The 113,618-nt window shown below is 70.7% G+C and carries 105 protein-coding genes, 1 rRNA gene and 1 pseudogene (1 of these 107 running past the window's edge); 32 read left to right on the top strand and 75 right to left on the bottom strand.

Features of this window, described 5'->3' with window-relative positions; translation table 11 throughout:
* Positions 1-206, top strand: the final stretch of a protein-coding gene (mycP, locus tag AB0J06_RS14485; protein ID WP_357428461.1) for a type VII secretion-associated serine protease mycosin. Its footprint begins 940 nt before the window's first position; 206 of the gene's 1,146 nt are visible here — the last part of the coding sequence; its start codon lies beyond the left edge, outside the window; it ends in the stop codon at positions 204-206.
* 187 nt (positions 207-393) lie between these two features.
* Here mycP and AB0J06_RS14480 read toward each other — a convergent pair whose 3' ends face one another.
* The 3 genes from AB0J06_RS14480 to eccB form a co-directional block, all read right to left on the bottom strand.
* Positions 394-687 (bottom strand): WXG100 family type VII secretion target, encoded by a 294-nt coding sequence (locus AB0J06_RS14480; RefSeq protein ID WP_357428427.1) that lies wholly within the window; start codon positions 685-687, stop codon positions 394-396.
* A 22-nt stretch (positions 688-709) separates the two neighbouring features.
* Positions 710-1,027, bottom strand: a complete 318-nt coding sequence (locus tag AB0J06_RS14475; RefSeq protein ID WP_357428425.1) for a WXG100 family type VII secretion target — start codon at positions 1,025-1,027, stop codon at positions 710-712.
* A gap of 214 nt (positions 1,028-1,241) precedes the next feature.
* The gene (gene eccB / locus AB0J06_RS14470; RefSeq protein ID WP_357428423.1) at positions 1,242-2,639 is read right to left on the bottom strand and encodes a type VII secretion protein EccB; all 1,398 of its coding nucleotides are present in this window, start codon (positions 2,637-2,639) and stop codon (positions 1,242-1,244) included.
* Positions 2,640-2,800: 161 nt separating this feature from the next.
* On the opposite strand from eccB, the gene eccE reads away from it, so the two are divergent.
* The 4 genes from eccE to rarD all read left to right on the top strand — a co-directional run bounded on the left by eccE (position 2,801) and on the right by rarD (position 6,669).
* Entirely contained in the window at positions 2,801-4,597 is a 1,797-nt protein-coding gene (eccE, locus tag AB0J06_RS14465) for a type VII secretion protein EccE (RefSeq protein WP_357428421.1), read from the top strand.
* A gap of 183 nt (positions 4,598-4,780) precedes the next feature.
* Entirely contained in the window at positions 4,781-5,167 is a 387-nt protein-coding gene (locus tag AB0J06_RS14460; protein ID WP_357428419.1) for a phage holin family protein, read from the top strand.
* Positions 5,168-5,239: 72 nt separating this feature from the next.
* Positions 5,240-5,707, top strand: a complete 468-nt coding sequence (locus AB0J06_RS14455) for a GNAT family N-acetyltransferase (RefSeq protein WP_357428417.1) — start codon at positions 5,240-5,242, stop codon at positions 5,705-5,707.
* A gap of 29 nt (positions 5,708-5,736) precedes the next feature.
* Positions 5,737-6,669 carry an EamA family transporter RarD gene (gene rarD, locus AB0J06_RS14450; RefSeq protein WP_357428415.1) on the top strand — a complete coding sequence of 311 codons (933 nt, stop codon included), beginning with the start codon at positions 5,737-5,739 and terminating at the stop codon, positions 6,667-6,669.
* 27 nt (positions 6,670-6,696) lie between these two features.
* Here the strand turns inward: rarD and AB0J06_RS14445 are convergent, their stop codons facing one another.
* The gene (locus AB0J06_RS14445; RefSeq protein WP_357428413.1) at positions 6,697-7,389 is read right to left on the bottom strand and encodes a zf-HC2 domain-containing protein; all 693 of its coding nucleotides are present in this window, start codon (positions 7,387-7,389) and stop codon (positions 6,697-6,699) included.
* Positions 7,386-7,880 (bottom strand): sigma-70 family RNA polymerase sigma factor, encoded by a 495-nt coding sequence (locus AB0J06_RS14440; RefSeq protein WP_357428459.1) that lies wholly within the window; start codon positions 7,878-7,880, stop codon positions 7,386-7,388. Before AB0J06_RS14440 ends, AB0J06_RS14445 begins: the two co-directional genes overlap by 4 nt.
* A gap of 219 nt (positions 7,881-8,099) precedes the next feature.
* Between AB0J06_RS14440 and AB0J06_RS14435 the strand changes: the two genes are divergently transcribed.
* On the top strand, positions 8,100-10,250 hold the full coding sequence (locus tag AB0J06_RS14435) for a PhoX family phosphatase (RefSeq protein WP_357428411.1): 2,151 nt from the start codon (positions 8,100-8,102) through the stop codon (positions 10,248-10,250).
* Between the two features lie 69 nt (positions 10,251-10,319).
* Here AB0J06_RS14435 and AB0J06_RS14430 read toward each other — a convergent pair whose 3' ends face one another.
* Entirely contained in the window at positions 10,320-11,111 is a 792-nt protein-coding gene (locus AB0J06_RS14430) for an IclR family transcriptional regulator C-terminal domain-containing protein (protein ID WP_357428409.1), read from the bottom strand.
* A gap of 152 nt (positions 11,112-11,263) precedes the next feature.
* On the opposite strand from AB0J06_RS14430, the gene AB0J06_RS14425 reads away from it, so the two are divergent.
* On the top strand, positions 11,264-12,448 hold the full coding sequence (locus AB0J06_RS14425) for an MFS transporter (RefSeq protein ID WP_357428407.1): 1,185 nt from the start codon (positions 11,264-11,266) through the stop codon (positions 12,446-12,448).
* Positions 12,449-12,472: 24 nt separating this feature from the next.
* Here the strand turns inward: AB0J06_RS14425 and AB0J06_RS14420 are convergent, their stop codons facing one another.
* The 19 genes from AB0J06_RS14420 to mqnC form a co-directional block, all read right to left on the bottom strand.
* Positions 12,473-13,519 carry a polyprenyl synthetase family protein gene (locus tag AB0J06_RS14420; RefSeq protein ID WP_357428405.1) on the bottom strand — a complete coding sequence of 349 codons (1,047 nt, stop codon included), beginning with the start codon at positions 13,517-13,519 and terminating at the stop codon, positions 12,473-12,475.
* A 57-nt stretch (positions 13,520-13,576) separates the two neighbouring features.
* Complete coding sequence (gene nuoN / locus AB0J06_RS14415) at positions 13,577-15,145, bottom strand: NADH-quinone oxidoreductase subunit NuoN (RefSeq protein WP_357428403.1); 1,569 nt, start codon at positions 15,143-15,145, stop codon at positions 13,577-13,579.
* Positions 15,142-16,671, bottom strand: coding sequence for an NADH-quinone oxidoreductase subunit M (locus tag AB0J06_RS14410; RefSeq protein WP_357428401.1), 1,530 nt, complete (start codon positions 16,669-16,671; stop codon positions 15,142-15,144). The genes nuoN and AB0J06_RS14410 overlap by 4 nt, the downstream gene beginning before the upstream one ends.
* The gene (gene nuoL / locus AB0J06_RS14405) at positions 16,668-18,587 is read right to left on the bottom strand and encodes an NADH-quinone oxidoreductase subunit L (protein ID WP_357428399.1); all 1,920 of its coding nucleotides are present in this window, start codon (positions 18,585-18,587) and stop codon (positions 16,668-16,670) included. Before nuoL ends, AB0J06_RS14410 begins: the two co-directional genes overlap by 4 nt.
* A 12-nt stretch (positions 18,588-18,599) precedes the next feature.
* On the bottom strand, positions 18,600-18,899 hold the full coding sequence (gene nuoK, locus AB0J06_RS14400; RefSeq protein ID WP_091561127.1) for an NADH-quinone oxidoreductase subunit NuoK: 300 nt from the start codon (positions 18,897-18,899) through the stop codon (positions 18,600-18,602).
* On the bottom strand, positions 18,896-19,669 hold the full coding sequence (locus AB0J06_RS14395) for an NADH-quinone oxidoreductase subunit J (RefSeq protein WP_357428396.1): 774 nt from the start codon (positions 19,667-19,669) through the stop codon (positions 18,896-18,898). The genes nuoK and AB0J06_RS14395 overlap by 4 nt, the downstream gene beginning before the upstream one ends.
* On the bottom strand, positions 19,666-20,250 hold the full coding sequence (gene nuoI / locus AB0J06_RS14390; protein ID WP_357428395.1) for an NADH-quinone oxidoreductase subunit NuoI: 585 nt from the start codon (positions 20,248-20,250) through the stop codon (positions 19,666-19,668). Before nuoI ends, AB0J06_RS14395 begins: the two co-directional genes overlap by 4 nt.
* Position 20,251: 1 nt before the next feature.
* On the bottom strand, positions 20,252-21,643 hold the full coding sequence (gene nuoH / locus AB0J06_RS14385; protein ID WP_357428393.1) for an NADH-quinone oxidoreductase subunit NuoH: 1,392 nt from the start codon (positions 21,641-21,643) through the stop codon (positions 20,252-20,254).
* A gap of 79 nt (positions 21,644-21,722) precedes the next feature.
* Positions 21,723-24,209, bottom strand: coding sequence for an NADH-quinone oxidoreductase subunit G (locus AB0J06_RS14380; protein ID WP_357428391.1), 2,487 nt, complete (start codon positions 24,207-24,209; stop codon positions 21,723-21,725).
* Positions 24,209-25,525 carry an NADH-quinone oxidoreductase subunit NuoF gene (gene nuoF, locus AB0J06_RS14375; protein ID WP_357428389.1) on the bottom strand — a complete coding sequence of 439 codons (1,317 nt, stop codon included), beginning with the start codon at positions 25,523-25,525 and terminating at the stop codon, positions 24,209-24,211. The genes AB0J06_RS14380 and nuoF overlap by 1 nt, the downstream gene beginning before the upstream one ends.
* The gene (nuoE, locus tag AB0J06_RS14370) at positions 25,522-26,496 is read right to left on the bottom strand and encodes an NADH-quinone oxidoreductase subunit NuoE (RefSeq protein WP_357428456.1); all 975 of its coding nucleotides are present in this window, start codon (positions 26,494-26,496) and stop codon (positions 25,522-25,524) included. The genes nuoF and nuoE overlap by 4 nt, the downstream gene beginning before the upstream one ends.
* Positions 26,493-27,824: an NADH-quinone oxidoreductase subunit D gene (locus AB0J06_RS14365; RefSeq protein ID WP_357428387.1), complete on the bottom strand. Its 1,332-nt coding sequence runs from the start codon at positions 27,822-27,824 to the stop codon at positions 26,493-26,495. Before AB0J06_RS14365 ends, nuoE begins: the two co-directional genes overlap by 4 nt.
* Positions 27,821-28,549, bottom strand: coding sequence for an NADH-quinone oxidoreductase subunit C (locus tag AB0J06_RS14360; RefSeq protein WP_357428455.1), 729 nt, complete (start codon positions 28,547-28,549; stop codon positions 27,821-27,823). The genes AB0J06_RS14365 and AB0J06_RS14360 overlap by 4 nt, the downstream gene beginning before the upstream one ends.
* A gap of 100 nt (positions 28,550-28,649) precedes the next feature.
* Complete coding sequence (locus AB0J06_RS14355) at positions 28,650-29,321, bottom strand: NADH-quinone oxidoreductase subunit B family protein (protein WP_357428385.1); 672 nt, start codon at positions 29,319-29,321, stop codon at positions 28,650-28,652.
* 9 nt (positions 29,322-29,330) lie between these two features.
* Entirely contained in the window at positions 29,331-29,696 is a 366-nt protein-coding gene (locus tag AB0J06_RS14350; protein ID WP_357428453.1) for an NADH-quinone oxidoreductase subunit A, read from the bottom strand.
* A 134-nt stretch (positions 29,697-29,830) separates the two neighbouring features.
* Positions 29,831-31,108: a geranylgeranyl reductase family protein gene (locus AB0J06_RS14345; RefSeq protein WP_357428383.1), complete on the bottom strand. Its 1,278-nt coding sequence runs from the start codon at positions 31,106-31,108 to the stop codon at positions 29,831-29,833.
* Between the two features lie 97 nt (positions 31,109-31,205).
* A complete protein-coding gene (locus AB0J06_RS14340; RefSeq protein ID WP_357428381.1) occupies positions 31,206-31,466 on the bottom strand; it encodes a hypothetical protein in 261 nt (86 codons plus the stop codon).
* A gap of 94 nt (positions 31,467-31,560) precedes the next feature.
* Entirely contained in the window at positions 31,561-32,271 is a 711-nt protein-coding gene (locus tag AB0J06_RS14335; protein ID WP_357428379.1) for a demethylmenaquinone methyltransferase, read from the bottom strand.
* Positions 32,272-32,841: 570 nt separating this feature from the next.
* Positions 32,842-34,032 (bottom strand): cyclic dehypoxanthinyl futalosine synthase, encoded by a 1,191-nt coding sequence (gene mqnC, locus AB0J06_RS14330; protein WP_357428377.1) that lies wholly within the window; start codon positions 34,030-34,032, stop codon positions 32,842-32,844.
* A gap of 264 nt (positions 34,033-34,296) precedes the next feature.
* On the opposite strand from mqnC, the gene AB0J06_RS14325 reads away from it, so the two are divergent.
* Together AB0J06_RS14325 and AB0J06_RS14320 are read left to right on the top strand one after the other, a co-directional pair.
* Positions 34,297-35,781, top strand: coding sequence for a hypothetical protein (locus tag AB0J06_RS14325; RefSeq protein WP_357428375.1), 1,485 nt, complete (start codon positions 34,297-34,299; stop codon positions 35,779-35,781).
* 59 nt (positions 35,782-35,840) lie between these two features.
* Positions 35,841-37,397 carry a hypothetical protein gene (locus AB0J06_RS14320; protein ID WP_357428373.1) on the top strand — a complete coding sequence of 519 codons (1,557 nt, stop codon included), beginning with the start codon at positions 35,841-35,843 and terminating at the stop codon, positions 37,395-37,397.
* Here AB0J06_RS14320 and paaE read toward each other — a convergent pair.
* From paaE to paaA, 5 genes are all read right to left on the bottom strand, one after another.
* Positions 37,385-38,491 (bottom strand): 1,2-phenylacetyl-CoA epoxidase subunit PaaE, encoded by a 1,107-nt coding sequence (paaE, locus tag AB0J06_RS14315; RefSeq protein WP_357428371.1) that lies wholly within the window; start codon positions 38,489-38,491, stop codon positions 37,385-37,387. The two genes, AB0J06_RS14320 and paaE, sit on opposite strands and share 13 nt — an antisense overlap.
* Before the next feature lie 13 nt (positions 38,492-38,504).
* Positions 38,505-38,981: a 1,2-phenylacetyl-CoA epoxidase subunit PaaD gene (paaD, locus tag AB0J06_RS14310; RefSeq protein ID WP_357428451.1), complete on the bottom strand. Its 477-nt coding sequence runs from the start codon at positions 38,979-38,981 to the stop codon at positions 38,505-38,507.
* 79 nt (positions 38,982-39,060) lie between these two features.
* On the bottom strand, positions 39,061-39,786 hold the full coding sequence (gene paaC / locus AB0J06_RS14305) for a 1,2-phenylacetyl-CoA epoxidase subunit PaaC (protein WP_357428369.1): 726 nt from the start codon (positions 39,784-39,786) through the stop codon (positions 39,061-39,063).
* Positions 39,783-40,070, bottom strand: coding sequence for a 1,2-phenylacetyl-CoA epoxidase subunit PaaB (paaB, locus tag AB0J06_RS14300; RefSeq protein WP_357428367.1), 288 nt, complete (start codon positions 40,068-40,070; stop codon positions 39,783-39,785). Before paaB ends, paaC begins: the two co-directional genes overlap by 4 nt.
* Positions 40,067-41,143: a 1,2-phenylacetyl-CoA epoxidase subunit PaaA gene (gene paaA, locus AB0J06_RS14295; protein WP_357428365.1), complete on the bottom strand. Its 1,077-nt coding sequence runs from the start codon at positions 41,141-41,143 to the stop codon at positions 40,067-40,069. The genes paaB and paaA overlap by 4 nt, the downstream gene beginning before the upstream one ends.
* Positions 41,144-41,525: 382 nt before the next feature.
* On the opposite strand from paaA, the gene AB0J06_RS14290 reads away from it, so the two are divergent.
* Complete coding sequence (locus tag AB0J06_RS14290; RefSeq protein ID WP_357428363.1) at positions 41,526-42,443, top strand: hypothetical protein; 918 nt, start codon at positions 41,526-41,528, stop codon at positions 42,441-42,443.
* A 49-nt stretch (positions 42,444-42,492) separates the two neighbouring features.
* Here the strand turns inward: AB0J06_RS14290 and AB0J06_RS14285 are convergent, their stop codons facing one another.
* From AB0J06_RS14285 to AB0J06_RS14275, 3 genes are read right to left on the bottom strand one after another with little or no spacing between them, the layout of a single operon-like run.
* Entirely contained in the window at positions 42,493-43,347 is an 855-nt protein-coding gene (locus AB0J06_RS14285; protein WP_357428361.1) for a menaquinone biosynthesis protein, read from the bottom strand.
* Positions 43,348-43,383: 36 nt separating this feature from the next.
* The gene (locus AB0J06_RS14280; protein WP_357428359.1) at positions 43,384-44,751 is read right to left on the bottom strand and encodes an MFS transporter; all 1,368 of its coding nucleotides are present in this window, start codon (positions 44,749-44,751) and stop codon (positions 43,384-43,386) included.
* A gap of 41 nt (positions 44,752-44,792) precedes the next feature.
* Entirely contained in the window at positions 44,793-45,374 is a 582-nt protein-coding gene (locus tag AB0J06_RS14275) for a helix-turn-helix domain-containing protein (RefSeq protein ID WP_357428357.1), read from the bottom strand.
* A 173-nt stretch (positions 45,375-45,547) separates the two neighbouring features.
* On the opposite strand from AB0J06_RS14275, the gene AB0J06_RS14270 reads away from it, so the two are divergent.
* Entirely contained in the window at positions 45,548-47,656 is a 2,109-nt protein-coding gene (locus AB0J06_RS14270; RefSeq protein WP_357428355.1) for an AAA family ATPase, read from the top strand.
* A 95-nt stretch (positions 47,657-47,751) separates the two neighbouring features.
* Here the strand turns inward: AB0J06_RS14270 and AB0J06_RS14265 are convergent, their stop codons facing one another.
* Positions 47,752-49,353, bottom strand: a complete 1,602-nt coding sequence (locus tag AB0J06_RS14265) for an alpha/beta hydrolase fold domain-containing protein (RefSeq protein ID WP_357428353.1) — start codon at positions 49,351-49,353, stop codon at positions 47,752-47,754.
* A gap of 178 nt (positions 49,354-49,531) precedes the next feature.
* Between AB0J06_RS14265 and AB0J06_RS14260 the strand changes: the two genes are divergently transcribed.
* A complete protein-coding gene (locus tag AB0J06_RS14260; protein WP_357428351.1) occupies positions 49,532-50,302 on the top strand; it encodes a VOC family protein in 771 nt (256 codons plus the stop codon).
* Between the two features lie 30 nt (positions 50,303-50,332).
* Here AB0J06_RS14260 and AB0J06_RS14255 read toward each other — a convergent pair whose 3' ends face one another.
* From AB0J06_RS14255 to AB0J06_RS14240, 4 genes and pseudogenes are all read right to left on the bottom strand, one after another.
* Entirely contained in the window at positions 50,333-51,118 is a 786-nt protein-coding gene (locus AB0J06_RS14255) for an ABC transporter ATP-binding protein (RefSeq protein WP_357428449.1), read from the bottom strand.
* A 101-nt stretch (positions 51,119-51,219) separates the two neighbouring features.
* Positions 51,220-52,338 (bottom strand): iron ABC transporter permease, encoded by a 1,119-nt coding sequence (locus AB0J06_RS14250; RefSeq protein ID WP_357428349.1) that lies wholly within the window; start codon positions 52,336-52,338, stop codon positions 51,220-51,222.
* On the bottom strand, positions 52,335-53,270 hold the full coding sequence (locus AB0J06_RS14245) for an ABC transporter substrate-binding protein (RefSeq protein WP_357428347.1): 936 nt from the start codon (positions 53,268-53,270) through the stop codon (positions 52,335-52,337). The genes AB0J06_RS14250 and AB0J06_RS14245 overlap by 4 nt, the downstream gene beginning before the upstream one ends.
* Before the next feature lie 359 nt (positions 53,271-53,629).
* Positions 53,630-54,943: pseudogene (locus AB0J06_RS14240) on the bottom strand (M14 family metallopeptidase); the annotation flags it as partial.
* Between the two features lie 210 nt (positions 54,944-55,153).
* Here AB0J06_RS14240 and AB0J06_RS14235 point away from each other — a divergent pair.
* Entirely contained in the window at positions 55,154-56,515 is a 1,362-nt protein-coding gene (locus AB0J06_RS14235; RefSeq protein ID WP_357428344.1) for a C39 family peptidase, read from the top strand.
* 59 nt (positions 56,516-56,574) lie between these two features.
* On the opposite strand, the gene AB0J06_RS14230 is transcribed toward AB0J06_RS14235, so the two are convergent.
* The 4 genes from AB0J06_RS14230 to mqnE form a co-directional block, all read right to left on the bottom strand.
* Complete coding sequence (locus tag AB0J06_RS14230) at positions 56,575-56,814, bottom strand: hypothetical protein (protein WP_357428342.1); 240 nt, start codon at positions 56,812-56,814, stop codon at positions 56,575-56,577.
* Positions 56,815-57,410: 596 nt separating this feature from the next.
* Entirely contained in the window at positions 57,411-57,710 is a 300-nt protein-coding gene (locus tag AB0J06_RS14225) for a DUF4229 domain-containing protein (RefSeq protein WP_357428340.1), read from the bottom strand.
* A 53-nt stretch (positions 57,711-57,763) separates the two neighbouring features.
* A complete protein-coding gene (locus tag AB0J06_RS14220) occupies positions 57,764-58,186 on the bottom strand; it encodes a hypothetical protein (RefSeq protein WP_357428338.1) in 423 nt (140 codons plus the stop codon).
* Between the two features lie 191 nt (positions 58,187-58,377).
* On the bottom strand, positions 58,378-59,547 hold the full coding sequence (gene mqnE, locus AB0J06_RS14215; protein WP_357428447.1) for an aminofutalosine synthase MqnE: 1,170 nt from the start codon (positions 59,545-59,547) through the stop codon (positions 58,378-58,380).
* Between the two features lie 242 nt (positions 59,548-59,789).
* Here mqnE and AB0J06_RS14210 point away from each other — a divergent pair, with 242 nt between their 5' ends.
* A complete protein-coding gene (locus tag AB0J06_RS14210; protein ID WP_357428336.1) occupies positions 59,790-61,289 on the top strand; it encodes a C40 family peptidase in 1,500 nt (499 codons plus the stop codon).
* Between the two features lie 928 nt (positions 61,290-62,217).
* Here the strand turns inward: AB0J06_RS14210 and AB0J06_RS14205 are convergent.
* Positions 62,218-62,406: a hypothetical protein gene (locus AB0J06_RS14205; protein ID WP_357428334.1), complete on the bottom strand. Its 189-nt coding sequence runs from the start codon at positions 62,404-62,406 to the stop codon at positions 62,218-62,220.
* Between the two features lie 10 nt (positions 62,407-62,416).
* On the opposite strand from AB0J06_RS14205, the gene AB0J06_RS14200 reads away from it, so the two are divergent.
* The 3 genes from AB0J06_RS14200 to AB0J06_RS14190 all read left to right on the top strand — a co-directional run bounded on the left by AB0J06_RS14200 (position 62,417) and on the right by AB0J06_RS14190 (position 65,449).
* Positions 62,417-62,851, top strand: coding sequence for a hypothetical protein (locus AB0J06_RS14200; RefSeq protein WP_357428332.1), 435 nt, complete (start codon positions 62,417-62,419; stop codon positions 62,849-62,851).
* 337 nt (positions 62,852-63,188) lie between these two features.
* Positions 63,189-64,706: a DEAD/DEAH box helicase gene (locus AB0J06_RS14195; RefSeq protein WP_357428445.1), complete on the top strand. Its 1,518-nt coding sequence runs from the start codon at positions 63,189-63,191 to the stop codon at positions 64,704-64,706.
* A gap of 122 nt (positions 64,707-64,828) precedes the next feature.
* A complete protein-coding gene (locus tag AB0J06_RS14190; RefSeq protein ID WP_357428330.1) occupies positions 64,829-65,449 on the top strand; it encodes a putative glycolipid-binding domain-containing protein in 621 nt (206 codons plus the stop codon).
* A 7-nt stretch (positions 65,450-65,456) separates the two neighbouring features.
* Here AB0J06_RS14190 and AB0J06_RS14185 read toward each other — a convergent pair whose 3' ends face one another.
* Genes AB0J06_RS14185 through AB0J06_RS14175 form a run of 3 tightly spaced genes read right to left on the bottom strand, consistent with a single transcriptional unit; the run spans position 65,457 to position 67,888 of the window.
* Positions 65,457-66,542: a PLP-dependent cysteine synthase family protein gene (locus AB0J06_RS14185; RefSeq protein ID WP_357428328.1), complete on the bottom strand. Its 1,086-nt coding sequence runs from the start codon at positions 66,540-66,542 to the stop codon at positions 65,457-65,459.
* Positions 66,543-66,565: 23 nt separating this feature from the next.
* Positions 66,566-67,393 (bottom strand): SDR family NAD(P)-dependent oxidoreductase, encoded by an 828-nt coding sequence (locus AB0J06_RS14180; protein WP_357428326.1) that lies wholly within the window; start codon positions 67,391-67,393, stop codon positions 66,566-66,568.
* 45 nt (positions 67,394-67,438) lie between these two features.
* Positions 67,439-67,888 (bottom strand): Lrp/AsnC family transcriptional regulator, encoded by a 450-nt coding sequence (locus AB0J06_RS14175; protein ID WP_357428324.1) that lies wholly within the window; start codon positions 67,886-67,888, stop codon positions 67,439-67,441.
* A gap of 247 nt (positions 67,889-68,135) precedes the next feature.
* Between AB0J06_RS14175 and AB0J06_RS14170 the strand changes: the two genes are divergently transcribed.
* Positions 68,136-68,408: a BldC family transcriptional regulator gene (locus AB0J06_RS14170; RefSeq protein ID WP_357428323.1), complete on the top strand. Its 273-nt coding sequence runs from the start codon at positions 68,136-68,138 to the stop codon at positions 68,406-68,408.
* A gap of 84 nt (positions 68,409-68,492) precedes the next feature.
* Here the strand turns inward: AB0J06_RS14170 and AB0J06_RS14165 are convergent, their stop codons facing one another.
* Positions 68,493-69,119: a UbiX family flavin prenyltransferase gene (locus AB0J06_RS14165; RefSeq protein WP_357428321.1), complete on the bottom strand. Its 627-nt coding sequence runs from the start codon at positions 69,117-69,119 to the stop codon at positions 68,493-68,495.
* A gap of 230 nt (positions 69,120-69,349) precedes the next feature.
* On the opposite strand from AB0J06_RS14165, the gene AB0J06_RS14160 reads away from it, so the two are divergent.
* A complete protein-coding gene (locus AB0J06_RS14160) occupies positions 69,350-70,261 on the top strand; it encodes a terpene synthase (RefSeq protein WP_357428319.1) in 912 nt (303 codons plus the stop codon).
* An 11-nt stretch (positions 70,262-70,272) separates the two neighbouring features.
* On the opposite strand, the gene mqnP is transcribed toward AB0J06_RS14160, so the two are convergent.
* The 3 genes from mqnP to AB0J06_RS14145 form a co-directional block, all read right to left on the bottom strand.
* Positions 70,273-71,211 (bottom strand): menaquinone biosynthesis prenyltransferase MqnP, encoded by a 939-nt coding sequence (gene mqnP / locus AB0J06_RS14155; protein ID WP_357428317.1) that lies wholly within the window; start codon positions 71,209-71,211, stop codon positions 70,273-70,275.
* Positions 71,208-72,671, bottom strand: coding sequence for a menaquinone biosynthesis decarboxylase (locus tag AB0J06_RS14150; RefSeq protein WP_357428315.1), 1,464 nt, complete (start codon positions 72,669-72,671; stop codon positions 71,208-71,210). Before AB0J06_RS14150 ends, mqnP begins: the two co-directional genes overlap by 4 nt.
* 79 nt (positions 72,672-72,750) lie before the next feature.
* Complete coding sequence (locus AB0J06_RS14145; RefSeq protein WP_357428313.1) at positions 72,751-73,173, bottom strand: MarR family winged helix-turn-helix transcriptional regulator; 423 nt, start codon at positions 73,171-73,173, stop codon at positions 72,751-72,753.
* Positions 73,174-73,241: 68 nt separating this feature from the next.
* Between AB0J06_RS14145 and AB0J06_RS14140 the strand changes: the two genes are divergently transcribed.
* Positions 73,242-74,321 (top strand): hypothetical protein, encoded by a 1,080-nt coding sequence (locus tag AB0J06_RS14140; RefSeq protein WP_357428311.1) that lies wholly within the window; start codon positions 73,242-73,244, stop codon positions 74,319-74,321.
* A 67-nt stretch (positions 74,322-74,388) separates the two neighbouring features.
* Here the strand turns inward: AB0J06_RS14140 and ccsB are convergent, their stop codons facing one another.
* The 6 genes from ccsB to hemL are packed head-to-tail and all read right to left on the bottom strand — an operon-like array spanning position 74,389 to position 80,395.
* Positions 74,389-75,372 carry a c-type cytochrome biogenesis protein CcsB gene (gene ccsB, locus AB0J06_RS14135; RefSeq protein ID WP_357428309.1) on the bottom strand — a complete coding sequence of 328 codons (984 nt, stop codon included), beginning with the start codon at positions 75,370-75,372 and terminating at the stop codon, positions 74,389-74,391.
* Complete coding sequence (locus tag AB0J06_RS14130) at positions 75,372-77,018, bottom strand: cytochrome c biogenesis protein ResB (protein ID WP_357428307.1); 1,647 nt, start codon at positions 77,016-77,018, stop codon at positions 75,372-75,374. Before AB0J06_RS14130 ends, ccsB begins: the two co-directional genes overlap by 1 nt.
* Positions 77,018-77,827: a cytochrome c biogenesis protein CcdA gene (locus AB0J06_RS14125; protein ID WP_357428305.1), complete on the bottom strand. Its 810-nt coding sequence runs from the start codon at positions 77,825-77,827 to the stop codon at positions 77,018-77,020. The genes AB0J06_RS14130 and AB0J06_RS14125 overlap by 1 nt, the downstream gene beginning before the upstream one ends.
* Positions 77,827-78,399, bottom strand: coding sequence for a TlpA disulfide reductase family protein (locus tag AB0J06_RS14120; RefSeq protein ID WP_357428303.1), 573 nt, complete (start codon positions 78,397-78,399; stop codon positions 77,827-77,829). The genes AB0J06_RS14125 and AB0J06_RS14120 overlap by 1 nt, the downstream gene beginning before the upstream one ends.
* Positions 78,400-78,404: 5 nt before the next feature.
* The gene (locus tag AB0J06_RS14115; RefSeq protein WP_357428301.1) at positions 78,405-79,052 is read right to left on the bottom strand and encodes a histidine phosphatase family protein; all 648 of its coding nucleotides are present in this window, start codon (positions 79,050-79,052) and stop codon (positions 78,405-78,407) included.
* Positions 79,053-79,054: 2 nt separating this feature from the next.
* On the bottom strand, positions 79,055-80,395 hold the full coding sequence (gene hemL, locus AB0J06_RS14110) for a glutamate-1-semialdehyde 2,1-aminomutase (RefSeq protein WP_357428299.1): 1,341 nt from the start codon (positions 80,393-80,395) through the stop codon (positions 79,055-79,057).
* Positions 80,396-80,561: 166 nt separating this feature from the next.
* On the opposite strand from hemL, the gene AB0J06_RS14105 reads away from it, so the two are divergent.
* Positions 80,562-80,900, top strand: coding sequence for an STAS domain-containing protein (locus AB0J06_RS14105; RefSeq protein WP_357428297.1), 339 nt, complete (start codon positions 80,562-80,564; stop codon positions 80,898-80,900).
* A gap of 19 nt (positions 80,901-80,919) precedes the next feature.
* Here AB0J06_RS14105 and AB0J06_RS14100 read toward each other — a convergent pair whose 3' ends face one another.
* Both AB0J06_RS14100 and AB0J06_RS14095 read right to left on the bottom strand, forming a co-directional pair.
* Positions 80,920-81,474 (bottom strand): response regulator, encoded by a 555-nt coding sequence (locus tag AB0J06_RS14100; RefSeq protein WP_357428295.1) that lies wholly within the window; start codon positions 81,472-81,474, stop codon positions 80,920-80,922.
* Positions 81,475-81,656: 182 nt separating this feature from the next.
* A complete protein-coding gene (locus AB0J06_RS14095) occupies positions 81,657-86,018 on the bottom strand; it encodes a HAMP domain-containing protein (RefSeq protein WP_357428293.1) in 4,362 nt (1,453 codons plus the stop codon).
* A 196-nt stretch (positions 86,019-86,214) separates the two neighbouring features.
* Here AB0J06_RS14095 and AB0J06_RS14090 point away from each other — a divergent pair, with 196 nt between their 5' ends.
* Entirely contained in the window at positions 86,215-88,302 is a 2,088-nt protein-coding gene (locus AB0J06_RS14090; protein ID WP_357428291.1) for a SpoIIE family protein phosphatase, read from the top strand.
* Positions 88,303-88,325: 23 nt separating this feature from the next.
* On the opposite strand, the gene AB0J06_RS14085 is transcribed toward AB0J06_RS14090, so the two are convergent.
* Positions 88,326-89,624: an FAD-binding oxidoreductase gene (locus tag AB0J06_RS14085; RefSeq protein WP_357428289.1), complete on the bottom strand. Its 1,299-nt coding sequence runs from the start codon at positions 89,622-89,624 to the stop codon at positions 88,326-88,328.
* A 209-nt stretch (positions 89,625-89,833) separates the two neighbouring features.
* On the opposite strand from AB0J06_RS14085, the gene AB0J06_RS14080 reads away from it, so the two are divergent.
* Complete coding sequence (locus tag AB0J06_RS14080; RefSeq protein WP_357428287.1) at positions 89,834-91,921, top strand: S9 family peptidase; 2,088 nt, start codon at positions 89,834-89,836, stop codon at positions 91,919-91,921.
* 110 nt (positions 91,922-92,031) lie between these two features.
* On the opposite strand, the gene AB0J06_RS14075 is transcribed toward AB0J06_RS14080, so the two are convergent.
* Positions 92,032-92,976, bottom strand: a complete 945-nt coding sequence (locus AB0J06_RS14075; protein WP_357428285.1) for a threonine/serine dehydratase — start codon at positions 92,974-92,976, stop codon at positions 92,032-92,034.
* Between the two features lie 151 nt (positions 92,977-93,127).
* Between AB0J06_RS14075 and AB0J06_RS14070 the strand changes: the two genes are divergently transcribed.
* A complete protein-coding gene (locus AB0J06_RS14070; RefSeq protein ID WP_357428283.1) occupies positions 93,128-93,973 on the top strand; it encodes a DUF4352 domain-containing protein in 846 nt (281 codons plus the stop codon).
* Positions 93,974-94,007: 34 nt separating this feature from the next.
* Here AB0J06_RS14070 and AB0J06_RS14065 read toward each other — a convergent pair whose 3' ends face one another.
* From AB0J06_RS14065 to AB0J06_RS14040, 6 genes are read right to left on the bottom strand one after another with little or no spacing between them, the layout of a single operon-like run.
* Positions 94,008-95,558 (bottom strand): fused response regulator/phosphatase, encoded by a 1,551-nt coding sequence (locus AB0J06_RS14065; RefSeq protein WP_357428281.1) that lies wholly within the window; start codon positions 95,556-95,558, stop codon positions 94,008-94,010.
* Positions 95,555-96,910 carry a sensor histidine kinase gene (locus AB0J06_RS14060; RefSeq protein WP_357428279.1) on the bottom strand — a complete coding sequence of 452 codons (1,356 nt, stop codon included), beginning with the start codon at positions 96,908-96,910 and terminating at the stop codon, positions 95,555-95,557. Before AB0J06_RS14060 ends, AB0J06_RS14065 begins: the two co-directional genes overlap by 4 nt.
* Positions 96,907-97,953, bottom strand: a complete 1,047-nt coding sequence (locus AB0J06_RS14055; protein WP_357428277.1) for an ATP-binding SpoIIE family protein phosphatase — start codon at positions 97,951-97,953, stop codon at positions 96,907-96,909. Before AB0J06_RS14055 ends, AB0J06_RS14060 begins: the two co-directional genes overlap by 4 nt.
* Entirely contained in the window at positions 97,941-98,360 is a 420-nt protein-coding gene (locus AB0J06_RS14050) for an ATP-binding protein (protein ID WP_357428275.1), read from the bottom strand. Before AB0J06_RS14050 ends, AB0J06_RS14055 begins: the two co-directional genes overlap by 13 nt.
* Positions 98,357-98,767 (bottom strand): STAS domain-containing protein, encoded by a 411-nt coding sequence (locus AB0J06_RS14045; protein ID WP_357428273.1) that lies wholly within the window; start codon positions 98,765-98,767, stop codon positions 98,357-98,359. The genes AB0J06_RS14050 and AB0J06_RS14045 overlap by 4 nt, the downstream gene beginning before the upstream one ends.
* Complete coding sequence (locus AB0J06_RS14040) at positions 98,767-99,630, bottom strand: STAS domain-containing protein (RefSeq protein ID WP_357428271.1); 864 nt, start codon at positions 99,628-99,630, stop codon at positions 98,767-98,769. The genes AB0J06_RS14045 and AB0J06_RS14040 overlap by 1 nt, the downstream gene beginning before the upstream one ends.
* Positions 99,631-99,821: 191 nt before the next feature.
* Here AB0J06_RS14040 and AB0J06_RS14035 point away from each other — a divergent pair, with 191 nt between their 5' ends.
* A complete protein-coding gene (locus AB0J06_RS14035; protein WP_357428269.1) occupies positions 99,822-100,178 on the top strand; it encodes an STAS domain-containing protein in 357 nt (118 codons plus the stop codon).
* 54 nt (positions 100,179-100,232) lie between these two features.
* Here the strand turns inward: AB0J06_RS14035 and AB0J06_RS14030 are convergent, their stop codons facing one another.
* Positions 100,233-101,438, bottom strand: coding sequence for an MFS transporter (locus AB0J06_RS14030; protein WP_357428443.1), 1,206 nt, complete (start codon positions 101,436-101,438; stop codon positions 100,233-100,235).
* 125 nt (positions 101,439-101,563) lie between these two features.
* Between AB0J06_RS14030 and AB0J06_RS14025 the strand changes: the two genes are divergently transcribed.
* The 4 genes from AB0J06_RS14025 to AB0J06_RS14010 all read left to right on the top strand — a co-directional run bounded on the left by AB0J06_RS14025 (position 101,564) and on the right by AB0J06_RS14010 (position 103,539).
* Positions 101,564-102,238, top strand: coding sequence for a FadR/GntR family transcriptional regulator (locus tag AB0J06_RS14025; protein WP_357428267.1), 675 nt, complete (start codon positions 101,564-101,566; stop codon positions 102,236-102,238).
* A 43-nt stretch (positions 102,239-102,281) separates the two neighbouring features.
* Positions 102,282-102,737, top strand: a complete 456-nt coding sequence (mscL, locus tag AB0J06_RS14020) for a large conductance mechanosensitive channel protein MscL (RefSeq protein WP_357428441.1) — start codon at positions 102,282-102,284, stop codon at positions 102,735-102,737.
* Between the two features lie 145 nt (positions 102,738-102,882).
* Positions 102,883-103,119, top strand: a complete 237-nt coding sequence (locus AB0J06_RS14015; RefSeq protein WP_357428265.1) for a hypothetical protein — start codon at positions 102,883-102,885, stop codon at positions 103,117-103,119.
* A 45-nt stretch (positions 103,120-103,164) separates the two neighbouring features.
* Positions 103,165-103,539: a hypothetical protein gene (locus tag AB0J06_RS14010; RefSeq protein WP_357428263.1), complete on the top strand. Its 375-nt coding sequence runs from the start codon at positions 103,165-103,167 to the stop codon at positions 103,537-103,539.
* Here the strand turns inward: AB0J06_RS14010 and AB0J06_RS14005 are convergent.
* From AB0J06_RS14005 to AB0J06_RS13995, 3 genes are all read right to left on the bottom strand, one after another.
* Positions 103,508-105,154: an ATP-binding protein gene (locus AB0J06_RS14005; protein ID WP_357428261.1), complete on the bottom strand. Its 1,647-nt coding sequence runs from the start codon at positions 105,152-105,154 to the stop codon at positions 103,508-103,510. The two genes, AB0J06_RS14010 and AB0J06_RS14005, sit on opposite strands and share 32 nt — an antisense overlap.
* Entirely contained in the window at positions 105,151-105,888 is a 738-nt protein-coding gene (locus tag AB0J06_RS14000; RefSeq protein WP_357428259.1) for a response regulator transcription factor, read from the bottom strand. Before AB0J06_RS14000 ends, AB0J06_RS14005 begins: the two co-directional genes overlap by 4 nt.
* Positions 105,889-106,123: 235 nt before the next feature.
* A complete protein-coding gene (locus AB0J06_RS13995; protein ID WP_357428257.1) occupies positions 106,124-107,359 on the bottom strand; it encodes a benzoate/H(+) symporter BenE family transporter in 1,236 nt (411 codons plus the stop codon).
* A 63-nt stretch (positions 107,360-107,422) separates the two neighbouring features.
* Between AB0J06_RS13995 and AB0J06_RS13990 the strand changes: the two genes are divergently transcribed.
* A complete protein-coding gene (locus AB0J06_RS13990) occupies positions 107,423-107,638 on the top strand; it encodes a hypothetical protein (RefSeq protein ID WP_357428255.1) in 216 nt (71 codons plus the stop codon).
* Between the two features lie 40 nt (positions 107,639-107,678).
* Here the strand turns inward: AB0J06_RS13990 and AB0J06_RS13985 are convergent, their stop codons facing one another.
* On the bottom strand, positions 107,679-107,939 hold the full coding sequence (locus tag AB0J06_RS13985; RefSeq protein ID WP_357428439.1) for a MerR family transcriptional regulator: 261 nt from the start codon (positions 107,937-107,939) through the stop codon (positions 107,679-107,681).
* Between the two features lie 716 nt (positions 107,940-108,655).
* Here AB0J06_RS13985 and ygiD point away from each other — a divergent pair.
* Entirely contained in the window at positions 108,656-109,501 is an 846-nt protein-coding gene (ygiD, locus tag AB0J06_RS13980) for a 4,5-DOPA dioxygenase extradiol (protein ID WP_357428253.1), read from the top strand.
* A 4-nt stretch (positions 109,502-109,505) separates the two neighbouring features.
* Here the strand turns inward: ygiD and AB0J06_RS13975 are convergent, their stop codons facing one another.
* Both AB0J06_RS13975 and AB0J06_RS13970 read right to left on the bottom strand, forming a co-directional pair.
* Complete coding sequence (locus AB0J06_RS13975; protein WP_357428251.1) at positions 109,506-110,639, bottom strand: hypothetical protein; 1,134 nt, start codon at positions 110,637-110,639, stop codon at positions 109,506-109,508.
* A gap of 2 nt (positions 110,640-110,641) precedes the next feature.
* Complete coding sequence (locus AB0J06_RS13970) at positions 110,642-111,154, bottom strand: SigE family RNA polymerase sigma factor (RefSeq protein WP_357428249.1); 513 nt, start codon at positions 111,152-111,154, stop codon at positions 110,642-110,644.
* Positions 111,155-111,270: 116 nt separating this feature from the next.
* Here AB0J06_RS13970 and AB0J06_RS13965 point away from each other — a divergent pair, with 116 nt between their 5' ends.
* Complete coding sequence (locus AB0J06_RS13965) at positions 111,271-111,903, top strand: pyridoxamine 5'-phosphate oxidase family protein (RefSeq protein WP_357428247.1); 633 nt, start codon at positions 111,271-111,273, stop codon at positions 111,901-111,903.
* Positions 111,904-111,949: 46 nt separating this feature from the next.
* Here AB0J06_RS13965 and AB0J06_RS13960 read toward each other — a convergent pair whose 3' ends face one another.
* Positions 111,950-113,182 (bottom strand): serine hydrolase domain-containing protein, encoded by a 1,233-nt coding sequence (locus AB0J06_RS13960; RefSeq protein ID WP_357428245.1) that lies wholly within the window; start codon positions 113,180-113,182, stop codon positions 111,950-111,952.
* Positions 113,183-113,531: 349 nt separating this feature from the next.
* Positions 113,532-113,618, bottom strand: a 5S ribosomal RNA gene (gene rrf / locus AB0J06_RS13955); the annotation flags it as partial.

Below are 113,618 nucleotides of genomic sequence, written 5' to 3'. Positions count from 1 at the left end.
TCGGCCGGCCCGAGCCACCCGCGCCGCTCCCCGCCGATCGGGTCGATCCGGCGGCGGCAGCCCAGCAGGAGCGGCGCGCGCAGTCGCGGGAACGTTCGTTGCTGCTGGCCGCCGTGGGCGGCGCAGCGGCCACGCTGGTGGTGCTGCTCGCCCTCGTACTGCCGCGCGGCAGCCGGCGCCGTTGGCGCCCCGCCGAGACGGCATGAGCCAGATGCGGCGCGAGCCAGATGCGGCGCCAGCCGGCGTGACGCACGTGGAGCGCGGGTCGGCGTGAGCCAGGTGGCGCCGCTGACTCGGCATAACCCGCGAAGCGCCCAACGAGGGCCGCGGCTGACGACGTACGAACGAAAAGGGCGCGCGGTCAACGACCGCGCGCCCTTTTCCGCACCGCGACTACTGAAACAGCCCGGTGTTCTTCTTCTCCGTGCTGAGGTAGTCGGCCGCGGACTCGTCCACGGCGACCTTGATCTCGCGGAGCATGTTCTGCAGGTCCTGTGACGCCGAACGCCACCGGTTCTGCCGCACCTGGTAGGCCTCCTTGGCCTCGCCGTCCCAACTGGCCACCAGCGGCGCGGCATCGCGCTCCAGCTGGCCCAGTTGGGACTCGAGGTTGTTCAACGCCTTCTGGATGTCCGCGCTCGCCTGCTGCAGCGCGGAGAAACTGACGACAAGAACGCCGTCTGACATCGGTCTTCCCTCCCCGGAACTCTCAGAGCGGCAGCTGAATGCCGCGGTTGGTGGCGGCGACCCGGCTGGACGCCTCGCTGTCGGACGCGTCGTACTGCTGGCCCGCGGTGCGGATCGCGGTCGCCGTCTCGCGCAGCGCACGCTGCATAGCCGCCTGGTCCTGCGACCACTGCTGCTTGACCTGCTCGAACGAACGGCCACCGGCCCCGCGCCACGCGGTCTGCAGCGCCTCCAGCTCGCCCATCAGGCTGCTGAGCATGCTCTGCAGCGACTGGTCGACCTGCTCGAACTTTGCGGCGCTCTGCTGCATCACCGCTGCTTCTGCCTGCGTCTGGGACACCCCGGACGTCACCCCGCTCCCTCAATCGTGGTCCGCTCCCCGACGCGTCCACGCTGGACCCGTCGGCGGGGCCCCGCACCAGGTCAGTGCGGGTAGCCCCGGTGTCTCTGGAGAATCTCCGTGACTGACGGTAGCGTCCGGCGTCCAGCCCCGGAACCCCTCGGCGGCAACCTGTGGACAACGCCGCTCCCGCTCAACACCGGCGACCGCCTCGTCATGACTGCGGCGCGGGACCCCGCGCCGCCTCCGGGTCGAGCGCCTTGCCGGCCGGCACGAGCGCGACCAGGTTGGCCGGTAGCGGCAGCGGCTTCACCCCGCCGTATCCCAGTGTCGCGAGCACGTCACTGTTGACGACCGCGTAGCGCCGCCCCAGGTCGGTGACGACCGAGATGGCGCCGCCGGTCGCGCCGGGCGCGGCCGCCGCCTCCACCACCGCGCCGCGGCCCGGGGCGACGACGATGTAGTCGGCGAGCGCGGCGCCCTCGGCCGACCGGGCTCCCGTGCGGGGGGTGTCGGCGACGTTCGGCACATCGGCGCCGACCCGCATTTCGAACACCCCGGTGTCGTCGCGCACCTGCCCGCAGAGAGCCCTGCTCGCCGTATCGACCAGCTTCGGCGTGGTCGCGGGAGGCGCGGCGGCGCCGGACGGGACGAGGTCGGGCAGCTTCTTGACGCCGTTGAAGCGCCCCTGCGACAGCGGCGTCGGCTTTCCCTGCTGGCGGAGATCGGTGATCAGCAGGTCAGCCTGGACCTGGGTGATGCCCGCCAGCCCGTCCCGCTGCGCGACGGCGAACTGACGGCCACCGCCCTGGCTCTCCACGACGAACACCTCACCGATCTTGGCGCCCGGCACGGCGACGGAGTCCTCGCCCTTGCCCACGATGGGGATGCGGGCCAGATCGGCGCCGGCGGGCAGCGCGTTGAGCAGCGCCGGCGCGACCGGCGACGGCCGGTGACTGGTCCAGGTCAGAGCGTTGAGCACCGTGTCACGGTCCCGCAGCAGGTGTCGGCGTTCCTGCCAGATGAGGTAGAGGCTCCCGTCGGGGTGGCGGGCCAGCACCCCGTCATCGTCCAGGGTCGTGCCGCCGCTAGCCGGGGCGCCGACCAGCAGCGCCGAGCGCACGGTCGACGGCCCGCCGTCGCCGGGCGGCATCGAACAGACCGCCCACGGGCCGGTCGCGAGCCGGTTGGCCGGGGGCAGCGCGTCGGGGGCGTCGACGATGCCGAGCGGATTACCCCGGGTGACGCCCTCGATCGACTTGCGCGAGACCCGGACGGTTTTCGGCTCGGGCGAGCCGACGATGAGCAGCGCCGACGCGTAGTTGAGGACCGGATGCAGCTTTTCGTCGCGGTACACGTAGCGCGCGCCGGACTCCTCCTCGACGATGACCACGTTGCTGTCGCGCCAGTTCGTCGCGCCGCCGCCGACGAGCGCGCCGTAGACGGCGACGCCGCCGAGCGCGATCACCGCGATCAGCAGACTGGCCAGGGTGGCCCCGGCCGCGCGTCGGAATGGCGACTGAGGAGGATCGGTCTCCCGCATCACCAGCGCGGCGACCACGCGCTGAACCATGAACTGGTACGAGTGCAGCTGGTCCTGCCGTGATGGCATCCGGCCCCCTCCCCAGTCGGTTCGGCCAATACGATAGGCGGCCGACTGCCCGTGTCGACCGCGACTACGCAGGGGAGGCTACCGCGATGTCCGTGAGTGTGGTGGACCGCCAGCCCGGGCCTACGGGCCACAGCGGACCGTCCCCGGACGGATCGCGAGCAGTGCCGTCCCGGCCACGACCGGGGCGCGCCGGGTTGTTCGGCGTACGTGCCGGTCAGGTGGTGGTCACCCAGGCCGCTGTCGCGCTGCTCATCGCGGCGCTGGGACACGGGTCCCTCGCCGTGGTCGGCGCGGCGCTGGTCGCCGTCGTGCTCGTCCTCACCGCCTGGGTACGGCTCCGCCGGCGCTGGCTCTTCGAATGGCTCGCCGTCGGCGCGCGCTACCTGGGCCGCCGGCACACGCTTCCCGCCACACCCGACCCGGCCGCCCTGCTCGGGCTGGTCGCCCCGGACGGGCAACTGCGTCCCGCCGACCTCGGTGGCGACGCAGCCGCGGTGATCGCCGACGGACAGGGGCTCACCGCCCTGCTGGAGCTGGGTGATCCCGCCAGCCTGCTCACCGACGCCACCGAGGCGCTCCCCTCGCCCGCCAGCCTGTTACCGGCCGCCAGCGCCGAGCTTCCACCGGTCCGGATCCAGCTGTTGCTCTCCGGCACGCCGGCGCCCGCGCTGCGGGCCGGCGGGGGCATACCCGCCAACTCCTACCGCCAGCTCGCCGCCGGCCGGGTGCTCGGCCAGGCCCGCGCCGTGCTCGCCATCCGGGTGCTCCGCACCGAGGACCGGAGCGACGACGATCTGCTCCGGGCGTTGTCCAGCCTGGTGCGCAAGGTGCGCCGGCGGCTCGGCGCCGTCCCGGCGCGGCCCCTGGGCGAGAGCGCCGCGCTGCGCGTACTCGGCGAGCTCGCCCATCACGACGGTGCGCAACCGGCGCGGGAAAGCTGGCAGAGCGTGCAGCTCGGCGGGTTGCAGCAGGCGACCTTCCGGCTGCGGCGCTGGCCGGACCTGCGCTCCGAGACCGCCCGCCGGCTGGTGCCACGCATGCTCGGACTGCCGGCCACCGCCACCATGGTCTCGATCAGCGCCGGACCCCGCGCCGGCGGTCCCGAGACGGTCGCCGTCGATCTGAGCGTACGACTCGCGGCCGCCGACCAGGCGAGTCTCTCCACCGCGGTCCAGGCGCTGCGCCGGCTGCTCGCCGCCGAGGGTGCCGAGGCGCGACGGCTCGACGGCGAGCACATGGAGGGTTTCGCCGCCACGCTTCCGCTCGCCGCCGGGGCGCCCGGCCCGGTCCCCGGCCTCGCCAGGTCGTCCGTGATGGCCGCCTCGGCGCTGGACAATGTCGACCTCACCGTCTCCGGCGCGGGCCTGATGATCGGGGCCAACCGGCACGGCACCCCGGTGACCGCCCGGCTGTTCCGGGCGGAGACCACCCGGGCCGTGCTGATCGGCGGCATACGCGGCGCGCAGCTCATCGCTCTGCGCGCGATGGCGCTCGGCGCCCGGGTCGTCGTGCAGACCGCCCGGCCGCGCGCCTGGGAGCCCTTCGTCCGCGGCGTGAGCACACCGGTCGAGTCGATCGCACTCATCCCGCCCGGCCGCGCGGTCGGCGGACCGCCGGGTACCCCCCTTCATCCGCTGCTGGTCGTCGTGGACGTCGGGCCGGTGGCTGCGGAGAGCCAGCCGGGGCCGGGTTGGCAGGCGACGCTCGTCGTCCGCGATGAGCTGAGTGCGATCGACGTCGACGTGGTCTCCCGCGCCGACCTGGTGGTGCTCCAGCCCCTGCGGCCCGAGGAGGCGGCGCTGGCGGGAGCGAGTCTGGGGCTCGGCGAGGCGGCCGAGTGGCTGACCCGGATCCGGGACGACATGGTGGGCGTGGTCAACCGGCGTACCGTCCGCTGGGCCCTCCTGTCCACCACCCCGATCGAGTCCCAGCTGATCGGCGCCCCGACCCGCCACTGACCCGCGTCGCCGCCCGGCCCCACCGGGCCTCCGCCTCGCGCCGCGTCCGTCCGTCGCGGTGTCGCCTCCGGGCTCCGCTCGCTCCCCCATCGGGTGATCCGGCTGACCGACGGCGCGGGCGCCGGACACGCCGTGATGTTGCGGGGCGACATGAGGGCCGGGTGTCATGGCACCATCCCCCGCATGGGTTTTGTGAAAGGCCTCCTCATTCGGGTCGCCAGCACGGCGTTGGCGTTCTGGCTCGCCACCCTGCTGATCCCGGGAATCACGCTCGGCACCGAGTCGGTCAGCGAGGCGGTGACGACGCTGCTCTTCGTCGCCGTCATCTTCGGCGTGGTCAACGCGGTGCTCCAGCCGATCATCAAGACCGTCGGTTGCGGGCTCTACCTGCTGACGCTGGGCCTGATCGCACTGGTCGTCAACGGGCTGCTGTTCCTGCTCACGAGCTGGATCGCCGACCAGTTGGACCTCCCCTTCCACGTCGACGGCTTCTGGCCGGCGGCGGTGCTCGGGGCGCTCTTCGTCGGTCTCGTGACCTGGGTGCTCGGCCTGATCATGGACCGCGACTGACGGTCATCGCCAGCGACCACGATCCGGGAAGTGGCCTGGGACGCCGCGGACGGTGCGCGCTACCGTCGGCCGGTGTTGACGATCACGCGCGATGACGGCTACGAGTTCTCCACGGATCCGGGGCGGATCGACATCGACCGGGTGCACCAGTGGTTGTCGACCGACGCCTACTGGGCGATGGGCCGGCCCCGGGACGTCTTCGTCCGGGTGGTCGCCGCCTCGACCGTCGTCGGCGTCTATCGCCCGGGCGACGGAGAGCAGGTGGCCTTCGCCCGGGCGGTGACCGACGGCGCGCTCTTCGCCTGGCTCTGCGACGTCTATGTCGATCGTTCGGAACGCGGGCGCGGGCTCGGCACGTGGATGGTCGGCTCGCTCCGCGACGAACTGGTCGAGCGGGGCGTACGCCGGATCCTGCTCAACACCGCGGACGCGCACGGCGTCTACGCGAAGCACGGTTTCACGCCGCTGGCCGAGCCCGATCAATGGATGGTGTACGACCGGGGTAACAGCGCGGTGACGCCGATCACGCGCAAGGACTGAGTGACCTGCCAGCCCCTTACGGTGGAGGGATGAGCGAGCTACGTCGCGGATACCTGTACGGCCTGGCCGCGTACGTCGTGTGGGGTTTCTTCCCGCTCTACATCAGGCTCCTGCGGCCCGCCGGGTCGGTGGAGATCCTGGCGCACCGGGTGGTCTGGTCGGTCGTCTTCGTCGCCCTCGTACTGGCCGTGGCGCGCAACTGGACGTTCCTGCGGGCGCTGCTGCGCCGGCCGAAGGCGATGGCCGCGATCACCGCCGCGGCGATGGTGATCGCCGTCAACTGGGGAACGTACATCTACGGGGTCAACTCCGACCGGGTGGTGGAGACCGCACTCGGCTACTTCATCAACCCGCTCGTGGTCGTCCTGCTCGGCGTCACCGTGCTGCGCGAGCGGCTGCGACTCGCCCAATGGCTCGCCCTCGGGGTCGGTGGCCTGGCGGTGGTGGTGCTGACCATCGACTACGGCCGGCTTCCCTACATCGCGCTCACGCTGGCCCTGACCTTCGGGACGTACAGCCTGGTGAAGAAGCGGCTCGGGCTCCCCGCGGCGCAGGGACTGTTCGTAGAGTCGGCGGTGCTCGCGCTCCCCGCGCTGGCGTACCTCGGCTGGCTCAGCTGGCATTCCGAGGCCACCTTCGGTCACGTCTCCGCCGGACATACGGCGCTACTGGTCTTCGCCGGCGCGGCCACCGCGATCCCGCTGCTCCTCTTCGCCGGCGCCGCGAACCGGCTGCCGCTGACCGGGCTCGGCATCCTGCAGTACGCGGCGCCGGTCATCCAGCTCGCGTGCGGCCTGCTGATCTTCCACGAGCCGATGCCGCCGGCGCGCCTCGCCGGCTTCGCGCTGGTGTGGGTGGCGCTGATCGTGTTCACCGTCGACGGGCTCCGGCACGGCCGCCGAAGCTCCCGGGCGGCACTGCTGGCGGCCACTCCCGAACCCGCGGCGGCGACCTCGCGCTGATCCCGCCCGGTCAGCACCGTGCGGCCGTCAGGGAACGTCGTAGGCGAGCAGCGGCTTGCCGTCGTAACGGGTGAGCTCCAGCCGGATCAGGTCGGCGCCGGAGAACCGGGTCGTGCCGGAGAGCGCGACCTCCTTGCCCGGCGCGGCCACCCAGGAGCCCACCTGCTCGGTCGCCCCGTCGGGACCGTGCGCGACCAGCCGGAACGTGTACGCCTTGCCCCAGTCCGCGTTCTGCGCGTAGGCGCAGCGCATCGTCACCTCGGTCCCCCAACTGGTGCCGCGCAGCCCGATCTGCGCGCTCACCGGCGCGCCGCCCTGCAGCGGCGCCATGGAGACCATGGTGACGGCCGGCCGGTTCCCGTCCGGACGCCCGGTCGGGCCGATCCAGCCCACGCCGAGCCCGACGACCGCCGCCAGCGCGGCGGCGGCGAGGGCGCCACCGGTAGCCCGCCAGCGTCGGGCCCGCCGGTTCCGGCGTCGCTCCAACTGGGCGGCCGTGACCACCGTGGCGAGCCGTGGTCCGGCGGAGGGCGGGTCGGCGATCTGCTCGAACCCGGCAGGGTCGAGACGCCCCAGCAGACCGGGCAGCACGGCGATCTCGGCGACCGCCTGGCGGCACGCGGCACAGCCGCCCAGATGGTGCTCATAGGCCGCACGCTCCGCCGGCGAGAGGGCGCCCAGGACGTACGCGCCGTCGTCGTGCGAGTAGTCGCACCTCATTGGGTCACCCCCATCTCCGCTAACACGAGTCGCAACGACCGCAACGCATAGTGGGTACGGGACTTCACGGTGCCGGACGGCACGCCCAGCCGGGCGGCCGCCTCCGCCACCGACCGGCCCCGGTAGAAGCACTCCACGAGCACCTCGCGGTGCGGTTGGGAGAGGCGCGCGAGCGCCTCGGCGACCGTCCACGCCTCGACGGCCCGGTCGGCCTCGTCCACCGCGGGTGGTGGCTCGGGGACTTCGTCGGTGACGATCTCACCGACCCGCGCGCTGCGCCGCCGCCACGCATCGATCGCGAGGTTACGTGCGGTGGTGAAGAGCCACGCGCGTACGGAGCCCCGCTGGGGATCCAGCGACTCCGGATGTCGCCAGGCCCGCAGCAGCGTTTCCTGCACCAGGTCCTCGGCGCGCTGGCGGTCCCCGCCGGCAAGCCGCAGAGCGTGCGCGAACAGCGCGTCACCGTGCTCCTCGTGCAGCGCGCGCAGCAGTTGTGCGTCCTGGTCCGTCAAGAGCCGCCCTTCCCTTCCGGACTGTGACACGTAGCCGACCGCGGGCCGGTTCAAATACAGTTGTTCATCTTTCGTTCATCGAGCGGCCGGACCCCGCTCACAGCACGCTCCTAGCGTCCGCAAGCGTGCGCGCCGGCATGCCGTTCCCACGGTGGACGTGCCGGTCGTGCACCTGACCAGCGAGGAGGCTCCTGCCCTATGAGCGACCACACGAACCCGCGGCTGCTGCCCCTGCTCCGCCCCGTCGGGCACGGCGGGCGCACCCCGATGACGTGCCTCTACCGCTGCGGCAATGCCTGTGACCACCCGGTGCCGAACCAGTCCGACAACGCGTACTTCGGCGATCTCATGGCGGCCGGTGGGGACGTCGAGCCGTCGGCGACCGCCGGCGTTTCCCGCCGCGGGGTGGTACGGGCTGGCGCGCTCGGCGCGCTGGTGCTCGGCTTCGGCGGCGCGGTGGCGGGCGGTGCGCCCGCGCTGGCCGCCACCGGTGAGACCCGGACGAGCGGCGGCACGCCCCCGGGTGCGTTGAAGGGCCGCCCCGGCAGCGGCGCACTGACCTTCAAGCCGATCCCGCCGAACACGCTCGACAGCCTGGTGGTGCCGAACGGCTACGACCACGCCGTGGTGATCCGGTGGGGCGAGCCGGTGCTGCCGGACGGGCCGGAGTTGGACGTCCACCACCAGACCGGCGCCCGGCAGTCGAAGCAGTTCGGCTACAACAACGACTTCCTGGCGGTGTTACCGCTGGACAAGCGGGGTCGCTCGGCGCTCCTCTGGTCCAACCACGAGTACACCAACGAAGAGCTGATGTTCCCGGGCTTCACCAACCACGACGCGCTCACGGTGGATCAGGTGCGGGCGGCGATGGCGGCGCATGGCGGGTCCGTGGTGGAGCTGGAGCGGGTCGGCGACAGCGGACAGTGGACCGTGGTCCGCAACGGCCGGCGCCCCTACAACCGCCGGATCACCGCGCTCGCCACCACATTCGAGCTCACCGGTCCGGCCGCCGGATCGGACCTGCTCAAGACGGCGGCGGACCCGAGGGGCCGGACCGTCATCGGCATGCTCAACAACTGCGCCGGCGGCGTCACGCCGTGGGGGACGATCCTCTCCGGAGAGGAGAACTTCAACCAGTACTTCGTCGGCGGTGATGCCGCGCCCGAGGCGCTGAAGCCGACGCTCGCCCGCTACGGCGTCAGCACGACGGCCCGCTACCCCAGTGGCAGTCGCAAGTGGGATCGGGCGGACGAGCGGTTCGACCTGGCCCTGCACCCCAACGAGGCGCACCGCTTCGGGTGGATCGTCGAGGTCGATCCCTACGACCCCGAGTCGACCCCGCGCAAGCACACGGCGATGGGACGGTTCAAGCACGAGGGCGCGAACGTCATCGTGGCCAGGGACGGCCGGGTCGCCGCGTACATGGGTGACGACGAGCGCTTCGACTACCTCTACAAGTTCGTCTCCGACAAGAAGATGATGAAGGGGGACTCACGCGCCGCCCGTCGGCACAACCTGAGCCTGCTGGAGTCCGGGACGCTCTACGTGGCGAAGCTGGAGTTCACCAGCGCGGGCGAGATCGACGGCTCCGGCAAGCTCCCGTCCGACGGCGCGTTCAACGGCACCGGACGCTGGATCAAGCTGGTCAGCGGCAACCGCTCGTACGTCCCCGGGATGACCGCCGCCGACGTGCTGACGTTCGCCCGCGTCGCCGGCGACAAGGTCGGCGCGACCAAGATGGACCGTCCCGAGGATGTCCAGCCCAACCCGGTCAACGGCAAGATCTACGCGGCGCTGACCAACAACAGCAACCGGGGGGTCGGCAGCAACGCGGCGGCCGACGAGGCGAACCCGCGCAGGGCGAACAGGCACGGGCAGATTTTCGAGATCACGGAGGACCGCGGCGACCACACCGCCGAGACCTTCTCCTGGTCGCTGCCGATCGTCTGCGGCGACCCGGCGGACCCGGCGACCTACTTCGCCGGCTACGACAAGAGCAAGGTCTCGCCGATCTCCTGCCCGGACAACGTGGCGTTCGACCGTGCGGGCAACCTCTGGATCGCCACCGACGGCAACGCGCTGGGCAGCAACGACGGGCTCTTCGCGACCGCGATCGAAGGTCCGGAACGCGGTCACCTCAAGCAGTTCCTGACCGTGCCGGTGGGGGCGGAGACCTGCGGTCCGTTCATCACCGAGGACGAGCGCTCAGTCTTCGTGGCGGTGCAGCACCCTGGGGAGATCGACCGCGCCTCGATCGACAACCCCGCCTCCACCTGGCCGGACGGCGATTTCGCCAAGCCGTCGGTGGTCTGCACGTGGCGCCTCGACGGCGGGCACATCGGCAGCTGAGGGTCGACGCGGCACCGGGCCGGCTTCGGCACCGTGGGCGTTCCACCGGCGGTGGGACGCCCACGGTCGTCATGCGGAGTGGTCGACGGCCATGATGGCGTCGGAGACGGTGCGAGCGACCGCCAACAGCTTGGCCCGGACCACCCGCGCGGAGGTCATCATCTCGGCCGCCGGCAGGGCGCAGGCGAGCACGACGCGGCGCTCCATGTCCTTGTCGGGAGCGACCAGCACGGCCGCACACGCGACGCCCTGCCGGTACTGCCCCATCTCGAGGTGCATCCCGCGCCGGTCGCCCGCCGCGAGATCGGCGTCGAACGCCTCCACAGTGGTCAGGGTCGTGGAGGTGAACGGCCGCATGCCGTATTCCTTGAGGTAGCGGTAGCGCTGGTCGGGCGTGAGCGTGGCGAGCAGCGCCTTTCCGAGCGCCGTCGCATGCGCTCCCTCGTCGAAGCCGGGCACCAGGTCCTCCAGGAACGGCGACCGCGGTCCCTCCGCCGATGCGGTTATCGCTACCTGGCCTCCGATGAACCGGCCGAGGAAATGGCTGTAGCCGGTGTCCAGCGCCGCCCGGCGCAACGATTCGCCGACGGCGGGCGGACCGCGGAAGGCCGCCACCAACTCGCGGTAACGGTCGGCCACCTCCAACCCCACGATGTAGGTGCCGTCTTCCCTGCGGATGACGTAGCCCTCGTAGGCGAGGGTCCGCACGAGGTGGTAGGTGGTAGCGACGGTCAGCTCGCATCGTCGCGCAATCTGTTTGACGGTCAGGCCGCGCGGAGCACGGCCGACCGCTTCGAGCACCCGTAGTGCCCGCGACACGCTGCGGATCAGATCCGAAGGTTCCGCCAAGGGGTCGCGCACAACCACCTCCGACGCCGGGGACTTACACCATATGAAAAACGACGCCGGAGCGGAATGCCCGCGCGGATCGAGGGCGCCAAATATCCGACAGCAATGCGTGCGGTGTCCGACACGTGCGGTTCGTCCGGCCGGTTCGCGTAAGGTCACAAGCAATGGCAGAGATCATTACGGACGCACCCGCGTACGCGTCCGCCCCTCATCCGGTACGGGCCGCTGCCGGCGCGACCACGACCACCATCGCCTGCGTGCTGCCGGTGTTCCTCGTCGGTGGACTGGCCGTGCAACTGGGCGAGGAACTGCGCTTCTCCCCGGCCGGACTCGGCCTGGCGGTCTCCGTGTACTTCGGGGTCAGCGCGCTCGCCTCCGTACCCTCCGGTCGCCTGGTCGAACGGTGGGGGCCGACGGCCATCGCCCGCATCGGCATCGTGCTCTCCGCCGCGTCGCTCCTCGCCATCGGGCTGTTCGCCCGCTCGTTCCCCCTGCTCGTCGCCCTGTTGGCGGTCAGCGCCGGCGCCAACGCCCTCGGGCAACTCGCCAGCAACGCAGCGCTGGCGCAACAGGTGCCGCCCGGCCGGCAGGGCTTCTCCTTCGGCGTCAAGCAGGCCGCGATCCCCGTCTCGACGCTGCTGGCGGGCGCCGCGGTGCCCACCGTGGCACTGACCGTGGGCTGGCGGTGGGCCTTCATCACGGCCGCCGGGACCGCGCTGGCGGCGCTCGCCCTCGTACCCCGCGGCCACCGCCCACCGCAGCGGCGGGCGACGGGTCCGGACGGCGGGCGCGCCACTGCGGCGCTCGTCACCATCGGCGTCGCCGCGACGCTCGCCGCCGGCGCGGCCAACGCCCTCGGCACCTTCCTCGTCGACTCGGCGGTCGTCCGCGGGATCGGCCCCGCGCTGGCCGGGCTGACCCTGACGCTCGGCAGCGCGATCTGCGTCGCCGGCCGCGTCCTCGCCGGCTGGATGGCCGACCGGCGCAGCGGCGGACACATCGCCACCATCGCCGGAATGCTGGTGATCGGCGCGCTCGGGCTGACGCTGCTGGCGAGGTCCGGGCCGGTCACCCTCACCGTCGGAGTCGCCCTCGGCTTCGGGCTCGGCTGGGCCTGGCCAGGACTGATGAACTTCGCCGTCGTCCGGCTTCATCCGCAGGCCCCGGCCACCGCCACGTCGATCACCCAGACCGGGGTGTACGCCGGCGGCGCGGTCGGTCCGCTGGCGCTCGGCGCCGTCGCGACACACGCCGACTATCCGATGATGTGGCTGACCGCCGCCGTGGCGATGCTCCTGGCCGCGGCGCTGATGCTCGTCGGCGGCCGGATGCTCAGCGCGCGGCAGTAGAGCCTGGCCGCACCTCGGGCGGGTCTAGCTGGTGCGGTCGGCGATGAAGTCGCAGAGCGATTCCAGCGCGCGCCGCGGGAAGCCGTCCGGCAGCGGAGCCAACTGCTGCCGTGCCTCCTCCGCGTAGCTGCGAACCGTCTCCCGCGCCTGCTTCATAGCCGGCGACTCCCGCAGCAGACCGAGCGCCTCGGCGTGCAGGTCGTCCTCGGTGACCGGACCGGCCGACAGGATCTCCCGGAGCCGCAGCGACGCCGCGTCGGAGTCGTCCGAGCCGAGCGCGTAGAGCACCGGCAACGTCGGCACGCCCTCGCGCAGGTCGGTGCCGGGCGTCTTGCCCGACTGCCCCGACTCCGAGGCGATGTCGAGCAGGTCGTCGGAGAGCTGGAACGCGACGCCGATCGTCTCGCCATACCCGGCGAGCGCCTCGATGTGCTCGGGCGTCGCACCGCCGAACATGCCGCCGAACCGTGCGGACGTCGCGATCAACGACCCCGTCTTCTCGGCGATGACCTGCAGGTAGTGCGCGACCGGGTCGTCGCCCTCGCGCGGGCCGACGGTCTCCGCGATCTGGCCGTGCACGAGCCGGGCGAACGTCCGGGCCTGCAGCCGGACCGCCTCCGTGCCCAGGTCGGCGGCGATATCCGCCGCGCGGGCGAAGAGGTAGTCGCCGACCAGGATCGCCACCGAGTTGGTCCAGCGCGAGTTGGCGCTGGGGGCACCGCGACGCACCGGGGCCTCGTCCATCACGTCGTCGTGGTAGAGCGTCGCCAGATGGGTGAGCTCCATGACCACGGCCGCCGGCACGACCAGCGGTGAGTCAGGGTCGCCGAAGTGCGAGCCCAGCGCCACCAGCAGCGGCCGGAAACGCTTGCCGCCCGCGTCCACCAGATGCCGCGCAGCCTCGGTGACGAAGGGGTCTGCGCTCGTCACGCAACTGCGCAGCTCCGCCTCGACCCCCTGGAGGGTGCCGAGCACCGATGCCTCGAGGACGGGGTCGACGAAGTCGAGCCCGATCGAGGTCAGCGCAGCTGAGCTCTTTGCGCTGGTCCGATCGTCAGCCGTCCTCACCACACCCCCCACGATGCCACACCGACCCCACCGCCCCCGGTCGGGGGCGGCGGGCACAACTTACGGCACAAATTCGGCGGCGCGGTTGGTCAGGTCGAGCAACGACTCCGGCGCCACACCGAGCACCAAGGTGGCCACCACGCCGATGGTGAGCGCCGCGGCGGTCAACCCGCCCGGAACCAGCACGGTCGGCGTCGACTCGCCCGGCTCGCTCAGCCACATCATGACCACGACCCGCAGGTACGGGAAGGCGAGAATCATGCTGCTCAGCACGCCGACGATGACCAGCCAGTTGTGGCCGGCGCCGGACGCCGCCCCGAAGACCGCGAACTTGCTGGTGAAGCCGCTGGTCACCGGGATACCCGCGAAGGCCAGCAGGATGAACGTGAAGACTCCGGCGAAGAGTGGGGAACGCCGGCCGAGTCCCGCCCAGCGGGACAGGTGCGTCGCTTCGCCGTCCGCGTCCCGGACCAGCGTGACGACACCGAAGGCGGCGATCACCGTGAAGCCGTACGCCACCAGGTAGAACATCGTGCTGGCGAGGCCCTCCTTGCTGATCGCGAGCGCGCCGACCAGAAGGTAGCCGGCGTTCGCCACGGACGAGTAGGCGAGCAGCCGCTTGATGTCGGTCTGGGTGACCGCGAGCACCGAGCCGACGAGCATCGTGAGGACCGCCACCGCGCCGAGCACCGGCGCGTACGCCCACTCCGCACCGCCGAACGCGACGTGCAGCACGCGCAGCAGGGCGCCGAACGCGGCGACCTTCGTGCAGGCGGCCATGAAGCCGGTGATCGGGGTCGGCGCGCCCTGGTAGACGTCGGGCGTCCACACGTGGAACGGAGCCGCGGCCGCCTTGAAGAGCAGACCGACCGCGATCAGCGCGATGCCGGCGTAGAGCAGCGCCGGGCTGACGGGCGAGTTCCGGACCGCCTCCTGGATGGTGGCGAAGTCGACGCCGCCGCCGTTGTCGCCGGGGCCGACCGGGGTGCCCGCCGTGAAGCCGTAGACCAGCGCCAGTCCGAAGAGGAAGAACGCCGAGGCGTACGCGCCGAGCATGAAGTACTTCAGCGCCGCTTCCTGGCTCAGCAGCCGCCGGCGGCGGGCCAGGGCGCAGAGCAGGTAGAGCGGGAGCGAAAGGACCTCGAGCGCGACGAACATGGTCAGCAGGTCGCTCGCCGCGACGAAGAGCAGCATGCCGCCGAGGGCGAAGAGCGCCAGCGGGTAGACGTCGGTCGCGCCGGGCTCCCGTACCGTCTGGTCGCGGTCGGCGTCCGAGCCGACAACGATCGCGGCCTGGGCGACGAACGGGCCGCCGCGCTCCAGCGAGCGCTCACCGATGAGCAGGATCGACACCACGCCCAGCACGAGGATCGCGCCCTGCAGGAACAGCGTCGGGCCGTCGATGGCGATCGCCCCACCGGCGGTGACGGTCCGGGTGTCGGCGTGCAGCACGACGGTGACCAGCGCGGCCACCATGGCCGCGAGCGACAGGACGAGCTGTACGACGTGGCGCATCGCCCGCGGCACGAACGCCTCGACGAACACACCGACGCAGGACGCCCCGAACAGGATCAGCATCGGGGCGATCGCCCCGTAGTTGATGGACGGGAGTCCGAGCGACTCTGTCATTTCGCGGCCTCCGTGGTGACCGCCGTCGGCGCGGGGTCGGATTTGCCGACGTCCTCCATGGTGGCCTGGACGGCGGGGTTGATGACGTCGGTGACCGGCTTCGGATAGAAGCCGAGCAGCAGGATCAGGGCGATCAGCGGAGCGACCACCACCTTTTCCCGCACGGTGAGGTCGCGGCGCATGCCCTCGATCGCCGGGAGCGCCGGGTTGAGCGTGCCCTGCGTGGTGCGCTGCACCATCCAGAGCACATAGGCGGCGGCCAGGATGACACCGAGGGTCGCGATGACCGCGACCGTCTTGTTGACCGCGAAGGTGCCGAGCAGCACCAGGAACTCGGAGATGAACGGCGCCGTACCGGGCAGGGCCAGCGAGGCGAGACCGGCGAAGAAGAGCACGCCGGCCAGGACCGGGACGAGCTTGCCGGCGCCGCCGAAGTCACTGACCAGGGCGGAGCCACGCCGCGACACCAGCATGCCGACGACCAGGAAGAGCAGCCCGGTCGCCAGACCGTGGTTGAGCATGTACAGCACCGCGCCGGTGCCGGCCTGGCTGGTGAAGGCGAAGATGCCGACACCGATGAAGCCGAAGTGCGCGATCGACGTGTACGACACGAGCCGCTTGAGGTCGTTCTGACCGACCGCCAGCAGCGCCGCGTAGATGATGCCGATCAGCGCCAGCGCCATCGCATAGGGCGCGAACCACTTCGACGCCTCGGGGAAGAGCGGCAGGCAGTAGCGGAGGATGCCGAACGTGCCGACCTTGTCCATCACACCGACCAGCAGCGCCGCCGAACCCGCCGGCGCCGCGGCGCCCGAGTCGGGGAGCCATGTGTGGAACGGGAAGAACGGCGCCTTGATCGCGAAGGCGATGAAGAAGCCGAGGAAGAGCCAGCGCTCCGTCCCGGTGGACATGTCGATCTGGGTCAACGACTGCCAGTCGAAGGTGCGTCCGCCGACGACCCACAGGCCGATCACGGCGGCGAGCATGAACAGACCGCCGACGAGCGAGTAGAGGAAGAACTTCACCGCCGCGTACTGGCGCTGGTGACCGCCGTAACTGCCGATGAGGAAGTACATCGGCACCAGCATGACCTCGAAGAACACGTAGAACAGGAAGACGTCGGCGGCGGCGAAGACACCGATCATTGTGGCCTCGAGGACCAGCAGCAGGGCGAAGTAGACCGGGACCGACCGCTTGAGCTTGTCCGCGTCGTGCCACGAGGCAAGGATCACCAGCGGCACGAGCACGGCGATGAGCATCAGCATCACCAGCGCGATGCCGTCCGCCGCGAACGTGAAGTTGACGCCCCAGGAGGGGATCCACGAGTAGGACTCGCGGAACTGGAACCGCTCGCCACCCGCCTTGAACGCCACCCACATCACGATGGCCAGCACCAGGACGGCCAGCGACCAGCCGAACGCGACCCGCTTGGCCAGCTCGGGTCTCGTGCGTGGCAGGAACGCCACGACGAGCGCGCCGAGCAGCGGCGCCACGGTCAGCACCGACAAGAACGGAAACTCTGTCACGCCAGCCATCCCATCTGAAGGGCGAGGAACGCCGCGACCACCAGCAGGGCGCCGGCGAGCACCGACATCGCGTACGACCGGACGTACCCGGTCTGCAGCCGCCGCAGCCGGCCCGAACCGCCGCCGACGGCGGCCGCGAGCAGGTTGACGCCACCGTCGATGACCTTGCCATCGAGGAACACCAGGGCGCGGGTCAGGTAGATGCCGGGCTTCTCGAAGACAGCCTCGTTGAAGGCGTCGGTGTAGAGGTTCTTCCGCGCCGCGGTGACGACCGGGCCCGCCGGCAGCTCCTGGGGCGCGGTGCCCTTGCGGAACAGCACGTACGCCAGGCCGACGCCGATCACCGTGACCGCGATGGAGAGCACGGTGATGGTGACGTGCGACAGGAGCGCCTCGTGCCCCTCCTCCTGCGCGCCGAGGACCGGGGTCAGCCAGTCCGGCACCGAGGTGGCCATCAGCCAGCCGGCGGCGACCGAGCCGACCGACAGCAGGATCAGCGGGATCGTCATCACCGGCGGCGACTCGTGCGGGTGCTCGATCTCATCGGTCCACCGCTTGGGGCCGTGGAAGGTGAGCACGAAGAGCCGCGTCATGTAGAAGGCGGTCAGGCCGGCGCCGAGCAGCGCGGCGCCGCCGTAGAGCCAGGCGGTCCAGCCGTGCCGGGCGAAGGCGGCGACGATGATCGGCTCCTTGGTGAAGAAGCCGGAGAGCGGCGGGATGCCGATGATCGCGAGCCAGCCGGTGGCGAAGGTGATCCAGGTGACCTTCATGTACTTCGACAGGCCGCCGAAGCGCCGGATGTCGGTCTGCTCGTGCATGCCGTGCATGACCGAGCCGGCGCCGAGGAACATGTTGGCCTTGAAGAAGCCGTGCGCGAGCAGGTGGACGATCGCGAGCGCGTACGCCCCGCCGCCGAGCCCGACGCCGAGGAACATGTAGCCGATCTGGCTCACCGTCGACCAGGCGAGGATCCGCTTGATGTCGTCCTTGGCGCAGCCGATGACGCAGCCGATCAGCAGGGTGAGCGCGCCGACGCTGACCACCACGGTCTGCAGCGTCGGGTTGGCGGTGAAGATCGGGTTGGACCGCGCGATCAGGTAGACGCCCGCGGTGACCATCGTCGCGGCGTGGATCAGCGCGGAGACCGGGGTGGGACCCTCCATCGCGTCGGGCAGCCATGCCTGGAGCGGGAACTGGCCGGACTTGCCGGCGGCACCGAGCAGGAGCAGCAGCCCCATCGTCAGGATGATGCCGGCGGTGAGCGCCCCGACGCCGTTGAACACCGCGTCGAACTGGGTGGTGCCGAGCGTGGCGAACATGATGAAGATCGCGATGAGCAGGCCGGCGTCGCCGATCCGGTTCATCAGGAACGCCTTCTTACCGGCGGTGGCCGCGGACGGCAGGTGGTTCCAGAAGGAGATCAGCAGGTACGACGCGAGGCCCACGCCTTCCCAGCCGAAGAAGAGCATCACGTAGTTGTTGCCGAGCACCAGCAGCAGCATCGCCGCGACGAAGAGATTGAAGTACGCGAAGAAGCGGCGCCGACCGGGGTCGTGCTCCATGTAGCCGACGGCGTAGAGGTGGATCAGGGATCCGACGCCGGTGATGAGCAGGACGAAGACCGCCGACAGCGGGTCGAAGAGCATGCCGAAGTCGACCTTCAGGCTGCCGACCTCGATGAACTTCCACAGGCTCAGCTCGACCGACCGGTTGGCCAACCCGCGCAGCTGGAGAAAGTAGGTCACGCCCAGCACGAAGCTCGCCGCGATGCTGGCCACACCGAGCCAGTGACCCCACCGGTCGGCCCGGCGGCCGAGCAGCAGCAGGACGGCGGCGCTGGCCAGCGGAATGGCCACGAGCAGCCACACGCTACTCAGCAGCCCCGTGGCCTGGGCGTACTGCACAGTCTCTTCCACTTGGGGGCCCCTTTAGTACTTGAGCAGGTTCGCGTCGTCGACGCTCGCCGAGCGTCGAGTCCGGAAGATCGACATGATGATGGCGAGGCCCACCACGACCTCGGCCGCCGCAACCACCATGACGAAGAACGCCATGATCTGACCGTTGAGGTTGCCGTTGATCCGGCTGAACGTGACGAGCGCCAGGTTCGCCGAGTTGAGCATCAGCTCGACGCACATGAACAGCACGATCGCGTTGCGCCGGATCAGCACTCCCACCGCGCCGATGGTGAAGAGCACCGCCGCGAGGATCACGTAGTAGTCAGGAGTCACTTTTCCGTCCCCTTCAGCGCGGCCTCGGACGAGGTCAGCTCACGCGTGGGCAGGATCTTGGAGTGCGTGGTGTCGCTCAGCGTGCCGTCCGGCAGTCGCGCCGGGGTGGCCACCGAGGTGGAGGTGGCGAAGACGCCGGGGCCGGCCTTCGGGCCGGGGTAGTTGCCCGGCGCGAAGCGGGCCCGCATCTGCTCCACCTGGGTGAGCCGCTCCCCCTTGCGCCGCTCGACGTGCGCCAGCACCATCGCGCCGACGGCGGCGGTGATCAGCAGCGCCGAGGTGACCTCGAAGGCGAAGACGTACCTGGTGAAGAGCAGGCGGGAGATCCCCTGCACGTTGCCGTTGGCGTTGGCCGCGTCCAGGCCGACCGCGCTGGTGCCCTCGAGCGCCCGGAACAGCCCGGTGCCGATGAGCGCGGCGAAGGCCACACCGAGCACGAGCGCGGCGACCCGCTGCCCGCGCAGCGTCTCGATCAGCGAGTCGGACGAGTCCCGGCCGACCAGCATGAGGACGAAGAGGAAGAGCATCATGATCGCGCCGGTGTAGACGATGATCTGCACCATGCCGATGAATGGCCCGGACTGCAGGACGTAGAAGACGCCCAGACAGAGCATGGTCAGCACCAGCCAGAGCGCCGAGTGGACGGCGTTACGCGCCCACACCATGCCGATCGCGCCCAGCAGGGCGAGCGGGGCGAGGATCCAGAACGTGACCGCCTCGCCGGTGGAGACGTGCTGGCTCGCCGCCAGCACTGTCTGCGCCGTCGTCATTTCCTGTCTCCCGTCGCACCGGAGCCGTCGACCGTCCCGGTCTCGGACCAGGGGGCCCGCTCGGCGCCGGCCGAGGTGCCCGGGTTGGTCAGCGCACCGACGTAGTAGTCCTTTTCGGTGTCACCCAGCCGCATCGGGTGCGGCGGCTGCTCCATACCCGGCAGCAGCGGAGCGAGCAGCTGCTCCTTGGTGAAGATCAGATCCTGCCGGGAGTCGCGGGCCAGCTCGTACTCGTTGCTCATGGTCAGCGAACGGGTCGGGCACGCCTCGATGCAGAGACCGCAGAAGATGCAGCGGGCGTAGTTGATCTGGTAGACGCTGGCGTACCGCTCACCGGGCGAGAAGCGCTGCTGCTCGGTGTTGTCGCCACCCTCGACGTAGATCGCATCGGCCGGGCAGGCCCAGGCGCAGAGTTCGCACCCGATGCACTTCTCCAGGCCGTCCGGGTGCCGGTTGAGGATGTGCCGCCCGTGGTAGCGGGGGGCCGAGACCGGCGGCTTGAACGGATAGTCGGTGGTGATGACCTTCCGGAACATGTGGGAGAAGGTCACGCCGAAGCCTTTGACGGAACCGAATGCCATCTCACACCTCCTTTTCGTCGGAGCTTGCCGGACCGGCCCCGTCCGTTGCCGTGGCCCCGGACGTCGTGCTCGCCATCGCGGGCTGCCGCTCGGCGACGGCCCGACGTGCCCGGGGGCTCGGCGGCACCTGCAGGTCCAGCGGCGGGACGGGGAAGCTCCCCTTCGGCCGCCGGGCGATCTGCTGATCCAGCGTCGGCACCGGCGGCGCCGTGCGGGTGGGCCAGAGCAGCGTGATCAGCAGTACGGCGAGGATGAGACCGCCGATGATGGTGTAGCGGGTGCCGCTGGCGGTCGTCTGGTTCTGGATCGTCTTGATGCCGGCGAGCGCCAGGATCCAGACCAGGTTGACCGGGATCAGCACCTTCCAGCCGAAGCGCATGAACTGGTCGTAGCGCAGCCGCGGCAGCGTGGCCCGCAGCCAGATGAAGCCGAAGAGCAGGATCAGCACCTTGCCGAGGAACCAGAGCATCGGCCACCAACCGGAGTTGGCGCCGGCCCAGAAGCTGATCGGCCACGGCGCCCGCCATCCGCCCAGGAAGAGCGTGGTGCAGACCGCCGAAACGGTGATCATGTTGATGTACTCGGCGAGGTAGAACATCGCGAACTTGAACGACGAGTATTCGGTGTGGAAGCCACCGACCAGCTCGGACTCGGCCTCGGGAAGGTCGAACGGGGCCCGGTTGGTCTCGCCGACCGCCGAGATCGCGTAGATGATGAAGCTCGGCAGCAGCAGCACGCAGTACCAGCCCGGTGCGGTGAACTCCATGTCGAAGAACGTGACCGGGTTGCCGTTCTCCTGCGCGCGGACGATCTCCGAGGTCGACATGGTGCCGGCGGTCATGAAGACCGCGACGAAGGAGAGCCCCATCGCGACCTCGTACGAGATCATCTGGGCGCTGGAGCGGAGCGCGCCGAGGAGCGGGTAGGTCGAGCCGGACGCCCAGCCCGCGAGCACGACGCCGTAGATGCCCATGCCGGAGCAGGCCAGCACCAGCAGCACCGACACCGGGGTGTCGGTGAGCTGCAGCGGGGTGCGCTCTCCGAAGATCGACACCGTCGGCCCGAACGGGATCACCGAGAACGCCGTGAACGCGCAGACCGCCGAGATCACCGGGGCGAGGAAGTAGACGACCTTGTCGGCCGTCTTCGGGATGATCTCTTCCTTGAACGGCAGCTTCAAACCGTCGGTCAGCGACTGCAGCCAGCCGTTCGGCCCGACCTGGTTGGGGCCGGGGCGCTGCGCCATCCGCGCGACGACCTTGCGCTCGTAGTTGATCGTGAAGAGCGTCAACAGGAGCAGCATCGCGAAGACGCCGACGACCTTCACCAGCACCAGCCACCAGACCTCGTTGCCGAAGTCCTGCAGCGTGGGGCTCTGGGCGAGGTATGTCACTTGGCCCACCTTCCGTTCGCGACTGCCCGCGTCTCAGCGGCCGGGAGCGGCCGGACGGCCGCGAGCTCACTCCTCGCGCTCACGCGACACCGCCTGCGTTGAGCAGCGGCCCCGGACGGCCGGTGGCGTCCGCCGCGACCGTACGTCCGGCGGAAACCCGCACGACCGCCCCGGACGTGACGCCGAGGCTGCGCCGGACGGTCGAACCGGGTGAGTTGGTCGGCAGCCACACCACGCCCTCGGGCATGTCGGTGATCGCCGCCGGAAGGGTGAGACCACCGCGGTCGGTGTCGACCGTGACAGCCTCGCCGTCGGCGACGCCGAGCGTCTCCGCCGTACCCTTCGCCAGCCGGACCACCGGCACCCTCGCCGTGCCACCGAGGTGTTCGTCGCCGTCGGTCAGCGCGCCGAGGTCGATCAGGTGGTGCCAGGTCGCCAGCACGGCCTCGCCGTCCCCGCCCCGCCGCGCGGCGGCCGGCTCGACCGCCGGAGCGGCCGGGCGGTCCGCGCGGGTCGCCGGCAGCGTGCCCAGCTCGCGGCGGATGCCGTTGACGTCGGCGGTGCCGAGGGTGACACCCAACTGCGCCGCGATCGCGTCGAGCACGCGGCCGTCGTTCATCGCCGTCGTGTTGAGCACCGCCTCGAACGTCCGCAGACGCCCTTCCCAGTCGACGAAGCTGCCGGCCTTCTCGACCACCGGCGCGACCGGAAGGACCACGTCGGCCCGGCGGCTCACGGCGCTGTGCCGCACCTCCAGGCTGACCAGGAACGGCACCGTGTCGAGCGCCTCTTCGGCGAGGCGCGGGTCGGCCAGGTCGGCCGGGTCCACTCCGGCGACGACCAGCGCGCCGATGCGGCCCTCGGCCGCCGCCGCGATGATCCCGTCGGTGTCCCGTCCGACCCGGCTCGGGATGACCCCGGCCGCCAGGTCCCACGCGCCGGCCAGCTCGGCCCGCGCCACCGCGTCGCCGACCGGACGGGCGCCCGGCAGCAGATTGGGCAGGCAGCCGGCGTCGACAGCACCCCGGTCGCCTGCGCGCCGCGGCACCCAGGCCAGCTTCGCCCCGGTACGGGCGGCGAGCGCGGCGGCCGCCGACAGTCCGCCCGGGACGGAGGCGAGCCGCTCACCGACCAGCAGGATCGCGCCCTCGACGCCGAGCGCCTCGGCCACGGCCGCGTCGTCGGCCAGCACCCGGCCCTCGTCGCCGGGGACCGTGGTCACCAGCGTCGCGCCGAGCTTCTCGAACGCACGGGTCGCGAACGGGGCGACCGCCAGCACGCGCAGCCGCTTCTTCGTGTAGGCCTTGCGCAGCCGGAGGAAGAGGATGGGGCACTCTTCCTCGGGCTCCAGGCCGACGATCACCACGGCCGGCGCCTTCTCGACGTCGGCGTAGGTGACGTCGGTGCTACCGGCGACGCGGGCGGCCAGGAACTCGGTCTCCTCGGCGGAGACCGGCCGGGCGCGGAAGTCGATGTCGTTGGTGTGCAGCGCGACCCGGGCGAACTTCGCGTACGCGTACGCGTCCTCGACAGTGAGCCGGCCCCCGGTGAGCACCCCGACGCCGTGCGCGCCGTCACGGGCCTTGCGCAGCCCGTCGGCGGCGACGGCGAACGCCTCGCTCCACGATGCCTCGCGCAGCTCACCGGTCTTGGCGTCGCGCACGAGCGGGTTGGTCATCCGGTCGAAGGCGGTGGCGTACCGGAAGCCCCACCGGCCCTTGTCGCAGTTCCACTCCTCGTTCACCGCGGCGTCGTCGCCGGCCAGTCGACGCATCACCTTGCCGCGGCGGTGGTCGGTGCGCTGGGCGCAGCCGGCCGAGCAGTGCTCGCAGACGCTCGGCGTGGAGACCAGGTCGAACGGGCGGGCGCGGAAGCGGTACTGGGCACCGGTGAGCGCGCCCACCGGGCAGATCTGCACGGTGTTGCCGGAGAAGTAGGAGTTGAAGGGGACGTCGCCTTCGCCGCCCTCTTCGCCTCCGTACACCTCGTCGCGGTAGACGTTGATCTGCTCGCCGGACGAGCGGTCCATCAGGTCGATGAACTTGTCGCCCGCGATCTCCTCGGAGAACCGGGTGCAGCGCTGGCAGAGCACGCAGCGTTCCCGGTCGAGGAGGACCTGGCTGGAGATGTTGACCGGCTTCTCGTACTCGCGCTTCTGCTCGTGGAACCGCGAGTCGGTGCGCCCGGTCGACATGGCCTGGTTCTGCAGCGGGCACTCGCCGCCCTTGTCACACATCGGGCAGTCGAGCGGGTGGTTGACCAGGAGCAGCTCCATGATCCCCTCCTGGGCCTTCTTGGCCACGGGAGAGGTGAGCTGGGTCCGGACGACCATGCCGTCGGCGACGGTCTGGGTGCACGAGGCGACCGGCTTGCGCTGGCCCTCCACATCGACCAGGCACTGGCGGCAGGCGCCAGCCGGGGCGAGCAGCGGGTGGTCGCAGAAGCGCGGGATCTCGATGCCCAACTGCTCGGCGACCCGGATGAGCAGCGCACCCTTCGGCGCGGTCACCTCGATGCCGTCGATGGTGAGCGTGACGGTGTCGGCCGCCTTGGCTACCTCGGTCATTAGTGCGCTCCCACGAGGGTCTTCGCCGACAGCTTGGGCGCCGTCCGACCCTCGATGTAGTCCACGTAGTCCTGCTTGAAGAACTTCAGTGAGGAGGTCACCGAACTGGTGGCGCCGTCACCGAGGCCGCAGAACGAGCGGCCCAGGATGTTGTCGCAGGTGTCCAGCAGGGTGTCGAGGTCCTCGTGCGTGCCCTGGCCGGCGAGGATCCGCCGGTAGACGCGCACCATCCAGTAGTTGCCCTCCCGGCACGGGGTGCACTTGCCGCACGACTCGTGGTGGTAGAACTCCAGCCACCGGTACGTCGCGTAGACCGGGCAGTCCTGGTCGGAGAAGATCTGCGTCGCCGTGGTGCCCAGGATGGAGCCCGCCCCGGCGACCCCCTCGAAGTCCATCGGCACATCGAGGTGCTCGGCGGTGAGCAGCGGCGTCGACGATCCGCCGGGTGTCCAGAACTTCAGGTTGTGCCCGGGCTGCATGCCACCCGCGAGTTCGATGAGCTCGCGCAGCGTGATCCCCATCGAGGCCTCGTACTGCCCGGGGTTGGCGATCCGGCCGGAGAGCGAGTAGATCATCGGCCCGGAGGACTTCTCCGTGCCCATCGTCTTCCACCAGGCCGCGCCACCGAGCACGATGTACGGCACGCTGGCGATGGTGCCGACGTTGTTGACCACCGTGGGGCAGGCGTAGAGGCCGTGGGTCGCCGGGAACGGCGGGCGGAGCCGGGGCTGACCGCGGAAGCCCTCCAGCGAGTCCAGCAGCGCGGTCTCCTCGCCACAGATGTAGGCGCCGGCGCCGCTGTGCACGACCAGATCGAGGTCGAAACCGGAGCCCATGATGTTCGAGCCCAGGTAGCCGGCCTTGTACGCCTCGGCGACCGCGTTGCGCAGCCGACGCGCGGCGTGCACCGCCTCACCGCGGATGTAGATGTAGGCCCGGTTCGCCCGGATCGCGTACGACGCGATGATCACGCCCTCGACCAGCGAGTGCGGGTCGTGCGTCATCAGCGGCAGGTCCTTGCAGGTGCCCGGCTCGCCTTCGTCGGCGTTGACCACCAGGTAGTGCGGCTTCCCGTCGTTCTGCGGGATGAAGCCCCACTTGAGACCGGTGGGAAAGCCCGCGCCACCACGACCGCGCAGCCCCGAGTCCTTCACCAACTGGATCAGGTCGTCGGGGTGGACGGCGAGCGCCTTCCGCAGGGCGGCGTAGCCGTCGAGCCGCTCGTAGACGTCGAGCCGCCAGGCGTCCGGCGACAGCCAGCGCTTGGTGAGGACCGGGGTCAGCTTCTCCAGCGTCTCCCGCCGAGGCTGAGTCACTTGTCTGCCTCCTTCGGCGATGCCGCCGAGTCACCGGCCGGCTTGCCATCACTGGCGGGCTTGTTGGCCGCCACCCCGGCCGCCTCGGCGGCCTTGGCGTCGTCCGCCGGCGCCGGCCCGTCGGCGGGAACCTTGGTGCCGGGCGCGTCCGGAACCGCGGTCTTGGCGTCCGGCGCCCGCGTCTCGGCGGCACGGATCTCCGGCGACTTGTCCTGCGGCGCCTTCACGTCCGGCGCGGTGGTCCCGGTCGCCGCGGCCGGGGTCTTCGTCGCCGTCGCGCCCCCGTCCTGCTTGCTGACGATCGGGGTGTTCGGGTCGAAGCCCGGCACCGAGACGCCGTGCTGCTGGGCCAGGCGCAGACCGCGCAGGGTGGCGTCGCCGGCCGGTCCTTCGCCGACCGCGCCGTCGCGGGTGTCGGCGAACCCGGCGAGCTGCAGCGACATCTCCTTGAGCGTGCAGAGCCGCGGGCCACGGGTCGGCATCGGCCGCCCGCCGCCGCGCAGTTCGTCCACGACCGCGACCGCGCTGTCCGGGTCGACCTTGTCGAAGAAGTCGTAGTTGACCGTCATGACCGGGCCGTAGTCGCAGGCCGCCAGGCACTCGGCGTGCTCGAGCGTGATGGTGCCGTCGGCCGTCGTCTCGTCGTGCCCCACACCCAGGTGCTCGGTCAGCGTGTCGTAGACCTGCTGACCGCCGAGCACGTTGCACATCGTGTTGGTGCAGACGCTGACCAGAAAGTCCCCGGTCGGGCGGCGCTTGTACATCGTGTAGAAGGTGGCCACCGCGCCGACCTGGGCCTTGTTCAGGCCCAGCACCTCGGCGCAGAACGCGACGCCGGCCGGCGACACGTAGCCCTCCTCCGACTGCACCAGGTGCAGCAGCGGCAGCAGCGCCGAGCGCGACCGGTCGGCGGGGTACCGCGCGATGATCTCGCGCGCCCGCTCCCGGGTCTCTTCACTGAAAGACATCAGCGGTCACACCCACCCATCACGGGGTCCAGTGAGGCGCCGCCGGCGATCACGTCCGCCAGCAGTGCGCCCTCGGCCATCGCGGGGATGGCCTGCAGGTTGACGAAGCTCGGCTCCCGGTAGTGCACCCGGTAGGGGCGCGTGCCGCCGTCGGAGACCGCGTGCACACCCAGCTCACCGCGGGGGCTCTCGATCGCGACGTAGACCTGCCCCGGCGGGACGCGGAAGCCCTCGGTGACGAGCTTGAAGTGGTGGATCAGCGACTCCATCGACTGACCCATGATCTTCGCGACGTGCTCGAGCGAGTTGCCCATGCCGTCGACGCCGATCGCGAGCTGCGCCGGCCAGGCGACCTTCTTGTCCGCCACCATGATCGGGCCGGGCTTGAGCCGGTCGACCGCCTGCTGCACGATCTTCATCGACTCGCGGATCTCGGCGAGCCGCACCAGGTAGCGGCCCCACACGTCGGCCGTCGTCGCGGTCGGCACGTCAAACTCGTACGTCTCGTAGCCGCAGTACGGCATCGTCTTGCGCAGGTCCCAGGCGAGCCCGGCCGAGCGCAGCACCGGACCCGTGACGCCCAGCGCGAGGCAGCCCGTCACATCCAGCACCGCCACGCCCTGCGTGCGGTCCTTCCAGATGATCTGGCCGCTGAGCAGGTCCTCGTACTCCTTGAGCCGCTTGGGCAGGTAGTCGAGGAACTCGTGGATCTTCTTGACGGCCTCGTCCGGCACGTCCTGCGCGACGCCGCCCGGCCGGATGTACGCCATGTTCATCCGCAGCCCCGAGCAGAGCTCGAAGATGTCCAGGATGTACTCGCGCTCCCGGAAGCCGTAGAGCATCATCGAGATCGCGCCGAGCTCCATGCCGGTCGTCGCCAGCCAGACCAGGTGCGAGGAGATCCGGTTGAGCTCCATCATGAGCACGCGGATCGTGTTCGCCCGCTCGGTGATCTGGTCCTCGATGCCGAGGAGCCGCTCGACCGCGAGGGCGTAACCGGTCTCGTTGAAGATCGGCGCGAGGTAGTCCATGCGGGTGACGAAGGTCGTCCCCTGCACCCAGTTGCGGTATTCGAGGTTCTTCTCGATGCCGGTGTGCAGATAGCCGACGACCGGGCGGGCCTCACGGACCGTCTCGCCCTCCAGCTCCAGGACCAGCCGGAGCACGCCGTGGGTCGACGGGTGCTGCGGACCCATGTTGACGACGATCCGCTCGTCCATGGGGTCCGTGCCGCTGACGACCGAGTCCCAGTCACCGCCGGTGACCGTGAAGACCTTGCCCTCGGTGGTCTCGCGCTCCTGCGCGTAGCTCGGATTGGTGGAAGTGCTCACTGGTAGCTCCTCCGCTCGTCGGGAGGGGGAATCTGTGCACCCTTGTACTCGATCGGCACGCCGCCGAGCGGGTAGTCCTTGCGCTGCGGGTGGCCCTCCCAGTCGTCCGGCATGAGGATCCGGGTGAGGCTGGGGTGGCCGTCGAAGATGACGCCGAACATGTCGTACGTCTCCCGCTCCTGCCAGTCGGCCGTCGGGTAGACGCTGGTCACCGTCGGCAGGTGCGGCTCGGCGACCGGGACCGCCGCCTCCAGCCGCACCCGACGCCGGTAGGTCATCGAGGTCAGGTGGTAGGTGATGTGCAGCCGCCGCTCGTCGGAGCCGAGGTAGTCGACCCCGGAGACCGAGGAGCAGAGCTCGAAGCGGAGCGACTCGTCGTCCCGCATCACCTGGCACACCTCGGCGATCTTGTCCGGTCGGATGTGCAGGGTGAGCTCACCCCGGTCCACGACGACCTTCTCGATCGCGTCGGCGAAGGCCGGGTAGGCCTCCTCCAGCGCGTCGTAGACCTCGTCGAAGTAACCGCCGAACGGCCGCGGGCTGTCCACGGCCAACGTACGGCGCCGGACGAGGCCGCCGAAGCCGGACGTGTCACCGGAGCCGTGGATGCCGAACATGCCTTGGCCCGCGGGGCTCGCCGGCGGGTGCTCGGCGGGTGCCCCGCTGGTCGCGCCGACCGGCGGAGCCGAAACCGGCACGCCGCCGCCCGGCTTCTCACTCGGCACCTGGTTCTGCGGCGATCGGACGCTGTCCCGGTCCGGGGACTGACTCACCGGGTCACCTTCCCGTTCGCGACTGCGGGGCTCGCAAGCTCACTCCTCGCGCTCACCGGGCACCGCCGTGAATGTGATTCTGGGCCTTCATCCAGTTCTCGATCCGCAACTGTTCCTCGCGCCCCTCGCGGACCGCGGCCTCCCACTCGGCCCGACGCTTCTTGTCGGAGCGGTAGGAGGAGGGCATCGCGCCGGGCGCCACCACGGGGACGTCACCGCGGGCGATCCGGGCTTCGAGCATCTTGCGGCCGTTGGGGCCGAGCGGCTGCGCCATGACCTTCTCGCGCAGCTTGAGGATCGCGTCGATCAGCATCTCCGGACGCGGCGGGCAGCCGGGCAGGTACATGTCGACCGGCACGATGTGGTCGACGCCCTGCACGATGGCGTAGTTGTTGAACATGCCGCCGGACGATGCGCAGACGCCCATCGAGATGACCGAGCGGGGCTCGGGCATCTGGTCGTAGATCTGGCGGACGACCGGCGCCATCTTCTGGCTCACCCGTCCAGCCACGATCATCAGGTCGGCCTGCCGCGGCGAGGCGCGGAACACCTCCATGCCCCATCGACCGAGGTCGTAGTGGGGGGTGCCGGCCGCCATCATCTCGATCGCGCAGCAGGCAAGGCCGAAGGTAGCTCCCCAGAACGACGACTTACGCGCCCAGTTGGACAGCTTCTCGACCGAGGTGAGCAGGATGCCGCTCGGCAGTTTCTCCTCGATACCCATGGCGAATCCTCAGTCCCAGTCCAGGCCGCCACGCCGCCACACGTAGGCGTACGCGATGAACACGGAGCCAATGAAGAGGAGCATCTCGACGAACCCGAAGAGACCGAGCGCGTTGAACGACACGGCCCAGGGGTAGAGGAAGATGACCTCGATGTCAAAGATGATGAACAGCATCGCGGTCAGATAGAACTTGATCGGGAAGCGCCCGCCACCGATCGGCTGCGGCGTAGGCTCAATCCCACACTCGTACGCCTCGAGCTTCGCCCGGTTGTAGCGCTTCGGCCCGACGATTGGCGCGATCGCCACGGAGAAGAGCGAGAAGAGCGCGCCCAGGACCAACAGCCCCACAATGGGCACCCACGCGGAGAGTGACACCGTCTCCTCCTGCCGTTCCACCAGTTGATCAGAATCACACTATTCGCAATAACAACCGCTGCTCCGACCGGGGTCACCCGGCCCCCGCAATGCCTTCGCTCGCGCTGCGGAGCTCGCAAGCTCACTCCGCACGCTCACACCGCGGGTGCCACCTTGGACATCGCGTTGATGATCCGGTCCATCGCGTCGCCGCCACGCGGGTCGGTGAGGTTGGCGAGCAATTTGAGCACGAATCGCATCAGCGTTGGGTGCGGCATGCCGTGCTTGGTGGCGATTCGCATGATCTGCGGGTTGCCGATGACCTTCACGAACATCCCGCCGAGACGGTAATAACCGCCGTAACGGGCCTTGAGCTCGGCCGGATACTGGGCGAGCGCGCGCTCGCGGTCGGGGCCGGCCGGGCGGGCGAGTGCCTGCACCGCGATCTCGGCGGCAAGTTCACCCGACTCCATGGCGTAGGGGATGCCCTCGCCGTTGAACGGGTTGACCATGCCGCCGGAGTCGCCGACGAGCAGCACGCCACGGGTGTAGTGCGGGACGCGGTTGAAGCCCATCGGCAGTGCGGCGCCGAGGATGGGACCGTCCGCGTTCGCGTCGTCGTTCAGTCCCCACTCCGGCGGGGTGTTGGCGAGCCAGTCGGTCAGCAGCCGGCGGTAGTTGGTCTTGCCGAAAGCCGTGGACGAGTTGAGCACCCCGAGGCCGGCGTTGACGCGGCCGTCACCGAGGCCGAAGATCCAGCCGTATCCCGGAAGGAGCTTGTCGCCCCCCTCCCGGCTGCGCAGTTCCAGCCACGACTCCAGGTAGTCGTCGTTGTGGCGCGCGGGCGACTTGTAGTAGCGCCGGACCGCCACGCCGATCGGCCGGTCCTCGCGCTTGGCCAGGCCGAGCGCGAGCGGGAAGCGGCCGGAGACACCGTCGGCGGCGACGACGAGCGGCGCGTGGAAGGTGACCGGCGCCTTCTCCGGACCGACCTCGGTGGAGACGCCGATGACGCGGCCGGTCGGGTCGAGGACCGGCGCGACGACGTTGGTGTTGGTACGCAGCACGGCCCCGGCGGCAACGGCGCGCTGCGCGAGCAGGTCGTCGAAGTCGAGCCGGGTGCGGACCAGGCCGTAGTCGGGGAAGCTCGCCAACTCCGGCCAGTCGAGCTCGAGTCGGACCCCGCCGCCGATCACCCGCAGGCCGCGGTTGGGCAGCCAGCCAGCCTCGGGCGAGGTGTCGACGCCGAGCTTGATGAGCTGCTTGACCGCGCGCGGCGTCAGACCGTCGCCGCAGACCTTCTCGCGCGGAAACTCGGTCTTCTCCAGCAGCAGGACTCGCACACCGTGCCGGGCCAGGTGATAGGCAGTGGCGGAGCCACCGGGACCGGCGCCGATGACGATGACATCGGCTTCGTTGTCGCTCACGGCCACCTCCCCTTCCCGTCCTGAACGCTCGTGAAATGCTTCACAAGCGACGTCCGGGGAGGAGTCTATGACCGCGACGGCACGCCCGCCCGGTTAGGTGCGCCTAACTCGGCGAGGTGGGGGCCATCGGGCCCGGAAGGCCGGGTCCGGCCAGAGTGCCGTCCTCCCGGTGCCCGTCGCGGAAGGCGCCGCCGGTCACCCGGTCCAACTCCGCGAGTACGTCGGTGACCACCTGCCGTACCGCCGGATCGTGCGCGGCGAGCGCCCGGATCCGCGCGATCAGCTCCATGGTGTTCTCGTCCCCCGGTGCCGCGTGCTCCGTTGTCACCTGCTCACCGTTGACCGGCTCGTGCTCCCCCATCATGCGGGCAGCCTACGCGCGCAAAGTGGACCAATGAGCGGTAATCACACACTCCGGAGCCCGCATCAAAACGGGTGTCAGCGTGCCGGCCGTGTCCCTAGTCCCGAACGGCGCGATGGAGCGCGACGATCCCTCCGGTGAGGTTCCGCCAGGCCACCGCCCCCCATCCCGAGCCACCGATCCGTCCGGCCAGTGCGGCCTGATCCGGCCACTCCTGAATGGACTCGGCGAGATAGACGTAGGCGTCGGGGTTGCTCGACACCGCGCGGGCGACCGTCGGCAGGGAGCGCATGAGGTAGGACAGGTAGGCGGTGCGGAACGCCGGGTTGGTCGGGCGGCTGAACTCGCAGACGACCAGCCGTCCCCCCGGCCGGGTCACCCGCGCCAGTTCGCGCAGCGCCGCGTCGGTGTCCACCACGTTGCGCAGCGCGAACGAGATGGTCACCGCGTCGAAGGTGGCATCGGGAAAGGGCAGCGCGAGCGCGTCACCGGCCAGCAGCGGCACCTGCGGCCGCACCCGACGGCCGGCGCGCAGCATGCCGAGCGAGAGATCCAACCCCACGGCCCGCCCGCCGGACAGGGCCAGTTCGGCGGTGGAGACGCCGGTGCCGGCGCCGACGTCGAGAACGCGGTCGCCGGGGTGCAGCCCGAGCGCCTGGCGGGTCGCCCGCCGCCAGCCACGGTCCTGTCCGAAGGAGAGGACCGTATTGGTCAGGTCGTACCGGCCCGCCACGCCGTCGAACATCGCGGCGACCTCATGGGGCTGCTTCTCCAGGGTGGCGCGGTGCCCGCGCGATGTCCGGCTCACACGTATAACTCTGCCAGCCGGCCGGCGGTGACCTCGGCCCGGGTCCGCGGCCAAGATCGCCTTTTCGCTCGACGGACGGCCTCCGGCGACCCCGGATCCCCGAGGCGGCGGTCGCGGCACGAACACCGCGGGCGGGGTGACCGGTCGCCCCGCCCGCGATGCCGTGCGTTATATGTACGGCCCACGCGGGCCGCTGGAGGACAACATCCACGACGACGGCTTCCGTCGCCGCGCGAAGACCGACGAGCGGGGACGCTAGCGGTCCCCGCCGGCGTCCGCTACCTCTGCTCGGCGCGAAAGAACCAGTCGAACGCAGGTCATTCGTACTAAATACAACGATTTAGCAGAATTGAAGGCGCGGGTCACTCGGCGTCTCCCACCCTCGCGGCGGAGACATGTCCACCAGATCGCGTCCCGAACATCGACCGATCGGCGTACCGCGCCGGTGGCCGCCCGTCAGGCGGACCGCCGCAGGTCGCCCGAAGTCACCCTGCCGGAAGTCGAGTGCAGACAGGTCGACGGTGACCTGGATCATCACCGATCAAACGACCGAAGCGGTAACGCTCCGTATCAGCCGGCATCGACAAGCGGTAGCGTCTTGCCGGCACCACCGCCCGGCAGGGCGATCGAGGAGAAGTGCGAGACGATCCGCTCATCGCTCGGGTCCTCGTCCGGCGTGCGATGCACCGCCAGGTGCCGGTAGAGCGTGTCGCGCTGGGCGGGGATCCGGCCCGCGGAGCGGATCATCCAGATCAGCTCCTGCAGGTTGGAACGGTGACGGGCGCCGGCGGAGGAGATCACGTTTTCCTCCAACATGATCGACCCGAGATCGTCGACCCCCATGTGGAGCGCCAACTGCCCCACGTCCTTGCCCGTCGTGAGCCAGGACGCCTGCAGGTGCGGGACGGTCTCGAAGAAGAGCCGGGCCACCGCGATCAGCCGCAGGTATTCCAGGGTGGTCGCCTGCGTGCGTCCCTTCAGGTGGTTGTTCTCGGGCTGGTAGGTCCACGGGATGAAGGAGCGGAACCCGCCCGTGCGGTCCTGCACGTCGCGGATCATCCGCATGTGCTCGATGCGCTCGGCGGCGGTCTCCCCCGTACCCATCATCATGGTCGCGGTGGACTCGACCCCGAGCCGATGCGCGAGTTCCATGACCTCCAACCACCGCGCGCCCGACTCCTTGAGCGGGGCGATGGCCTGCCGCGGGCGGTCCGGGAGCATCTCCGCGCCGGCGCCCGCGATCGAGTCCAGACCGGCGGCCTTGATCCGGCTGATCGCCTCCTCCAGGGAGACCCCGGAGACCTTCGCCATGTGCAGGATCTCGCTCGGACCGATCGAGTGGATCACCAGGTCGGGGTAGGCGGCCTTCACCGAGGAGAAGAGCTCCTCGTAGTACTCCACGCCGTAGTCCGGGTGGTGGCCGCCCTGCAACATCACCTGCGTCGCGCCGAGCTCGACCGCCTCACCGCACCGGCGGAGGATCTCCTCCATCGGGTGCGTCCACCCCTCGGCGTGCTTGGGTGCGCGGTAGAACGCGCAGAACTTGCAGGCCGTGACACAGACGTTGGTGTAGTTGATGTTGCGGTCGATCAGGTACGTGACGATGTTGTCGGGATAGCGTCGACGACGCACCGCGTCGGCCGCCTCGCCGAGGGCGTGGAACGGCGCGTCGGTGTACAGCAGCAGCGCCTCCTCGGGCGTGATCCGTCCGCCATCGGCGCCGCGCTGCAGGATGCTGTCAATCTCCCGGCTCTCAGTCACGTCCTTGAGCGTACGTGGCCGCTCAGACGATGCGCCCCTCGTGTCCGCTCGTTGTGATGGAGTAGAGGACGTCGGCACGCTCCGCATCTTTGAGCTGACCCTCCTTGTTGACTCGGAGACCGGATCGGCCCGCCAGGTTCCGGATGGGACGCGACGATGACCGCAACCACTCCACCGAAGCAGGGAACGGCCGGCACGGGCGACGAGTCGAGGCACGCCTCCACGACGAGGGAATCCCCCCACGATTCCGTGACGGACACAACGATGCCCTCGAATCGCACCTGGGAAGATCCGACCGCGGCCGGGGGTAGGGCGGTCGGACCGCGCGCCCGACTCGCCGCGCTGGTCCGGTTACTCCGCAAGCACCTCGGCATCACGATTCTGATCGGGCTCGGGGTGCTCCTCCGGGCGCTCTTCATGGTCGGCTATCCGCCGGCGTTCTGGTTCATGGGCGACAGCGGCAACTACATCATCATGACGTACGCCCCGCTGGAGCCCCACCTGCAACGTCCCCTCGGGTTCGTGGTGATGCTCCGGGCGCTCCGGCCGACCGGCACGCTCGTCGCGGTGGCCGCGTTCCAGCACCTGCTGAGCCTGCTGGTGGCGCTCGGTGTGTACCTCCTGTTACAGCGCCGGGGCGTCCCCCGCTGGCTTTCCTGCCTTGCCGCCGCTCCCGTGCTCTTCGACTCGCTGATGCTGACGATGGGGCACTACCTGCTCCCCGACATGCTCTTCACCGCGCTGTTCGCGGCCGCCGTCGGCACGCTGCTCTGGTCGCCCAGGCCAGGCGCCCCGGCCAGTGTCTCGGCGGGCCTGCTGATCGCCGCGGCGTGGTTCACCAAGCCGACCGCCCTGCCCGTGGCGCTGCTCCTCGGGCTCTACCTACTGATCCGGCGAGCCGGTTGGCGGTGCTTCGTCGGATACGCCGTCGCGTTCCTCGTGCCGTACGTCGGTGTGCTGGCCTGGGTCGGCGACCGGCCCAGCGTGTACGGGTCCCAGAGCGGCACCGCCCTCTACGGACGCACTGCGATCATCGCCGACTGCGCCCGGCTGAAGCTGACTCCGGAGCAACGCATCGCCTGCCCCGACCAGCCGCTCGGCCAGCGGTGGGACCGCGCCGACGCGTTCTACTGGCGGCGCCCCGATCGGATGAGCGACGCCTGGATGGCGGCGCCGGAGGGCCGGAAGGCGCTCACCGGCTTCAGCCTGGAGGTCATCAGGCAGCAGCCGCTCGACTATCTGGCCATCGTGGCGAAGGAGAGCGCGGCCCACTTCGTGCCCGGCCTCTACCTGGGACCGATGAACGAATGCCTGCGGGAGCGGCTGGTCCCGCCGACGTCATTCCGCGCAAGAGCTCACGTACGGGACCTGTGTCCGCCGGCGCAAGCCGGGCCCGACTTCCACGCCGCACCGATCGTGCCCAACAGGGCCGCGGTCGCGACGCCGCTGACCCGGACGCTGCACACCTACGGCGAATACGCGCGACAGATCCCCATTGTGCTTTCGCTCGCCGTGCTGATCACCTTCGCGGCGCTCGTCGCCCGGCGACGCGTCCCGCGACGAATCCGGCTCGACGCCCTCCTGTTGGTGCTGGCTGGTCCCGGTCTGGCCATCTTCACCGTCGCGATCGGCATGTACGAGCCCCGCTACGCGCTACCGGCCCTGCCGCTCGCCGCCGTGGCCGCCGCACTGGGCTGGCATGGCCTCGCCCACCGGACGGGCACACGCGGGGGGCGCAACACCGGCTAGCGTGAGCCGGTACCGCGCCAGGGCGGTCGAGCGAGGGAGTCTCGCAGGAGGAGGGTGGCGTGAGCACGGCGGCCATTGACGGCACCGCGACGACTGACTCGCCCCGGCGGGCTCCCACCGGATGGCCCGGCCTGGTCATGACTCTTCGGCGGCACGCCGCCTTCGGCGCGGTCCTGACGCTCGCGGTGGGGCTGCGTTGCCTGCTCTACCTCGCCTACCGCCCGGCGCTCAGGTATTCCGACTCCGGCATGTACATGCGGGGCGCGGCGATGGATCGTCCGCTCGTCGACCGTCCGTACGGCTACTCCGCATTCCTCAAGCTCCTCCTGCCGCTGCAGTCGGTTGACGTGGTCACCGTCCTGCAACACCTCATGGGGCTCGGACTGGTCGTCGCGGGCTACGCCTTCCTGATCCGCCGCGGAGTGCGGCGGTGGCTCGCCGCGCTCGCGGTGACGCCGGTCGCCCTGGACGCCCGGCAACTGGTGCTCGAGCACTTCATCCTCGCCGAGGCCCTTTTCACCGCGCTGCTCGCGGCGGCGATACTGCTGCTCGCCCGGCGAAATCCACCCGGCCCGCTGGTGGCCGCGACCGCCGGCCTGCTCGTCGCCACCGCCGCGCTGACCCGCTCGGTAGGGTTACCGATCGCCGGCCTCATCGTGTGCTACCTGCTCGTCCGCCGGGTGCGCTGGCACTCGCTCGCCGCCTTCGCGGTCGCGCTCGTGGTGCCGTTGGGCGGCTACCTCGTCTGGTACCACTCCGCCCACGGCGTGTACGCGTTCGGGCAGTACGACGGGCGGTTCCTCTTCGCCCGCACGGCCACGTTCGCCGACTGCGACGTGCTTGAGCTCTCCGATCGGCTCCGTGAGCTCTGTCCCGAGCAACCGGTCGGCCAGCGGCCCCAGCGCAACGACGAATACGTCTGGACCGACATCACGATCGCCCACCGCAAATACCGCGACGTCCAGCACGACCCGTTGCTGCGTGAGTTCGCCGTCGAGGCGATCACGCAGCAGCCGGGGGACTATGCCGCGATGCTGCTGCGGGAGACCGGCTGGCACTTCATACCCGGCCTGGTCGAATTCGACGACGGGCAGCGCTGCCTGGCACGGGCCTGGCAGCTGCCGGTGCGGGACGCGGACACCTGCCAGACGAGCATCTATGTGCGGGACCGCCTCGGCGGCCCCGCCGTCAACTATGCGCAGATCGAACGGCTACGCCCGGCGCTGAAGGCATATTCGCAGCAGGGGAAGATCCCCGGTCCGTTGTTGCTGCTCGGAGTCCTGGCCGCCCTCGCCGCAGCGGTGTGCCGGCCGGGACGCCCCGGCTGGGCCGACGGACGCGATGCGACGCTCATCGCCGGCGTGGGCCTGGCCCTCGTCGTCATCTCCGTGGCGACGAGCATGCACGACCCGAGATACGTCGTGCCGGGCCTGTTCTTCATGGGGATCGGCGCGGCCCTCGGCGTGCACCGTCTGACGTCCGTCTGGGGGCCACCGGCCGAAGCGGCGCCGGTCCGGCTCCAGGTGGACCCCCCAACGTTCAGGGTGCCGTCCCCCCGTCGGCCCGCGGACGACAACGAAACGGCTGACACGCCGGCGTTGCGTCAGCCGTCGTAGTCGACGACGAGGCGGTCGCTGAGCGGGCTGGACTGGCAGGTCAGCACGTACCCGGCGGCCACCTCGTCCGGCTCCAGCGCGTAGTTGCGCGCCATCGCGACCTCGCCCTCGACCACCTTCGCGCGGCAGGTCGAGCAGACCCCGCCCTTGCAGGCGTACGGGAGTTCAGGGCGTGCCCGGAGGGCCGCGTCGAGCACGCGCTCGTCACGCCCCATGCGCAGGTTCGACGCCCGCCCGTCGAGCAGGATGGTGACCTCGGTGCCCGACGTGGTCGTGGGCCGTACCGGCGGCGCCGGCGGCTCGGCGACGTGGAAGAGCTCGGTGTGCACGGCCCGCTCGGGCACACCACGGGCCGCCAGCACGTCTCGCGCGTCGGTGACCAGGCCGTACGGGCCACAGAGGAACCACTCGTCCATCCGCTCGGCCGGCACCACCGTGTCGAGCAACCGCCCGAGCCGATCGGCGTCGATGCGCCCGGAGAGCAGCTCCGCGTCCTGCTGCTCCTGCGAGAGCACGTGCACGATGTGCAGCCGCGTCGGGTAGCGGTCCTTCAGATCCGCGAGCTCCTCGGCGAACATCACGCTGCGGGCGGTGCGGTTGCCGTAGAGCAGGGTGAACGTGCTCTCCGCCTCGGTGGCCAGGGCGGTGCCGACCAGCGCGAGGACGGGGGTGATCCCCGACCCGGCGACGACGGCGGCGTAGTGCCGGGCGCGGTCCGGGTCGAAGGGCGTCGTGAAGTGCCCCAGCGGCGGCATCACCTCGACGGTGTCCCCGACGCGCAGCCCGGTGGAGGCGAAGCGCGAGAAGGCCCCGTCCGGGATCTCCTTGACGCCGATCCGGAGCCGGCCGCGCCCGGCCAGCTCCGCGGGGGTCGAGCAGATGGAGTACGACCGGCGCACGTCGTCACCGGTGACGGCGTCGATCCGGCGGACGGTGAGATGCTGCCCGGCCCGGAAGGCGAAGGCGTCACGGAGCGCGTCCGGTACGGCGAAGGTGATCGCGACGGCATCGTCGGTCAGCCGGTCGACCGCCTCGACGGGCAGGGCGTGGAAGGTCGGCCGCCGGCGCGCGGGCCGGGTGATGGTCACAGTCACGTCGGGTCACCCGTCACAGCGGTTTGATGTGGTCGAAGGGCTCGGCGCAGGCGCGGCAGCGCCACAGGGCCTTGCACGCGGTGGAGCCGAACCGGCTGAGCTGTTCCGTCTCGGCGGAGCCGCAGCGGGGACAGCGCAGCGTCAGGGTGAGCGGCACGGGTCCGCCACGCGGAGCCGGCCCGGGTGGCGAGATGCCGGCGGCGGCCAGCTTCCCCCGCCCCGACTCGGAGATCCAGTCGGTGCTCCACGCCGGGGCGTAGACGGTCACCACCTCGGCGTCGGGGTGACCGGCGGCGTAGAGCGCGCGACGGATGTCGTCCCGGATCACGTCCATCGCGGGGCAGCCCGTGTAGGTCGGCGTGATCGTCACGGTCACCCGACCGCTGCCGCCGTCGACCTGCACGTCGCGCAGGATGCCCAGCTCGTCGATGGTGATCACGCGGATCTCCGGATCGACCACCGCCGCCACGGCCTCGCGGGCGCTGGTCACCATCCCGGCCTTCCGTTCGCGACTGCCCGCGCCCCAGCGGCCGGGAGCGGTCGCACGGGCGCACGCTCACGCCTCGCGCTCACCAGTCCGCTCCGGGATGCGCGCGGTGCAGCACCTGCATCTCGGCGAGCAGGTACGAGAGCTGTTCGCTGTGCACCCCGTCGCGTCCGCCGCCGGGCGCCCAGCCGTCGGCGGGCCGGGTCAGTGTCGCCTCGGCGAGCACCCGTTCGACCGTCGACAGCCACGGCCCGCGCAGCGTGGCCGGATCGATCGGCGCGCGGTCGTCGCCGGCGAAGAGCTCATGGGTGTACGGCCAGAGTTCGTCGACGGCCGCCTGCATGCGCCGGTGCGACTCGTCGGTGCCGTCCCCGAGCCGGACCGTCCAGACCGAACTGTGGTCCAGGTGGTAAGCGGACTCGTTGCGGGCCTTCGCCCCGATCGCCGCGAGCCGTTCGTCGCCGCAGCCGGCCAGCGCGGTGTAGAGCGGCAGTTGGTAGGCGGAGAGGAACAACAGCTTGGCCATGGTGACCGCGAAGTCACCGTTGGGCAGCTCGACGAGGAGGCAGTTGCGGAATTCGCGGTCGTCACGGAGGAAGGCGAGATCATCCTCGTCCCGGCCCGTGCCCTCCAGCTCCCCCGCGTACGACAGCAGCAGCCGGGCCGCGCCGAGCTGGTCGAGGGCGATGTTGGCGAGCGCCACGTCCTCTTCCATCTCCGGAGCGGCCGCGTACCACTCGCCGAGGCGCTGCGCCATGATCAGCGCGTCGTCGGCCAGCCCCAGGACGTACTCGACGGAGGCGGTCACAGGTGGGCCACCCCGTCCGGGACGTCGTAGAACGTGGGGTGCCGGTAGACCTTGTCGGCGGCCGGCTCGAAGAAGGCGTCCTTCTCGTCGGGGCTGGACGCGGTGATCGCGGCGGCCGGCACGACCCAGATCGAGACGCCCTCCTGGCGGCGGGTGTAGAGGTCACGGGCGTTGCGCAGCGCCATGGCCGCGTCGGGGGCGTGCAGGCTGCCGACGTGGCTGTGCGACAGCCCGCGTCGGGCCCGTACGAACACCTCCCACAACGGCCAACTCACGTCACTCATGCTGCGGCCTCCTGCCGTACCCGGTGTTTCGTCGCGTAGGCCGCGGCGGCCTCGCGGACCCAGGCACCTTCGGCGTGGGCCCGGCGGCGGTGGTCGATCCGCTGCCGGTTGCACGGGCCGTTGCCCTTGATCACGCGCATCAGCTCGTCGTAGTCGGGCTGTGTGTAGTCGTACGCCTGACGCTCGTCGTTCCAGCGCAGCTCAGGATCGGGCAGCGATAGTCCGAGGATCTCCGCCTGCTGCACGCACATGTCGACGAAGCGCTGCCGCAGGTCGTCGTTGGAGAAGCGCTTGATCTTCCACGCCATCGACTGCTCCGAGTGCGGGGACGCGGCGTCCGGCGGACCGAACATGGCGAGCGAGGGGTACCACCATCGGTCGATCGCGTCCTGCGCCATCGCCTTCTGCGCGGCGGTGCCGTGCGACAGGGTGTGCAGGATCTCGAAGCCCTGACGCTGGTGGAACGACTCCTCCTTGCAGACCCGGATCATCGCGCGGGCGTACGGGCCGTAGGAGCAGCGGCAGATGGGCACCTGGTTGACGATCGCCGCGCCGTCCACGAGCCAGCCGATCGCGCCGACGTCCGCCCAGCTCAGCGTCGGGTAATTAAAGATCGAGCTGTACTTCTGCCGCCCTTCGAGCAGCATCTGGACCAGCTCGTCGCGGTTGACGCCGAGGGTTTCCGCCGCGGCGTAGAGATAGAGGCCGTGTCCGGCCTCGTCCTGGACCTTGGCGAGCAGGATCGCCTTTCGCTTCAGCGAGGGGGCGCGGCTGATCCAGTTGCCCTCCGGCTGCATGCCGATGATCTCCGAGTGGGCATGCTGGGCGATCTGCCGGATCAGCGTCTTGCGGTAGGAATCCGGCATCCAGTCGCGTGGCTCGATCTTCTGGTCCGCGTCGATGACCGCGGCGAAGTAGTCGTGCAGGGCCGCCTCGTCGGCGCCCTGCGGGCCGGCGGCGGCCGCCAGCCCGCGCGCAGCGGCGTCCCGCAGCGCCGTCTCGGCAGCCTCGACCTCTTCGAGGAGTCCGCCGGACGGTCCACCGTCGGGGCCGGGGAAATCGTTGCCATACACGGAACAAGTGTTACAGCTGAACTATCACCAAGCCAAGAGGCGTAACACAACTGCCGCTGCGGATTTACTCTCAGTAACCGCTCCACAACGATACGACCGCGGCGAACCTCCACTGTCGAGCAATGACTCGGGCCACAATCCCTTCCGCCCAATCACGTAGCCAGCGGCATGGGAGGCAGAAAACCGGACGGGATCCGGGGGACGTCGACAGGGCCTGGAACCGCGACGGGTGGGCGTTCCCATTTCAGTCCGTAAACTTCACAGCGTTACCGCTGCCTTCCGCCCGTAACCGCTCCAACTGCGAAAACGCCTCTCCCCCACCCTGCGGCAATATCACTTTCGGTTACGGCCGTACGCCCCCGTATCTCTGGAGCCACCCCCCATGCGTCCCCGCGCGATGATGTCGATCGCGATCGCGATGATCGCGCTCGGCGCCCTCCTTCTCGTGCCCGCCGGCTACCGCAAAGTGACCGGCGACAACGCCGTCGGCCTCTTCGGCGGCTCCGGTGGAACGGGAGGCTCGGGTAACGGCGCGAAGTGGAACGCGTGGCGCACGCTCACGCCCCGCACGGTCGACCTTCCGGCCGACGGCTTCTCGTCCTGGGCGCTCCTCAACCGCGCCACGGGCGAGATCAGCGGCTCGCCGAACCTCGCCGCGACCAGCACCGCCGAGTCGATGATCAAGGTGTGGATCGTGGCGGACCACCTGCGGCGGACGACCGAGCAGGGCACGCAGCCCACGCCGGACGACCTGACGCTGGCCAGCCGGGCGATCCGGGACAGCGACGATCTGGCCGCCCAGGAGCTCTACGCGGCCAGCGGCAAGGACGCCGGCGTCACCCGGATGATCCGGATGTGCGGGCTGACCGACACCCGGCTCTTCACGGTCGAGACGGGGTGGTGGGCGCTCACCCAGATCTCGGCCCGGGACGCCGTGCGCATGGGCGAGTGCGTCAAGAACGGCACGGCCGCCGGGCCGAGGTGGACCACCTGGGTCCTCAATGAGATGACCGAGGTACGGGGCACGGTCGCCCCCGCCGACCAGCATGAAACCTCGGGTGGGGGCCGCTGGGGCATCGTCGACGGGCTCCCTGACGAGCTCGTCGAGCAGGGGCCGATCGGCATGAAGAACGGCTGGACCGTGGCGAAGAGTGAGCAGCAGTGGCACGTCAACTGCCTCGCCGTCGCCGACGACTGGGCGCTCGCCGTGCTGCTGCGCTACGACGAGCGGAAGGGCCTCGGGTACGGGGCCACGACCTGCGCGGACGTGGCCGCCCAGTTGGCGGCGCCGAAGGCCTAGCCGGGCAGGGCGCCGCGGTTCTGTCGCCCGCCCGGCGGGGTGTGACGGATCAGAGCGAGAAGAACGCCGGCCCGTCGGCCGGCAGGGCCGGGGCGGCACCCAGCTCCGCGGCCCGCCGGGCGAACTCCCGCAGTCCGGCGATCTGTCGCTCACCGAGCGAGAAGTCCAGCACCCGGAAGTACGACGCCAGCGTCGCCGCGTCGAACGGCTCCCACCGGGCCGCGGCCTCCGCCACCTCGTCCAGCTCCGACAGGCAGAGGTCGCGCGAGCGCAGGAACGCCTCGTGCACCTCCTTGACCTGACCGGGGTGGGCTGCGGCGAAGTCGCGCCGTACCGCCCAGACCGCGAAGACCATCGGCAGTCCGGTCCACTCCCGCCACGCCTGGCCGAGATCCGTCACGGTCAGGCCACGACGCGGCGCCTCGTAGAGCGCGCGCAGCGCCACATCACCGATGAGCACCCCGGCGTCCGCCTCCAGCAGCATCTGCGTGAGATCGGGAGGGCAGGTGAAGTAGTCGGGACGGGCCCCGTACCGCTGGGCGAGCAACATCTGGGCGAGCAGCACCCCGGTGCGCGAGGTGGAGCCGAGCGCCACCTTGGCGCCGTCCAGGTCGGTCAGGGGCAGCGTTGATACCACGTTCACCGACAGCACCGGCCCGTCGCTGCCGACCGCCAGATCCGGCAGCAGCAGCAACTCGTCGGCGTGCCGCAGGTATTCGACGTGGGAGATCGGACCGATGTCGAGGTCACCGGCGACCAGCGCGGCGCCGAGCCGTTCCGGTGAGTCCTTGTGCAGGTCGACGTCGATCAGCGCGCCGGAGCGCATCAGGCCCCAGTAGATCGGTAGGCAGTTAAGGAACTGGATGTGCCCGACCCGGGGTCGCCGGAGTGCACTGTCGCTCATGCCGCCGCCTCGCTGCGCTCGCCGACGACCTGAGGCTCAACCCCACTGAGCTGGCTGATTCGCTCGCTCCGATCGCTCATGATCCCCACCGTAGCCACCGCCCGGTTCCGGTGCGCGCGCGGCCGGGGAAACAGTGGCCGAGCCCGCACCCGTTGGGGTGCCGAGGGGCTGCCTCGGGGGGTTCGCCTCAGCGGCGAGTTCCCGTCGCACGGCGCGGCGTACCGGGACCACGAACGCGGCCACGACCAGCAGGCCGGCGATCCCGCAGGCCGCGACCAGTGGCCGGGGTTCGGCCAACTCAAGGAGTACGCCACCGACCAGGTAACCGAACATCGAGGCGCCCTGCACCGCCGCCCCGAAGACGGCGAACGCCCGCCCGCGCGCCGCCTCGGGCGTTCGGCGGGCCAGCACCACGTTGTTGAACACGTTGTCGCCGCCGTTGCACAAGCCACCGAGCAGCCAGAGCGGGACCAGCAGTGGCGCGGTGGAGACCGCCGCCGAGGCCAGGACCATGAGGCAGCAGCCGCCCAACATGGCCAGTCCGACCTGCACCAGCGTGCTATCCGCGGTCCACCGCCGGGCCAGCCGGACGAAGATCCACGCGCCGACCAGTACGCCAAGCGTCCACGCCCCGGTCACCAGGCCGTACATGGTGGTCGTACTACCCAGCGTCTCCCGGACGTAGAAGACTTCGATCACGTTGATCGCTCCGACCGCGCCGATCACGCCGGCCAGGGTGGCGACCATCGCGACCAACAGCGGGTCGCGCCGTAGCCGCCAGGTCGGGGCGGATGTCCCGCCGAGCGGCTGGGTCCGGATCGCGCTCCGGGCACCACCCCGGCGGGTGCGCAGTAGCAGCCCGGCCACCACGAGGGCCAGGTAGCTGCCCGCGTCGAGCAGCAGCGGAAGGCGGGTGCCGAACTGCCCGACCAGCAGGCCGGCCAGCGCCGGTCCGGCGAGAGCACCGAGCGTGGCGGCGGTCTGGTTGAGCGCGCTGGCGCGGGGCAGGTCATCGGCGCGGACCATTGCCGGCACCAGCGCGGAAAGCGTGGGCTGGGTGACCGCGAGACCGGCGGCGAGCAGCGCGACCAGCGCGATGATCAAAAGCGGGTGGCTGGCGTACGCCAGCGCGGCACAGACGGCGGCCTGAACGAGCCCGGCGCCGACCAGCAGGATGCGACTGTCCACTCGATCAGCGAGCCGACCGGTCAACGGCGCCAGCACGACCAGCGGCAGCGTCGCGGCGAGCAGCAGCCCGGAGACGGCCAGCCCACCGGCCCCGGCGGACTGCAACGCCAGCGTCAACGCGGCGGCCGCGAGGAAGTCGCCGCAGGTCGAGAGGGCCCGCGCGGCGGCGGCGAGGTAGACGTCGGACCAGCGCGACTCGCCAGATGCGAAAGACATACTTCGAAGATAATCCTTCACACCTGATCGACTCAAGCCCGTCAATCGATGGGCAGCGCCTTGTACTGCACGGCCACCGTGCGCGCCCCCGTTGGCGGCGCCGCCCGATTGCGCTTCCGGTAAGGCTCGACCAACCGGTCCACCGCCGCGTTCAACCCGGCCAACTCCTCGACGGTTAACAGCAACAGGGAGTCATAGAGCCGAGTTTGCTCGTACCAGTCGGCCGGCTCGCCGGGCGCCCGCCGCAACCAGTCCCGGGTGCGCTCCAGATCCCGAGCGAGCCACGTCTCCAGCAGGGCACGCTCGGCGGCCCGCGTCTCCGGCTCGGCGGCCTGCCCGGCGTCCACCCCCCACGACCGCACGGTGCTGCGCCACAACCGCTCCCGGGCGTCCCCCCGGCTCGGCGCCTCCTCGACAAGGCCGAAGCCGGCCAGGGCCCGCAGGTGATAACTTGTCGCGCTCGGCGACAGCCCGGCCACCTCCGCGCACTCCGTGGCGGTCACCGTCCCGCCGGTGGAGGTGAGATGTTCCATGATCGCTAGTCGCGCCGGGTGCGCGAGCGCGCGCATCACCTGCGGGTCGGTGATCGTCGCCCGATGCTGATCGGGACGTGCCTCGGTCATAGGGACATGATGCCCCGCGGTATCTCGATCGCCGCCGGGTGCATTGACGCGTAGGATGAAACGCCGCGCGCCACCGCGCGCCTCTTCCCAACCGGGCACAGCCGGCACCGCGCTGACGGAGCGCCGGGCGGCCCAGGTCACCGATCATCAACGCGCGCCGGAAGGTACGTCGGATGACCCTGCCTGCCCACCAGACGATCACCGAAGACGACCTCGACAGCCAGCTCGGGAACGAGCGGGCGCACCTCGACGCGTCCCGCGCCGCGCTGCGCCGCATGCGCGAACACGCCGAGGCGCTCTTCTCCACCGGTCACAACGTCGCGGGGGACGCCTACGCGGCGGAGACGCTCGGCCGTCACCTCTCCCGCCGGGTGGCCGAACTCGCCGACAACCCGAACACCCCGCTCTTCTTCGGCAAGCTCCACCTCTCGCCCGTTGATCATGGTCAAACACGCGACATTTCCGACTCACCGATGGCGCGTACAACCATGATCAACGAGGAGGAGCGGGCGGCGGAGGTCTTCCACATCGGGCGGCGGCACGTCACCGACGACGCGGGCGAGCCGATGGTGCTCGACTGGCGTGCGCCGATCTCCCGCTCCTTCTACCGCGCGAGCGTCCGGGACCCGCAGGGGGTGACGACCCGGCGCCGGTTCGGCTTCAGCGGGGGCGCGCTCACGAGCTTCGAGGACGAGCACCTCGATCGGGGCGAGGAACTCGGCATCGCCTCGCGCATCCTGACCGCCGAGATCGAACGGCCGCGCGTGGGCCCGATGCGCGACATCGTCGCCACGATCCAACCCGAGCAGGACGAGCTGGTCCGGGCCGAGCTGGAGACGTCGATCTGCGTGCAGGGCGCGCCCGGCACCGGGAAGACCGCCGTCGGCCTGCACCGCGCCGCCTACCTGCTCTATCTGCACCGGGAACGGCTGCGCCGCTCCGGCGTGCTGGTCGTGGGCCCCAACCGGGCGTTTCTGTCGTACATCTCCGGGGTGCTCCCCGCGCTCGGCGAGGTCGAGGTCGAGCAGGCCACGGTGGAGGACCTGCTGACCCGGGTGCCGGTGCGGGCGGTCGACGACCCGGCGACCGCCACCGTCAAGCACGACCCGCGGATGGCAGAGGTGCTGCGCCGGGCCCTGGCGACCCGCATCCGGAAGCCGACCGGACCGATCGTCGTCTCGGACGGCTCGTTCCGGTGGCGGGTGGGAGCCGAGGCGTTGTGCCGGGTGGTGGACGAGGTGCGCCTCGAAGGACTGCCCTACGGCACCGGCCGGGAACGGGTACGCGCTCGCGTGGTCGGACTACTGCAGCGGCAGGCGGAAGCGCGCCGCGCCGAATCCCCCAGCGACGCCTGGCTGCGCCGCACCGGGCGCGCCAAGCCGGTCACCGGGTTTCTCGACGAGGCCTGGCCGGCGGTCACCCCGGAGGCCCTGGTCTTCGCGCTGCTCTCCGACCCCGACGCGCTCGCCGCCGCCGCCGGCGAGCTGCTCACCGCCGACGAACAGGCGGTGCTGCGGTGGGCGGAACCGCCCCGCTCGGTAAGGGCCGCGAAATGGACCGCCGCCGACGCCGTCCTGATCGACGAGGCGGCGGGCCTGATCGAACGGACGGCGAGCTTCGGGCACGTGATCGTCGATGAGGCGCAGGACCTGTCCCCCATGCAGTGCCGGGCGATCGCGCGGCGCAGTGAGCACAGCTCGATCACCCTCCTCGGGGACCTCGCCCAGGGCACCTCGCCCTGGGCCGCGACCGACTGGCGGGAGTCCCTCGCCCACCTCGGCAAGCCGGACGCCGCCGTGGTGCCGCTGACCATCGGGTTCAGGGTGCCGGCCGCCGTGGTGGCGTTCGCCAACCGGTTGCTGCCCGCGCTCGCGGTCGACGTACCACCGGCCGTGTCGCTGCGTGCCGACGGCACGCTCGACCTCCGTACCGCGCCCGATGTGGATGCCGCGACGGTGGCCGAGGTGCGCGGGGCGCTCGCGCACGACGGCTCGGTGGCCGTCATCGCCGCCGACACGGCGGTCGACCGGCTCCGCGCGGCGCTGCTCGCCGCCGGCATCGAGACCGCGACAGCGGACCGGGTCGACGCCGCGGCGCGGGTCACCGTCGTGCCGGCGACGCTGGTGAAGGGCCTTGAGTACGACCACGTGGTGGTCGTCGAACCCGCCGAGATCGTCGACGCCGAGCCACGCGGGCTGCACCGCCTCTACGTGGTGCTCACGCGCGCGGTCTCCCGGCTCACCGTCGTGCACGCCGCCCCGCTTCCGGCACCGCTCGGCTGACGTCGCTGGCGTCGCCGTGCTGTTCTGAAGTGGGTGCCCCGACGAACCGGCAATCGTCGGGGCACCCCCTGTCCGGCCCGGGCGGCACAGCTGCGTCACCCGGCGCGGCCGCCCGTCGCGTGCGACGTGGTGAAGGCGGCGTGCAGGGCGTTCGCCGCGTGCTGCTGAGCGTCCCGCGCCGCGTCCAGCACCGGCGTCATGCCGAAGAACTCGTGCGGCACGCCCTCGTAGTGCCGGCACTCCACCTCCACCCCCGCCTGCATCAGCCGGTCCGCGTACCGCTGCCCCTGCGTCCGCAGCGGATCGCGCTCGGCGGTGATGACGAGCGTCGGTGGAAGGCCGCCGAGCCGGTCCACCGGGACGTCGAGAAGGTTGACCCGGGGATCCTTGGCCGCGTCGGGCGTGCGAAAGGTGTGCTTGGCGAACCAGCTCAGCATGGCGCGGCTCAGCGGCCGGGCGTCGGCGGAATCGGCGTACGAGTCGTTGTCGACGGCACCGGTGACCAGCGGGTAGACGAGCAACTGGAAGACCGGGACCGGCTCCCCTGAGTCACGCAGCCGCAGACAGGTCGACGCGGCGAGGTTGCCGCCGGCCGACTCCCCCGCGATCGCGACCCGGTGGGCATCCCCGCCGATGTCCGAGGCGTGGTCGTAGACCCATCGGGTCGCCTCCAACGCGTCGTCGTGCGCGGCGGGGAAGGGGTGTTCCGGGGCGTGCCGGTACTCCACCGAGACCACGATGCACTGCTCCCGGTTCGTCAGTCCGCGCGGCGTGGCGTCGTACGAGTCGAGGTCGCCGATGACGAAACCGCCGCCGTGCAGGTAGATCAGGATCGGCAGCGCCTTCGACGTGACCGACGGGGTCGGGCGGTAGATGCGCAGCGAGATGTCGCCGCTGGGACGGGGGATCGTGATGTCCTCGATCGAACCGACCGGTTCCGGATCGGCGGGGCGACCCGAATCGGAGAGGACGCGGGAGACCGCGTCCGCGGGGGTGGGCTGCTTGCGCGCCTGCTCCGGTTCGAGGATCTCGATCGGCTTGGGGTTGAGCGACGCGTACGCGTCGAGGACCTGCTGCGCCTGCGGGTGGAGCAGCCCGGAGGCGTCCGTCGCGAGCCGTTTCTGCCGTCCGGTCGACTTGTCCCGGACCTTGTCGACCATGGCGGCCGGAGTCCCGAAGGCACGCGTGACCGGCGGCCTGCCCGTCGCCGACGGGTGCGGACGGGTCGGCGCCCTGCGCTTGGCGTCCGCGAACAGGTCGCCCAGCTCGCCCATCCGCCGCGGGCCCACCGCGTTGCGCAGCGCGGGCAGCGACTCCTGCTCCTCTCCCGGCACGTGACGTCGCATGTCCGCGATGAGATGGGCAAGGGCTTCCTCGAAATCCGGGCTGCCCGGGTCGTTACGGTCGATCGCCGCCATCGCCTCCTGGATCCGCTGATGCTCGTCGCGGATCCGGTCCGTCAGGCCGTGGCCATCCGCCGCCGCCTCGGACAGGTCCGGGTAGACGGCCAGCTCCTCGGCCGTGGTGTGCATCGACAGCAGGAAGACGAGTTGGTCGGCGAGGGTGCGACGGTCGCCCCGGTTGGCTTCGAGGTGCTGGAAGAGCCGCTCGATCGCGGCGTGATCGTCACTGATCGCCCGGTCGACATCGCCGGGCAGCGTCTCGTACGGCAGCGACATGGCGTCCTCCAAGAGCATCGGCTGAATTCGGGAATACCCCGTAAAAGGGCTCTGATGCCGTTACGGCGGGAGCACCGTGGCGGGCCGCCGTACCGCGTCGACGGGACCGCCTTCTCGGGCAAGGCCCTGCGCGTTCTCCGGACCCGGTGCCAGGATCGCGGTAGGGAGCCGACGCAGGCTCCGGGTGGGAGGAGCCATGGCGGACAGTTCCGCCCCGAACGTCCCCAGCTGGGTCGACCTCGGCACGCCCGACCTCGATGACGCGACGCGGTTCTACACCACCCTGTTCGGTTGGAGCGCCAATGTGTCGCCGCAGCCGGAGGCGGGCGGCTACACGATCTTCACGAAGGACGCGAAGGCCGTCGCGGGGGCGGGCCCGCTGTTCACGGAGGGGCAGCCTCCGGCCTGGTCGATGTACGTGTCGACCGACGACGCCAACGGCGCCGCCCGCCGGGTCGAGGCGGCCGGCGGTGTCGTGTTGGTGCCCCCGTTCGACGTGCTGGACCAGGGGCGGATGGCGGTGTTCGTCGATCCGGCGGGCGCACCGTTCTCGGTGTGGCAGCCGATCGAGATGGGCGGCGCGGAGCTGTTCAACGTGCCCGGCGCGCTGTGCTGGACGGAGCTGACCACCCGCGACCCGGAGGGCGCCAAGGCGTTCTACGCCGCGGTTTTCGGGTGGGGCGTCAAGGACAACGCGTTCGGGCCGGTGACGTACACGGAATGGCTGGTCAACGGCAGGTCGGTGGCGGGGATGATGCCGATGGTGGGCGAGCAGTGGCCGGCCGACCTGCCGCCGCACTGGATGGTCTACTTCGCGGTCAACGACTGCGACGCGACGGCGTCGCACGCAGCCGAGCTGGGCGGGACGGTCTCCGTCGCCCCCACCGACATTCCGCAGGGACGGATCGCGGTCATCAACGACCCCCAGGGCGCCTACTTCTCGGTGATCAAGATGTCCCAGACCTGAACCCCGACATCCGCGTGATCACCGGACCGATCACGGGCGGCGCGGGTGGGGGCGCACGGGTACGACCAACGGGCCGTGCTCGCCGGCCACCACGCGTACCCGCGCACGGTAGTACTTCGCGAGCAACTCCTCCGTGAGCACCTCGCTCGGCGGTCCCGCCGCGGCCACCCGCCCCTCCGCGAGCAGCACCATACGGTCCGCGTACTCGCCGGCGATCGAGAGGTCGTGCATGGTCGTCAGCACCGTCAGCCCGTGGTCGTGCCGCAACTGGTCGACCAGCTCGAGCACGTCCTGCTGGTGCCCGATGTCCAGCGCGGTGGTCGGCTCGTCGAGCAGCAGCAAGGTGGCGCCCTGGGCGAGCGCGCGGGCCAGGAAGACCCGCTGCCGTTCGCCCCCGGAAAGCGTGACCAACTCCCGGTCACCGAAGCCGGTCAGGTCGAGCCGCTCGAGCACCTCGCGCACGGCGGACAGATCCGTCGCCGACTCCCGTCCCAGCGGGGCGATGTACGGAGTGCGCCCCAGCAGCACGTAGTCGAAGACCACCATCCCCGGCGGCACGACCGGGGACTGCGGGACGGTGGCGACGATCCGGGCACGGTCCCGGCGATGCAGCCTGGCGCTCGGCGTACCCAGCAGGGAGATGGAGCCGGTCGCGGCGACGAGGCCGCCGACGGCACGCAACAGGGTCGACTTGCCCGCGCCGTTCGGACCGATCACGGTGATCCACTCGCCGGCGGCGACGGTGAGGTCGACGCCGTCGAGGATCCGCGCGCCGCCCAACTCGACCCGCAGGTCCCGCACCTCGACCGCGCTCACCGACTCCGCGTTCCGTTCACGACTGCGGGGCTCGCTGCGCTCACTCCTCGCGCTCACCGACTCCGCGTTCCGTTCACGACTGCGGGGCTCGCTGCGCTCGCTCACGCCACCACCCGCTTCGCCGTGCGCAGGACCAGCACGAAGAAGGGCGCCCCGAAGAACGCGGTCACCACGCCGATGGGGATCTCCGCGGGGGCGGCGACGGTCCGGGCCACGAGGTCGGTCAGCGTCAGGAACGCGCCGCCGAAGAGCATCGACAGCGGCAGGATCGCCCGGTAACTTGCGCCGGCGAGCAGCCGTACGGTGTGCGGGACGATGATCCCGACAAAGCCGATCAGGCCGGTCGCCGAGACGGCCGCGGCAGTGCCGAGCGAGGCGGCGGCGACCAGGATGTAGCGCGAGCGCAGCGGGTGCAGCCCGAGGCTGCTCGCCTCGGCGTCGCCGACGGAGAGCACGTCGAGTTCGCGGCGGTGCAGCAGCACCACCACGGCGGTCACGGCGGCGTACGGCAGCACCAGCAGCACGTCGTGCCAGCCCGCGGTGCCGAGGCGCCCGAGCAGCCAGGAGTAGACCTGCTGGATGCTGTCGCTGTTGCGCTGCAGCAGGTACGTCTGTCCGGCGGCGAGGAAGGCGGAGACGGCGACGCCGGCCAGGATCAACGTAGCCGGCGACGACCGGTCGCGGCCCCCGGCGGCACCCACCAGGTACGTCAGAAGCACGGCACCGACCGCGCCGACGAACGCGGCGAGCGGCACCGTCATCGGCAGTTGATCGATCCCGGTGTCCGCCCCGCGCATGGTGATCACCGCCGTCACACCGAGGCCGGCGCCGGCGGCGACGCCGAGCAGGTGTGGGTCGGCCAGCGGATTACGGAAGACGCCCTGGTAGGCGCCGCCCGCGAGGGCGAGCAGTCCGCCGACCAGCAACGCGAGCACGACCCGGGGCAGCCGCAGCTGCGTGATGATCGCGATCTCCCGCTCGGTGAGCCCGCTGTCGATGTGCACACCGGGGACGAGGTTGAACAGTTCGGCGGCGACGCTGCCCGGCGGCAGACTCACCGGCCCGACGGCCAGGCCGGCGATCGCGGCGAGCAGGGCGGCGACGAATCCGACCGCGAGCCAGCGGGGGCGTAGGCCGCCCGGGCGCGTAGGCCTGACCCAGGAGGGCTCCCCGGCGACCGCGGACGCGGCTGCCGGGGAGCCCGATGGGCGCAGTGTCACGCCGCCGGCACCTTGGCGGCCGCTTCCACGATCGTCCGGAGCAGCTCGACCGCGCGGGGGCCCCAGCGCGAGGCGATGTCGTCGTCGAGGGCGACGACCTGACTGTTCTTGACCGCCGTGACGCCGACCCAACCACTACGGGCCTTGACCGTCTCCGCGGTCTGCTTGCAGCACTTGGTGTCGGCCAGGAAGATCAGGTCGGGGTTGGCCTTGACGATCGACTCCTGGGAGAGCTGCGGGTAGCCGCCCTTGGCGCCGTCGGCGTCGGCCGGGTCGGCCACGTTCTCCATGCCGGCCAGGGTGAAGAGCGAGCCGACGAAGGTCTGGCTGGTCACCGTGAAGTAGGTCGGGTCGAGCTCGTAGTAGTACGTGAGCTTCTTCGACCGCTGCGGCAGGTCCTTGACGAGCGTGGCGATGTCGTCCTTCATCCGCTTCGTCAGGTCGGCCGCCTCGTTCGGGTGGCCGGTGAGCGTCCCCAGGTCGCCGATCTGCTTGTACGAGTCGTCCAGCGTCTTGGCCGCCGGCGCCACGTAGACCGGCACCTTCAGCTTCGTGAGCTGGTCGACCACCTTGTTCATGTCGTTGGAGAGCACCACCAGGTCCGGGCTCTTCGCCGCGATGGCCTCCGCGTTCGGGTTGAAGCCCGACAGATCGCTCTTCGGCGCCTCGGCCGGGTAGTTGGAGTTGTCGTCGACCGCGGTGACCTGCTTGCCCGCCCCGATCGCGAAGAGGATCTCGGTGGCGGTCGGCGAGAGCGCCACGATCTTCTCGGGACGCTTGTCGAGGGTGACGGTGCCGACCGTCACCGGGAACGTCGCGCTGCTGCCGCTCGGGCCGGCCGCCGGCCCGTCGGCCGAGGTGTCGGCGCACGCGCCGAGGGCCATGCTCGCCGCAGCGAGCAGGGCGGTGACAACTATGGGGGTGCTTCTCATCTGTCCTCCTGTCGGTCGAGGAGCTGGTGCTTCGCCGACAGGGGCCGGTTGATCGGTAGGCGCCCCGCCTGCGAGGCGCCCTTCCTCGAGAGCGCTTGTCGCGACCGCGCCGCAGGCGGCCTGGCTCGTCCTCCGCGGCAACGGCGCCGGAGGGCGGCCGGTGGTCTGCCCGCCGAGGCGGCGGGGCGGGGGCATCACAGTTGCGGGACAGCGCCGGATTTGCACCGGCTTCGCTGCGGAACAGTCGGTAGAACGGTAGCGCACTGACCAGGGACGTTATGTCGCCGGATCACCGATCATGGAACACCCCGCCGTCCAAGGAGAGGTCCTTGATCGACGGGGTGACCCACTGTGCGCTAGCAGTACTGCGCCTGCTTGCCGATCGCCCGGTACGGGCAGTCGGCGTACTCGCTGAGGATCAGCACGGCCTCGCGGTTACGCGAGGTCTGGGCCGGGATCACCTCGTCGGGCGGGTAGAAGCCGCCGCCCGAAGCGGAGCCGGGGTACATCTCGAAGGTGTACGCCCAGATCCTGTGGGTCGCCCACATCCAGTCGATGCTGTCACCGTCGGTGATGTAGAGATCCGAGGACTGCTCGGGGGTGTAACCGTTGGTGTTCGCCATCTGGCGACCGATGGTGGCGAAGGTGTTGTACTGGTCGGCGTTCATCCCCGTGGCGGTGTTGGCCGTCGTGTAGCCGTACGGCCAGAGCACCAGCTGTGAGTAGGTGTGGAAGTCGATGTTCGCCTTGATCTGCTGGACGCCGCCGACGACGCGGCTGTTGACGAAGTCGCGCAGCGCCCGGGTCTCGGGGGCCGAGAAGGCCGAGGGCCCGCGGTAGGTCTCCGACGACGTGCTGCCGGAGGAGCCGCCGCAGCAGCCCCAGTTGTAGCCCCAGTTGCGGTTGAGGTCGGTGCCGACGTACGACGATCCGCTGTTGGGCTGGCGGTTCTTGCGCCACGACCGGTACGAGCCGGTGGCGATGTCGTACTCGCTGCCGTCCGGGTTGACCGTCGGCACGATCCAGAGCTCGCGGGTGTTGACGATGTTGGTGATCCGGGAGTCGGAGCCGTAGCTGTCGGTGAAGAGATTGAGCACGTAGATCGCCATTTCGACGGTCAGGTGCTCACGGGCGTGCTGCTGCGAGTTGAAGAGGATCTCCGGCTCGTTCTCGTCGGCGTTGACGTTGTCGGAGATCTTCACCGCCATCAGGTCGCGCCCCTGGTACGAACTGCCGATGCTGGTCTTGCGGGCGATCGAGGGATGGTCGGCGACCACCTTGTTGACGACCGCGGTCAGCTCGGCGTAGTCGTGGTAGTTCGAGTCGGCCGGCGGGAAGGCCATCGTGCTCGGCCCGGAGTCAGCCGGTGGGGCGGCCACCGCCTCGAGCCGGAACCCGAGCGCCTGGATCGCCTTCGCCTCGGAGCCGGTCGCCGAGATGTTCAGGACGCCGTGCTCGACGTAGTCGATGGCGGCGCCGGTGCGGGCCACCGCGTTCCGGTCGGCGACCGTACGGGGACCGAGCACCCGATATTCGCGGGCGGTCTCGCGTGGGGCCGGGTCGGGCTTGGCCTGGGCGGCGATCGGAGTGCTCACCATGGCGAACAGCCCGACGGCCGCGATGACCGCGAGGGCGGTCGCCCGGCGCAGCGAGAGGGGTGGGTGAAGTCGCATTGCTGACCTCCTGGGGGTGTGGAGGATTCCGCTGGTTAGGGCATAACTGCACCACCCGGCCCATGGTCATATCAATATTCATCACGCTCATTTCCATGCCAAGATGACCATCGTTCCGGCAAAGAGTTTCTTGCTATTTACATCTGGCGAAACTTCCTTGCAGGCGGGATAGTGGCGGCAGGAAGTCGTCCCCATACCCGCGGAGCAACCATGGCCAGACCCCGCACCCGCGCGGTCGCCCTCGCCGGCGTCACCGCGCTCGCCCTACTCGGCACCGCGGCCCCGGCCGCCGCGGCGGCGCCCACCACGGCCGGACCCGGATCGACCACATCGGTCACCCACGACGAACAGATCACCTACCAGGACTGGTCGAGCTACCGGCAATGGCGCCGCGGCACGCACGAGGGGACCATCGCGCTTCCGGGGACCCGCACCGGCATCACGCTGCTCAAGCCGACCGGCACCACCGAATACGCCGACCCGCACACCGGCGCCACCCGCACCTGGCAGTACGCCACCTGGACCTCACCGGTCACCCGGATCGGCTTCGACGCCAGCGAACTCGTGGCCTCCTGGAACGCCGAGACCCCCGCCGGCACGTGGATCCAGATCGAACTGCAGGGCACGTACAACACCGGCGACCAGACCCCCTGGTACGTCATGGGCCGCTGGGCCTCCGGCGACCAGGACATCAGGCGCACCAGCGTCAACCGCCAGGGCGACCCGTGGTCGTCGATCTGGACCGACACGTTCTCCATCGACGACGCCAGCGCCGGGGTGCTCCTCCGCGCGTACCAGATGCGGCTCACCCTCTACCGCGCCCCGGACCAGTGGCGCTCGCCGCGGGTCTCGATGCTCGGCGCGATGAGCTCGGCCGTGCCGGACCGGTTCACGGTCACCCCGAGCGCCGGCGGCATCGCCTGGGGCACCGAACTCGCGGTGCCGCGTTACTCGCAGAACGTCCACTCCGGGCACTACCCCGAGTACGACGGCGGCGGCCAGGCCTGGTGCTCCCCCACGTCGACGCAGATGGTGGTGGAGTACTGGGGACGCAAGCCGTCCGCGGAGGACACCGCCTGGGTCGACCCCACCTACCCGGACCCGAGCGTCAACCACGCCGCCCGGATGAGCTACGACTACGCCTACGAAGGGGCGGGCAACTGGCCCTTCAACACCGCGTACGCCGCGTCGTACCGCGGGCTCGACGCGAAGGTGACGCGGCTGCACTCGCTCGACGAGGTGGAACGGTTCATCAAGGCGGGCATCCCGGTGGTGACGAGCCAGTCGTTCCTGGCGAGTGAGCTCGACGACGCCAACTACGGCACGTCCGGGCACCTCTTCGTCGTCGTCGGGTTCACCAAGGACGGTGACGTCATCGTCAACGATCCGGCGTCGTCGTCGAACGACGTGGTGCGCAACGTCTACAAGCGCGAGCAGTTCGAGCAGATCTGGCTGCGGACCAAGCGCTACACCGCGGCCGGCAAGGTGGCCGGCGGCTCGGGCGGCATCGTCTACCTGATCAAGCCCTGGTGGAAGTCCTGGCCGGCCGTGGCCGGCTCGACCAACTGGTAGGCGCAGCCGGGGAAGGCGGGCTCGGCACGGTCAACGGCGACCGTGCCGAGCCCGTCTCGTCACAGCACCTGTGGCAGGTCCCACGCATTGTCCGCGCCGGTCACCTTGTCGATCGTCGGGCCCAGCGTCGGCTTCACGATCGCCTGCTTGATCACCCAGTTCGTCGCCAGCAACTGATAGCCGCTCGCCGTGGCGTACCGGGCGCTCGCCCAGTTCTGCACGCCGACCTTGTGGATCCGGGTCAGCTTGTACGCCTTGGCGAACTCACTCATCTTCTTCAGGAAGTCCGCGACCCGCATCAGCAGCGTGGCGAGCTTGCGGCCGACCGCCGCCGCTCGGGTCGCTGCCAGTGCCGTCTCGAACCGACCGCCACGGACGCCCCCGCCGTGATCCAGGCCACTCCTCCATGGCGTCCGCGTACCGCGTCATCGCGTCCAGGTAGACCTTCACCGGTTGACTCACGCGTCCCCTCTTCCCTCCGGCCGTGGTTCGTTGAGCGCGGCGACGGCCTGCCGTCCGAACTTCGGCGGGCTGCATACCAGGGCACACATCGATTTGTCCGTGAAGACGACCAGGAATCTGCCCCTGCGCAAGATGCCGGCCGGGGCGGGCACGGCCGTGACGATGTGGTTCCGATCCACGTCGTGCAGCCCGTGCGCGACCTGTTCGGACGGACCGAACCAGCGCCTCCAGAAGCCGCTGCCAGGCGGATAGACCAGCTCCGTACGGTAGATCAACAGGCGGCGATCCGTTACCGCGAGGTGAGTTCCCTTGCCCGCGCTGTCGTAGACCGCCTTGGCGATGCGTCAAGATGAACGGTGCGTGGTCCTTGCGGGGAAGGACAAGCTCGGCCCTGAGCGGATATCTCACCCTTACCGTAAGGGGGGCGCGGCGTTCAGCGCTTCGGTTCGCCGTTCTCCGGCTCCACGGGCGACTGGCCGGGGGCCGGCTGGTCGTCGCCCGCGAGGGCGGACCGGAGCCGCTCCTTCTCCGCCTTGCGCCGCTCGGCCGCCTCCGCCATCTGCTGGGCCATCTGGTCGCGCACTCCGCGCAACAGGAAGAACGCCAGTGCCGCGGAGAACGCCACCGCCAACATCAGCTTGATGAAGATGTTGAGATCGACCGGCCAGAGCGCCAATACGACCACGGCGAACAGCCCGATGCGGCCCAACGTGTACTTCACCGCAGGACTCATGTTTGCTCTCCGATCAATTCGCCCGGTCCGGCTCGCCCGGCCAGGCATCCCGCTCAGCTGCGCCGCGCCAGCAACCGGATCCCGTGGAACCAGATCAGCACGTAGACCAGCGAGAACACGGCGGCCGCGATCGCTCCACCGCCGAGCGGCGGCAGGTCGCGCGCGAGTCCGGCGGCGAGCAGCCCCGCCGCGATCGCCACCGCCGCCGCGACCAGCGCGACCGCGATCCGCCCCGCGCCGATCCGCCAGGCCCGGAACTCGTCCACGAACAGCCACACCGGCAGGATCGCGGCGAGCCACCCGTTCGCGCTGCCGAACTCGCCGGCGCCGATGACCATCAGCATCGCGTCGAACAGCGCGAGCACGACCACGCCGACGACGAGGCCGGCCAGGGTCACGCCGACCAGGTCGGGCAGCGCGATGATGCGCCCGTCGGCATCACGCCGCGGGAACCCGTCGCTCTTCGCTTCACTCATGACCAGACGAGGGTACGCGAGCCGCGAGCAGGGCCGGCGCGAAGACTGCCGCCGGGGCGGCCGGCCATGCCCAGGCGCTGTAGTCGACGCGGCATGGCGCGTGAACTGATCGTGGCCGTTCACCGGAATGGTGAACGGCCACGATCACGTCTGCGCTCGGCGCGGCATGAGGCCGGCCGTGCCGGGCGAACCTAAGCCCAGACCTGCTGGGGTTCCGCGCGACGCTCGGCGAGCGACACCGGCGCGTCGTACTCGCGCACCACCTCGTACCTGGTGTTGCGCTCCACCGGGCGGAAGCCGGCGTCCCAGATCAGGTTCAGCAGGTCCTCACGGTGCATCGTGTTGGGAGTGCCGTACGAGTCGGCGTCGTGGGTGATCTTGTATTCGACCACCGACCCGTCCAGGTCATCGGCGCCGAAGTTCAGCGACAGCTGCGCCACGGACAGCCCGTGCATCACCCAGAAGCACTTCACGTGCGGGACGTTGTCGAAGAGCAGCCGGGAGACGGCGAAGGTCTTGAGCGACTCGGCCGGTGAGGCCATTGTGGTCCGCGCCTGGATCCGGTTGCGGATCTTCCCATCCGAGGAGTCAACGAAGTCATGCTGGTAGCGCAGCGGAATGAAGACGGTGAACCCGCCGGTCTCGTCCTGCAGCTCGCGCAGCCGCAACACGTGGTCGACGCGGTGCCGCGGCTCCTCGATGTGGCCGTAGAGCATCGTGGACGGGGTGCGCAGCCCCTTCTCGTGGGCCAGTCGGTGGATCCGCGACCAGTCCTCCCAGTGGCAGGCATGGTCCACGATGTGCTGGCGGATCTCCCAGTCGAAGATTTCGGCGCCACCACCGGTCAGCGACTCGAGCCCGGCGTCCATCAGCTCGTCGAGGATCTCGTCGGCCGGCAGGCCGCTGATCTTCTCGAACCACTGCACCTCGGTCGCGGTGAACGCCTTCAGCTTCACGTTGGGGAGCGCGGCCTTCAGCTCACGCAGCACCTTGGGGTAGTAGCGCCAGGGCAGCGTCGGGTGGAGGCCGTTGACGATGTGCAACTCGGTGAGCTGCTCGTCCTCCATCTCCTTCGCCTTGCGCACGGCTTCCTCGATGCGCATGGTGTATGCGTCCTTCTCGCCCGGCTTGCGCTGGAACGAGCAGTACGCACAGGATGCGCTGCAGACGTTCGTCAGGTTGAGGTGCCGGTTGACGTTGAACATCACCCGGTCACCGTTCATCTCGGTGCGCTTGTGATGGGCAAGCCGCCCGAGCCACGCGAGGTCGTCGCTCTCGTAGAGCGCGACGCCGTCCTCACGGGTCAGCCGCTCTCCGGCGTACACCTTTTCTTCCAGCTCACGCTTGAGTCCGACATCCATGTCCGCCCCGCCCTTCCAGCAGCGATCCATGACCGAGCGTACGTGGACGGCCGAAGCGCACGTCCGAGGGCCGGGAGGCAGCGATGTACTTCACCCTCTTCACAGCATCTCGTTACCGACTACCGCATCGACATCGGCACCGCTGTGCGGTAGGACAGAGTGGGACAGGGCACACCACACGACGCGGGATCACCGCCGCGCCATGGGCGCGGCTTCTTGGCGCCGGACGGGGAGTAAGCGGCATGGCGAAGAGCAGGCGGAACCGACAGCCGCGAGCTGGCCGGGGGATCGCGCCCGTGCTGCGCCCGCTCGCCTGGTCGGCTCTGCTCGGCGCGATCGTCGCTGCCGCGTTGGCCTCCCCCGTATATGCGGATCCGCCGCTGCCCAACGCGGTTCCCGACACGGGCGCTCGCCCGCTGCCCGCCGGTGCGCTGCAGATCCCCGGCACCGCTCCGGTCCCCGGCGCGACCCCACCGTCCGGATCGACACCCGCCACCTCGGCCGTCACCGGCCCGCTCGCCACGCAGATCTTCGCCAAGGAGACCGAGGTCGCGACCCGGGCCGAGCAACTGCTCAAGTTGCGGCAGGAGGTGGTAGCGGCGAAGACGACCGAGACGGCGGCCGAGGCCGAGCACCGCGCGGCCGAAGCGACGATGGCCGAGGCGAAGCGGAGGGCGGAGGCGGCCGCGGTCGACGCGCTCAAGGACGCCGCCGCGCTGCCGCCGGGCGCCTTCGGCAGCGACCTGCACGACCTCGGCTCGCTCTCCCGCCTCCAGCGGGGCACGCAGAACGGCGCGGACACCGACGCCGCGGCACGGGAAGCGAGCCGCGCCCAGCTCACGGAGCGCTCCGCCAAGCTGGCGCACGAGACGGCCCGGGCGCGTTCCACGCTGGTGCAGAAGCAGTTCAGCGACCTCGAGGTGATCTACAAGCGGTCCGAGGCGGAGCTGACGAAGCTCAAGCGGGACAACACCGACCAGCTGGCGGTGATCGAGCAACAACGCGAAACCAACGAGCAGCGCCTCGGTCCGGGCATCAGCAACACCAGCGTCGCGGGGAAACGGGCGAATCCGAAGGCCCTCGCGGCTCTGGAGTTCGCGCTGCGGCAGCGGGGCAAGCCCTACGTGTGGGGGGCGGAGGGCCCGGACACCTACGACTGTTCCGGGCTGATGTGGGCCGCCTACCGCTCCGTCGGCTACCGGAGCCTGCCCCGGGTCGCCAACGACCAGTACTACGCGACGCGGGGCAAGACGGTGGACCGGTCCGCGCTCCTCCCCGGCGACCTGGTCTTCTTCGCCTCCGGCCCCAGCTGGCAGAGCATCCATCACGTCGGCATGTACGTCGGTGGCGGAAAGATGGTGCACGCGCCGAACAGCACTGAAGTGGTGAAGGTGTCGGAGGTGTGGTGGTCGCGGCTCTACGGCGCGACGCGGGTGTTCGACGCGGTCAACGCACCGACCACCCCGTCTCCCACCCCGAAGCCGTCCACCACCCCGAAGCCGTCCACCTCCCCCAAGCCCCTCCCGACCAAGCCGACGACCAAGCCGCCCACCACACCGCCGACAACACCGCCCGCGACGCCGACGACGCCGCCGCCGGCCACCCCGCCCACTCCGGTCACGCCGCCCACCTCTGGCGTGAAGCCCACCGCGACGGCGAGCGCGAGCGCGTCCGGCACGCAGTCATCCGCCACCACCGCGCCGGGCGGCACCTCGGGCGCGACTCCGAGCGCAGGGCAGTAACCAGCGGCAACCGCCGACCCGTCGGTGCCGAGAGTCCGCCGGGCCGCCCTCCGGCTGTGCACACGGAGCCGGATATGGCACCGTGAGACCCGGGACTCTCCTCGCCGCGCCCGCGCGGCCGGGCGGAGCGGGAGGCAGGGATGGGCGAAGAGCAGGTTCAGCCGCACGTCGGGCGAGCGGGGTCGTCCCCCGACGACCGTTCGGCACCCGCAGAGGGCGACATCGTCGGCTCCGCCGACGCGAGCCGTGCCACCACCTCCGGCGCCGGGGGTGTGGACACGTCCCCGCGCGCGGGTGCCGCGGCCGTGCCGCCCCTCGAACGACGCCGCCCGAAGGCGCCCGCGGCGGAGGCATCCTGGTCCGCGTTCGCCGTCCCGCCCGCGGCCCCCGAGTCACCGCAGGGCCAGCCGCGGGCAGCCGAGCCCTCCGCGGAGCCGCACCAATCGGCGGATCGACGCGAAGCCGCCGCCGCGGCCACGCTCCCCCCTGGCGAGGGCCTCATCGATCCACTGCCCAGCCAGCGGTCGGCCACCCACGATCCGTCCACAGCGGAATATCCGGCGACCAGCGGCGCTCGGGCACGCGCCACCGTCCCGACCGCACAGCGGGTCTCGGCCGACGAGATCGCCGCTGCGGTGCCGGCCGCACCGGCCCGGGCCCGCGTGTACGGCGCTGGCACCGCTGAGCGCGACGCACCGCGTCGGCCCGTGCAGCCGCCGCAACCGGCCGAGCCGCCCCGGCCGCCAACGCCGCAACCGCCGGGGCCCGGCCCGGCGCCGACACCCTTGCCGGCACCGCAACCGAACCCGCCCACACCGGAGCCGCTGCCGAACCCGCCGCTGCCGAACCCGCCCGGTCCGAATCCACCGGGACCGCGACCGCACCGACCGTCACCCACTCCACGACCGACGCCGCCGGCTCCGGGACCTCAGCCCGTGCCTCCGCTGCCGCCGGCGCCACCCGGACCGCCCCGCCCGCCGGGCCCGGCGCCGGCTCCCCCGTTTCCTCCGCCGCCGGCGGTCACCACGAGCGCGACCCCGGACAGCGCCGGCAGCGGCGCCGCGATGATCCCGCCGGTGGCCCTGCCGCCGCTCCCGGCCACCTCACCCGCGCCCACGTCACCGTTCGTGCCCGCGCCTGCGCTACCGGTCTGGCCCGCTCCGAGCGATCCCACCGCGCCGCGCTCCGGTCGCGACACGAGCGCGCCGTCCGGCAACGTCACGTCAGCCGGATCGGCGGACGTCGCCCCGCGCCGCGGCGGTCAGCGCCCCTCCGGCACCGTCTACGGCGGCGCGCCCAGCGGCGCGGCGCGCGGCTTCCCCGAGCCGGATCCCACGATGATCACGATGCCGGTGAGTAACCCGCTGGAAAATTCCGGATCTCTGACCGGACACATCCTGGCCCAGGGGCGCGCGGACACCGTCCCGGAGGGTGGGAGCACCGCGAAGGTGCTGCTCATGCTCCTGGCCGGCCTCGGGCTCCTCATCGTGGTGGGCGTCCTGGTGGTGCTCATCGTCGGCGACGCTTTCAGCAGCCTGTTCGGCGGTCTGCTGGGCGGGTGACCGACGCGAACGGGTGACGCGCGCCGGACGACGCCGGGTGACCCTGCCCACTGGCGGGCGCTCGGGCGTGGCGCCCGTTCAAGATGGCCGTACACTGGCATAGATCACTGACCCGGCATGCCCATGAGCGTGCCCATGGGCGATCTTGCGGGCGATTCAACGGCGACGAGAAGCCGTGGCGGGCCATTCGCGAAGATACGCCCCGCCTTGAGAGGTTTTCTTGACGATTTTCGCTGACCCCAGCACGTTTCCGTCCGTCCTCGACGCCCCGGTCGACCCCACCGAACCGGTCACCCCGGTAGGTTCCACCACCCCCGACTCCGCGTCCGCGCCGGTGGTGACGCCGCAATCCGAGGCTCCCGACTTCGCCGCGCTCGGCCTGCCCCAGCCCCTCGTCCGGGCCCTGGCCAAGGCCGGCATCACCACCCCGTTCGAGATCCAGCAGGCGACCGTGCCGGACGCGCTGGCCGGCCGGGACGTGCTCGGCCGCGGCCAGACCGGCTCGGGCAAGACCCTCGCATTCGGACTGCCCGTTCTCGCGCGCGTTTCGGCCGGCGGCCGGGCCCGTCCCCTGCACCCCAAGGCACTCATCCTGGTGCCCACCCGCGAGTTGGCCATGCAGGTCAATGACGCGCTCATGCCGCTGGGCAAGTCGGTCGGCGTCTTCCTCAAGACCGCGGTCGGGGGCGTCCCCTACGACCGGCAGATCGACTCGCTGCGCCGCGGCGTCGAGGTCATCGTCGCGACCCCCGGCCGGCTCGGTGACCTGATCGAGCGCGGCGTCTGCCGCCTCGATGACATCGAGGTCACCGTCCTGGACGAGGCCGACCAGATGGCGGACATGGGCTTCCTGCCCGAGGTCACCCAATTGCTGGCGAAGACCCCGGCCAACGCCCAGCGGCTGCTCTTCTCGGCCACGTTGGACGGCGACGTCGACGCGCTCGTCAAGCGGTTCATGACCGACCCGGTCACCCACTCGACGGCACCGTCGACGGCCGCCGTCTCCACGATGGATCATCACCTGCTGCTGATCCCGCCGCACGACAAGTTCGCGGTGACCGCGTCGATCGCCGCCCGCGAGGGCCGGACGATGATGTTCGCCCGCACCCAGATGGGCGTCGACCGGCTCGTCGAGCAGCTCGCGGCCGTCGGTGTCCGGGCCGGTGGACTGCACGGCGGCAAGACCCAGAGCGTCCGCACCCGCACCCTCGCCGAGTTCAAAGAGGGCCGGATGAACGTGCTGGTCGCTACGGATGTCGCCGCCCGCGGCATTCACGTCGACGGGGTGTCGCTCGTCGTGCACATCGACCCGCCGAAGGACCCGAAGGACTACCTGCACCGCGCGGGGCGTACCGCGCGGGCCGGCGAGTCGGGCGCGGTCGCGACGCTCGTTCTGCCGAAGCAGCGCCGGACCACCCTGGCCATGATGCAGAAGGCAGGCGTCGAGCCGGCCGAGGCCCGGGTACGGGTGGGCGACCCGGCACTGGCCGAACTGACCGGTGCGGTCGAGCCCAGCGGCGTGCCCGTGGTCAACGAGCCGCAGCACCGCACCGAACGCCCGCGGGGCGAGCGCCGCTACGGCGACCGGCCCCAGGGTGAGCGCCGCTACGGCGACCGCCCCCAGGGTGAGCGCCGCTTTGGCGACCGCCCCCAGGGTGAGCGCCGCTACGGCGACCGGCCCCAGGGTGAGCGCCGCTACGGTGACCGGCCGCAGGGCGAGCGGACCGGGGGCACCGAGCGCGGCGCCGGTGAGTGGCGCTCGTCCGGCGAGCGTCGCGCGCCGTTCCGGCAGGACGACCGTCGGCAGGGTGACCGACCGCGGTTCGGCGAGCGCCGGCCCGCGCGTACCCACTGATTTTCTGCTCGTGAGTAAGGGGTCGGCAGCGTGCTGCCGGCCCCTTGTTCGTGGCGGTGGTCGGGATCCGGGCCGGGAGGATGTCCCCGCACCCGGCCGCGTGCACCGGTAACGTCCGACGCATGCCGACCATGCCCAAGTCGCTCTTCTGGATCCGGACCGACACGACCGGTGCTGACCATGTTCTCCTCAACGACCAACGTGGCCTCTCCGCCCGCGGCGTCGCGGTGGTGGCCGATCCCGTGCCCTACACGTGCACCTACACGCTCCTCACCGACGAGCACTGGGCCACGTCGCGGTTGGAGGTCACGGTCGAGGGCGCGGGCTGGCTGCGCACGTTGCGAATGGAACGGGCGCTCGGACGCTGGCGGGTCAGCACCGCCGAACAGGGTGACCTCGCCGCCGCGCTGAGGGCCGCCGGGCACGGCAACCCGGGCTTCCCGGGAACCGAGGAGCCGGGCCGATTGGAGGACGCCATCGACGTGGACCTCGGTCGTGCACCGCTCTTCAACACCCTGCCGATCCGCCGGCTCGGGCTGCGGGAGGGCGACGTCGGCACGGAGCACCGGATCCCGGTCGCCTGGGTGCACGTGCCGAGCCTGGAGGTGCTGCCGGCCACGCAGTCGTACACGGTCCTCGGCCCCGACCGGGCGCGCTTCGCCGTCAAGGGCTTCAACGCTGAACTCGGGCTCGACGACGACGGCTACGTCACCCACTATCCGGGGCTCGCCGAACGGCGGTGACGTTCCGTCAGATGGCGCCGGCGAGCAGGAACCGTTCGACCGCGGCGAGGTGGGGTGCGAGGTCCAGCCCCTGCTCGGCGATCCAGGCGTCGGAATAGTACGTGTCGCTGTAGCGGTCGCCGGCGTCGCAGAGGAGGGTCACGATCGATCCACTCTCGCCGGCCGCGCGCATCGCCGAGATGATCCCGAAGGCGCCCCAGAGGTTGGTGCCCGTCGACCCACCGACCCGGCGGCCCAGCACCTCGCTCGCCGCCCGCATCGTGGCCAGCGACGCCGCGTCGGGTACCTGCACCATCCGGTCCACCACGCCCGGCTGGAACGACGCCTCGACGGACGGGCGGCCGATCCCCTCGATCCGCGACCCCCGCCCGGTGACCACCGACCAGTCACCGGCCTGCCACGCCGGATAGAACGCGGAATTCTCCGGGTCGACGACGCAGACCTTGGTGCAGTGCCGCTGGTAACGGGCGTACCGCCCGATCGTGGCGCTGGTCCCACCCGTCCCCGCCCCGACCACGATCCAGGCCGGCACGGGGTGTCGTTCCAACGCCATCTGGGCGTAGATCGACTCCGCGATGTTGTTGTTGCCGCGCCAGTCGGTGGCCCGCTCGGCGTACGTGAACTGATCCATGAAGTGCCCACCGCGGTCCTCGGCGAGCCAGCGCGCCTCGACCACGACGGCCGCCGGGTCCCGCACGAGATGTGACTTCCCGCCGTGGAACTCGATCTGCGCGATCTTCTTCGGGGATGTGGAGGCCGGCATGACGGCGATGAAGGGCAACCCGAGCATGCGGGCGAAGTACGCCTCGGAGATGGCGGTCGACCCGGACGACGCCTCGACGATGGTGGTCCGGGGGCCGATCCAGCCGTTGCAGAGCCCGTAGAGGAAGAGCGAGCGGGCGAGGCGGTGCTTGAGCGAGCCGGTCGGATGCACCGACTCGTCCTTGAGGTAGAGGTCGATGTTCCAGGCCCGGGGCAGCGGGAACGGCAACAGGTGGGTATCGGCGGAGCGATTGGCGTCGGCCTCGACCATCGCGATCGCCGCGGTCACCCAGGCACGATCCGCGTCATTACACCGGTCCAGCTGCTCCATGCACTGACCGTAACAAGCCGCTGTCAGGGCCAGCGGCCGGCGGCTATCCGACGCGCGGTGCGGCGCTGCCCGGCGCGACCGAGCGCCAGCATGACCGGGGCCAACCGCATCGCGGCGCCGGGAAAGGCGTCCAGCAGGCGCACCTGCGCGCCGCGCCAGCGCGGCACCGCGACGACCGGACGGGGTTTGCGCGCCAGCCGGGCGGCCCGGACCGCGACCCGTTCGGGACGCAGCAGCGTGCCGGTGAAGGAGACCGCCGCGTCCTCGTCGTCGAGCCGGTCATGCAGCATCGGCGTCCAGATCCCGTCGGGGCAGAGGCAGGAGATGTGCAGGTCGCGCTCGCCCGCGGTCCGCAGGTCGGCGAGCGTGCCGAGGCTGAACGCTATCAGCGCATGCTTGCTGGCCGCGTAGACGGTCTCGCCGGGCGGGGCGATCAGGCCGGCGAGCGACACCACGTTGACGACGTGTCCGCGCCGGCGCGGCCGCATCACGGCGAGTGCCGCGACCGTGCCGTTCATCGCGCCGAGCGTGTTGACCTCGATGATCCGTCGCCGGAGCTCCGCGTCCTGGGTCCAGGAGGCGCCGGTGGCGAGGATGCCGGCGTTGTTGACCCAGAGGGCCAGGCCGGGTCCGTCCCGGTCGGCGAGCGCGGCGACCGCCGCGCAGGCGGCGTCGTCCCGTACGTCGAGGGGATGTGAACGGCCGCCGATCGGCTCGGCGGCGGCGGCGACGGCGGCTCCGTCGACGTCGGTGAGGAGCACGGTCCAACCGTCGCGGTGCAGCGCGGTCGCGATGGCCAGGCCCAGCCCGCGGGCCGCGCCGGTGACGACTGCGGTGCCAGAGGGTGGCATCATGCCGCACCCTACCGCCGCCGGGCCGGCCTTCGCGCCCGCCGACTAGGAGGTTATCGACTGGGGACGGTTCTCCCATTTGGTCGACAGGGCGACGGTGGTGCGGGTGGAGGCGATGCCGGCGGTGCGGTTGAGGCGCAGGATCACCTGCTCCAGCTGTGCGATGGTGCCGACGCGGGCCCGGCAGAGGAACGACTCGACACCGGCCATGAAGTAGCAGGACTCGATCTCGGGCATCCCCCGCAGCGCTTCGAGCACATCGTCGGTGTCGGCGCCGGAGTCCTGGACGAGGCCGATGAGCGCGGTCACGCCGAGGCCGATGGCGTCGGGATCCACATCCACCCGGTAGCCGCGGATCACTCCCGCGGACTCCAGCTTGGCGACCCGCTCGTGCACGGCGGGGGACGAGAGCCCGACCTGACGGGCGAGTTCGGCGTAGGAGAGCCGGGCGTTGCCCTGCAGCAGCTCCACGATGGTCAGGTCGATGGCGTCCACGGCCTGTAGACGATAGCCAGGTCGATCGGGCGTCCGACGCGCGGTGGCGTAAGAGTAAGGGTAAAAAGGAATATAGGCCCCCAAATCTTACTGGCTAACTTCTCACATGGTGCGTTTTCCCTGTTTCCCGGACACGGCACGCTCACGGTGCTCTAATGATCCTTACGTGCCTACCGGAGGCTCTGGCGGACGGTCCATGGGGGCTGCGACCAGCGCGGAGCCCTCCGTCGACGCGAGGAGGGGGCCCGTGGACACTGGAGATCGTCTGCTGACGCCGGGCGAGGTGGCTGCGCTGTTCCGCGTCGACCCCAAGACCGTAACCCGATGGGCCGCTGCGGGACGTATTGGCAGCATCCGGACGCCCGGCGGGCATCGCCGGTTCCGGGAGTCCGAGGTGCGCGCGCTCCTCGAGGGTGAAGGCGTCCTCGAGGAGGGCGAGGAGAGCCCGCCGCAGGCCCGCAACGCCGGACCGACCAACCCGGGCGATCCCGGCCCGACGACCAACATCGGCCTGCACTGACGGTCGGCGCGACGAGATGCGCGTGAGCCGGGAGCGCGGGCCACGGCGCGACGCGTTACTCCCTGATCATCGAGATCAGCCGGGTCAGCGGTCGGCGCCGAGTTCCCCGGACCATCGCCGGAACAGCGAGTGGTCGACGCCGAGCGCGTCGAGCACCTTGCCGGCGACGAAGTCGATCAACTGCGCGGCCGACGCCCCGCCACCCGCACCGTAGAAGCCGGGGCTCGCCGGCAGCACCACCGCGCCCGCGTCGTGCAGGGCGATCAGGTGCTCCAGGTGGCTCCGGGTGACCGGCGTCTCGCGGGGCACCACCACCACCGGCCGCCGCTCCTTCAGGTTGACCTCGGCGGCCCGCTGCAACAGATCCTTGGACAGCCCGATGGCGATCCCCGCGCACGAGGCGGTGCTCGCCGGCACCACGACCATCCCGCGTACCGGATAGGAGCCGCTGCTCGGCCCGGCCGCGAGATCACCGGAAGGCCAGTGCACGACGTTGTCGGCCGAGAGATCCCGCCCCAGCCAACCGGCGAGGTCGTCCTTCCAGTGCGCGTCCCGGAAGGGCGCACCGGTCTCGTCGAGGATCGTCAGCCGTGCGGCCCGCGAGACCACCAGGTCGACGGCGGCACCCGCGTCCAGCAGCCCGCGCAGCACCGCGGCCGCGTACGGCGTACCCGATGCCCCTGACACACCGACCACCCAGGGCCTTCGCATACGGTCACACTCCCTCTCGAAACGGGGCTTCCGCCGCGCCTCCAATATGGTATGACCTCTGGCGAGGCGGACACTGTACAGCGAAGAACGCAGCACGGTGGAAGTCGGACGACCCCGAAGGCACGGCATTGACTCGCGGAAAGGCGACGGTGTTGGGCGTGGACGGATTTTCGGCCGCTCTCCAGCTCGACTGCCCCCTCCCATCAAGGATCTCCCCCCATGCGGACGCGGTGCAGCAGTGGCTGGGCGGTTGGGTGCTGCGCTGCGGGCTCCCACCGGACGGTCGGGGCGGACGACAGGTGGCGGTCGGGCGCTTCGCCCGCTACGCCGGGCGGCTCTACCCGGACGCGACGGAGCGTGATCTGCGCGTGCTCAGCGCGCTGTTCACCTGGTTCTTCCTGCTCGACGACGAGTGCGACGCGAGTCGCGAACCCGATCCGGCGCAGCTGCGCGGCCTGCTGGACACGGCGCTGACCCTGTTCCGCACGGGACGGGCGCCGCGGGGCGCGTTGCGCGGACCACTGCGGCGGATGCTGACCGACGCGTGGCGGGTGCCGAACCGACGGATGCCGCCGTCCTGGCGGAGCCGGTTCGCCGACGCGGCCGCGCACCATTTCGACGGCGTGCTCGTGGAGGCGACCAACAAGGCCGGTGGCCGTCGGCCGGGCGTCGGCGAGTACGTGGAGCTGCGTCGCGCCACGTCGGCGGCGTACGTGTCGTACACGCTCATGGAGTTCACCACCGGCGTGCCGGTGCCGGACGCCGTCTACCACCACCCGGCCGTACGCGAGTTCAGCGCGACCGGAAACGACCTGCTCTCCTGGTTCAACGATCTGCTGTCGCTGGAGCGCGACACCGCTACCTCCGGCGGCCACAACCTGGTGCTCGCGCTCGCCGACGAGCACGGCCTGTCGGATGCCGCCGCCATCGAGGAGGTCATCCGCCGCTGGCACGAGTCGATGGGCCGGTTCGTCGAACTCCGGGCCGCGATGCCGTCGTTCGGCCCCGAGCTCGACGCCGGGCTGCAGCACATGCTCGACGGAGTGGCCAACTCGGTGCGCGGCACCATCGACTGGTCGCTGGAGACCGCGCGCTACCACCCACCGAAGGTTCCGGCCACCTGCGAAGGCAGCGCACCGTAGCCGCGCGGACGTCAGGGGCGCAGGTCGAGCCGGAGCACGAGATCCAGCAGGGCGAAGACGAAGAGGGCGATCCCGACGAACCCGTTGGCGGTGAAGAACGCGCGGTTGACCCGGGACAGGTCGGTGGGAGTGACCACGACGTGCTGGTAGCCGAAGGCGACCGCGGTCAGCGCCAGCCCGATCCACCATGGCCAACCGAAACCGAGCAGCGCGCCGAACCACAGGAAGAGCGCGAACGTGACCGCGTGCGCCAGCGTCGAGGCGTGCAGGGCGAACGCGCGGCCGTACCGCGCGGGCACGCTGTGCACGCCGATCTCGCGGTCGACCTCCGAGTCCTGGCAGGCGTAGATCAGGTCGAAGCCGCCGATCCAGAGCCCCACGGCGGCGCCCAGCAGGAAGGCCGGTCCGGAGCCGTGCAGCGAGCCGGTCACCGCGAGCCACGCGCCGACCGGGCCGACCGCCTGGGCCAGCGCCAGGATGGCGTGCGGCCAGTTGGTGAACCGCTTGCCGTACGGGTAGAGGATCAGCGGCACGACGGCCAGCGGGGCGAGGATCAGGCAGAGCGGGTTGAGCGCGGCGGCCGCGGCGAGGAAGACGACCAGGGCCGCGAGCGCGCCGGTCCAGGCCGTCCGCACGCTGACCGCTCCGGTGACGAGCTCCCGGCCGGCGGTACGCGGATTACGCGCGTCGATCCGGCGGTCGATGATCCGGTTCGCGGCCATCGCGAAGGTGCGGGCGCCGACCATGGCGATGGTGATCAACAGCAGGTCGAGCCAGCGCACCCGGCCAGCGTGGACGGCCATGGCGGTGAGCGCGGAGAGGTACGCGAAGGGCAGCGCGAAGACCGAGTGTTCGATCGCGACGAGCTTCAGGAACGCCTTCACGCGTCCCGGCGTCGGTTGGGCCGCCGCCGGTCCGGCGGCGTCGGCGATGTCAGGAGTGGCGCTCACTGGATTCCGTATTCCTTCCAGCGCTTGTCGACCAGCGACGCGACCTCCGGCGACATCACCATCTCCTCCGGCCAGCCACGGGTGTAGCCCTCGGTGGGGAGCTTGCGGGTGGCGTCGACACCCGCCTTGCCGCCCCAGAACTGCTGGTACGACGAGTGGTCGAGGTGGTCGACCGGGCCCTCCGTGAGCAGCAGGTCGCGGGCGTAGTCGACGTTGCCGAACGCGCGGAACGCCACCTCGTTGTAGTCGTGCACGTCGCAGTCCTCGTCGACGATCACGATCAGCTTGGTCAGCGACATCAGATGGGCGCCCCAGATGGCGTTCATGACCTTCTGGGCGTGCTTCGGGTAGCGCTTGCGGATCGAGACGATCGCGCAGTTGTGGAATACCCCGGCGGCCGGCAGGTCGTAGTCGATGATGTCCGGGATCAGCAGCTTGAGCAGCGGCTGGAAGATCCGCTCGGTCGCCTTGCCGAGACCGTGGTCCTCCTGCGGCGGCTTCGACGTGATGATCGAGTGATAGACGGGATCCCGCTGCGTCGTCATGCACTCGATGTGCAGCACCGGGAATGGCTCGACCGGGGTGTAGAAGCCGGTGTGGTCGCCGAACGGACCCTCCGGCAGCCGTTCCCCCGGCTCCAGGTAGCCCTCCAGCACGATCTGCGCGTGCGCCGGGACCTGCAGCGGCACGGTCAGGCAGTCGACCATCTCCACCCGCTCCCCGCGCAGGAAGCCGGCGAAGAGGTACTCGTCGATGTCGCCGGGGAGTGGCGCGCTCGCCGCGTAGGAGACGACCGGGTCGCAGCCGATCGCGATCGCCACGGGCAGCCGCTCGCCACGCCGCTCCGCCACCGCGTGGTGGGCGGTCGAGTCCTTGTGGATCTGCCAGTGCATGCCGAGCGTGTTGTGCGAGTGCTGCTGCAGCCGGTAGAGCCCCAGATTCCGCTTGCCGGTCTCCGGATGCTTCGTGTGGGTGAGACCGTAGTTGTGGAAGATCCCACCGTCGCCGGGCCAGACCCGCAGGCCGGGAAGGCGGTTGAGGTCGACGTCGTTCCCCCGGTAGACCACCTGCTGACACGGCGCGGTCTTCACCTTGCGCGGCGGCACCGACTTGAGCTGCATCACCTTGCCGAGACCTTCGCGGATGCCCGACCAGCCCACCGGCAACTCCGGCTTGACCAGCGCACCGATCCGCTCGCCGATCTCGTCGAGGTGGTCGACGCCGAGCGCCATCGCCATCCGCCGCTCGGTGCCGAAGAGGTTGATCGCCACCGGCATCTCGCCCCTGGTGGGGCGCTCGAAGAGCAGCGCCGGGCCGTGCGCCCGCACCGTCCGGGTGACCACCTCACTGATCTCCAGAGTGGGGTCGACCGGAACGGTCACCCGACGCAGCTCGCCGGCCCGTTCGAGGGCCGCGAGGAAGTCTGTGAGATCGGTGTACGGGAAACCACGTGCCGCCATGCCTGCCAGTCTCGCGCACGCTGCCATCGACCACCCGAGCCGGGTCGACGGATGCGGCGAGATCTCCCTGCGGGCCGCCTCAGCCCTCGTCGTTGAAGCGTTCGAGATAGCCGGCGAAGGCCGACAGGTCGGCCGCCGACCAGTCGGCGAAGCGCTCCTCGAGCACTGTCCGCTGCTGGCGACCCGCCGCCTCGATCTTTTTCTGGCCGGCCGGCGTGACGCGCAGGATCTGCGCCGTCGGACGACCGGGACCGACGACCCGATCGAGCAGACCACGCCGCTCCAGATCCGTCACCTGCCGGCTCACCGTGGACTTGTCCAGCAGGTAGTAACCGGCGAGGTCGATCGCCCGGCATCCGCCGGTGGCGTGCACGTGCGCCAGGAGGGTGTACGCGACAAAGGACAGATCCGGATGGAGCCGGTTAACCAGCGCCCGCACCCGCCGGGCGAACAGATTGAGCTGGGCGTGGATCACGTCCACCGACTGTGCGCGCTCCGGCATGTCACCTCACTCCTTCGAGTTGTACTATACAACTACGCAAGTTGTACTTTGCAACTCCAGGAGCTGCCGTGACCACCGCCCACGCCCGCACCCCCCGGCCGCACGACGGCGCGCCGTCCCTCCGGCACACCCTCGCCCACCTCGCCGTCCCGGTGCTGCTCGCCGTCGGGATGGCGCTGGCCTACCTGGGCGGTTTCCACAAGCCCGCCCCACACGCGCTGAAGGTCGACGTGATCGGTGCCAGCCCCCAGGTGCAGGTGCTCGCGCAGACCATGAAGAACCGGCTCGGCGACGCCGCGGACATCCGTACGGTGCCCACCGAGGCGGAGGCGCGCACACTGCTGAAGCACCAGGAGATCTCGGGGGCGTACCTCCCCGACCCGCACACCCCGCGCCTGCTGATCGCCTCCGGCGGTTCGGAGACCACAGCTTCCGTCGTGGAGCGGATCTTCGCGCCGGTCGCGCTCCGTCAGGGGCTGCCGCTCGCCGTCGACGATGTGGCGCCGACCAGCCCCGACGACCCGTCGGGACAGGGCATCTTCTTCTATCTCGTGGCGCTCACCGTTGGCGCCTACAGCACGTCGATCGCGATCGGCGCGGCGGGCGCACGGTTGAAACCGGCCGTCCGTGGCCTGCTCGGCGTCGGCGCGGCCGCCGCCGTCACCCTGCTCACCACGCTGGTCGCCGGTCCGCTGTACCACGCCATCCCGAGCCACGTGCTCCCGATCGGGGGGCTGGCCCTCATGTACTCGACCGCGGTCGTGCTCATCGGCATCGGCCTGCACACGTTCCTCGGCCGGTTCACCACCGGAGCGGTCGTCGGGCTCTTCGTGATGCTGAACTTCACCACCTCCGGTGGCGTCTACGCCCCGCAGCTACAGCCCGGCTTCTTCGCGGCGCTGCACAACTTCTGGATCGGTTCGGGGCTGGTCGAGGCCGGCCGCAAGCTGCTCTACTTCCCCGACCTCGGCATTCGCGGCGACGTCACGAAGCTGGCGTGGTGGCTCGCCGCCGGTGTGCTCCTGCTGGGGCTGGCCGCGACCGTCGAACGCCGCCGGCACAGCGCCCCGACCACTCCCGTTCAGCGGTCGGAGCAGCCGGCCGACGATCAGGAGCGGGAAGAGCTCGAGGAAGTCGTCGTCGCCTGAGCACCCGCCCGCGGGCGGGAGCCACCCGGCCGTCCGCCCGCTCGGCGACGTGCGCCCCGGCGCGGCGTCACACCCCGGCGTAGGAGTGCAGGCCGGTGAAGAAGAGATTCACGCCGAACAGGTTCATCAGCATGGTGAGGAAGCCGATCACGGCGATCCAGGTGGCGGTCGAGCGCTTCACGCTGGGGGTCGCCCGTGCGTGCAGGTAGCCGGCGTAGACCACCCACGAGATGAACGCCCAGGTCTCCTTCGGGTCCCAACCCCAGTAGCGGCCCCAGGCCGCCTCGGCCCAGACCGCACCGGCGGCCACCGCGAACGTCCAGATCGGAAACGCGAACGCGTGCAGCCGGAAGGTCAGCCGCTCCAGCCCCTCGGCCGCCGGCACCCGCCGCCCGAGCGTGTACGGGAAGCTGCGCCTGCCCCGTTCGTATCCGGACCGGATGAGGAACATCGTCGCCGGAACGAAGCCGAGCAGGAAGATCCCGGACGCGAGGACCGCCGCGGAGACGTGGACCACGAACCAGGCCGACTTGAGCGCGGGCATCAGCGGCCCGATCGGGGTGTAGAGCACCATGCCGGCGATCCCGAGCAGCAGCACCATGGCGAGCGCGACGAAGAGGCCGAGATGACGGATGTCCGGCCGGCGGGAGAGCACCGCCAGCCAGGCGACGACGCCGACGAGCGTGACCGAGAGCACGAACTCGTACATGTTGCCCCAGGTCATCCGGTCCGCCGCCAACCCGCGGGTGACGACGGCGCCCAGATGCGCGAGGGCCGCGATCACGGTGACCACGACGGCGGCGCGACCGGCGAGCGCAGCCCGACCAGCGGGCGGCGCCGGCTCAGCCCCGGTGGCGATCGGTTGCGCCGGCGGCAGATCGGCTTTCAGCTCGGTGCCCGCGCCGATCGAGACCAGCTCGCGGGTGGGACGAACGGCGGCCCGGGCGACCACACTGCGGGTGCCGAAGGCGTATTCGGCGGCGTGGCAGATCATCGCGACCACGTACGCCAGGATGGCGACGACCAGGAGCTGGTTGGAGAGTGCGTCCATCAGTTGGTCCCTTCTCGCATCCCCGGCCGGTCGCGCTGCGCGCGATCCGTCCCGGAACGCTCCTCCGCGCGCTCGTCGTCGCGGGTGACCGCCGCGACCAGCTCGCTGAACTCGTCGGCGAAGCCGGGATAGTCGGTGCGCGGCAGGCCACCGGCCTCCACCAAGCTACTACCACGTGTCGTAGAACTTCCGGTCGGGGTGACCCGGAACCACACCCGGCGGCGCCGACCCATCAGCGACGACATCAGCCCGACCAGCAGCACCCCGACGCTGACCAGCACGATCATCTCACCGGGGTCGTGCCGGACGGACAGGATCGCGAACGGCCGGGTGCCGAGAAACTCGACCGTCGTGCCGTCGCCCAGCATCCACGTGTCACCCTTGCGGAGCACCTTCGACCGGCCCACGTCGACGAGCTTGCCCGCATCGATCTGCCGCTGATCGAGGCGGTAGACCGAGCCGGGGATGCCGGCGCCCAGCCCGAGATCGCCCCGGTACGCCACGAGCAGCAGACCGGGCGAGCGCTCGGCCGGATGCACCGAGCGCGGGTGGGTCGGATCCGTGGACACCGTCGGCAGGTAGAGACCCTGGAACGCGATCTGTTGGTCAGGGTCCCGCTTGCCGGTGGCGGGGTTGACGTTGACATCGGGGAAGGTGGCGACGCCCTGACTGGTCAGGGTGGCGTCGCTCTCCGGAAACGGGGCGACGCTGGTCTGTGACCGGCCGTACTTGTCGGTGTAGCGGATCACCGGCGCGTAGCCGTGACCGAGAAGGTAGACGTTCGCACCGTCGAGGCGCAGCGGCGAGTTGACCGAGAACCTCTCCTGCCGCGGCGCCCCGCCGGCCTCGTCGACGTTGACCGTCGCGCGGAACGACTCAGCCTGGCCCGAATCCAGGAACCTCGCCTCGAAGTCGGTGAGCTCCAGACAGAACCGGGGCAGATCGGTGGCGTGCAGCCGGGGGCCGAGACCGTGCTCGTCGTACTGCTGCAACGTGTTGCAGAAGGCCTTGTCCGCGCCGGCCACGAGCAGCCGGTTGCCGTGCCAGCCGTACCACGAGCCGAGCCCCACCCCGACCAGCACCGCGATCAGCGAGACGTGGAAGAGCAGGTTCCCGGTCTCCTTCAGATAGCCCTTCTCCGCCGAGACCGCGCCGTCGCGCACAACCACCCGCCAGCGGCGCTTGCGCAGCACCGCGGCGATCGACCCCAGGTCACCGTCGTGATCGGCCAGGATCGCGTGCTGCGGCAGGCGGTCCAGCCGCCGCGGCGCGTCGGGGGGCACGGACCGCAGCGCGCGGAGATGCTCACGCAGGCGCGGAACGATGCAGCCCACCAGCGAGGTGAACAGGAGCAGGTAGATCGCGGAGAACCACGGCGAGGCGAAGACCTCGAACGCGCCGAGCCGGTCCAGCACCGGCGCGAGATCGGGGTGCTCGGTGAAGAACCCGCGGACGTTCTCGATGTTGATGCTCCGCTGCGGCAGCACCGAGCCGGGGATCGCCGCCACGGCGAGCAGGAAGAGCAGGACGAGTGCGGTCCGCATGCTGGTCAACTGGCGCCACGTGTTGCGCAGCACCGCCCAGGCGCGGTTGCCCCTGCGCGGCGGTGTGACGGGAGGGCTTACCCGCTGGTCGACCTGTGCCATCAGATGCTCACCGTTCCCGGCCCGACGGTCGTCTGCAGCCAGATGAGGAAACTGCCCCAGCCACCGGTCAGCAGCGCCAGCCCGACCAGGATCAGCAGCGCTCCGCCCACGCGGGTCACCCACCGGCTGTTGCGGCGGATGGTGGTGAAGAGGCCGAGCAGCCGCTGGAAGCCGAGCCCGAAGATGACGAAGGGCAGGCCGAGACCCAGGCAGTACGCGACGGCGAGCACGACCGCCCGATCCGTCTGCCCACTGGCGGTGGCCATCCCGATCACCGCGCCGAGCGTGGGACCCACGCAGGGCACCCAGGAAAGCGCGAAGACCGCGCCGAAGACCGGGGCGCCGAGCAGGCCGGCCGCGGGGAGCCGGTGGATGCGGAACTCGCGCTGCATGCCCGGGACCAGGCCGAGGAAGGCCAGCCCGAGGACGATGATCAGGAGACCGATACCGATCTCGAGTGGACGGCGGTGGGTGAAGAGCGCCTTCCCGGCGGTCGTGACGACGATCGCGGTCAGCGTGAACACGACGGTGAACCCGCCGATGAAGAGCAACGTCCCGGCCAGCACCCGCCCCTTCACCTGGCGCACGCTCCGCTGCGCCACCGCGATCGGTGCGCCGCCCGGCGGCACCCGATTCGCCGATGCCGCGTCGAGATCGCTGCCGGCCAGCCCGGTGACGTAGGAGAGATAGCCGGGGACGAGTGGCAGCACGCACGGCGAGAGGAAACTGACCAGGCCGGCGAGCGCGGCGGCACCGATCGCCAGCAACAGTGGGCCGCTGGTGGCGATGTCGCGGAAGGTCTGTCCCATCAGCGCGAACCGTCGGGGGCGGGTTTCTCCGCCGCCACCCGCGCGACGACCGGCTGCAACCCTTCCTGCCGCACGGCCTGCCGGATCACGACGGCGATCCGGCCGTCACGGTCGAGGACGATGGTGGCCGGTACGGAGTTGGGCGGAACCTGGAAATCGAGCGCCACACGGCTGCCGGGGTCGAAGAGGCTCGGATAGCTGACCCGCCCCTGCTCGAATGCCTTGGCCTTGTCGCGACCGTCGTTGATGTTGACACCGAGGAAACGGACGCCCTGGTCCTTCGTCGCCTGGTAGGTGGCTTCGAGATCGTCCGCCTCGGCGACACACGGCGCGCACCAGGAGCCCCAGAAGTTGACGACGACGACCTGGCCGCGGTCCTGCGCGATGTCGTAGCGGCTGCCGTCGAGGAGTTCACCGACAACCTTCGGCGCCGGCGCCCGCTTACCCGGGGCGCACTCGATCACGCCGTTCTTGGTCTCGCACTCGGCCTCCCAGTTCCCACCCGAGCAGCCGGCGAGAGACACCACGGCGACCAGAGCGAGAAGGGCCGACAGCCGCGCACGCCGGATCATTCCGCTCAGGCTCCCTTGGCCGTCCGCGCCGACGGCGACATGGCGACCAGGTGGGCGGCGGGCTCGGAGTAGCCGACGCCGACGATCTTGGCGTCCTCGAAGTGGAAGGAGGTGAGGCTGGCCAGGCCGCACTGACGCTTGCGCGGATCGTGCCAGAGCCGCTTGCGCTCGACGTAGCGGCGCAGCGTCCAGACCGGCAGTTGGTGCGAGACGCAGACCGCCTCGTGCCCCTCGGCGGCGACCCGGGCGGCGTGCAGCGCGCCGAACATCCGCTCGGCGATCGTCGTGTAGGCCTCACCCCAGGACGGCGTGACCGGGTCGCGGAGCACCCACCAGTTGCGCGGGTCGCGGAACGAGCCGTCACCCGGCGAGACCCGCTTCCCCTCGAACCAGTTGCCGCTCTCGATGAGCCGCTCGTCGACCGCGACCGGCAGCCCGAACTGCGCCGCGATCGGCTCGGCGGTCTCCTGCGCGCGCTCCAGCGGGCTGGCCACCACATAGGTGATGTCCCGGTCGGCGAGGGCCTGCGCCGCCGCCTTCGCCATCTGCCCGCCGAGTTCGGAGAGGCGGAAGCCGGGCAGCCGCCCGTACAGGATCTTGTCCGGGTTGTGGACCTCGCCGTGCCGCAGCACGTGTACGACTGTCTTCGTCATCGCTATCCCCCTGTCGCCCCGGTCGCCCCGGCGGCTGCCGCCGCCGCCGGCAGCGCCGCGGCGAGCTGCTCCAGAGCGGCGTCATCGAGCGCCGCCGAGACGAACCACGACTCGTACGCGCTGGGCGGCAGGTAGACGCCGCCGGAGAGCATCGCGTGGAAGAACGCCTTGAACGCGGCGACCTCCTGGGTGCGCGCGCTGTCGTAGTCGACGACGTCGGCATCCGTGAAGAAGATCGAGAACATGTTGCCGGCGGTCGACAGCCGGTGCGGCACCCCCGCGGCGACCAACGCGTCGGTGACGAGCTTGCTCACCACGCCCGCGGTCTCATCCAGCCGGCGGTACAGCGCGTGGTCCGCGAGTCGGAGCGTGGCGAGGCCCGCGGCGCAGGCGAGTGGATTTCCGGAGAGGGTGCCGGCCTGATAGACGGGTCCGGCCGGCGCGAGCCGGGCCATGATGTCGGCGCGACCGCCGAACGCGGCGGCGGGCAGCCCGCCTCCCATCACCTTGCCGAAGGTGAACAGGTCCGCGTCGACGGGGTCGAGCCCCGCCCAGCCACCGCGGGAGACCCGGAACCCGGTCATCACCTCGTCGACGATGAGCAGCGCGCCATGGGCGTGGGCGATCCGGGCGAGCGCCTGGTTGAACCCGTCGCGGGGAGCCACGACGCCCATGTTGCCCGCGGCCGCCTCCGTGATGATCGCGGCGATGTGGTTGCCCTCGGCGGCGAACGCCTCCTCCACCGCGACGATGTCGTTGTAGGGCAGCACGATCGTCTCGCTGGCCGCCGCGCCGGTGACGCCGGGCGAGTCGGGCAGCCCGAAGGTCGCGACGCCGGACCCGGCGGCGGCGAGGAGCGCGTCGACGTGGCCGTGGTAGCAGCCGGCGAACTTGATCACTTTCGGTCGACCGGTGAAGCCGCGGGCGAGCCGGATCGCCGACATGGTGGCCTCGGTCCCCGAGTTGACCAACCGGACCTGCTCGACCGGCGTGCGGTCGACGATCTCGGCGGCCAGCTCGACCTCACCCGGCGTGGGCGTGCCGAAACTGGTGCCCAGCGCGGCCGCCTGTTGCACCGCGGCGACCACCTCGGGATGAGCGTGCCCCAGGATCAGGGGGCCCCACGAGCAGACGAGGTCGACGTAGCGCCGCCCGTCGGCGTCGAAGAGCCACGGCCCGGCGCCGCGGACCATGAATCGCGGCGTGCCACCGACGGCGCGGAAGGCACGCACAGGAGAATTGACCCCGCCCGGCACGATGGCGAGGGCGCGGTCGAAGAGGGCCTGGGAGGCCGGCGCGTCGGCCGGGTAAGGACCGGAGCCAGCAGGGAAGGTATCGGTCACGGTATTGCCATTGTGTCAGCGCCGGGAGCGGAAGCGGCAGCGACCCCTGGCCCGGTTGCGCCGCTCACTGCGCCAAGGTGCCCGACCGCCCGACGCAGGGTGCCACCTGCGCCTCCGGCTACAGCGTCAACAGGCCGGGTCGCCTAGATCGCGATAGGCTGACGGCGTGGAGCGTCCCGAGCTGTCCATCGCGGTTGAGCGTACGACCGACGAAGCGGTGCTGAAGCTCGCCGGTGAGATCGACATGCTCACCGCGGCGGCACTGTCTACCGCCGTCAACGAGGTGATCGCCGCCGAGGCGCCACCGCGCATCGTCCTCGATATGAGCGGAATCACATTCTGCGACTCGCAGGGGCTCGGCACCCTGGTCGTATTGAGCCGCAAGGCAAGTCATGCGCAGAGTCTGCTGCTGCTCGCCAACGTCGGCGACTTCCTGCTCCGCGTGCTCGACATCACCGGACTGCGGTCGGCGCTGATGATCCGGGACGGCCAGGCGACCGGCTGATCCCCCCCGGACAGGCGCGCTAGGCGCCCGGGCCCCACCGGGCCTGCTCAAGCGTCTCGACCGCCCGCGCCACCCCTTCGGGGTCGTCGCCGCGCAGCAGGGCCGTCGCCTCGTCCACCGCACCGGTCAACGCCCGCCACCGCGTCTCCCGCTCGCGCACCGTCTCGGACTGCGCCATGAGCTGGCGGCTCTTCGTCCACAACTCGACGAAGACGGAGACCTTCGCCCGCAGCACCCACGGATCGAACGGCTTGGTCAGGTAGTCGACCGCGCCGACGGCGTAACCGCGGAGCGCGAGCTGCGCGTCCCGGTCGGCGGCCGTGAGAAAGATGATCGGCACGTGCCGGGTCCGCTCGCGACGCTTGATGTGGCTCGCCGTCTCGAAGCCGTCCATGTCGGGCATCTGCGCGTCGAGCAGAATGACCGCGAAATCGTCCACGAGCAACTGCTTGAGCGCGGCCTCGCCGCTCTCCACGGCGACCGACTGCACCGGCAGCCCCTGCAGGATCGCCTCCAGTGCGAGCAGGTTCTCCCGACGATCGTCGACCAGCAGCGCCTTTGCGATGTCGCTCACGGTTCCAGCCTTTCGTTCGCGACTGCGGGGCTCCGCTCCGCTGCACTCCTCGCGCTCACGGTTCCAGCCTTTCGTTCGCGACTGCGGGGCTCCGCTCCGCTGCACTCCTCGCGCTCACGGTTCCAGCCTTTCGTTCGCGACTGCCCGCGCCTCGGCGGGTGGGCTCAGCAGCTCCACCGCGTTCACTCCCCCGCCTTCCGTTCCGTGCCGTTGACCCAGGTGGCCATCAGCGTGATCAGCTCATCCAGATCGACCGGCTTGGTGATGTAGTCGCTGGCACCGGCGGCGATAGCCGACTCCCGGTCACCGGGCATGGCCTTCGCGGTCAAGAAGACGATCGGCAGATCGGCGAAGCGGTGGTTGCGGCGGATCACCCGGGTGGTCTCGTATCCGTCCTGATCGGGCATCATGGCGTCCATCAGCACGATGTCCACCTCCGGATGCTCTGCGAGCAAGCGTACGCCGTCAACACCGTTGTCGGAGTAGAGCACCGTCATGCCGTGCAGCTCCAACGCGCTCGTCAGCGCGAACACGTTCCGCACGTCGTCATCGACGATCAGCACCGTAGCGCCATCGAGCTGACGGGTCGCCGGCGGCTCGGGGCGCTCGATCTGGACCGGCGCGCTCAGCACCGGTGGCAGCTCGACGCGGGACGGCGGCGCGGGCAGCGGCGGGGCGATGATGGTGTCGGGCGCGAGCTGGTCGGGGACGAAGAGCGTGAACGTCGATCCCTGACCGGGCGCCGACGAGACCGCGATGGTGCCGCCGATCAGGCGGGCCAGGTCACGGCTGATCGACAGGCCGAGGCCTGTGCCGCCGTACCGCCGGCTGGTCGTACCGTCAGCCTGCTGGAACGCCTCGAAGATCAACGACAGCTTGTCGTCCGGAATGCCGATGCCGGTGTCGATCACGGTAAACGCGATCACCTGCCGGGCGGTGGTGAGACCGGGCACGTCGAAGAACGTGCCTTCGGGCGCGGGCCCGATCCGCAACGTGACCGCGCCGTTGTCGGTGAACTTGACCGCGTTGGAGAGCAGGTTGCGCAGGATCTGCTGCAGGCGCTGCGCGTCGGTGACGAGCGCGGGCGGCAGGTCCTTGGCGATCCGCACCTGGAAGTCGAGCCCCTTCTCCTCGGCCTGCGGCGCGAAGGCCTGCTCCACGTACGCCCGGACCTGGTCGAACCGGACCTCCGTCGGTTCGACGTCCATCCGCCCCGCTTCGATCTTCGACAGGTCGAGGATGTCGTCGATCAGCGAGAGCAGGTCGGAGCCGGCGCTGTGGATCGTCCGCGCGAACTCGATCTGCTTGGCGCTGAGGTTGTGCTCGGGGTTGTCTGCCAGCAGCCGGGCGAGAAGGAGCAGCGAGTTCAGCGGTGTCCGCAGCTCGTGACTCATGTTGGCCAGGAATTCGGACTTGTAGGCCGACGCCCGCGATAGTTGCTGCGCCTTCTCCTCCAGGCCGATGCGGGCCATCTCGATCTCGCGGTTCTTCGTCTCGATGTTGCCCTTCTGCGCGGAGAGCAGCTGGGCCTTGTCCTCCAGTTCCGCGTTGGTGCGCTGCAATTCGGCCGACTGTTCCTGCAACTCGTGCGCGAGTCGCTGGGACTGCGAGAGCAGCTCCTCCGTGCGTCGGTTGGCCTGGATGGTGTTGACGGCGATGCCGATCGTGAGCACCAGCCGCTCCAGGAAGGCCAGGTGCAGCTCGGAGAAGGCCTCGACCGAGGCGAACTCGATGACCCCCAGCAGCTCGCCCTCGAAGAGGACCGGGAGGACCACGAGGTCCTTCGGCCGGGTGGCGAGGAGCCCGGAACGCAGGGTGAGCGAGCCGGTCGGTTCGGTGCCGACCCGGATGGTCCGGCGGGAGAGGGCGGCCTGGCCGACCAGCCCCTCACCCGGACCGAAGGCGACGTCGTGGTCGCGGGCCACGTAGCCGTACGCGGCGGTGAGTCGTAGCCGCAGGACCGCCTCGTCCGTGTCGGCCAGGAAGAACGCGCCGAGCTGGGCGTCGACGAGCGGGGTCACCTCGGTCATGATCATGCGGCAGACCTCGCCGAGGTCCCGCTGACCCTGCAACAGACCACCGATGCGGGCCAGGTTGGAGTCGAGCCAGCCCTGCTCGGCGTTCTTCTTGGTCGTCTCGCGGAGCGTGACGATCATCTGGTTGATGTTGTCCTTGAGCTCCGCGACCTCTCCCTGCACCTCGACGGCGATCCGCTGGGTGAGGTCGCCGCGGGTCACGGCGGTGGAGACCTGGGCGATGGCCCGGAGCTGCGTGGTGAGCGTCGACGCCAACTGGTTCACGTTTTCGGTCAGGTCACGCCACGTGCCGGAGACCCCCTTGACCTGGGCCTGACCGCCGAGCTTGCCCTCCGTGCCCACCTCACGGGCCACCCGCGTCACCTCGTCGGCGAACGACGAGAGCTGATCGACCATCGTGTTCACCGTCGACTTCAGCTCCAGGATCTCCCCCTGAGCGTCGACCGTGATCTTCTGACCCAGGTCGCCCTTCGCCACGGCCGTGGTGACCGAGGCGATGTTGCGGACCTGCGAGGTGAGGTTGGACGCCATCGAGTTCACGTTGTCGGTCAGGTCACGCCAGGTGCCGGAGACGCCCTGGACCTGGGCCTGACCGCCGAGCTTGCCCTCGGTGCCCACCTCACGGGCGACGCGGGTCACCTCGTCGGCGAACGAGGAGAGCTGATCGACCATCGTGTTCACCGTCGACTTCAGCTCCAGGATCTCTCCGCGCGCGTCGACCGTGATCTTCTGTGACAGGTCACCGCGGGCAACCGCCGTGGAGACCTGGGCGATGTTGCGGACCTGGGCGGTGAGGTTGGACGCCATCGAGTTGACGTTGTCGGTCAGGTCACGCCAGGTGCCGGCGACGCCGCGCACCTGGGCCTGACCGCCGAGCTTGCCCTCGGTGCCCACCTCGCGGGCGACCCGCGTCACCTCGTCGGCGAAGGACGACAGCTGATCCACCATCGTGTTCACCGTCGACTTCAGCTCCAGGATCTCCCCGCGCGCGTCGACCGTGATCTTCTGCGACAGGTCGCCCTTCGCCACCGCCGTGGTGACCGAGGCGATGTTGCGGACCTGCGAGGTGAGGTTGGACGCCATCGAGTTCACGTTGTCGGTCAGGTCACGCCAGGTGCCGGAGACCCCCTTGACCTGCGCCTGACCACCCAACTTGCCCTCGGTGCCCACCTCACGCGCGACCCGCGTCACCTCGTCGGCGAACGACGACAGCTGATCCACCATCGTGTTCACCGTCGACTTCAGCTCCAGGATCTCCCCGCGCGCATCGACCGTGATCTTCTGCGACAGGTCACCCTTCGCCACTGCGGTCGAGACCTGGGAGATGTTGCGCACCTGCGACGTGAGGTTGCCGGCGAGCTGGTTCACGTTTTCCGTCAGGTCACGCCAGGTGCCCGAGACGCCCCGCACCTGGGCCTGACCGCCGAGCTTGCCTTCGATTCCCACCTCGCGGGCCACCCGGGTCACCTCGTCGGCGAACGACGACAGCTGATCCACCATCGTGTTGACGGTGTCCTTGAGCTCCAGGATCTCGCCCTGCGCCGCCACCGTGATCTTCTGCGACAGGTCACCGCGAGCGACCGCGGTGGAGACCTGAGCGATGTTGCGAACCTGGGAGGTCAGGTTCGAGGCCATCGAGTTGACGTTGTCGGTCAGGTCCTTCCACGTGCCGGCCACGCCGGGCACCTCGGCCTGGCCCCCCAGCTTGCCCTCGGTGCCCACCTCGCGGGCCACCCGCGTCACCTCGTCGGCGAAGACCCGCAGCGTCTCGGTGAGCATATTTATCGTGTGGGCCAGCCCAGCGACCTCGCCCTTCGCCGAAACGGTGATCTTCTGCGACAGGTCACCGCGAGCGACCGCCGTGGCCACCTGCGAGATGGAGCGCACCTGGTAGGTCAGGTTGGACGCCATCGTGTTCACCGAGTCGGTGAGGTCCTTCCAGGTGCCGGCGACGCCCCGCACATCCGCCTGCCCGCCCAGCTCGCCCTCGGTGCCCACCTCACGCGCCACCCGCGTCACCTCGTCGGCGAACGACGACAGCTGGTCGACCATCGTGTTCACCGTGCGTCCGATGCGCAGGAACTCACCGCGCAGTGGCCGCCCGTCGATCTCCAGAGCCATATGTTGGGACAAATCGCCCTCTGCGACCGCCACAATGACGCGGGCGATCTCGGTCGTGGGGCGCCCCAGGTCGTCGATGAGGCCGTTGATCGCGCGCTGCCCTTCGGCCCACGCGCCGTCGTATCCCTCCTCGTCGAGGCGCTCGGTGAGCCGCCCGTCCCGACCGACCGTCCGGCTGATCCGCCGTAGATCGAGGTGCTGCCGCTCCTGGAGCGCGACCACCTCGTTGAAGGCGTCCGCGACCTCCCCGGCCGCGCCGGCCCGCCGTGGCAGCCGTACTTTCAGCTCGCCCCGGCGGACGCGCCGCAGCGCCTCAGCGAGTTCGCCCAGCAGCGCCGTCTCGTCGGAGACGGGCGCAGCGGCAGGCACGTGTTTCGCCGTGGTCATCTTTCCTCGCTCAGCTCGGGAAGGGGGCTACCCCATCATTGCCTCTTCTCCATGGCAGATGCGAGTGTCAGCGGTCGCCGACTGCGCGGTTACGCCCCTGTGCGACGCTTCGACCGGTCCTGCCCGGGCGTCACGGCCACCCGGCCCGGGGCGGTCGACGCGCCCAGGCTTGGAAGATCGCGCCGCACCGGGGAGGATGCAAGACGTGTCAGCGGAGGCCAGCCACGCGTTGACCGGAGGCTCAGACGAGCACGTCCGGCACGTACGCCTTCCCGCAGATCGGCGTACGCCGGCGACGGCGCGCGCCATCGTGCGCGACGTGCTCGCCGAGGCCGGCCTCGACGAACTGCTCAACGAGGCGCTCCTGCTGACCACCGAACTCTCGACCAACGCCGTGGTGCACGCGCGCACCGAACTGGACATCGAGGTCGTGGCGGACGCGAACGGACTCACCGTAACGGTGACCGATTTCGCCGCCGGGCCGATCGAGAACGTGACGGCACAGCCCAAAAATGATGAGGCCGACATCTCGGACGTGTCGGAGCGAGGGCGCGGACTACTGCTCGTCGATCACTTCGCCAGCCGCTGGGGCACCACGCACCAGCGGACCGGTAAGGGGGTGTGGTTCCGTCTCGACCGTAAGGCGGTCACCCCGCAGGACGCGGACGGGGACCGCCCCGCACGGGCACAGCTCCCGGACGAACTGGCGAAAGCCGCCTCCGGTCCGGTGCCGACCGCCGGCGCCCTCGCCGCCCTGATGCACGTCGCGCCGGAGCCGTACGCGGACGACCCGCTCGCCGACTTCGCCGCCGAACTGCTCACCCGGGTCGCCGAAATGGTCGGCGCCGCCGGGGGCGCGGTGCGGCTGGACCGCGGCGACAGCCACGGCCCCCAACTGCTCGCCCGGTACGGTCGGCAGCCCCGGGTGAGCGAGGATCTGCTGCGGGTGCCGCTGGCGGTCAACCGCCCCTACTCCGCGGAGCTCGAACTCGACGCGGCGCCGTCGGGCTACGCCGAGCCGCTCGCCATGCTCGTCGCGGAGCGGCTCTCCCTGCATGTCGAGAATGATCGGCTACGCCGGGCGGATCTGCGGCGGGGGAGCTGGCTGACCTTCCTCGCCGAGGCGAGCGAACTGCTCGCCCAGTCCCTCGACGTCGAGCTGACCATGGCGTTGATCCCGCAGCTCGTCGTACCCCGGCTCGGCCAGTGGTGCGCGGTGCACACCACCGACGAGTGGGGGAGGCTGCAGCTCGCCGCCGCGAGCCACGCCGACGAGGCGGTCCTGCCCGAACTGCACGCCGTGCTGAGGGAGTCGGGGGCGGAATCGGTCCTCGCCCGGCTCCGCGAGGCGTCCCGTGCCGGCTCGCAGGTGCCGCTCGGCGCGCCGATGGACGGCTTCGCCGTGCCACTCGTCGCCCGCGGGCAGCGGCTCGGCACCCTGGCGGTCGGCCGCCACCAGCGCCACCGGCACGATCCCGACGAGGTCTCCGTACTGGAGGACGTGGCGCGACGCGCGGCGCTCGCGATCGACAACGCGCGTATCCACGACGAGCGTCGCCGAGTCGCCCACACCCTGCAGCAGTCGCTCCTTCCGCCGGTGCTTCCGGTGGTCGAGGGGATCGGCTTCGCCGCGGAGTACGTGCCGACCGGTGACGCGGCGGAGGTGGGCGGCGACTTCTACGACGTCGTCCCGATGCCCGACGGCCGGTGGCTCGTGGTCGTCGGCGACGTATCCGGCAAAGGGGTCCAGGCGGCAGCCGTCACCGGCCTCGTGCGCGACGTCATCCGCATCCTCGTCGGCGACGGCAAACCGTTGCCCGAGGCGCTCGGTCGTCTCAACGACACGCTCGTCGAGCGGGGCGGTGGCCGCTACTGCACGCTCGCCCTCGCGGCCGTCAGTCGCCGGCTCGACGGCCGGCTCGACGTCGAACTGCACCTGGCCGGCCATGACCGGCCGGTCCTGGCCCGCGCCGACGGTCACACATCCTTCGTCGGCGCCGGCGGGACGGCACTCGGGCTGCTCGACTCGATCACGACTCCGTCGGTCACCGTGCCGCTCCGCGCCGGCGACGCGCTCATCTTCTACACCGACGGGGTGACCGAGCGGCGGCGGGGCCGCGAACTCTTCGGCACGGAACGGTTGCGTGACGCCGCCGCGCCGCTCGCCGGCTATCCGGCAGCGGTGGTCGCCGCGCGGCTGCGTACGACGACGCTCGGCTTCTCCGTCGAGCCTCCCCGCGACGACATCGCGATCCTCGTGCTGCGCAACGACTCAACCACCTGACACCACACCGCGCGCCGCGGCAGTCAGATGCCGCCCACGAACCGACCGGGTGCGAGCCGCCGCTGCGGGTCGAACCGCTCCTTGACGGTGCGCAGCACGGGCAGGCCGGGCAGCGCGCCCCACAGGTCGACGGCGTCGCGCACCGGTGCGGGCGCCGCCATCACGACACACGTGCCGCCACGGGCGAGCAGCACACCCCGCACGGCGGCGAGGATGGCGTCGATCCGCCCCGGCGGCAGCGTCCCGGGGAGCGCGGCGTGGATCACGCCGACGCCGACCGAGCCGCGGACCGGGACGGCGACGCCGGCGGCGTCGCGTAGCGCGTAGATGGCGGCGTGCACGTGCGGGATCGGAACCTCGATCCGCAGCGCGACGTCGTCCGGTCCGAACGGGTATCGGCGCCACCACGGCGGCGGGTCACCCTCGGCACGCGCGTCGCCGCCGGTCAGCGAGATCAGCTGCGCCGCCCGCTCGCGTACCTCGCTCGGCCCTCCCTCGACGAGCACGGTGAGGGTGCCGGCGCCCTGCGGTCCGGATGGTCCCTGCTGGCGCGGCACCGCGGCGGCCCGGGACACGGGGAGGTCGATTTCGACGGCGGACGGTCCGACCGGCCCGGCCAGAACGGCCTGCACCAGGTCGTGCGCCTCCAGTGGGGTCCACACCGAGCGGGACACCCAGAGTCGGCTGGCCGGGGCCGGCTGGACCCGCAGGGTGGCCGAGACCAGCACTCCGAGGGCGCCCTGCGAGCCGGACAACAACCGACGGGCCGCGCCGCCGTCCGCGGTCGAGGCGTCGGAGCGGATGAGGTGGCCGTCGGCGTCGACATAGGTGACCCCGAGCATCTGGTCGCCGGGGATTCCGTAACGGTGGCGCAGCGGACCGGCCTCGTCCGCGGCGACCACGCCGCCGATGGTCGCGCCGGCGGAGGGCGGGTCGAGCGGGAGCCGTCGCCCGTGGCGCGCGAGCACGGCCTGCACGGCCCGGATCGGGGTGCCCGCGCCGACCTCCGCGACCAACTCCCCGGGCGGCTGGTGCCACACCCCCGCCAACCGCCCGATGTCCACGACGATGTCCGCACGCGACGGCGAGGACCCCCAGTCGAACTTGGTGCCGGCCCCACGCGCGATCAGGGAAAGGTCATGCTCGGCGGCGACCCGGAGCACTTCGGTCAGTCCCATCGCCGTCGCCGGAGCCGCCACCCAGCGGGCCGGTGTCCCGGCGACGTCGTCGGCCGCGCCGGCGGAACGCGCGAAGCGGGCGCCGCAGATCGCGGCGAGCCGGCGGACGATGTCTCCGGCCGCCCAGCGCGTCGCCGTCACCATGGCCGCGCCCGCGCCACGTCTCGAGTCATCGCTCCCCCGTCAGCGCCGAAGATGTCGACTGCCACAACCTGCCCAGGTGGCGCGATGCCATGGGCGGTCTCGCGATCCTTATCAGATCCTGCGTCTACTGGCATCGTACAGATGTTCTAATGACGCGCAACACTCCGCATGCGACGAGCCGAACGGGACGGAACGGTAACGTGACCGGCGTGACGACCGAGACCCCCGCCGCCCCTCCCGTCGCCAAGCGGGTTCCCCGCGAACGCGCCCACCACGGCGACACGGTGTTCGATGAATACGCGTGGCTCGCCAGCAAGGACGACCCCGACACGCTGGCCTATCTGAAGGCGGAGAACGCCTACACCGACGCGGTGACAGCCGGTCTGGCGCCGCTGCGCGACACGCTCTTCGCCGAGACGAAGCGGCGCACGCAGGAGACCGATCTGTCGGTGCCGACCCGCAAGGGTGGCTACTGGTACTACACCCGCACAGTGGAGGGCCAGCAGTACGGCATCTACTGCCGGCGCGCGGTCCGCGATGGAGAGACGGCTCCCCCGCCCACCGCCGACGGCGCGCCGCTCGACGGGGAGGAGATCCTCCTCGACGGCAACGCCCTCGCCGACGGACACGACTTCTTCGCTCTCGGCACGTTCGACGTCAGCCCCGACGGCCGCTGGCTGGCCTACTCCACCGATTTCGCGGGCGACGAGCGCTTCGCGCTGCGGGTCAAGGACCTGCAGACCGGAGTGGTCCTCGCCGACGAGGTGCCGGACACCTTCTACGGCAGCGCATGGTCCGCCGACGGATCGACGCTGTTCTACCTCACGGTCGACGAGGCGTGGCGCCCCTACCGGGTGTGGCGGCACACGGTCGGCACGCCGGCCGCGGACGATGTGGTCGTCTACGAGGAGAGCGACGAGCGGTTCTGGGTCGGCGTCGAGCTGAGCCGGTCGGAGAAGTTCATCTTCATCGACGTACACAGCAAGATCACCAGCGAGGTGCGGGTCATTCCGGCGGGCAACCCCACCGGGGCGCCCGCCGTGATCACGGAGCGCCGGCAGGGCGTCGAATACTCCGTCGAGCACCACGGGCACCGCTTCCTGATCATGCACAACGACGGCGCGGAGGACTTCGCCCTCGCCTACACCTCCGCGGACAACCCGGGCGACTGGGTGCCCATGATCGAGCACTCCCCCGGCACCCGCCTGGAGGGCGTCGACGCGTTCGCGCACCACCTCGTGGTGTCGCTGCGCAAGGACGGGCTGACCGGGTTACGGGTGATCACGGTCGGCAGCACCGACCCGTACGACATCGAGTTCCCCGAGCCGATCTACAGCGTCGGGCTGGATGCCAACCCCGAATACGACACGACGACTGTCCGGCTGCGCTACAGCTCGCTCGTCACCCCCGACTCGGTCTACGACTACGACCTGTCGACCCGGGAGATGGTGCTGCGCAAACGGAAGCCGGTGCTCGGCGAGTTCGACCCCGCCGCCTACGAGCAGCACCGCGAGTGGGCCGTGGCCGACGACGGCACCCGGGTGCCGATCTCGCTCGTCTGCCGCCGGGGCACCCCGCGCGACGGATCCGCGCCCTGCGTCATCTACGGCTACGGCTCGTACGAGGCGAGCATGGACCCGTGGTTCTCGGTGTCCCGTCTCTCCCTGCTGGACCGCGGCGTGATCTTCGCGGTGGCGCACATCCGCGGCGGCGGCGAGATGGGCCGCCGGTGGTACGAGGACGGCAAGATGCTGGCGAAGAAGAACACCTTCACCGACTTCATCGCGTGCGCCCGCGAACTCGTCAAGGTGGGCTGGACGTCGACTGAGAAGTTGGTGGCCCGGGGCGGCTCGGCGGGAGGGCTGCTGATGGGCGCGGTCGCCAATCTCGCGCCGGACGCGTTCGCCGGGATCGTCGCGCAGGTCCCCTTCGTTGACGCGCTCAACACGATCCTCGACCCGTCGCTGCCGCTGACCGTGACGGAGTGGGAGGAGTGGGGCAACCCGCTCGCCGACCCCGAGGTCTACGCCTACATGAAGTCCTACACGCCGTACGAGAACGTGGCGGCCGTCGACTATCCGGCGATCCTCGCGGTGACCAGCATCAACGACACCCGCGTGCTCTACCACGAGCCGGCGAAATGGGTGGCGCGGCTACGGGCGGTCGCACCGGGCGGGCACTACCTGCTCAAGACCGAGATGGGTGCGGGCCACGGTGGTCCGAGCGGGCGTTACGACGCCTGGAAGGAAGAGGCGTTCATCAACGCCTGGACTCTCGACCGCGTCGGGGTCCGCTGATCGGACACCGTCGAGGGCTCCGCGCGCTGCTCCGGCATGCCGCGGGGCCCTCGGTCGTTTCCGCCGCACACCCGGTGGCGTCACGCTGGCGGGCGAGCACCGGCGCCACGTCAGGCCGTCACGGCGGCCGCGAGGACGGCGGGATCGACGTTTCCACCGGAGACCACCGCGACGGCGCGACCGCGCGGTAGCTCGTTGATCCGGAAGAGGCGTGCGGCCGTCGCGACCGCTCCGCTCGGTTCCACGACCAGGCGCGCGTCCCGTACGAGCCGGGCCATCGCCGCCGCGATCTCCGCTTCGGTGACGGTGACGATGTCGTCGAGGCGCTCCCGCAGGTGGGCGAAGGTCAACGGGGACAGGCTCGTGCGCAGCCCGTCGGCGCTCGTCCGGTACGTCCGTGCCTCGTCCCAGACCACCACCTCGCCGGCGGCGAGCGACTGGTGCGCGTCGGCCGCGTACTCGGGTTCCACGCCGATCACGGCGGCCTCCGGCGCCAACTCCCTGATCGCCGTCGCGACTCCGGATGCGAGCCCGCCGCCGCCGACCGGCACGAGCACCACGTCGAGGTCGGGCAGGTCCTCGATGATCTCCAGCCCGACGGTGCCCTGACCGGCGATGACGCGGGGATCGTCGAAGGGCGGGATCAGCGTCAGGCCGTTCTCGGCGGCGATGCGTCGGGCTTCGTGCAGCCGCTGCGGCGGGGGCACCAGGACCACCTCGGCGCCGAGGGCGCGGACCTGCTCAACCTTGACGGCAGGGGCTCCTTCGGGGATGACGACGGTGCAGGGCGCGCCGGCGATCCGCGCCGCGTACGCCAGGGCTTGTCCGTGGTTGCCGGATGAGTGGGTGATGACGCCGCGCTCGCGTTCGGCGGGCGGTAGCCCGGCGAGCGCATGGGTCGCGCCGCGCAGCTTGAACGAGCCGACCGGCTGCAGGCTCTCCGGTTTGATCAGCAGGTCGTCGTCCCAGAGGACGGGCATCAACGGCGTACGGACGACCCAGCCGGCGATGCTGGCCGCTGCGGCCCGGATGTCGTCGATCGTCACGAGATCCATCTCGCCATCCTTCCCGTTCTGCCAGCATTCGACGCGTCCGTGTGGCGGCCGGGCGCGCTGATCCGGCGTGGCCCCCGCGAGCGCGGTGCCCGGAATGCCGCGCTCCGGCCACCAGGAATGGAGCGAAAGCCTAGAATCGGGCAAAAGCTGCATGCGATTCGACGGAGCGGCGATGACGACGCCCGACCCGGCCGGCAGCGATCCCAACCGGCCCCGCGACGAACCTGGATCCGAGCCCACGCACCGGCCGCCCGACCCGGCCGCCGCGTCGCCGCCACCGGACTGGTCCACGCCGGAGACGCCGACCACCGCGCCGCGGATCGGCGGTGGCGGCAACGGAGCGCCACCCCCCTACTCGGACGCCGGACCACCGCCCTACTCCGGGCCGCTGCCGCCGTACTCCGGGGCACCCCCGCCCTATCCCGGGCCGCCCCCGCCGTACCCGGCAGCACCACCACCCCCGAACCGCAACAACCGGCTCGCTCTGATCCTCGGGATCATCGCCGCGGTGCTTTTCTGCTGCTGCACGGGGGGCGTGGTCAGCGCGCTCACCTGGGGGCGCCAGTTCTACGACGAGATGCGCACCCGCGATCAACGCACCGTGGGGCTCAATCAACCGGCCCGCGACGGGACCATGGAATTCCGGGTCCGGCAGGTCGAGTGCGGCATCGGCCGCATCGGCGACCCGTTCGTCAACCAGACCGCCACGGGGCAGTTCTGCCTCGTCGAGCTGACCGTCCGCAACATCGGCAGCCGGCCGGCCGGGTTCACCGATTCGCTGCAGAAGGCCTACGGGCCGGAGAACAGGCAGTTCCACGCGGACCCCGGGGCCGGCGTCCTCGCCAACGCCGACCAGCAGGTCTTCCTCGACGAACTCAATCCCGGCAACCAGGTGACCGGCCTCGTGGTCTACGACATCCCACCGGGCACCCGGATCGTCAAGCTCGAGCTGCACTCCTCCAGCCGCTCGAACGGCGTGGTCGTGAGGACCGGCTGAGCCGTCAGGTCGTGCGCCGCGGGGTTCGTTTCGGCTAAAGGCGGCGGACGGCGACGACGGCGATGTCGTCGTGGATCTCCGGGGCAGCCAGTTCGACCAACAGGCGTTCGCAGAACCGGTCCAGGTCGGCGTCGACCGTGGCAGCGCTGATGGCGAGCGCCCGCAGCCCCTCGTCGATGTCGGCGTCGCGCCGCTCGATCAGCCCGTCGGTGTACAGCACCAGGGTGCTCCCCGGCGACAGCATGAATTCCCCGTCGGCCGGGCGCTTCGCCCGTACGCCGAGCAGGGGCGCCCGCTGCTCCAGGAACTGCACCGTGCCGGGGCGCACCAGCAGCGGCGGCAGGTGGCCGGCGCTCGCCATCCGGAAGGCGCCGGTCGCCGGATCGAGCAGCAGCAGACAGATCGTCGCCAGTTCGCCGGGGAGCAGCGTGCGCAGCAGCACGTCCGCCCGCTCCAGCATCGCCCCCGGCGGGTGCCCCTCGACCGCGTACGCCCGCACCGCGTGCCGAAGCTCGGCCATCACCGTGGCCGCGTGCAGCGAGTGGCCGGCCACGTCGCCGATCGCCACCAGCAGTTGACCGTCGATCACCGCCAGCTCGTAGAAGTCGCCGCCCACCTCGCTCTGCGCGCTCGCCGGCTCGTAGCGGACCGCGAGGTCGAAACCGGGGATGTCGGGCAGGCGTCGCGGCAGCAGACTGCGCTGCAGGGTCACCGCGATGCGGTGCTCCTCGTCGTAGGAGCGCTGCGCCTCGACCGCGGCCGCGATCGCCTGCGCGAGCTGGATGAGCACCGTAGGGGCGGTCATCAGGGCGCTCGCCGGCACCGCGACGTAGAGCGGTGCGCGGTCGGCGCGGAGCCGGGCCGCCGCGACCGTCACCGTCTCCCCCTCCGGCCAGTCCACCAGCCCCCAGTCGGCGGGCACGTCGGTGCGCACCGTCGAACCGACCGGCACATCGCGGTCGTCGATCACCCAGGGACGCACCTCGGCGGGCGACCCGGGGCCGGCCGACACCCCGGCGACGCACTCACCGTCGAAGGTCTCCGCCACCACCGCCACCGGCGCCTCGAAGATCGCGGCCGCGCCGTCGGCCGCGGCCTTCAGCATCCGCGCGAAGGACGACGCCGAGTTGACCGCGAGAGTGGTCTCCGCCAGCTGCGCCAACCGCTTGGCGAGCAGCTCCGCCCGTCGGCGCGCCCGGTAGTAGCGCAGCACGGCCTGTGCCGTGGCGACGAGTTCCTCGGGCTCGATCGGCTCCGCCAGATAGGCGTCGGCGCCGCGGGTCAGGCCCTGAGCCCGGTCGACCACGTCGACGGCGTGCGCGGAGACGTGGATGACCGGCAGCGCGGCGTGCCGGGGATCGGACTTGATCCGCTCGCAGACCTCGAACCCGTTGATGTCCGGCAGCCGGACGTCGAGCACGACGAGATCGACCGGAACTTCGTCGACCCGGGTGAGCGCCTCGGCGCCGGTCTCCGCCTCGATAACGTCGTATCCGGCGCGGGAGAGCCAGTTGACGAGCAGGTAGCGCTTGGTCGCGCTGTCGTCGACCACGAGCACCGTGCCCGAGTGGCCGGTGTCGGTCACCGTTCGCCCCGCACGGGAAGGTCAACGATGAACGTCGTGCCCTGTCCCGGTTCACTGGTCATGGTCATCGAGCCACCGAGCAGGGTCACCAGCCGCCGCGCGTACGGGAGGCCGAGCCCGGTCCCGGTGCCGCGCGCCGACGCGCTACCGGGCACCTGGTAGAACTCCTCGAAGATCCGGTCGTGCAGCTCCGCCGGTATGCCGGTGCCGGTGTCGCTGACCGACAGCTGCCACCGCCCGCCTTCCAGCCGGGCACGCATCCTGACCTCACCGCGCTCGGTGAACTTGAGCCCGTTGTGCAGCAGGTTGCGCAGCACCCGGGAGAGCAGCACCTCGTCCGACCGGATCAACGCCGGACGCTCCGGTTCCTCGATCACCAGCTCCACGTCGGGGCTGGTGGCGAGGGCGCGCAGCGTGCCCCGCAGTTGACCGAAGACCAGCCGCAGATCCACCTCGTCCCAGTTCGGCTCGATCCGGCCCGATTCCGCCTTGGCGAGGTCGAGCAGATCGTTGACGAGTCCGAGCAGATCGGCGGCGGAGCCCCGGATCAGGTCGACCTGGCGTACCTGCTCGGTGGTGAGCGGATCCGAGGAGGAATCGGCGAGCAGCCGACCCAGCCCGATGATCGCGGTCACCGGAGCACGCAACTCGTGACTGACGTTGGCCAGGAACCGGCTCTTCGCCTCGCTGGCGGCCCGCAACTGGGCCGACTTCTCGTCGAGCTCCGCGTAGAGCGCCACGACCCCGCGGTTGGTCTCTTCAAGCTCCTCGGAGAGCTGCCCGTAGAGGGCGAGCACGCCGCGGTTGGTTTCCTGCAGCTCGGCGTTGAGTCGGGCCAGCTCGTCGCGCTGGCTCCGGACCTCGTCGAGCGCGGCGACCAACTGCTCGTTCTGCGTGGCCAGCTCGTCGAGTGGGCTGCCCGGGGCGATACCGGTCAACTCCGCGCGCAGCGCGTCGCGGTGCTCCGGGGTCAACCGCGCAGCGCTGGGTGGAAGGCGTCGAGACATCGTTACGACCGTAACCGCATCGGCCCTGGATACCACCAGGGTGTCCACCAGTCGCGCGACCGGCAGCGGATTTTCGCTGGCCAGTTCCCCTCGTGTGATCGGAGCGAGCGATCTCACATCGATCCGCAGGGTCGCCGCGCCGCCGCCGTCGACCGCGTGGAACGCGACCTGGGCGCCGGCACCGGCGGCGAGCATCTGCCGTCCGACCTCGCTCAGGGCGGTGGCGATCCTGATCTGATCCTGGTGCTCCAGCCCCAGCGCCGCGGCGACCTCGCGGCCCCGCTGGCGGACCACGAAGATGTCGTGCTCCTCGCGGATCGCCATGGTGAGCAGCGGCTCGATCACGCCAAACCGGCCGGCGCCCGGGCGACCAGCACGCAGGCATCGTCGCGGCGGACCCCCGCATCTCGCAGCAGCGTCGCGGCGATCACCTGCGGCGCGCGGCTCAACAACCCCGGATAATCCGCGGCACGCCACCGGTCGGTCACCCCGTCGGAGTGCATCACCAGCACGGCGCCCGGCCCGAGCGGGTATTCGTACTCCCGGACGGTGCGCCGCTGGCCGCCGGCGATCCCCGGCAGCGACACCAGACCGCGCCGTTTCTCCGCGTCGGTCACCACGCCGGCGATGTTGCCGAGGCCCGCGTAGCGCACCAGGCCGGCGGCGGGATCCAGTTCGGCGACGGCGAGCGCCGCGCCGCGGGTGTGGGTCAGCGAGCGGTGCAGGTGTTCGACCACCGCCGCCGGCGGTGCCGCCGCCGCCGTGTGGAAGGCCTGTACGGCGGCCGTGGTGGCGGCCGCCGCGAGCTGCCCGTGCCCGAGCCCGTCGCAGACGAGCACCTGGTGGCGCCCCCCGCTCACCCGGGCCGCGAACCCGTCCCCGCTCACCGTCTCACCGGTCAGCGGTCTCGCCAGGCCGGCAGCCCACGGGACTTCCGGCCCGCGGGTGGGCCACACCTGCACGACGAGGACGGTGCCGCGCGCCGGCACGGAGTGCGCGTCGTACCAGGTGGCCTTGCGCGCGATGGCGCCCAGCCCGATACCGAGCGTGCCGGCGGTGGTGTGCCCGTCCCGCGCCGATCTGGTCAGGTCCGCCATGCCGGGCCCCGAGTCGATCGCGATGATCTCGACACCGGCGTCGGGTCCGTGCCGTACCGGGCGCAGCAGCAGAACGCCCTCGTCGGCGTGCTTGACCAGGTTGCTGGCCAGCTCGGTGGCGACGATCGCCAGGTCCGCGGTGCGCGCCGCGTCCAGATCGAGTTGTCCGGCGAGGCGCTCGGCCGCTCGGCGTACGGCGTTGACGGCGCTCGGCTCCTCCACCCGGAACCAGGCGTCCTCGTCGGTGAGAGGTTCGGACAGGGACACGCAGCCTCCGCTCAACGGGACCATTTGGTCACCGTGACGCGCGTGCCCTTGCCAGCCGCGGTCTCGATGTCGAACTCGTCGACCAGGCGCCGGGCGCCGCTGAGGCCCAGGCCGAGCCCGCCGCCGGTCGTGTAGCCGTCGGTCAACGCCAGGTCGAGATCGGCGATGCCGGGGCCTTTGTCAGTGAACACGATCCGCACGCCACGTCGGCGTCCGTTCTCGACGATGGAGACGAGCACCTCGCCGCCGCCACCGTAGACCAGGGTGTTCCGGGCGAGTTCGCTTGCCGCCGTGACGAGCTTGGTCTGGTCGACCAGCGAGAGCTTGACGGCAACGGCCACGGTGCGGACCATCTGCCGGACGCGTACCACGTCCTGATCGCTGGCGATTGACTGCGCCTGCGGCGCGCCGACGTCGAGCCCCGCGGTCATGACGACGCCGTCACCTCGTCGTCCGCCTCGTCCGGCGGCAACAGCTCCTCCTCGTCACGGCTCCGGGCAAGCAACTCCATGCCCCGCTCCACGTTGAGTGCCGTGCTGATCCCCTGCAGCGAGAGTCCCAGCTCGACCAGGGTGATCGCGACCGCCGGCCGCATGCCGACGACCACGGTGTCCGCGTCGAGCACCTTGGAGATGGCGGCGATCGAGGAGAGCGTCCGGCCGACAAAGGAGTCGACGATGTCGAGCGCGGTGATGTCGATGATCACGCCGTGGCAGCCGGTCTCGACGATCCGCTCGGCGAGATCATCCTGCAGCTGCAGCGCGAGCTGGTCCTCCATGTCCACCTGGATGGAGACCAGCAGAATGTCCCCGATCTTCAGGACCGGCACCCGGTCCATCAGGCTCCCCGACGGGCGGCCCGGCGCGCCGTGTCGATGCCCTGCAGACGCAGCGCGTGCCGTAGCGCATCGGCCAGGCTCGACTTGGTCACGATGTCGCCGAACTCGATGCCGAGGGAGACGATCGTCTGCGCGATCTGCGGCCCGATGCCGGAGATGATGCAGTCGGCGCCCATCAGCCGGGCGGCCACGACCGTCTTGAGAATGTGCTGGGCGACCTGGGTGTCCACCGCCAGCACGCCGGTGATGTCGATGATCGCGTACGGCGAGCCGGTGTCGACCAGCGTCTGGAGCAGCCGCTCCATCACCACCTGGGCGCGCGCCGAGTCGAGCGTGCCGACCAGCGGCACGGCGACGATCCCGTCCCAGATCTTGACCACGGGCGTGGAGAGTTCGAGCAGTTGCTCCGCCTGATCGGTGATGACCTCCTCGCGCGCCTTGGTGTAGGCCTCGAAGGTGAAGAGCCCCATCTGGTCCACGACGGCGCTGAAGGTCAGGTAGTCGCGCAGCGCGGCGGGCTCGGAGTCGGATCCCTGTATGACCTCGAGTAGGGCGTCCTTGAGCGCGAAGACACTGATCGCGGTCTCGGTGGCGGTGAAGCCCTGCCGGGCCCGGCTGCGGGACAGCTCGTCGAGCACCGCCCGGAGCTCGACGGCGACCTCGCCGGAGAGTTCGAAGCCGTTCGCGGCGACGGCGGAGAGAAGGGCGCGGTGCAGTTCCTGGATCTGCCGCCCGAGTTCCGACGGAGTCAGTCGACCCCGTAGTGACGACGACGCGATCTCCGTCCATCGGCTGATGATCTGGTCCGAGTACTGCTCGAGTATGCTCGCCAGCCGCGCACTTTCGTCTGCGCTGAGCGCCACCACTGCCTCCTTCGGCGTTGTGCCGGTTCTTCCGTGATCACATGGGGGCGGACGCGGACTCTATCACCGCGGTCTGCTTCACTAGTTGCTCCGGCCCAACTATTGCACTGCGCCACTCAGCCGATCGGCCCACCGATTCTGCGCGGACAGCAACGGGTGGAGTACCGTTCGAGCGATAAGGGAGGTCGCGAATGTCCTTGACGGTACACACCGAGCAGCGCGGCGACATGGTCGTCGTGTCAGTCGCGGGCGAGCTTGACATGGCCACTGCACCTCAGTTGCAGGACCAGATAACGGATCTGCTCGACCGGGGACGCTCCCGGCTGGTCTTCGACCTCGCCGAGGTCTCCTTCTGCGACTCCACCGGGCTCTCCGTGTTCGTGCGTGCCAAGAACAGCTGCGACGATGCTGGTGGCGTCGTCCGCCTCGCGGCCCCGCAGCGGGGCGTGCTGCGAATTCTGGAGGTCAGCGGCCTGGTCGAGGTGCTGCAGACCTATCCGACCGTCGACGAAGCGGTCGCCGCACCCGAGCCGGCCCCCGCCGACTGATCTTCTCAGCAGGTCGCCGCGTGCGAAGTCCTCGCACGCCGCGACCTGCGTTCTCTACCGCTCGTCTTCGATGTACCGCGGTCGGGAGATCGCGAGGCCGGCGAGGGTCTGTCCCGCCAGGGCGAGGAGCAGGAAGCCGATCGGCAGTGTCCAGCCCCCGGTCGCCTCGTAGAGCAGCCCCACGAGGAGCGGCCCGAACGCTGCGATGACATAGCCGGTGCTCTGCGCGAACCCCGACAAGGCGACGGTGCCCGCGGCGGTCCGGGCCCGCAGACCGATGGTCGAGAGGATCAACGGGAACGCGCCCTGGCCGATCGCGAGCAGCAGAACCCAGAGCACGGCGCCGGAGTGCGGCGCCACCGCCAGGCCGACGTAGCTGGCCGCCGACGCGGCGGACATGACGAGCACCAGCGGGCGCAGGGTACGCAGCCGGGTGGCCATCGCGGGCATCGCCAACGCGACCGGGACGCCCACGGCGGTCACTCCGGCCAGCAGCAGCCCGGCGGTCTGCGGCCGGTAGCCGGCATCCCGGAATAGCTGCGCGAGCCAGCCCATCACGGCGTATCCGCTCAGTGACTGCAGACCGAAATAGAGCGCCATCGCCCGACCCAGGCGGGTCCGGCCGGGACGGATCCGCACTGCGATGGTCGCGCTGCGCGTCGCGTGGCGGGCCCGCAGCGCGGCGGGGAGCCACAGGAGTACGGCGCCCACGGCGAGCACGGCCCAGACCCCGAGACCTGCCCGCCACGACCCGAGGGCGTGCGCGATCGGTACGGCGCTCGCCGCGGCCACCGTCGTGCCGATGGTGAGCGCGGTGGTGTAGGCCCCGGTGACCAGCCCGGCCCGGTGCGGGAAGTACTGCTTGACCAGCATCGGCAGCATGATGTTCGCGACCGCGATGCCGGCGAGCGCCAACGCGCTGGTGGCGATGAAGACCGCCGCCGAATCGGTCATGACGCGCAGGAGTTGACCGGCGCCGAGGGCGAGCATCGCGACCACGAGAACGCGGGCCGGGGCGAACCGGCGCACCAGCCATGGCGTGAGCGCGCCCACGCCCGCGAACGCGATGGTGGGCAGCGTGGTGACCAAGCCGGCCACCGCCACGGAGAGGTGCAGCCCGGCACGGATCTCATCGAGGAGCGGGCCGATGCTGGTCACGGCGACCCGCAGATTGAGCGCCACGATCAAGATTGCGGCGAAGATGAGAGCGCCACCCGTCGCCTTGGCCGGGAGCACGACGCGGGGTACGGCGGCGGGCATGGAAGGCGCCGGCATCGTACGGGTCACGATCGGTCGCTCGGCAAGGGTGGTGGGTGGCGGTGTCATAGGGTAGATCCTATAATCATGGGATGATTTATGGTCGGGTGATGTAACCGATGACACTGATGTCGTCGTCTGCTCCCGCACAGCGCCGACAGACCCTCGTGCAGCAGGTGATCCAGCAGCTCAGAGAGCAGATCAGCACTGGCGAGTGGCCGCTGGGCAGCAAGATCCCCACCGAGCCGCGGCTGGTCGAGGCGCTCGGTGTGGGGCGCAACACGGTCCGCGAGGCGGTGCGCGCCCTGGAAAACGCGGGCGTGCTGGAGTGCCGGCAGGGCTCCGGGACCTACGTCATCTCCACCGACGAGCTCACCGGCGCCGTGGCGCGCCGGCTCGCCGCAGCGGAGATGGCCGACGCGGTCGAGGTGCGCCGCGCGTTCGAGGTGGAGGCGGCCCGGTTGGCAGCGCTCCGCCGCACCCCCGCCGACCTGGTCGCGCTCGACGCCGCCCTGGTCGAGCGGGAGGCCGCGTGGCAGTCAGGCCGAGTCGCCGACTTCGTCGAGACGGACGCCGCGCTGCACACGGTGATCGTGGCGGCGGCGCACAACGCCATGCTCGCCGAGCTCTACGCGTCGTTCGGGACGGCCATGCGCGCCACCGTCGCGGAGGCGGTGCGCGGTGAGCTGCTCCCGGACCGCTACACGGATCACGGGCAACTCGTCGAGGCGATCCGGGCCGGCGATCCCGAGCGCGCGGCGCACGAAGCTGGGGCTTTTCTCGAAACCCTCCACCGGGCATAGGTTGTCGGCTGGCATGTCCGACACACCTCGGGAGAGAGAGCGGATGCTCAAGGGCTTCAAAGACTTCATCATGCGTGGAAACGTTGTCGATCTGGCGGTGGGTATCGTCATCGGCGCCGCGTTCACTGGGCTGGTCACGCAGTTCACCAAGTCGTTCCTGGAACCACTGATCAAGCTCGTCGGCAGCGGGCAGGACACGGTGGGCGGCCACACGAGGATCAGTCACGAGAACTACATCGAGTGGGGGCAGTTCATCAACGCCCTCATCACCTTCGTGCTCACGGCAGCGGTGCTGTACTTCCTGGTCGTGTTCCCGATGAACAAGCTCGCCGAGCGACGTAGTCGCGGCGAGGAGCCGCCGCCGAAGGCCCCGAGCGAGGAGATCAAGCTCCTCACCGAGATCCGCGACGCCCTCGTGGCCGGTGGCCGGGTGCCCACCCAGCACCGCGACGCGTTCGACAACCTCGGGACCAAGACGGACTACCCGCCCCGCCACTGACCCCACGCTTCCTCGTCGATCAAGGGCTTCTTCACACGGATTGATCTGTCATCGTGCGAAGAAGCCCTTGATCGACGCAAACTCCTTGATCGAACTGGGAGGCGGTCGCGACGCGAGTCGAACACACGTTCGATAGAATGCCGCCGTGGAGCAACGTAAGCACTGGTGGAACGGCAAATGGGGTCGACTGGTCCGACGCGATGTCTACCTGCGCGCGGACGCGGACCGCTGGCACGTGGAGCAGCGGGCCGGTGGCGCCGAGGGCATCTCCCGGTTCTATGAGTTCGGCAGTGAGGACGACGCCTACGAGGCGGTACGTGGCCTGCTGCTCGGACCGGACGAATGGCGGGAACTCTCCGCCCGCCCGACCGGGTCCACCTGAGTCATCCGCGTTTGCCGCACGGCGCACATGGGAATCGGGGCAGTCATGACGCCAGCGCTTCCGACCGGCCCGGACCCCATCGCCCAGGTCACCACAGGGATGCACGTGGTGGACGCCGCCGGCGACGAGATCGGCACGGTGATCCGGGTGCGGGTGGGCGACCCGAACGCGGCGGTCGCGCAGGGTCCCACCATCGGCGCCGGCAGCCTGGAGGGGCGGGTACCCGACCCGGAGACCGGCGACGAGCCGGAGGTCCCGCCGGACATCGCGGCACGGATGCTGCGCAGCGGCTACCTGAAGGTGGACGGCGAGGGGCTGTTCGGCCGCGACCTCTACGTGGAAGCCGACCAGATCGCGAAGGTCAACCAGGACGTGGTGGAGTTGACCGTCATGAAATCACGGCTGACGCGGGAAGAGTGATCGTGAAGGTCGTGCCGACACCGACCTCACTCGTCACCGAGATCTGTCCATCGTGGTCGGTCACGATCTGACGCACGATCGCCAACCCGAGTCCGCTGCCACCGGTGCGGCGGCCCCGTGCCGAGTCCGCTCTCCAGAACCGGTCGAAGACGTACGGCAGGGCCGCGGCGTCGATGCCGACCCCGGTGTCCGTCACCCGGAGCAGGGCCGTGTCGCCGCTGCGGGTGGCGCTCAGCGTCACACTGCCGCCCGGGGAGGTGGCGCGCAGCGCGTTGGTGACCAGGTTTCCGATCACCTGACGCAGCCGGTCGGGGTCGGCGACCACCCGGACCGCCTCCGCCTCCATCGTCAACCGGACGCCGGCGGCCTCGGCGACGGCGAAGTGCGCCGTGCGGCAGGTCTCCAACAGGTCGGCGAGGTCGACCTCGCCGCGGTGGTAGGCGAGTGTGCCGGCCTCCGCGAGCGCCAACTCCTGCAGGTCGTCGACGATGCGCTGCTGGAGCACGGCCTCCTCGTGCAGGGAGGCGAACAGATCGGCGTCCGGCGCGACCACGCCATCCTTGAGCGCCTCGAGATAACCACGCAGGTTCGCCAGCGGCGTACGTAGCTCGTGGGCGACGTCGGCGATCAGCCGGCGCTGCCGTTCCTCTCCGCGCTGCAGCGAGTCGGCCATCCGGTTGAACGACCGCGCCAGTTCGGCGAGTTCGTCGTTGCCGCTGACCGGCACGCGTCCGCGTAGGTCACCCTCCCCCAGCCGCTGCGAGGCGGCGGTGAGCGTGCCGATCGGGCGCAGCACCCGTCGGCTCAGCAGCGCGGTGACGCCGATCGCGAGGACGGCGACCGCCGCGGCGGCGGCGAGCACCGGTGCGGCCGCGAGCACAGGTGGCGGGTCGTCGCGGGCGCCCAGCGACACGCGCACCGGCACCGGCGCGATGTCGCTGATCCGGTCGGTGAAAGCCTGCGCCAGGCAGGGGGAGAGCGACTCGACGTGCGCCCCGGCGCAGACGCTCGCCCGGATCACGTCCTCGCGCGGGTCGCGCTCCGGCTCCGTCGCCTGTCTCCGGCAGTCGACCCGGGTGTTCTCGTCGAGCGGCCCGTGCCGCGGATCCACGTCGAACAGCGGCACCCCGTAGGTGTCCTCACTGACCACGACATCGACCCGATGGCGGGTCAGGCAGGCCGCGAAGAGCATCCCGGAACGGTAGGCGGCGATCTCCTTGACGGTGACCTGCACCTTGTCCCTGGTCCGTGATGGCAGGGAGAGCATCGGACGTGGATCGACGATCGCCCTGGCGGTGCCGAGGGGCCGGGAGGCCCGCCCGCGCAGGTGGTCGGTGTCGACGATCACCTCTCCGCCCGACTCGCTCACGACGTGGATGCGTTGGCCGATCCCTTTGGCGAGGTCCCACACCAGTTCGGACACGCCTTCCCAGGTGCCCTGCCGCTGGCCGTACTCCTTCAGCCGCGCAGTGACCTCCTCGACCTGCGTCCGGTCGGCGGCAACCGACTGGGTGAGCTGGTCGGACGCCTGGCGCAGGGTGAGCCAGGCGGTGGCGGCGGTCGCGGTCACCGCGACGAGCATGACCAGGGCGAGGACTCGGAGTCGAAAGCTCACGGGGCACCGTCTCCGGCCGCCCCCTCGCCGGCCGGAGCCCCCTCCGCCGGTTCGGCCAGGCGGTAGCCGCGACCGAAAACCGTCTGCACATAGCGCGGCGCGGCCGCATCCACCTCGATCTTGCGGCGCAGGTTCATGACGTGTGCGTCCACCGTCCGCTCCAGGACATAGTGGTCGAACCCGAAAGCCCGGTCGATGATCTGGGCCCGGGTGAAGGCCCTCCCGGGATGGCCGGCGAGCACCTCGAGGATGCCGAATTCCTTGGCCGTCAGCGCGATCGGGCGCCCCGCCACCCGTACCTCGAACCGACCCGCGTCGATCTCCAGGTCGCCGACGCGTAACACCTCCTGCTCACCCGCGGTCACCGCGCCGGCCCGGCGCAGCAGCGCCCGGACCCGCGCCGCCAACTCGCGCGGGCTGTACGGCTTGGTGATGTAGTCGTCGGCGCCGACGTCCAGTCCGAGCAGGACGTCGTCCTCGGTCGTCCGTGCCGTGAGCAACAGGATCGGGACGTCGGACTCGGAGCGCAGGATCCGGCAGACGTCGAGCCCGTTGACGGCCGGCATCATCACGTCCAGGACGACCAGGTCCGGGCGGCGCGCCCGGCACTGGTCGAGCGCCGCCCGGCCGTCGCTGACCAGCAGCACGCTGTGCCCCTCGCGTTCGAGATACACGCGTACGAGATTGGCCTGCTTCGGGTCGTCCTCGGCGACGAGGATCCGTGCGCTACTCATGACCTTCCATCCTGCCAGCGCCCCTCATCCGGCTTCCGGAGCCAGGTGGCGGCGGCTCGATGGCATCAAACGGCCGAGTCGATGAAGAAGTCGTGAAGCCGGCGTATGGAAGCCGTGCGACGGATACTCCACACCGCGGGACGACAGCATCTCCACAATGTGTGCCGAACGGGTGGCCGTACCCGGAAGGCGGGTAGCGACAATCCGGGGAATCCGGACGGCCGGTTGACCGACCTCAGACGCGCGCCGGAGCGGCCCGCTCGTCGCTGTCGTCGGCCTCGGCCCCGGCCGCGTCGCCGACACGGGCCGGCGGTTCGGGGCGACGGCGACGCTGGAGCAGCAGCATCAGCGCGCCGGCCACCAGCCCCCAGAACGCCGCACCCACGCCGAGCACGGTCACGCCGGAGGCGGTCACCAGAAAGGTGACGACCGCCGCCTCGCGCCCTGCCGGATCGGCCACCGCCGCGGCGATCGCGGCGGCGAGCGCGCCGAGCAGCGCCAGCCCGGCCACGGCCTCGACCAGGACCGGCGGCGAAAGCAGCACGAAGGCGGTGGCGAGGCCGGAGCCCAGTCCGAGGACGACGTAACCGACGCCGGCGGTGACCGAGGCGATCCAGCGGCGCTCCGGATCGGGATGGGCGTCGGGGCTCGCGGCGAGCGCCGCGGTGATCGCGGCGAGATTGACCGCGTGGCCGCCGAGCGGCGCTCCCACCGCGCTGGCCAACCCTGTGGAGATCAGGATTCCGCGCAGCGGCGGCCGGTAGCCGTATCCGGCCAGCACCGCCATGCCGGGGACGTTCTGCGACGCCATCGTCACGAGGAACAGCGGCAGGCCCAGGCTGACCATGGCCGGCAGGGTCCAGGCCGGCGCGGTGAACGCGATGGTGGGACGCAGGTCGGCCGCGTGCAGGCCACCCGCCGACGTGTTGAGGGCGATCGCGAGGACCGCGACCACGAGCGCCGCTGGCACGGCCCAGCGCCGGGCGAAGCGACTCAGCACCGCCCAGGTGAGCACGATCGGGGCCGCCATGAGGGGGACTTCCACGAGGGCGCGCACCGGTGCGACGCAGAGGTTGAACAGGACTCCCGCGAGCATCGCGCTCGCAACCGGGATGGGGATCGCTGCGATCCAGCGGCCCAGTGCGGGGACCAGCCCCGCCACGGTGATGAGCAGGCCGGACACGATGAACGCGCCGGTGGCCGCGGCGAAGCCCCCGTCCACGGCGCCGGTGGAGACGAGCAGGGCTGCGCCCGGCGTCGACCACGCGATGCTGATCGGCATTCGCTGTCGGACGCCGAGCCAGACGGCGACCAGTCCCATCGTCACGCAGAGCGCGAGGAGACCGGAGGCGGCCTGGCGTTGGTCGGCGCCGACCGCGCGCAGGCCGGCGAGGACGACCGCGAACGAACTGGCGAAGCCGACCAGGGCGGTCACCAGCCCGGCCAGGACGGATTGGAGCAGGCGGGTCATGCGTCCCCTTCGGCATCGGCCAGTGTTCCGTAAACGGAACGGCGCGGAGATCATGCAGGATAGGTGCCGCTCGCCGCCGTGCTGACCGCGCCCGAGACGACCGGAACCCCCGCCGTCGTACGGGGCACCGCGGTGACCGCCACGTTGCTGCAGGCCCTCGAGGACGCCGTCGTCACGTACGAGCTCTATCGGCTGCGGATTGCGCCCGGCACGGTGCACGCGAGCCTGCTGGTGCGGTATCCGGTCCGCGGCGCCGACGGCACAGCGCCGCGAGCGTAAGGGTGGACCGGCGCGGGATGGTCGCCGCGCCGGTCCCTGATCAGGCCGTCGAGCCCGGATCAAGCTCGCCGATGCGCTGATGGGCCGCGTCGAGCTGGTCTTCGAGCGTCACCACGCGGCAGGCGGCGGTGAGCGGCATGCCTTCGTCCAGGAGCTGACGGGCGCGGACGGCGAGCTGGAGCTGGTGTCGCGAGTAGCGGCGATGTCCGCCGGCCGAGCGCTGGGGGGTGATCAGGCCGGCCTCGCCGAGACTACGCAGAAACGCGGGGGTCACGCCGATGATCTCGGCGGCACGACCCATGGTGTACGCGGGGTAGTCGATGTCGTCGAACTTGCCGGCCCTCGCCGGCGGATCTGCTGCCAAGAGCAACTCTCCCGAACACAGGTGAAGGGCCCCGGCGATTATTCGCCGGGGCCCGGACAACTATCAGTAATCATGTGCCGACAGTGGCCGGCTGCTCATCTCACTCGCCGGAGGTTGCGGGCGAGTGGGCTCGATAAACGCTCCCAGCGATCACCTCTTGTCGGGTCGGGGACGTGACCACTTCACTGCTGCCAGGTATCTCTCGTCCTCCTTGCCAACTCGACGTCACCTGCGGTTTCGGCTCCCGACGGGCGTCGTGCCTGCCCTGTGCCAGGAGCCGGGCCGACGGCGCGGCGCATTGGTGCGCCTCTGCCATCCATGCCGGCCCTGACGGGTCACCCCGGCGGAATTCACCGGCTTCCCCGCGTGGCGTTCCTTCTTGCCAACCTCTGATCAACAAGTCCGACGTTAGCCCAGCCGCCCACGAATTTCTAGACCTGACACTGTAGATTTTCTGGCGTCTCCGGAGGCGGATCCCACCGGTCTCAGACGTCACCCCTCTCCCGCCCGTCCCCCACGTCGTGAAAGCTCCACGAACCGGCGCGGCGACGTAGATAGTGGGTTGCGGTCGGGTTCGCGGCACGAAGGGCGGCGGGTACGAGGCGATGACTGGCGTCGAGACTCCCTACCGTCCGAGGCCCAGCCTGGCGCTGATGCCCGCGGCGTTCTTCGGACACGGCAGCCCGATGAACGCCCTCGAACTCAACCGCTACACGGACGCGTGGGCCACCTTCGGCACCGGCATCCCGCGACCCCGCGCCATCCTCGTGATCTCCGCGCACTGGTACATCCAGGCGACCGCGCTCACCGCGATGCCGCAACCGAAGACGATCCACGACTTCTACGGGTTCCCACCCGAACTCTTCGCGGTGGACTACCCGGCGCCAGGCGATCCGGACCTGGCCGAGCAGATCGCCGACGTGGTGAAGCCGACCTGGGTGGGGCTGGACGTGGACAGCTGGGGCATCGACCACGGGACGTGGTCCGTGCTGCGGCATGCCTTCCCCGACGCGGACATCCCGGTCCTCCAGCTGTCGATCAACGCGAACAAGCCCCTCGAGTACCACCTCGAGCTCGGCGCCCGACTGGCGCCCCTGCGCCAGCAGGGCGTCCTGATCATCGCGAGCGGCAACGTGGTCCACAATCTGCGCGGCATCGACCTGAACCGGACGGACAGCGGATTCAGCTGGGCTCAACGCTTCGACGACGCGGCCCGTGAGGTTATGACCGACGTGCCGGAGGCCTCGCCCACGCTGCAGGGGCACGAGGACTTCGGCATCGCGGTACCCACCCCGGAACACTTCATCCCGCTGCTCTATCTCGCCGGACTCTCCGCCGCCGCCGAGCGTCCGGCCGAGGTACTCATCGACGGGTACGTCTACGGCTCGCTCTCGATGACCGCCTACACCCTCGACGCGCGGTGCCCGATCGGCAACGGCGTCGACCTGGAGTCCGCGGCCGAGCTGGGACGCATGCCGGCCGAGGACAGCAACATCTGACCGTTCACCGCCAGTCGCGTGGGTCCGGATAGAGCTCCATGCCACGGAACAGCTGGCCGAGACCGCCGGGGAGTTGCCGGGTGGTCGTGTCGTCGTCCGTGACGAGCCCGACGTAGAGCCCCTTCACCCCGTAGATTCCCAGCCCTTCGCCACCGTCGGCGTCGGTCCAATCCCAGCGGCGCGCGGCATGCCCGTCGATCGTCGTGTTGGGTTCACCGGCCCCGCCGCCCCCCGTCTGAGACGAACGTGGAAATGCGCGCACGGCCAACGGCCACTCCCCGTTGGCGCTCCGCTTGCCGTCGCCGTAGGAGATGCCCGCGTTCCAGCCGGCGCGGGGCGTCGCGGTGGAGGTATGCAGGGACACGGACATCGGCCGCAGCGTGCCCGGCAACGGGGGCACCCGGAACGGCAGCGGGATTGGCTCGTCGACCCCGTACCGCACGCTCTCGGCGATCCGGCGCGCCGTCGCACGGTGATCCGGCCCGGCGGCGCGCCCCTGCACGAGCACCTCGGCCCAGGCGTCCGGTGCGTACTCCCACCGCAACCCGATGCCATTGGCGGCGGCCACGTTCGTGTTCCAGCGCGCCCGCCGCCCGTGCACCGGCTCCGTTTCCGTCTCCGCCGGCCACTTTGTGGTCACGGCCTCCTTCCTCGCAAAGGGAACCCCGTGATCCAGCGGGCGGATGTCGTAGCCGGTCGGGACGATGCGCAGCATCACGTAGGAGACGTCCTGGGCGGGATCCGACGGCGCGTCCTTGGGGCCGGCCGGCGGATCGGCGCGCAGCGAGAACTGGTCGGTGCCGGTCAACGTGTGCAGTTGAGTCATCCCCGCCGGCAGCCAGCCGACCGTCGCGTACCGCCGCGTCGGGTCGAAACTCGCCGGCGCCCGCGATGGCGTCGGCGTGGCGGTTGGCGTCGGCGCCGCCGTCGACTGTTCGACGGCCGGCGGGGTGCCCGCGTTCGGGAGGCCCGCCACGCTGACGCCGCCCGCGACCGCCAGGACAGCGCACCCCGCCGCGACCACGCTCGCCATCCGACGACGGCGCACGCTGCGGCGCCCGTCGGTCAACGCCCGCTCGATGTCCACCGCGGACGGCGGCAGCGGATCGTCGCGCAGGGCATCCAGCAGCCGTTCCATCGTCACTCCCCCGTCCCCGTGCTCACGAACGCCCCGTTGCCGAGGAGCCGCCGCATACTCGCCAGACCGTGCGAGGTCTGGCTCTTCACCGTTCCCGTAGTGCAGCCGAGGATCCCGGCGACCTCGTCGACCGACCGGTCGGCGAGGAAGCGCAGCACCAGCACGGCCCGCTGTCGCGGCGGCACCTGCGCGAGCGCCGCCCGCAACACGGCCCTGTCCTCCACGGCGGTCGACGCCGGGCTCGGCCTTTCCGGTACGGCGCCCACCAGCCGCACCCGCGACCAGCTCAGCCGCTTCTCATCCAGAAAGACCCGGACGAGCACCGTGTGCGCGTACGCGTCGAGGTTGTCCGCCTCCCGCGCCCGCTTCCACTTTAGATACAGCCGCGTGATGGCCTGCTGAACCACGTCGTCCCCACGGTGTGCGTCACCCGTGAGCTGGTAAGCGACCCGCCGCAGGACCGGGAGCCGCGCCTTGACGTACTCGACGTACTCCCGCTCCAGCTCTGCCCTCATGCACCCGCTCCGTTCGGTCCGCGTCCATCCACCCGACGTGCCCGGGGGCTTCTCCGGTTGCAGGGTTCCGAGCACAATGACGCCAGGCCGAACGATGCGCATCGGGAGGGGTCGTCATGGCGGACCGCACGGGCCTTATCGAGATCACGTCAGAGTCGGAGCTACGCGAACTGCTCGGAGAGCCGACACCCAGGGCGGCGAACAAGGATCGCGCGGTGCTGCACGAGCGAGACCGGGAATGGCTGGCCGCATCGCCGTTCTGTCTGGTCGCCACCGCACGCGCCGACGGGACCTGCGATGTATCACCCAAGGGGGACCCGCCCGGTTTCACGCTCGTGCTGGACGACACCACCATCGCCATCCCGGAGCGCCCCGGAAACCGTCGCGCCGACGGCTTCCGCAACGTCCTCAGCAACCCCCACGTGGGTCTGATCTACCTGATCCCGGGCCGGAGCGAGACGCTGCGCATCAACGGCAGAGCGCGCCTGGTACGCGAGGCGCCGTTCTTCGACGACATGGTGGTGAAGGGGCACCGCCCCGCGCTCGCCCTGGTCGTCGAGATCGAACAGATATTCCTGCACTGCGCGAAGGCGTTCATGCGCTCGTCGCTGTGGAAGCCGGAGACCTGGCGTCCGGACGCGCTCCCGAGCCACGCCCAGATCGTGAAGAGCGTGGAAAAGGTGGACGCGACGCTGCCGGACCTCGAGCGCTACTACGGCCCCGACTACGCCAAACGCCTCTACGCCTGACACCGCGACGGCGGGCCGGGCGTGGTAACCCGGCCCGCCTGGGCGGTCAGTCGACGAGCGCCGAGTAGACGAGCTGGCGCAACTGCGGGCGCAGCGGATGGGTGCTCGACGGCACGAGTTGGGTGAAGAGCAAAGCAGTGATCTCCTCCTTGGGATCCACCCAGAAGGCAGTGCTCGCCAGACCACCCCAGTAGTACTCGCCGACGCTGCTCGGCACCCGACTCGGGACCGGGTCCTGCACCACGGCGAAGCCGAGCCCGAACCCGATGCCGTCGAGGACGGTCTCGGCGAAGCCTCCCGCGGAGAGCTGCGCCAGGTCTTTACCGCCGGGCAGATGGTTGCGGGTCATGAACCGGACCGTACGGTTGCCGAGCAGCCGCACGCCGTCAAGCTCGCCCTCGCGCAGCAGCATCTGGGTGAAGCGGTGGTAATCGGCGGCGGTCGAGATCAGACCACCACCGCCCGAGAGAAACTCCGGCTTCTCCAGCGCCCGTGCACCGGCCTGCTCAAGCCGCACGGCCTGCCCCGTAGCGGGATGGGGCGCGTAGAGCGCCGCCAGCCGGGAACCCTCTCCCTCCTCCACCCACCACCGGGTGTCCGTCATGCCCAGCGGGCCGAGGATCCGCTCGGCGAAGAACTCGTCCAGGCTCTGGCCGGAGATCACTTCGACGAGATGACCGAGGACATCGGTTGCCACCGAGTATCCCCACGCAGAACCCGGCTGGAACAGCAGCGGCAGCCGGGCCCAGGCACCGCAGGCGCCGGCGGCATCGACGCCGACGGGCGTGCTCAGGTCGTAGCCGGCGGCGCGGTAGAGCGCGTCGACGACCGAGGTCTGCATGAACCCGTACGTGAGCCCGGCGGTGTGGGTGAGCAGATGCCAGATCCGGATCGGCTCGACGGCCGGCACCGTGAAGGGCCGCAGCGCGGAGCCCTTGTCGTAGACCCGTACGTCGCCCAGCGCCGGAATCCAGCGGCTGACCTCGTCGGTCAGCTCGAAGCGGCCCTCTTCCCACAGCATCATCGCGGCGACGGAGGTGAGGGGCTTGGTCATCGAGTAGATACGCCAGAGCGTGTCCGACTCCACCGGCCGCCCCGCCTCGCGGTCCCGCAGCCCGTACGTGGACGAGTGGGCCACCTCGCCGCGGCGCGTCACCACGATCTGCCACCCGGCCAGCCGGCCGTCGTCCACGTAACGCCCGAAGTGTTCGTCGATCCTGGCCAGTCGGCCCGAGTCAAAGCCGACGTATTCGGGGTCCACGCTCCGCTCGATCGTCATCGGCGCAGCCTACTGGCCGGTCACAACCGGATTCAATGATCCGTTCGCCCGAACCGGCGCCGCGCACGCCGCCGCTCCGTGCGCCCCCGCCGCGCGCACCGGGCCGCGGGCTCCCGCCCCGTGGATCAAGGGCATGTTCCCGTGGTGTGATCTCCGATCGTGTGAATATGTCCGTGATCGGCGCGCTGTTCCTTGATCGGCGCCTGTGTGCGTGTGGGCTGCTCCGGCCCGGATACCCGAAAAAAAGAAGGGGGGCCGGTCCCGTGAACGGGCCGGCCCCCCCTTTTTTTGTTTGGTGTGGGAATGCAGCAAGGCCCACCCCTGAGGGGTGGGCCTTGCTGGAATGTTTGTCCGGCGGTGTCCTACTCTCCCACACCCTCCCGGGTGCAGTACCATCGGCGCTGGAGGGCTTAGCTTCCGGGTTCGGAATGTTACC

The organism is Micromonospora sp. NPDC049679, from assembly GCF_040659735.1.
In the GTDB taxonomy this organism is placed as follows: Bacteria; Actinomycetota; Actinomycetes; order Mycobacteriales; family Micromonosporaceae; genus Micromonospora_I.
This window is presented reverse-complemented; position numbering and strand designations above follow the sequence as displayed.

What these genes read in the sequence shown, in the direction of transcription:
- AB0J06_RS14480 (WP_357428427.1), bottom strand. Translation starts at nt 687, where the DNA reads ATGTCAGACGGCGTTCTTGTCGTCAGTTTCTCCGCGCTGCAGCAGGCG.
- eccB (WP_357428423.1), bottom strand. Translation starts at nt 2,639, where the DNA reads ATGCCATCACGGCAGGACCAGCTGCACTCGTACCAGTTCATGGTTCAG.
- AB0J06_RS14460 (WP_357428419.1), top strand. Translation starts at nt 4,781, where the DNA reads ATGGGTTTTGTGAAAGGCCTCCTCATTCGGGTCGCCAGCACGGCGTTG.
- rarD (WP_357428415.1), top strand. Translation starts at nt 5,737, where the DNA reads ATGAGCGAGCTACGTCGCGGATACCTGTACGGCCTGGCCGCGTACGTC.
- AB0J06_RS14445 (WP_357428413.1), bottom strand. Translation starts at nt 7,389, where the DNA reads ATGAGGTGCGACTACTCGCACGACGACGGCGCGTACGTCCTGGGCGCC.
- AB0J06_RS14435 (WP_357428411.1), top strand. Translation starts at nt 8,100, where the DNA reads ATGAGCGACCACACGAACCCGCGGCTGCTGCCCCTGCTCCGCCCCGTC.
- AB0J06_RS14425 (WP_357428407.1), top strand. Translation starts at nt 11,264, where the DNA reads ATGGCAGAGATCATTACGGACGCACCCGCGTACGCGTCCGCCCCTCAT.
- nuoN (WP_357428403.1), bottom strand. Translation starts at nt 15,145, where the DNA reads ATGACAGAGTCGCTCGGACTCCCGTCCATCAACTACGGGGCGATCGCC.
- AB0J06_RS14395 (WP_357428396.1), bottom strand. Translation starts at nt 19,669, where the DNA reads ATGACGACGGCGCAGACAGTGCTGGCGGCGAGCCAGCACGTCTCCACC.
- nuoI (WP_357428395.1), bottom strand. Translation starts at nt 20,250, where the DNA reads ATGGCATTCGGTTCCGTCAAAGGCTTCGGCGTGACCTTCTCCCACATG.
- AB0J06_RS14380 (WP_357428391.1), bottom strand. Translation starts at nt 24,209, where the DNA reads ATGACCGAGGTAGCCAAGGCGGCCGACACCGTCACGCTCACCATCGAC.
- AB0J06_RS14355 (WP_357428385.1), bottom strand. Translation starts at nt 29,321, where the DNA reads ATGGGTATCGAGGAGAAACTGCCGAGCGGCATCCTGCTCACCTCGGTC.
- AB0J06_RS14340 (WP_357428381.1), bottom strand. Translation starts at nt 31,466, where the DNA reads ATGATGGGGGAGCACGAGCCGGTCAACGGTGAGCAGGTGACAACGGAG.
- AB0J06_RS14325 (WP_357428375.1), top strand. Translation starts at nt 34,297, where the DNA reads ATGCCCTCGAATCGCACCTGGGAAGATCCGACCGCGGCCGGGGGTAGG.
- paaB (WP_357428367.1), bottom strand. Translation starts at nt 40,070, where the DNA reads ATGAGTGACGTGAGTTGGCCGTTGTGGGAGGTGTTCGTACGGGCCCGA.
- AB0J06_RS14290 (WP_357428363.1), top strand. Translation starts at nt 41,526, where the DNA reads ATGCGTCCCCGCGCGATGATGTCGATCGCGATCGCGATGATCGCGCTC.
- AB0J06_RS14285 (WP_357428361.1), bottom strand. Translation starts at nt 43,347, where the DNA reads ATGAGCGACAGTGCACTCCGGCGACCCCGGGTCGGGCACATCCAGTTC.
- AB0J06_RS14280 (WP_357428359.1), bottom strand. Translation starts at nt 44,751, where the DNA reads ATGTCTTTCGCATCTGGCGAGTCGCGCTGGTCCGACGTCTACCTCGCC.
- AB0J06_RS14275 (WP_357428357.1), bottom strand. Translation starts at nt 45,374, where the DNA reads ATGACCGAGGCACGTCCCGATCAGCATCGGGCGACGATCACCGACCCG.
- AB0J06_RS14270 (WP_357428355.1), top strand. Translation starts at nt 45,548, where the DNA reads ATGACCCTGCCTGCCCACCAGACGATCACCGAAGACGACCTCGACAGC.
- AB0J06_RS14265 (WP_357428353.1), bottom strand. Translation starts at nt 49,353, where the DNA reads ATGCTCTTGGAGGACGCCATGTCGCTGCCGTACGAGACGCTGCCCGGC.
- AB0J06_RS14260 (WP_357428351.1), top strand. Translation starts at nt 49,532, where the DNA reads ATGGCGGACAGTTCCGCCCCGAACGTCCCCAGCTGGGTCGACCTCGGC.
- AB0J06_RS14245 (WP_357428347.1), bottom strand. Translation starts at nt 53,270, where the DNA reads ATGAGAAGCACCCCCATAGTTGTCACCGCCCTGCTCGCTGCGGCGAGC.
- AB0J06_RS14235 (WP_357428344.1), top strand. Translation starts at nt 55,154, where the DNA reads ATGGCCAGACCCCGCACCCGCGCGGTCGCCCTCGCCGGCGTCACCGCG.
- AB0J06_RS14230 (WP_357428342.1), bottom strand. Translation starts at nt 56,814, where the DNA reads ATGCGGGTCGCGGACTTCCTGAAGAAGATGAGTGAGTTCGCCAAGGCG.
- AB0J06_RS14225 (WP_357428340.1), bottom strand. Translation starts at nt 57,710, where the DNA reads ATGAGTCCTGCGGTGAAGTACACGTTGGGCCGCATCGGGCTGTTCGCC.
- AB0J06_RS14220 (WP_357428338.1), bottom strand. Translation starts at nt 58,186, where the DNA reads ATGAGTGAAGCGAAGAGCGACGGGTTCCCGCGGCGTGATGCCGACGGG.
- mqnE (WP_357428447.1), bottom strand. Translation starts at nt 59,547, where the DNA reads ATGGATGTCGGACTCAAGCGTGAGCTGGAAGAAAAGGTGTACGCCGGA.
- AB0J06_RS14210 (WP_357428336.1), top strand. Translation starts at nt 59,790, where the DNA reads ATGGCGAAGAGCAGGCGGAACCGACAGCCGCGAGCTGGCCGGGGGATC.
- AB0J06_RS14190 (WP_357428330.1), top strand. Translation starts at nt 64,829, where the DNA reads ATGCCGACCATGCCCAAGTCGCTCTTCTGGATCCGGACCGACACGACC.
- AB0J06_RS14185 (WP_357428328.1), bottom strand. Translation starts at nt 66,542, where the DNA reads ATGGAGCAGCTGGACCGGTGTAATGACGCGGATCGTGCCTGGGTGACC.
- AB0J06_RS14180 (WP_357428326.1), bottom strand. Translation starts at nt 67,393, where the DNA reads ATGCCACCCTCTGGCACCGCAGTCGTCACCGGCGCGGCCCGCGGGCTG.
- AB0J06_RS14165 (WP_357428321.1), bottom strand. Translation starts at nt 69,119, where the DNA reads ATGCGAAGGCCCTGGGTGGTCGGTGTGTCAGGGGCATCGGGTACGCCG.
- AB0J06_RS14150 (WP_357428315.1), bottom strand. Translation starts at nt 72,671, where the DNA reads ATGGCGGCACGTGGTTTCCCGTACACCGATCTCACAGACTTCCTCGCG.
- AB0J06_RS14145 (WP_357428313.1), bottom strand. Translation starts at nt 73,173, where the DNA reads ATGCCGGAGCGCGCACAGTCGGTGGACGTGATCCACGCCCAGCTCAAT.
- ccsB (WP_357428309.1), bottom strand. Translation starts at nt 75,372, where the DNA reads ATGGACGCACTCTCCAACCAGCTCCTGGTCGTCGCCATCCTGGCGTAC.
- AB0J06_RS14130 (WP_357428307.1), bottom strand. Translation starts at nt 77,018, where the DNA reads ATGGCACAGGTCGACCAGCGGGTAAGCCCTCCCGTCACACCGCCGCGC.
- AB0J06_RS14125 (WP_357428305.1), bottom strand. Translation starts at nt 77,827, where the DNA reads ATGGGACAGACCTTCCGCGACATCGCCACCAGCGGCCCACTGTTGCTG.
- AB0J06_RS14120 (WP_357428303.1), bottom strand. Translation starts at nt 78,399, where the DNA reads ATGATCCGGCGTGCGCGGCTGTCGGCCCTTCTCGCTCTGGTCGCCGTG.
- AB0J06_RS14115 (WP_357428301.1), bottom strand. Translation starts at nt 79,052, where the DNA reads ATGACGAAGACAGTCGTACACGTGCTGCGGCACGGCGAGGTCCACAAC.
- AB0J06_RS14095 (WP_357428293.1), bottom strand. Translation starts at nt 86,018, where the DNA reads ATGACCACGGCGAAACACGTGCCTGCCGCTGCGCCCGTCTCCGACGAG.
- AB0J06_RS14090 (WP_357428291.1), top strand. Translation starts at nt 86,215, where the DNA reads ATGCAAGACGTGTCAGCGGAGGCCAGCCACGCGTTGACCGGAGGCTCA.
- AB0J06_RS14085 (WP_357428289.1), bottom strand. Translation starts at nt 89,624, where the DNA reads ATGGTGACGGCGACGCGCTGGGCGGCCGGAGACATCGTCCGCCGGCTC.
- AB0J06_RS14075 (WP_357428285.1), bottom strand. Translation starts at nt 92,976, where the DNA reads ATGGATCTCGTGACGATCGACGACATCCGGGCCGCAGCGGCCAGCATC.
- AB0J06_RS14070 (WP_357428283.1), top strand. Translation starts at nt 93,128, where the DNA reads ATGCGATTCGACGGAGCGGCGATGACGACGCCCGACCCGGCCGGCAGC.
- AB0J06_RS14055 (WP_357428277.1), bottom strand. Translation starts at nt 97,953, where the DNA reads ATGGTCCCGTTGAGCGGAGGCTGCGTGTCCCTGTCCGAACCTCTCACC.
- AB0J06_RS14050 (WP_357428275.1), bottom strand. Translation starts at nt 98,360, where the DNA reads ATGACCGCGGGGCTCGACGTCGGCGCGCCGCAGGCGCAGTCAATCGCC.
- AB0J06_RS14045 (WP_357428273.1), bottom strand. Translation starts at nt 98,767, where the DNA reads ATGGACCGGGTGCCGGTCCTGAAGATCGGGGACATTCTGCTGGTCTCC.
- AB0J06_RS14035 (WP_357428269.1), top strand. Translation starts at nt 99,822, where the DNA reads ATGTCCTTGACGGTACACACCGAGCAGCGCGGCGACATGGTCGTCGTG.
- AB0J06_RS14030 (WP_357428443.1), bottom strand. Translation starts at nt 101,438, where the DNA reads ATGCCCGCCGCCGTACCCCGCGTCGTGCTCCCGGCCAAGGCGACGGGT.
- AB0J06_RS14025 (WP_357428267.1), top strand. Translation starts at nt 101,564, where the DNA reads ATGTCGTCGTCTGCTCCCGCACAGCGCCGACAGACCCTCGTGCAGCAG.
- mscL (WP_357428441.1), top strand. Translation starts at nt 102,282, where the DNA reads ATGCTCAAGGGCTTCAAAGACTTCATCATGCGTGGAAACGTTGTCGAT.
- AB0J06_RS14010 (WP_357428263.1), top strand. Translation starts at nt 103,165, where the DNA reads ATGACGCCAGCGCTTCCGACCGGCCCGGACCCCATCGCCCAGGTCACC.
- AB0J06_RS14000 (WP_357428259.1), bottom strand. Translation starts at nt 105,888, where the DNA reads ATGAGTAGCGCACGGATCCTCGTCGCCGAGGACGACCCGAAGCAGGCC.
- AB0J06_RS13995 (WP_357428257.1), bottom strand. Translation starts at nt 107,359, where the DNA reads ATGACCCGCCTGCTCCAATCCGTCCTGGCCGGGCTGGTGACCGCCCTG.
- AB0J06_RS13985 (WP_357428439.1), bottom strand. Translation starts at nt 107,939, where the DNA reads ATGGGTCGTGCCGCCGAGATCATCGGCGTGACCCCCGCGTTTCTGCGT.
- ygiD (WP_357428253.1), top strand. Translation starts at nt 108,656, where the DNA reads ATGCCCGCGGCGTTCTTCGGACACGGCAGCCCGATGAACGCCCTCGAA.
- AB0J06_RS13975 (WP_357428251.1), bottom strand. Translation starts at nt 110,639, where the DNA reads ATGGAACGGCTGCTGGATGCCCTGCGCGACGATCCGCTGCCGCCGTCC.
- AB0J06_RS13970 (WP_357428249.1), bottom strand. Translation starts at nt 111,154, where the DNA reads ATGAGGGCAGAGCTGGAGCGGGAGTACGTCGAGTACGTCAAGGCGCGG.
- AB0J06_RS13965 (WP_357428247.1), top strand. Translation starts at nt 111,271, where the DNA reads ATGGCGGACCGCACGGGCCTTATCGAGATCACGTCAGAGTCGGAGCTA.
- AB0J06_RS13960 (WP_357428245.1), bottom strand. Translation starts at nt 113,182, where the DNA reads ATGACGATCGAGCGGAGCGTGGACCCCGAATACGTCGGCTTTGACTCG.